Below are 96,046 nucleotides of genomic sequence, written 5' to 3'. Positions count from 1 at the left end.
CCGTCGGTGGCCTGGAGGCTGAAGCTCAGCCCCTGGGCCTGACGATGGTCCAGGCCGGCCGCCGCCACAAACACCCAGGTGCCGTCGCCCTTGACCGTCAGGGTGCCCTTGCCGGTGTCGATCGCCTCGTCCAGGTCATACGCCTGGCCGTCGAACAGCACCTGCGTGCTGGCACCATCGGCCCCGGCCACCAGGCTCCAGTTTCCTTCGATGGTGGCGCCCTCCACTATGGAATCAGGGCCATCCACCATGACTACAGGGCCATCATCAAGCACAAAGATATCCAGACTGGCACTGGCAATGTCACCGTCGTCGTCGGTAACCCTAATCTGGAAGAGATCCTTCAATATATCTTGATCGAATACTCCTCCCTCAGTGGGGTGTTCTTGCGGGCCACTAAGGGTATAGCTCCATGTAAAGTCAGGATTGATCAGCAAGTTTCCGTAAAGGCCGTCCACCAGGCCGCCATTGGTGACATTGATCCAGTCACCATCCTTGTCTTGCACCAATACTTCCAGAGCGGTCAAAGCATCGGAGCCGGTGTTGACCACTATGCTGCCCTGGGCGACGTTCTGGCCATTTCCAGCCTGGCTGCCACCTTCAAGGGAAGATTCGGTGACCCAGGAAAAAGCGCCTTCCACCCCGGGCAACTGCGGATTTTGCTCCGGGTCCACAGGCGGAAGGGGAATAATGTCTATGGTAGGAATGGCGTTGGGAGCGGGTTCCAGAAGGGGGATCAGTTCTTCCGGCTCTTCGGCCACGGCGAGGGGCGCAAAGGCAGTATCAAAACCGGCTTGCGGCTGGGTAAAACCGCCGATCCTACTGACCACGATAAAACCGCCGTTGCCGCTGCCTTCACCGGTAGCGGCCGCTGCCGCGTCGGCACCGGCGGCAGGACCGGCCGCCGCGGCCTCGAACAAGGTGGTCGGATCGATACCGGCCAGAATGGCGGCCTGCAATTCGCTCACATCACCAGCCGGAACCGCCTGCCCTTCCGCCGCCAGGGCGTCTGCTTGCGCTTCGTCGAGAGCGGCCCCCTCGCTTTCCAGGTATTGCAGCGTGGTATTGTCGTCGACCAGAAAAACAGTGCCGGCAGGGTAAATTTTGCCGATTTCAAGCGGCTCCACGGTACCGTCCTGCAATACGGCGAAGGCCGCACCCTGAATCTCGGAGACTTTGACAGCGGTTGTGAGAGTAATGGTTTCCATGATGACCTGCCTCTGGGGAGTTTGCTTAAAGTCTAGGAGAGCGGGTCACGCGGGTCTTATACAAAAAATCGGCGATTGGACAAGCTCCAATCGCCGTAATGTCCCAAAAAATCGAAGGATGGACTCAGAGCGCCTCCACCGGACTGATAAAGCCCTGATAGGCGTCTATATGCAGCCGGGAAAGGCGTTCCAGCTGTTCCGGGCTCTCCACCCGGGTGGCGATGGTCACGGCGCCGATATTGTGCGCCGCCCGGCAGACGGCGGCCAGGAAGGCATCATCGTAGTCGTCGGCCATGACCTGGCTGGTATAGGCATGGTCGATTTTGACATAGTGGGGGCGCAGCGCGGACAGCTTGCCCAGCATGTCGAAATGGCGCCCGAAATGGTCAATGCCCCAATCCAGCTTGAGTGCCGCCAGCCGCTGCCCCAGGTGTTCGGATGCCTGCACGAAGACGATTTCGGGAATGTCCAGCGCCAGCCTCGGCTTGAGCCCTTCCCGGGAGGCCAGCAGGGTCGCCAGCTTGTCGAAAAAGGATTCGCTGGCACAACTCTGGCGGGTCAGGTTCACCGCCAGCGTCAGTTCGGGATCCGCCGCCAGTCGGGCCAGGGCGAGTTCGATCACCAGCAAATCCAGCCGCTCGCCCAGCCGGAACTGCTCAACGGCAGGCATAAACTGCCCGGCGCCATACCTGTGCGAGCCTTCCGCCAGTCCGATGTACAGCTCCCGGTGATAACGACGACCGTCGAAATGCAGTACCGCCTGGGCCGACAGTACGAAGGCATGTTCGGTCAGGGCCCGCTCCAGCATCCCCTTCCAGACCTGGCGTCCTATCTGCCCGTGTCCGTCCTGACCCACCGACAAGGCCACTCGCTCCGGCGCGATGCGGGCCCGGTTCAGGCTGTTGTCCGCCGCCGTCAGCAGGCTGGCGATATCGTCGCCGCGACTGATGAGCGCCATACCCACGGCAGACACTTCCAGCCCCTCCACCGGATCGACCACCAGATCCGAAACCGACTGATTGATTTCGCTGCCCAGCGCCCTCAGCCTGTCCGGCTCGGTCTCGGGCAGCAAGAGGGCGTATTCGGTCGCGGAAATGCGGGCCAGGGCGAATTCGTCATACCGCCGGCAGATATGCTGCAGATTGTCGGCCACTGCCCGAACCATCTGATCCCGGGCCGCATAGCCTTCTTCCTGGTGAATCTTATCCAGGATGTCCACCGCCACCAGGGCAACGCAACCCGGCATCTCCTCGCTCCGCCAGGAGGCGGCCTGGGAAACGAAATAGGCCCGGTTGCCCAGCCCAGAGGTTTCATCGAGAAACGCCCGTTGCCGCAGCCGCTCCGCTTCCTGGGCCTGTTCCCTGAACTGTTCCTCCAGCAGGCCGGCCATGTGATTGATGGCCACCACCACATCTCGCAGCTCCCGGGTGGCAGGCAGGGGGATGGTTTTACCAAAATGATGCAGTTCGATCTCCAGCGCCTGCTCCTGGATTTGATGCAATGGCTTGAGCAGGTAGCGCAGGGCCAGCACCAACAGCAGCCAGGTCACCAGAAAACACCCCACAAACCAGCTGGCCAGGCGGCTCATGCCCTGCCACAGCTTGTAGTAAGCCGGCCCCGGATGGCCCTCGACGTAGAGCTTGCCCAGTTGCAGCCAGCCCGAGGTGAGCACGGCCTCGTGGCTCACCTCGTCGAACAGCTCCAGCTCCATAAACCAGGCCGGTACCTGGCGGGGAATGGCGGTATTCTCGCGCACAATGCGGGTGTCCGCCGCCAGCAGGTCAAGCCGGATCTCGCGGTAGAAGCCGCCATCGAAAATGGCGTTGATCACCGACTCGGCGCCGACCCTGTCGCTGGTTTCCAGATAGGGGGTCAGAGCCAGGCCGAGGGAGGTGACGGTATTGACCACGTTGGTATATTGCTGTTCGGCCAGGTACTGACGGGTGGCGCTGAACTGTACCGAATAGGCGGCGACGAACAACACCGCGAACAGCAGCAGTATGGTTATCAGTATCTGTTTGTATAGGGTCATATTAGCGGTCCAGATCCATGTTCGGCCTGTTCAGGCGGTTGACACCGAAACGGCTGCGCAAGTCATTCCATAGTGAAAGCCGGGAGGCCTGTCCGGCCAGTTCCCCCCGCCCCCTTTCCTTCATCAGCCACAGATGCTGACCGTTGAAACTGTACACGGGTTGCAGATCGGTGCGCTGGGTGGCCGGCCGTATGGTTCCCTCCAGGTTGTCGAGGATCAGCGGCACCGAGGCAGGGGTGGGATAGAATGCCACTACCATGTGAAACTGATCGAGCTCCAGCGCCTTGACGTAAACCAGGCGCAGCTTTTCGTCATCAATGCCCAGTTCGAGCAGGGAAAAATATTTGGCGATACTGAAATCCTCGCAGTCCCCGCCCCCGGCGCCGAGCATTTCCAGTGGCGTGGCCCAGTAGTCTTCCTTGCCCCACAGGCGGATATCGTCGATAAAGCGCAGCCGGTTGAAGAAAATATTGACCCGGCTCAACGCTTCCCGTTCGCTCCAGCCACTGCCCTGCCCCTGGCGTACCAATTGCCGCCACTCCCTTGTTCTCTGCTCGGCGCGGGCACCGTAAAAACCGCCGACGGCGGAGACCATGTCGTTATCCTGGGGATCCAGGGAACGAGCCGGCCAGCCCCACGACAGGGCCAGCACCCACCCGAGCAGACACCAAACAAGGCGCGCGCCGCCGGCCGGCTTCCTCAAGGTAGGATCAGCGCTCCATGCTGAAGACATTCCAGCGCATCCGCACGCCCTCGCGGGAACTGGTCAAGGCCCCCACTACCCGGCGGTTGGCCGCCGCCGACTGCTCGTCCTCGCCCATCAACAACGGCTGGCTTTCTCCGTAACCGATGATGTCGAGGCGGGAGCCGTCCACGCCGGCACCGATCATCGCCGCCCGCACCGCTTCAGCCCGCCGCTTGGACAGGGCGATATTGTACTCGGCAGATCCTACCTGGCTGGCGTGCCCTTCCAGCAGCAGGCGTTGTTCGGGGGCTTCTTGCATAAAGGCCGCCATCCGGCCGATGATCTCCTGATATTCAGGGCTGATCACCGCGCTGTCGTGGGCGAACAGCACCATCAGATCCTGCTTGAGTTCCCGGGAGGTGTCGCCGTGGCAACCGACGTTGTCCACCTCGGCGCCCAGTGGCGTATCGTTACAGGCCTCGCGGGCATTGATCACGCCATCCCAGTCGGGATCCGACAGATCGTGGGCCGGCAGGGTTTCCAGCTCAGGTTCCGCCGTCAGGCTGCAACCGCTCAGCGCCAGCAGCAGGGCACATATCATCCATGGTTTCATGATGGCATCCCTCATTGTTGATGGCCCGACCACTGGGCGGGTTGGGTGAATCGCAGCGCTTCGAGCAACTGGCCGGTCGCGTTCATGATACGGTATTCGGCCAGCAGGTGATCGTGCTCCGCTTCAATGTAGGAGCGACGGGCTTCAAACAGTTCGTTTTCGGTGTTCAACACGTCCAGCAAGGTCCGGTCTCCCAGGGTGAACTGTTTCTTGTAGGCTTCCACCGTCTGGTAGCTGGACTCCACGTGCTGGCGCAGAAATTCCTTCTGCCGGCCCAGGGTCTCGTAGGCGGACCAGGCCAGGCGGGTTCCCTCGCTGACCTGGCGATGGGCATTCATCTTGATGTCCTTGGCCTGCATCTCCAGGGCCGAAGCAGATTTGCTGGCAGCCACGTCGGCACCGCCGTTGAACAGGTTGTAGCGCATGCGCAACATGGCGGTCAGGTCCTCGTTGCGACCTTCCACCCCGTCGATATTGTCGTTCCAGTTCTGGTCGACCTCGATGGCCAGCGTCGGATAAAAGCCGGACTGGGCTCCTTCGTACTGGTAGCGGGCCGCTTCCACGTCATGGGCGGCCATCAGCAGGGTGGGATGGCCCTCCCCGGCCTTGACCAGGGCATCGTCCAGGGTGGCAGGCATGTAGTTGGCATCGGGCCTGGGCTGGCGCAGCTCCTCGGGCTCCCGGTTGACCAGCGATATAAAGCGGCTCTGGGCATCGCGCAGGTTGTTTTCCGCCGACGTCATATTGGCGTAGGCCCGCGCCACCCGTCCCTGGATCTGGGTATAGTCGGCGCTGGAGCCCAGCCCGGAATCGGTGCGTTTCTGGATATCGGATCGGATCTGCTCATGGGTTTCCAGGTTGAGCCGGGACAACTCGACCACTTCCGAATAACGCAGCAGGTTGAGGTAGGCCTCGGCCACGCTGAGGGCCACGTTTTCGGCGGTGGCCAGCAGGCTGTAGCGCTGGGCATCCGCCTCGGCGCCGGTCCGGCCCACGTTGCTCGAGGTCTTGAACCCGTCAAACAGCATCTGGCGCAGGGACAGCCCCAGTTCGCGCCGGGTCAGGCTGTCATCGGCGGCGGGGTTGCTGCGGGTACCCGGGCTGTCGGTATCTTCGTAGCCGATGCCGGCGCTGGCATCCAGCCGCGGCAGATAGCCCGCGAAGGCCGCGTCCTGATCATACTGCCGGGACTGATAGAGGTGAAAGGCTTCCTTCACCCGGGGATGCGTCATCAGTGCCTCGGTTACCGCTTCTTCCAGTGTCTGGGCCTGCGCCGGCAGCCACAAGGCAGACAGCACCGCAATGGCCAGGGTCGAGTGTTTCATAGTGATTCCCTTCCTTTTTATCTCTCAGCGCTCTCGTAAAGCGCTTTGTTTGGCTCTCAAAATCGGTTTCAACATGTAATCCAGTACGCTTTTCTTGCCGGTCACTATGTCGACTCCCGCCTGCATGCCGGGGATAATGGGCATGGGTGCCGCCTCACTCCCCAAAAAGCTGTCGTAGGTCCGGACCGTGGCCAGGTAAAAGGTGTTGCCCTCTTCATCCTGGATGGAGTCGGCACTGATCTTTTCCACCTCTCCTTTGAGTCCGCCGTAGATAGTGAAATCATAGGCGGTAAACTTGACCATCGCCTCCAGCCCGGGACGCAAAAACCCTATGTCTTTTGGGGACACCCTGGCTTCCACCAGCAGGGTGTCTTCCAGCGGCACAATCTCGACCAGGTTCATGCCCGGCTGGATGACGCCACCCACAGTGTTGATCCTGAGCGTCTTGACCGTGCCCTTGAGCGGCGCCGTGACCAGGGTCCGTTCCACCCTGTCCTGCAGGCCGACCTCGCCCTCCTGCAGTAAAGCCTGGCGGCTGCGCCGCTCGCTCAGCTCTTTCTGGGATTCGGATCTGAAGGTCAGCGCCACTTCCTTGCGCTTGAAGATGGTTTCCCTGAGCGAGGCATCCAGCTTGGGCAGGGCCAGCCGGGTCGACTCCAGCTCGCCCTGCATGCGGTTGAGTTCCCGCTCCAGGCGCAGTATTTCCACCTGGGGCACGATTCCTTCCCGCGCCAGGGGGCGACTGATGTCTACTTCCCGCGCGGCCAGGGACACTCCCCGCTGCAGGGTGCGGACACGGGAGTGGGTCTCGATGATCTCCTGCTCGCGCTGCTCTATCTGCTGGCCGAGGATGGACAACTGGTTGCCGATATAGCCCATCCGCTCGCTGTATACCGCCTGCTGGATGTCCGCCTGGCCGGGATACTTATCGTTAAAGCTGTCGCTGAACAGCAGCGGCTCTATCCTCAGCTGCACCTGCTCCCGCCAGGCCAGGGCCGGATCCTCGCTGATCACCACGCCGGCCACTTCAGCCCTCAGGCGGATAATGTCCCCCTGCAGGGCGGCGATCTCCTGCTCGCGCTCGCGCAGATCGGAGCGAAACCGGGTGTCGTCAATCAACAGCAGCGGCTGATCCTTTTCCACCTGCTGGCCTTCGCGGACATACAGCTCGCGAACTATGCCGCCTTCAAGGTTGGACACCACCTGCAACTGCTGGGACGGGATCACCCGGCCCTGGCCCGAGGTCACTTCATCCAGTTGGGCATAATGGGCCCAAACCAGGGCCACCACCACGAACAGCAGCATGCACCACAGCAGCAACCGGGCCCGGGAGGGGGTGTTGAGCATCACCGCCGCCGCGGTGTCGTTGCTGAATTCGAGCAACTCGGGGGGCAGGCGCGATCTAGCCATTGGCCACCTCCTGCGCCCTGACCTTGCCGGCGCTCAGCTGTTGCAGCACCTGCTGCTTGGGGCCATCCGCCACCACCACACCCTGTTCCAGCACTATGATGCGGTCGACAATCTCCAGCATCGAGGTCCTGTGGGTAATGAGCAGCAGGGTGGATTTGCGATCGAGCTTGCCAAGTTGCTGGCGGATATAGGATTCGGAGCGGTTGTCCATATTGGAGGTGGGTTCGTCGAGGATCAGCATCGGCGGCTCGTTGAGCAGGGCGCGGGCAATGGCGATGGCCTGGCGCTGGCCGCCCGAGAGTTGCCGCCCGCCTTCGCCAACCTGACGATCCAGCCCCTGGGGATCCCGGTTGGTGAACAGGGTAACGCCGGCGCGCTGGGCGGCGCGCAGCACCCGGCTCTCGTCCGCCAGGGGGTTGGCGATCACGATATTGTCGCGAATGGAGCCGAAAAACAGGGTGACATCCTGGGGGACGCAGCCGATATGGCGGCGCAATACCGCCGGCTGCAACTGGCCGATGTCGATGCCGTCGATGCGGATAGCGCCCTCTGTGGCCTGGTACAGCCCCACCAGCAGGCGCTCCAGGGTAGTCTTGCCCGAGCCGATACGGCCGATAATGGCCACCCGCTCGCCGGCACGAATGCTGAGGGACACCCGGTTCAGCACATTGTGCTCCATGCCCGGGTAACGAAAGGACACCCGGTCCAGCTCGATATCGCCCCGAAACACCGGATGATGCACATAGCGACGCTCGCTTTCCTGCTCGTCCGGCGCCGCCATGATCTGCTCCAGCACCGACATCGCCGACCTGGCCTGGTTATAACGGGTCGACAGCACCGACAGCTGCACCATGGGGGCGATGGCCCGTCCGCTGAGCATAACGGCGGCAATCAGCCCGCCCATGGTCAGTTGGCCGTCCGCAATCAGGTAAACGCCGTAGATGATCAGCGTCACCGTCACCAGTTGCTGGCTGATGTGCGCCAGCGTCGAGACCGAATTGGTCAGCTTGCGCGTGGTGATGCCCCAGCTGGCCATGTGGCTGACCGCCTGCTCCCAGCGGTGCTGGAAAGTCCCCTGGGCACCAAACAGCTTGATGGTTTCAAGCCCGGCAATACCCTCGACCAGGTTGGCGTTTTTCTGGGACGCCAGCCGCGAGCCCTCTTCTATGCTGCGCCGCAGCGGTCCCTGCACCAGCAGGCTGTACAGGGCCAGTACCGCCACCGCCACGATCGGCACCCCAACCATGGGGCCGGCAAAAATCCAGATCACCAGCAGGAACACCAGGGTAAAGGGAATGTCGACCAGCGCCGACACCGTGGCCGAGGTCAGAAAGTCGCGGATCGACTCGAATTCCTGCAGGTGCCGGGCAAAGGCGCCGGTGGAAGGCGGTCTGGCCTCCATACGCATGCCCATCACCTTGGAAAAAATCCGTGCCGACAGCAGTACGTCCGACTTTTTACCTGCAATATCAATGAAATAACCACGCAGCATGCGCATCAGAAAATCAAACAGGAAGACAATGCCGGCCCCTATTGCCAGCACCCAGAGCGAATCGAAGGCCAGGTTGGGCACTATCTTGTCGTATACGTTCATGGTGAACAGGGGAGTCACCACGGCAAACAGGTTGATCAGCAGGGAGGCGACCAGCACATCCCGGTAAATGCTGGCGGACTGGCGCAGGGTCCCCCAGAACCAATGCCCCTCCGTGGTCTCCAGGGTACGCGGAGCACGCTCATCGTAGCGAAAACGGGGTTTGACCAGGAACAGATTGCCGCTGTAGAGCGGCTCGAGCCGGTCAAGATCGAGCCAGTGCTCACCATCGCCGGTGGCAGCCAGAATGACCCGGGCACGCCCCTGCTCCCGCTGCAGCTCGAGCAACACGCAGGCATTGCCTTCCTCCAGCAACAGGATACAGGGCAGCAGCAGCTCCGACAGCTCGCCAAGCTCCTGGGCCTGGAAGCGCACCGCCAGTCCCGCCCGTTCGGCCGCCCGCTCCAGCAATACAGGGGTCAGCTTGCCATCGGCCAGGGGCAGGCCGCTGATCAGCGCCTCGCCCTGATAGGGGTGTCCGTGGTATTTGGTCAGGAATACCAGGCTTTCCAGCAAAGGGTCCTGACCTACGGCGTGAATATCATGCATCCCAATCCATACCCCTTGCCCGATGTTAGCTGTAAGTCTAGTCGCACAATGCCGGCCGCTGGGCCCGGAGCGGACGTTATCGGCCAAACGACGCAAGAGCCTGGCGCTACGCCAAGAGTAGAAGCTTCATCCAATTGAGTCTTTTATAAAATTTAGACAAGAGCCACTATGGGCGACGGGCATTCGTTCTACTTTTTAGAACGGATCCAGAGGATAAGGGACTGGCAAAAAAATACCGGCCGAGGCCGGTATTGTCATCCATCAAAACAGACTTACAGCACGCCGATGGCATTCAGCTCTTTGAACGCCTGCTCCAGGCGGGCGATCATGCTGACCTGGCCTTCGCGCAGCCAGACCCGCGGATCGTAGTACTTCTTGTTGGGCTTGTCGTCGCCGTCGGGGTTGCCGATCTGGCCCTGCAGGTACGCTTCTTTCGCCTTGTAGTAGTTCATCACGCCGGCCCAGGTGGCCCACTGGGTGTCGGTGTCGATGTTCATCTTGACCACACCGTAGCCGATGGACTCCTTGATTTCCTCGGCGGAAGAACCGGATCCGCCGTGGAACACGAAGTTCAGGGACTTGGCCGGCAGACCGAACTTCTCGGACACATACTTCTGGGAGTTGTCGAGGATCTTCGGCGTCAGCTTGACGTTGCCCGGCTTGTACACGCCATGCACGTTGCCGAAGGAGGCGGCGATGGTGAACTTGTCGCTGATGGCGCTCAGCTTCTCGTAGGCATAGGCCACGTCTTCCGGCTGGGTGTAGAGCATGGAGCTGTCCATGCCGGTGTTGTCCACGCCGTCTTCCTCGCCGCCGGTGCAGCCCAGCTCGATCTCCAGGGTCATGCCGATCTTGCTCATGCGCGCCAGGTACTGGGCGCAGATCTCGATGTTCTCTTCCAGGCTCTCCTCGGACAGATCGATCATGTGGGAACTGAACAGCGGCTTGCCGGTTTCGGCAAAGTGCTTCTCACCGGCGTCGAGCAGGCCGTCGATCCAGGGCAGCAGCTTCTTGGCGGCATGGTCGGTGTGCAGGATCACCGGCACCCCGTAGGCTTCGGCCACGGCGTGCACATGCCTGGCACCGGAGATGGCGCCGATGATGGCGGCCTGGTGGCCTTCCAGCTTCAGGCCCTTGCCCGCGAAAAAGGCGGCACCGCCGTTGGAGAACTGTACCACCACCGGGGCTTTCGCCTTGGCGGCCGCTTCCAGTACGGCGTTGATGGAGTCGGTACCCACCACGTTGACCGCCGGCAGGGCGAACGCGTTGGCCTTGGCGATGGCGAAGATCTTCTGCATGTCGTCGCCGCTGACCACACCCGGTTTTACTACGTCAAAAATTTTCTGGGACATTCTCTTGCTCCTGTTGAGGCTCTTGTCGGCCGGCATGACCCGGCCGCTTTAAATGGATAAGGTTAACTCAGCCCTTGGCTCTCTGCTCGAGCATGGCCACCGCCGGCAGGGTCTTGCCTTCCACGAACTCGAGGAAGGCGCCGCCGCCGGTGGAGATGTAGGAGATCTGATCCTTGATGCCGAACAGATCGATGGCCGCCAGGGTGTCGCCGCCGCCGGCGATGGAGAAGGCGTCGCTCTCGGCGATGGCCCGGGCCACGATCTCGGTGCCGCGACGGAAGTTCTCAAACTCGAACACCCCCACCGGGCCGTTCCAGATGATGGTCTTGGCATTTTTCAGGATGTCGGCCAGGCGCTGGGCGGACTCGTCACCCAGATCCAGGATCTCCTCGTTGTCGGTCACTTGCGAGACCAGCTTGACGGTGGCCGGGGCGGTTTCGGAGAACTCGGGCGCGGTGCGCACGTCGGTGGCCAGCGGGATGTCGCAGCTTTCCATCAGGCGCTTGGCTTCGGGGATCAGATCCGGCTCGTACAGGGACTTGCCCACGTTGTGCCCGGCGGCGGCCACGAAGGTGTTGGAGATGCCGCCGCCCACCACCAGCTGGTCGGCGATCTTGGACAGGGACTCGAGCACGGTCAGCTTGGTGGAGACCTTGGAGCCGCCCACCACCGCCACCATGGGCCGGGCCGGGTTGTCCAGGGCCTTGCCCAGGGCCTCCAGCTCGGCGGACAGCAGCGGGCCGGCACAGGCCACGGGGGCGAATTTGGCCACGCCGTGGGTGGAGGCCTGGGCCCGGTGGGCGGTGCCGAAGGCATCCATCACGAAGACGTCGCACAGGGCGGCGTACTGCTTGGACAGGGTCTCGTCGTCTTTCTTCTCGCCCTTGTTGAAGCGCACGTTCTCCAGCACCACCAGCTCACCGGCGGCCACCTCCACCCCGTTCAGGTAGTCCTTGGCCAGGCGCACGGGCGCGCTCAGCTTGGCGGCCAGGTAGTCGACCACCGGCTGCAGGGAGAACTCGTCGGCATACTCGCCCTCGGTGGGACGGCCCAGGTGGGAGGTGACCATCACCTTGGCGCCCTGGGCCAATGCCGCTTCGATGGTGGGCAGGGAGGCCAGGATGCGGGCGTCGGAGGTGACCTTGCCATCCTTTACCGGTACGTTCAGATCGGCGCGGATCAGCACCCGTTTGCCGGACAGGTCGAGCTCATTCATTTTTATGACAGACATAGAACGTCCTCTTTAAGGTACTAGTGTTTTTTGAAAGCGGTCTCGGCGGTCGCCAGCCAGGCCAGGCTGGTGTCGAGCATGCGGTTGGCAAAGCCCCATTCATTATCGCACCACATCAGCATCTTGATCAGATTGGCGTCGCTCACCCGGGTCTGGGTACCGTCGATGATGGAGGAATGGGGATCATGATTGAAATCGACCGACACCAGCGGCGCCTCGGTATAGCCGAGGATGCCCCGCAGCGGGCCTTCGGCGGCCTCGCGCAGCACCCGGTTGACGGCCTCGACGGTGGCCTTGTTCTCGACGATGACGCTGAGATCCATGGCGGTGACGTTGATGGTCGGCACCCGTACGGAAATGGCCTCAAATTTGCCGGCGAAATGGGGCAAGATGCGCTCTACCCCCTTGGCCAGTTTGGTGTCGACCGGGATGATGGACTGACTGGCAGCCCGGGTCCGGCGCAGATCCGAATGATAGGCATCGATCACCTGTTGGTCATTCATGGCTGAGTGAATGGTAGTAATATTACCACATTTTATATTAAAAACTTTGTGCAATGTCTCAATTACGGGCACCACACAGTTGGTGGTACAGGAGGCGTTGGAGACGATGGTTTCGGCACCGGTCAATTGTTGGTGGTTTACACCATAAACGATGGTGGCATCCACATCATTGTCGGCCGGGTGGGAAAACAACACTTTTTTCGCCCCCGCCGCCAGGTGCCGGCCAGCATCTGCCCGGCTCGACAGGACGCCGGTGCAGTCGAGCACCAGATCCACCCCCAGATCGCGCCAGGGCAGCCTGGCCGGATCCGGCTCGTGGAACAGGGCGATGGGGTCATCCTCTATCTCGAAGGCCCCCGGCAGCAGGGTCACCTCGTGCCGGAAGCGGCCGTGGCTGGAATCATAGCGGGTCAGGTGGGCCATGGCCTCGGGTTCGGCCAGTTCGTTGATGGCCACTATCTTCATATGGCGGTGCAGGTCACGTTCGTAGAAAGCCCGTAAAACACTGCGCCCAATACGGCCGTAGCCGTTGATGGCTAGTCGAATCATTACACTTTTTCCAGCTGGGCTTGATGGCGGCGCCGGCGCCCCGGCGCCGGCTTCTAATTCAGGCCCCAAGTCTAACGGGGATTGCCGGCAAGGGGAATGGCCGCCACCGCCCTGCTAACACCGCAGAAAGTCGCCGATGGCCGCCACCAGGGCATCGGCCGAGGCTCTGTCCACGTCCTTGTGGGTAACCAGCCGCAGCGGACGGCCGGGATTGACCCTGATGCCCCTGGCCAGCAGGAAATCGGCAAAGGCCGTACTGTCGCAGCCTTCGAAACGGACAAACAGCATGTTAGTCTGCACCAGCTCCGGACGAACCTCGACCGCCGTCTGTCCGGCCAGCCGCTCGGCCAGGTAACGGGCCAGTTGGTGATCTTCCGCCAGCCGCGCCACCTGTTCGGTCAGTGCCAACCGCCCCGCCACCGCCAGTATACCGGCCTGGCGCATGCCACCCCCCAGCACCTTGCGCCAGCGCCGGGCCTTGCCAATCAGCTCCCGCCGCCCCAGCAGCAGCGAGCCCACGGGCGCACACAGCCCCTTGGACAAACAGATGGTCATGGAATCGAAGTGACGGGCAATGGCGGTGATGTCCACCTCCTGAGCCACGGCGGCGTGGTAGACCCGGGCTCCGTCCAGGTGCAGGCGCAACCCGTGCCGGTCCACAAACGCCCGGGCCGCGGCCAGGTAGTCGAGGGGCAACACCTTGCCGTTGATGGTGTTTTCCAGGCTGAGCAGCCGGGTCCGGGCAAAATGGCTGTCGTCGGGTTTGATGGCTGCGGCCAGGCGCTCCAGACAAAGGCTGCCGTCGGGTTCGTTGTCGATGGGCTGGGGCTGGATGGAGCCGAGCACGGCGGCCCCGCCTCCTTCGTATTTATAGTTGTGGGCCTGCTGGCCGCACAGGTATTCATCGCCGCGCTCGCAGTGAGCCATCAGCGCCAGCAGGTTGGCCTGGGTGCCGGAGCTGGTGAACAGCGCCGCCTCAAAGCCATGGCGTTCTGCCGCCCAGGCTTCCAGCTCATTGACGGTGGGGTCGTCGCCGTACACGTCGTCGCCCACCGGCGCCGAGGCCATGGCCCGACGCATGGCGGGGGTGGGATGGGTCACGGTATCGGAGCGAAAATCAATCATGGCTTGCCTCATCATGGTGGGGATGAGGCAAGCTTAACGCCGGCCGGCGTGGAAAAACAGTGGTTCAGGCCGCCATGGCCTCAACCGGGAACGGCTCCGCCGGTGTCTCCTGCCGCTGCTGTTCCCGCTGCAGCCAGAGCAGCAACTCCAGGGGATAGCAATCGTCGCAAAAGGGAGTCGATGATCCCGTATCGGTATCGCGCATCAGTTCGCCAAACAGCATCAGCCTGTCCTCCTCGGTCAAGACTTCCTCAGCCTAGCCCCTACCGATGACAATCCGGTGACAGCTCAGCGAACCACCACCATGGGATCTTCCTGGGCCGGGCCCGGTGCCGGCTCGGGCTCCGGCAGTTCCAGATCCAGCTGGCTGGCCTGGGCCTGGGCGATTTCCTCCTCTTCCAGATCGGGAAACACCTCTTCCATCGGCACGTCCACGAACTCCTCGTTACGCGGGTCGAGTTCGGTAATGACACCGGCCGTTTCCACCGGGGTGGCAATATACACCGACTGCTCTTCCACCGGTACCGAGCGGGTACGCCACTGCCACTGCCAGGCATAGCCGGCCAGCATCAGCGCCACGCCGCCGCAGCCGTAATACAGCCCCTGGGGCCCCAGCCAGGTCATCATGCTGGAGCTGAACAGCGGGCCGAGGGAACTGCCGAGGCCATAGCTCAGCAGCAGGGTGGTACTGGCCGCGACGATGTGCCTGGCTTCCATGCGGTCGTTGGTAATGGCCACCGCCACCGGATAGATGGAGGCCACCATGCCCATGTAGAGGGCGGAAAAACCGATCAGCAACCACAGGTGGTAATGGCCGGCGTAGATCACTCCCAGGGCACTGAGCACAATGATGGCGTTGATCCAGACCATGATTTTGCTGCGATCCAGCCGGTCGCACAGCCGCCCCAGGGGCCAGGCGAACAGAATAAAGGTGAAGATGGATACCGCCATGAAATAGGACAGCTGGTTGACCGGCAGCCCGACCTGGATGGCATATACCGGCGCCATGGAATAAAAACTGCTGATCAGCACGCCGCTGCACAGGGCCGCCAGCAGGCCGACCGGAGCATCGCGAATGATGGCCTTGACGCTCAATCGCTCGTTGTGCTCTATGGTGGGCGCGTCCATCCGGGTCAGCGACAGGGGCACCAGGGCGGCGGTCAGTACGATGGCGCCCAGGGTAAAGGGCACGAAAGCGGCGGGATCGGTAAAGCCTATCAGCAACTGGCCGGCGGTGGCCGCCAGGTAGGCGCAAATCTGGTAGGCGAAAAACAGGGTCGCCCTGTTGTCGTTGGTGGCCACGGCGCTGAACCAGCTCTCGATCACCACGAAGCTGCCCGCCACGGCGATGCCGCTGAGCGCACGCAGCAAGGCCCAGACAAGGATGCTGTCGGTCAGCGGGAAAATCAGGGTCGAGCTGGCCAGAAAGGCGCTGAACACGGCAAAGGCACGGATGTGCCCCACCCTTTTGATCACCCTGGGGCCGTAGAGGGAGCCGAGCACGAACCCCACCGAGTAACAGACCATGATGCTGCCGATCAGGGTGGGCTCTATACCCTTGAGGCCCAGGTTGACCCCGAGCAGGGTCATCACGAAGGTGTTGCCCCCCATCAGCAGGAACACGCTGAAAATGAGAGAGGACAGGGAAATGACCAGGCGTCTTATCATGGGGTGGATCCGGTTGCTTTTACTGAACGGTCGGTGATTGCCTCTACAGGACGGGCGAGCGGGATTCTAGCAGCATAAGTTGCATTTTTCGCCATTCAGCCCGTCACGGCGGCAAAAAAATCCATCCGGCACAACGGCGGATAAAAAAATCCCCGGACAAGCCGGGGATGGTTGTTTACCGGGACTTAACTCATCCCTGGGCCTTCAGCTTGCGCCGGTAGGCGTGCAGCAGCGGCTCGGTGTAGCCGCTGGGCTGAGTGCAGCCTTCAAACACCAGGGCGCAGGCGGCCTGGAAGGCGATGCCGTCAAAGCCCGGCGCCATGTTGCGGTACAGGGGATCGCCGGCATTCTGCTGGTCGACGATGGCCGCCATGCGCTGCATGGTTGCCATCACCTGCTCCTTGCTGCAGATACCGTGGCGCAGCCAGTTGGCGATGTGCTGGGCGGAAATGCGCAGGGTGGCGCGGTCTTCCATCAGGCCCACGTCGTTGATGTCGGGTACCTTGGAACAACCCACACCCTGGTCTATCCAGCGCACCACGTAGCCGAGGATGCCCTGGGCATTGTTGTCCAGCTCCTGCTGAATGTCCTCGGCGCTCAGGCTGGCGGTATCGGTCAGCAGCGGTATGGTCAGCAGGTCGTCCAGGCTGGCCGGGATGCGTCCCTTCAGCTCGTCCTGACGCGACTTCACGTTCACCTGGTGGTAGTGGGTGGCGTGCAGGGTGGCGGCGGTAGGCGACGGCACCCAGGCGGTGTTGGCGCCGGCCAGGGGATGGCCTATCTTCTGCTCCAGCATGTCGGCCATATTGTCGGGGATGGCCCACATGCCCTTGCCGATCTGGGCATGGCCCTGCAGGCCGGCGGCCAGGCCGACGTCCACGTTGTTGTTCTCGTAGGCCTGGATCCAGGCCTGCTGCTTCATAGCCCCCTTGCGCACCACGGGGCCGGCTTCCATGCTGGTGTGGATTTCATCGCCGGTGCGATCGAGGAAACCGGTGTTGATGAACACCACCCGCTCCCGGGCCTCGTGGATACAGGCCTTGAGGTTGGCGCTGGTACGGCGCTCCTCGTCCATGATGCCCACTTTCAGGGTATTCTTGGCCAGGCCCAGCACCGCTTCGATGCGGCCGAACAGCTCGCAGGCGAAGGCCACTTCTTCGGGGCCGTGCATCTTGGGCTTGACGATATAGACACTGCCGGTACGGGAGTTTCTGAACTGGCCGTTGCCCTTGAGATCGTGAATCGAAATAAGGCTGGTCACCAGGCCGTCGATGATGCCTTCGGGCACCTCGTTGCCGTCCTTGTCGAGCACGGCGTCGTTGGTCATCAGATGACCCACGTTGCGCACGAACAGCAGGCTGCGGCCGTGAAGGCTGAACGGCCGGCCCTGGGGATCCTGGTATTGACGGTCCGGATTGAGCCGGCGGGTAATCACCTGGTCGCCCTTTTTCACTTCTTCGGTCAGGGTGCCTTTCATCAGGCCCAGCCAGTTGCGGTAAACGCCGACCTTGTCTTCGGCGTCCACGGCGGCGACCGAGTCTTCGCAGTCCATGATGGTGGACAGGGCGGCTTCAACCAGCAGATCCTTGATGCCGGCCCTGTCGTCCTTGCCGACCATATGGTTGCGGTCGAACTGCAGCTCGATGTGCAGGCCATTGTTGCAAAGCAGCACGGCAGTGGGCTGGGCCGGATCGCCGTTGTAACCGGCGAACTTGCCGGCCTCGGCCAGGGTAGTGCTGCCACCGCTTGCCAGGCTTATCCGCAACTCGCCGTCGACCACCTGGTAGCCGGTGGCGTCGGCGTGGCTGCCGGCGGCCAGGGGGGCGGCCTGATCCAGCAGTTGTCGGCCCCAGGCCACTACCTTGGCGGCCCGGCGCGGGTTGAATGACTTGCCCTTTTCGGCGCCGTCGGTTTCGGGGATGGCGTCGCTGCCGTAGAGGGCGTCGTACAGGCTGCCCCAGCGGGCGTTGGCAGCATTCAGGGCATAACGGGCATTGTTGACCGGCACCACCAGTTGGGGACCGGCCAGGGTGGCCAGTTCGGCGTCCACGTTGGCGGTGGTGATGGTAAAGTCGTCAACAACCGGCAGCAGATAACCGATATCCACTAAAAACTGCTTGTAGGCGGCGGCGTCGAAAGGCTGACCGTTGTGAGTCCGGTGCCAATCGTCGATACGGGCCTGCAGTTGCTCCCGCTTGTCCAGCAGGGCGCGGTTTTTGGGGGCCAGGTCGTTGACGATCTGCTCCATGCCGGCCCAGAAGGCGGCAGGCTCTACGCCGGTGCCGGGGATGATTTCATTTACTACCAGATCATGAAGAACGGTAGCGACTTGTAAAGTGCCGAGGTGAATACGTTCCGTCATAGTTGCTTCTTCTAGTTGTCTGTTATGTGTAGACCGATTGTTGACCCTAACTGCTTGGGTGCCCCAGTTTACCCCGTGAAGTGACAAAGTGGCAAAGCACAAATGCAATATTTGGTCACAGGATCTTTACAAATTGTGCATAAAGACCCCATCATTTTGTCATAAAGATTGTCGAGCACACTTTTTGACCACACCGGAATGCCTGTTTTTACGCCATTTTGCCCTATACCACAAGCCTGCTCTCGGCGCTCCCCATACAAAGAAGCCCGCACTGGGCGGGCTTCGGTTGGCGGCGTGGCGCTTACTTCATGGTCGGCATGGAGAACTCGGCGCCCTGCTGAGGCTTGGACGGCCAGCGGCTGGTCACCGTCTTCATCCGGGTGTAGAAACGCACCCCGTCCGGGCCGTGCACATTGAGCGGGCCGAAGATGGAACGCTTCCAGCCGCCGAAGGAGTGGAACGCCATCGGCACCGGGATCGGCACGTTGACGCCCACCATGCCCGCCAGCACGTCCTGGCTGAACTGGCGGCCGGCGTGGCCGTCCCGGGTGAAGATGGCGGTGCCGTTGCCGTATTCGTGGCTGTTCACCAGTTCCAGGGCCGAGGCGTAATCGGGTACCCGCACCACCGCCAGCACCGGGCCGAAGATTTCCTCTTTGTAGATGGTCATCTCCGGGGTCACCCGATCGAACAAGGTGCCGCCGACGAAATAGCCTGCTTCATGGCCCGCCACTCTGAGGCCGCGGCCATCCACCACCAGCTCGGCGCCTTCGGCTTCGCCCTGGTCGATATACCCCACCACCTTGTCGCGATGCACCGCCGACACCAGCGGGCCCATGTCGTTTTCCTGGCCCTCGACCACGCCGGGACCGACGCGCAGGGCTTCCACCTGGGGCTTGAGTTTGGCGATCAGGCGATCGGCCACCTCGTCGCCCACCGCCACCGCCACGGAAATCGCCATACAGCGCTCGCCGGCGGCGCCGAAGGCCGCGCCCATCAGGGCGTTGGCGGCCAGGTCCAGATCGGCGTCGGGCATGATCACCGCGTGGTTCTTGGCACCGCCCAAGGCCTGGCAACGCTTGCCGTGGCTGCTGGCGGTGCTGTAGATGTATTCGGCGATGGGGGTGGAGCCGACGAAGCTCACCGCCTGGATGCGGTGGTCGGTCAGCAGCACGTCCACCGCTTCCTTGTCGCCGTGCACCACGTTGAACACACCGTCGGGCAGGCCCGCTTGCTTCAGCAACTGGGCCAGACGCACGCTGGTGGAAGGATCCTTCTCGGAGGGCTTCATCACGAAGGTGTTGCCGCAGGCGATGGACACCGGGAACATCCACATGGGCACCATGGCCGGGAAGTTGAACGGGGAGATACCGGCACAGACCCCGAGCGGCTGCATCAGCGAGTGGCTGTCGACCCCGGTGCCCACGTTGAGGGAGTGCTCGCCCTTGAGCAGGTGGGGAATGCCGCAGGCGAATTCCACCACTTCCAGGCCGCGGGTCAGCTCGCCCACGGCGTCGGAATAGACCTTGCCGTGCTCGTTGGAGATGAGGCGTGCCAGCTCGTCCATGTTCTCCTCAAGCAGAGCCTTGAATTTAAACAGGATGCGGGCGCGGCGCAGCGGGCTGGTACCGGCCCAGCGCGGGAAGGCCTTCTGGGCGGCGGCAATGGCGCCGCGCACCTCGTCCGCCGAGCTCAGCACCACCTCGCGGCTCTGCTCGCCGGTGGCCGGGTTGTAAACGGGCGCGGTACGGCCGCTGTGGCTTTCGGTGATCTCACCGCCGATAAAGTTCAGTACTTGTTCCATGCTAGGTTTCTCCGTTACAGCAGGCCGGCGTTACGGGCGAACGCGTGCAGATTGTTATAGCCCAGGGTGGCGTAGGTCAGGGGATGGGCGACGGACGGATCCTGTTCGGCCTCCACCACCAGCCAACCCTGGTAGTCATTGTCTTTCAGTACCTTAAACACCGCCGGATAGTCGACGCAGCCGTCACCGGGCACGGTGAAGGCGCCGTCCAGCACGGCGTTGAGGAAGCTGGCGTTGCGGTTGCGCGCTTCCTTCAGGATGTTGGCGCGGATGTCCTTGCAGTGCACATGATTGATGCGTCTGGCCCAGCGTTTGGCCACCGCCACCGGGGAGCCGCCGGCGTAGGTCATGTGGCCGGTATCGAGCAGCAGCCCCACTTCGGGGCCGGTGTGCTGCATCAGGGCATCCACCTCGGCTTCGGTTTCAATCACGGTGCCCATATGGTGGTGGTAGGCCAGCTGTACGCCCTGTGACAGGGTGTAACGGGCGAACTCGGTCAGTTTGGCGCCGTACTCTTCCCAACGCTCGGCGGGGAAGTGCGGACGCTCGCTCACCGGCTTGCTCTGGTCACCGTGGATGCAGCCGGTGACTTCGCAGAACACCATCACCTTGCAGCCCATGGCCTTGAGCAACTGGAGGTGCTCCTGCACCGCCTCGATTTCGTCTGCCACCGAGCGCTGCAGCAGGTAGCCGGAATACCAGCCGGAGACCAGCTCCAGCTCGTGGCGCTGCAGTATGGGCTTGAGCAGCTCGGGATCCCGGGGGAATTTGTGGCCCAGCTCGAAGCCGGCGAAACCGGCCTGCCTGCCTTCGGTCAGGCAGGTGGCGAGCGGGGTGTCGCCGCCCAGGCTCGGCAGATCGTCGTTGGTCCAGGTCAGGGGGTTGATGCCCAGTTTTACGCTCATGGTGTTCTCCAAAACTCGGTTCTCCCTGAAGCCAGATGTTTGACTGCTCCAGGTAACGGATAAAACTTGTGCCCCAGTGCCGGTCGGCCAAAGGGCCGACTCCGCCGACACGCTTCGGGACGTGACACTCGCTGTTTCAGCCTGCTGCGAACATTCACTGGATGTTCGGTCAGGCTGAAACTGCTCGTCACGGCGAGACAGGCTCGCCCCCTGTACGCTCGCACATGCCATCCCTGGCATGTGACGGTCGGCGGAGCCGCTCCCTTTGTCCTCCCCCAGGCAACGTCGTTGCCTGTCGGGTGCCGTCGTTTACAAATTCTGCTGCTGGCGGGCCTTGTAGGCCTCGTAGCGGGCGCGGGCTTCCTGCACCTGGCTGCGGGGCGACACTTCCGGCACCGCCACGTCCCACCAGGAGCCGCCCTCTTCGGTCACCACCAGGGCGTCGGTGTCCAGGGTCACCACATAGGTGATGTCCGAGGCCTTGGCCCGCGCCAGCGCCGCTTCCAGCTCCTTGATGTTGCCCACCTTCTCGCCTTTCGCACCCAGGGCGATGGCGTGGGCGGCAAAGTCGGTCTTGGGCGCGCCGCCGGCCACCGTGAGGCAGTCGTCCAGCATGTTGTTGAAGCCGGGGCCGCCGCAGAACTGCTGCAGCCGGTGGATGCAGCCGTAGCCGCGGTTGTCGAGCACCACCACTATCATCTTCCGGCCCAGCATCACCGAGGTGGCGATCTCCGAGTTCAGCATCAGGTAGGAGCCGTCCCCCACCATCACGAACACCTCGGACTCGGGTTTGGCCATCTTGACCCCCAGGCCGCCGGCGATTTCGTAGCCCATGCAGGAGTAGCCGTACTCCATGTGGTAGCCCTTGTGGTAACGGGTGCGCCACAGTTTCTGCAACTCGCCGGGCAGGCCGCCGGCGGCACAGACCACGATGTCCTGCTCCCCGGCGGCGCGGTTGACCGCCCCCACCACTTCCGCGTCGGTGGGAAGTTCGGTGCCGCGATCCGTGGTGGCCACGTCCTGGGCGTGCAGCCAGTGGGCGCGCAGCTCGGCGGCTTTTTCCACCCAGCGGCCCTCGGGCTGCCAGCCCTCGAGCCCGGCGACAAGCTTGGGCAGGGTCAGTTTGGCATCGCCCACCAGGGGCTGCGCCTTGTGCTTGTAGGCATCGAAGGAGCCGACGTTGATGGATATGATACGCGCATCCGGGTGATACATGGCGCGCGAGCCGGTGGCGAAGTCGCCGAGCCGGGTACCCACCGCCAGGATCAGGTCGCAGTCGGCGGCCAGGGCATTGGTCGAGGCCGCGCCGGTGACGCCGATGGAGCCCATGTTCTGGGCGTGATCCCAGGGCAGCGCGCCCTTGCCGGCCTGGGTCTCGCCCACCGGCAGATGGTATTTGCTCACCAGTTGCTCCAGCTCCTGGAGCGCGCCCGCGTAGTGCACCCCGCCCCCGGCGATCACCAGCGGCTTTTTGGCGGCCTTGATGAGTTCGAGCGCCTCGGCCAGCTCCACTTCGTCCGGGGCCTGGCGGCGCAGCCGGTGCACCTTCTCCTCGAACAGGTGCGCCGGGTAGTCGTAGGCCATGGTCTGCACGTCCTGGGGCAGCGCCAGGGTCACCGGGCCGCACTCCACCGGATCGGTCAGCACCCGCATCGCCTGGGGCAGCGAGGTCAGCAGTTGCTCGGGGCGGGTGATACGGTCGAAGAAGCGGCTCACCGGCTTGAAGCAGTCGTTGGAGGTGATGGTGTGATCGCTGAACACCTCCACCTGCTGCAGCACCGGATCCGGCTGGCGGGTGGCGAAGGTGTCACCCGGCAGGAACAGCACCGGCAAGCGGTTGACGTGAGCCACGGCGGCGGCGGTCACCATGTTGGTGGAGCCCGGGCCGGCGGAGGCGGTACAGGCCATCATGCGCCGGCGGTTGTGGGTCTTGGCGAAGGCGATGGCGGCGTGGGCCATGCCCTGCTCGTTGTGGGCCCGGTAGGTGGGCAACACGTCGCGCGCCTGGTACAACGCCTCGCCCACCCCGGCCACGTTGCCATGACCGAAGATGGCGAAGACCCCCTCGAACAGGGGAAGGATTTCCCCGTCGAGCTCCACTTTCTGGGCCGTCATAAACTTCACCAGGGCCTGGGCCATGGTCAGACGAAGGGTGTGGGACATCTTCATTCTCCTTGATGACGCTGACGCCAGAGGGCGATCAGATGATGGTAATTGCGTTTGATGGCTTCAATCAGACCCTGGTCGTCGAGCCGGCCGGCCAGCCAGTCGCGGCTGGGGGCGCCGAAGATGGTGCGGCCGATGGCAAAACCCTTGACCAGCGCCTTGCCGGCGGCGGCGTTGAAGCCGGCCTGCAGCTCGGCCTGGGGCGCATCCAGGCCCAGGATCACCACCCCATGGCAGTGCGGGTCGCGCTCGGTGACCACGGCGGTGACCTCGTCCCAGCCGGTGCTGGACAGCGGCGGCAGCTTCCACCAGTCGGGCTTGACGCCGAGGTTGTAGAAGCGCTTGATGGCACGCACGTAGAGCTCGTCGGTCTTGGGCATGTCCGCCGGCAGTATCACTTCCAGCAGCAGCTCGTGGCCGCTCTTGCAGCAGGCCTGGTACACCTCGGTGATCAGCCGCTCCTGCTCCAGGCGCAGCTCCACCTGATCTTCCGGATGGTAGAACACCAGGCACTTGACGATGTGCTCCAGCGGCCAGTCGATCAGCTGGCTGCCGATGTTGCCGTGCTCCAGGCGCAGCGGGCGCGAGCTCGGCAGCTCCAGGGGCCGGCCTATCCACCAGCCCTGGCCGGTGATCTCGTTGAGCACCGGCTGGCCGAAGGTGGTGTCCGCCAGTATGCCGGCACGGCCCTTGAGCCCGGCCTCTTCCGCCACCTGGCGGCCGGCCTTCAAGATCAGTTTTTTCAGCCGGGGGATCTCGCCGATATCCGCCCCCGCCTCGATGGCCATGTCCACGAACTGGCGACGGTGATCGAAGGCCAGGATGCACAGATCGTCCCACTCCCGATCCCGGGTGGTCACCCGGTGCAGGTGGTTGAGGCGCGCATCCAGATCCGGGCGCGGCACCGACTCGGCGCGGGACAGGTAGTCGTCCAGCTCTTCCTTGCTCGGCATGGCCGGGGCGCAACCGTGGCGGGACACCACCAGGGCACCGCAGGCGTTGGCGTAACGGCAGGCCTGCTCCCAGCCCTCGCCGTTGAGGTAGCCGCGCAGCAGGCCGGACATAAAGGCATCACCGGCGCCCAGCACGTTGAGCACTTCCACCTTGACCCCGTACACGGTCAGCCCTTCGTCCAGGGTGGCGGGAATGGCGCCCTCGAACACCGAGCAGCCGAGCGGGCCGCGCTTGCACACCAGGGCGGCGCCGCTCACCTCGCGCACCGCCCGCAGGGCGGCGACGGTGTCGGTGCTGCCGCCGGCGATATGGAATTCTTCCTCGGTGCCGACGATGACGTCGAACAAACCCAGCATCTGCTGCAGCTGTTCGGTGACGGCGGCGGACGGGATAAAGCGGGTCTCGCCGTCACCGCGGCTGGTCAGGCCCCAGAGCACCGGGCGGTAGTCGATGTCCAGCGCGGTTTTCACCCCGTGCCGGCGGGCGATCTCCAGCGCCTTGACCACGGCGGCGCGGGTGTCCGGATGCGACAGGTGGGTACCGGTGATGGCCAGGCACCTGGCCGAGGCGATGAACTCCTCGTCGATGTCTTGTGCCCGGATACCCATGTCGGCGCAGTTTTCCCGGAAGAAGATCAGCGGAAAGGTATCCTCGTCCTTGATGCCGAGCACCACCAGGCCGGTGAGCCGGTCCTTGTCGGTCTTGAGGTGGCTCACATCCACCCCCAGCCGGTCCAGCTCCTCGCGCAGGAAACGGCCCATGTGGTCGTCGCCCACCCGGGACAGCATGGCGGATTTCAGGCCCTGGCGGGCGGTGCCATAGGCCACGTTACCGCTGGAGCCCCCCAGGTATTTGGCGAAGCTGCCCATGTCTTCCAGGCGGGCGCCGATCTGCTGGCCGTACAGGTCGACGGCCACCCGCCCCAGGCAAATCACATCCAGGTGCTTTCGTGCTGACATTCTTAATCTCCTCCGGGACGGATCCCTCTTGGTCCTTTTTACTGAATTTCTTCCACATGGATCCACTGGCGGCGTTCGGCCGACAGGGCGATGGCGTCGAGTACCCGGGAGACCCTCCAGCCTTCCTCGAAATCGGGCCACAGGGGGCTGCCGGCGGCGATGCCGTCCACCAAATCGCGAATTTCCACGGTTTTCTGATCGTTAAAGCCGAAGCCATGGCCGGCGCTGATGCAGAAGGCCGCATAGTCCGGATGCTCCGGGCCCACCAGCAGGGTCTTGAAGCCCTGGCGGCCCTGGTCGTCGTCGTGCCGGTAGAGCTTGAGCTCGGCCATCCGTTCCTGGGTATAGCTGATGCAGCCCTTGGTGCCGGTGATCACGTAGCCGAGGCCCATCTTGCGGCCGCAGGCGATGCGCGAGGTCTCGATCTGGCCCATGACGCCGGATTCGAAGCGCAGCAGGGCGTGGGCCTGATCTTCGTTTTCCACCGGCAGCAGCCGGGACGGCTCGCGCGGGTCCGGGCGCTCGCCGATGATGGTCTGCATGTCGCCGCTCACGCTGGCTATCCGGGACCCCACCAGGTAGTGGGCCATGTTGATGATATGGGCGCCGAGATCCCCCAGGGCCCCCAGGCCGGCGCTGTCCTTGCGGCAGTGCCAGTCCAGCGGGGTAGCCGGGTTGGCCATGTAATCCTCATTATGGGTGCCGTAGAAGTGCACCACCTCGCCGATCTCCCCCCGCGCTATGATCTGGCGCGCCAGTTGGGTGGCGGGGTTTTTCATGTAGTTGAAGCCCACCAGGGTCTTGACCCCGGCCCGGCGGGCCGCGTCCACCATTTCGGCGGCGTCGCGGGTGGACAGCGCCAGCGGCTTTTCGGAATAGACGTGCTTGCCGTGGGCGATGGCGGCCAGGGCCATTTCCTTGTGCAGGAAGTTGGGGGCGCAGATGTCGACCACGTCGATGGCCGGGTCGGCCACCAGCTCGCGCCAGTCGCCGGTGGAACGGTTGAAGCCCAGGCTATCGGCCTGGCGGGCCGCCAGCTCAGGGGTCACCTCGGCCAGCATCTCCCGCACCAGTTGCCCCTTGAGCGGGAACACCACCGGAGCTTGGGCGTAGGCGATGGCGTGGCAGCGCCCGATATAACCGGTCCCGATCAGTCCCACACGTACTTGCTGCATCTTTAACACCTCGATTTCTGGCGCCAGGCTGGCTGTCATATTTCATTTGCTTATTTATACGAAACAATCATTTCACTATCAACCCATTGTGAAATATTTGTATGTAAATGTGATGCGACACGCACTTCTTAGCGCCTGTTGATGATCTGCAGTACTCGGCCAAAGCGCGCAGCTCCGCCGACACGCCGTGGGAGGAGTGCCCTTTGGCCGACAGACGACACCTCGTCATAGGCCATCGAAGCCTCCAATCCCGGGGGGGAAGGGGTCGCCTAAGTTTCAAACGGCGTGGTGCTCTGGCCCATCGCGCAGTTTAAACGTTGAGCAGCATGATGGTTCTTGGGGCGCGGGTGACCAGCCCGAGGATTCCCGCTGCGCGGGAAAGCAGGCGGGCCGCCTGCGCTCCACCAGCCAGGGGCCAATCTGCAAACATCGTTTTCCTACCGGCGAGAGTGACCGGAGGTGCGAAGGCATCGAAGGCTATCGAAAATCTTTTGCCCACTGAATCGATTAACCCAAGATGGAATATTTATTTCGGTGCGATATTTCATTTACACTGGAACACCAGCGCCGGCAACGGGCCGGATCACCCCAATAACAATACAGAGAGCCGCCATGCCAGCCCCCAGCACCTATTCCGAATTACAGGATCAGATCCGCAGCCGTTACGGCGAGCTCAGCAAGCGGCTGCAGCAGGTTGCCGCCTATGTGCTCGACAACACCAACAGCGTCGCCTTCGACACCGTGGCCATCATCGCCGAGCGGGCCGACGTGCCGCCTTCCACCCTGATCCGCTTCGCCAACGCCTTTGGCTACAGCGGCTTCAACGACATGAAGCAGGTGTTCCGCCGCCACCTGGTGGAGGAAACCGCCAACTACACCGACCGGGCACGGCTGTTCCGGGAGCTGGAAGACCAGGCCGCCCCCGAGCGGCCCGAGGAAATCCTCAACGAGTTCGCCCGGGCCAACGCCCAGGCCCTGCAGCAGCTGGCGGCCCAGACCTCGGCGGAGGATCTGAACCGCGCGGTGCAGGCCCTGGCCGAGGCGGAGAACATCTACGTCATCGGTCTGCGCCGCTCCTTCAGCGTGGCCACCTACCTCACCTATGCCCTGCGCCACCTCAACCGCCGCGCCTTCCTGATCGACGGCCTGGGCGGCATGTTCAGGGAGCAGCTGGAGCTGATCGGCCCCAGGGACGTGGTGGTGGCCATCAGCTTTTCGCCCTACGCCCAGGAAACCCTGGTGCTGACCGAAACCGCCGCCGGCGTGGGCGCCAGGCAGATCGCCATCACCGACAGCCAGGTCAGCCCGCTGGCCTCCTTCAGCGACATCTGCTTTGTGGTCAAGGAAGCCCAGGTGGACGCCTTCCGCTCCCAGTCCGCCAGCCTGTGCCTGGTGCAGAGCCTGGCGGTGTCCCTCGCCTTCCACGACGACGGAGAGAAAAACGATAAAAAAAAACGCGCTAACGCGCGTTTCTGAATGACAAGGGCCGCATGAGCGGCCCTGTGGCGGTGATTAGTCCAGCATGCTGTGAATGTCCTCGTCACTGGTATGGCGCACGTCCTTGCCCTTGACGAAGTAGATGATGTATTCGCAGATATGCTGCACCCTGTCCCCCACCCGCTCCAGGGAGCGGGCGCACCACAAGACGTTGAGCACATGGGGAATGGAGCGGGGATCCTCCATCATAAAGGTCATCAGCTCGCGGATAATGGACTCGTATTCCCGGTCCACCTTGTCGTCTTCCTTGTGCACCTCGATGGCCGCTTCCACGTCCATGCGGGCGAAGGCGTCCAGCGCCTCGTGCAGCATCTTGACGGTGCGCCGGCCCATGTTCTCCATCGACACCAGGGGCGGCTGTTTCTTGTTGGCGTTGTCCAGCAGCATTATGCCGATGCGCTTGCCCACGTCGCCGATGCGCTCCAGGTCGGTGATGGTCTTGATGATGGCCAGCACCAGGCGCAGGTCGGACGCCGCCGGCTGGCGCTTGGCGATAATGCGGGTGCATTCCTCGTCAATCTGCACTTCCAGGGCATTGACCTTGTGGTCGTTGGCCACGATCTGGCGGGCCAGATCCATATCCTGTTCATGAATGGCGGTAATGGCGTCGGTCAGTTGCTGCTCCACCAGGCCGCCCATCACCAGCACCTGGTTGAGCACCCCTTCCAGTTCGGCGTTGAACTGGCCGGAAATGTGTTTTTTCAGATTATGCTTGTCCATCCTTTCTGTGCTCCTTAACCGTAGCGCCCGGTAATGTAGTCTTCGGTCTTTTTCTTGCTGGGCGTGGTGAACAGGGTATTGGTATCGGTGTATTCGATCAATTCGCCCATATACATGAAGGCGGTGTGATCGGACACCCGCGCCGCCTGCTGCATGTTGTGGGTCACGATCACCACGGTGTACTGGGTCTTGAGGGTGTTGATCAGCTCTTCGATCACCAGGGTGGAAATGGGGTCCAGGGCCGAGGTCGGCTCATCGAGCAGCAACACTTCCGGCTCGATGGCGATGGCCCGGGCGATCACCAGCCGCTGCTGCTGGCCGCCGGACAGGCCGAAGGCGTTGTCGTGCAGCCGGTCCTTGACCTCATCCCACAGGGCGGCGCCGCGCAGGGAGCGCTCCACCGCCTCGTCCAGCCGGCGACGGTCGTTGATGCCCTGCAGGCGCAGGCCATAGACCACGTTTTCATAGATGGACTTGGGGAAGGGGTTGGGCCGCTGGAACACCATGCCCACCCGGCGGCGCAGGGCGGCCACATCCACCCCCTTGCCGTAGATGTTCTGGTTATGGAGCAGGATTTCCCCCTCGATACGGCAGCTGTCCACCAGATCGTTCATCCGGTTGATGCAGCGCAGCAGGGTGGACTTGCCGCAACCGGACGGGCCGATAAAAGCGGTGACCTGGCCCCGGGCGATCTTCATGTCGACGTTGAACAACGCCTGCTTGTCGCCGTAAAACAGGTTCAGATCGCGGATCTCGAGGGCGGTCTGCTCCTCGGTCAGGCGGCTCACATCCAGGGTGGCGTCCTGGTTCATGGTCGGTGCTACGTTAATCATCTCGTTACCTCAAAACAGTTGGCCGGCCCGATCAATGGTCGAGCGAGCGGAATTTTTCACGCAGGTGGTTGCGGATGCCGATGGCGGTCAGGTTGAGCCCCACTATCACCGTGACCAGCAGGAAGGAAGTCGCGTATACCAGGGGCCGCGCCGCCTCCACATTCGGGCTCTGGAAGCCCACATCATATATGTGGAAGCCCAGGTGCATGAACTTGCGTTCCACGTGCAGGTAGGGGAAGTTGCCGTCCACCGGCAGGTTGGGCGCCAGTTTCACCACCCCGACCAGCATCAGCGGCGCCACTTCGCCGGCGGCGCGGGCAATGGCCAGGATAAGACCGGTCATGATCGCCGGGCTGGCCATGGGGATGATGATGCGCCACAGGGTCTCCGCTTTGGTGGCGCCGAGCGCCAGCGAACCCTGGCGCACCGCGCTGGGAATACGCGACAGGCCTTCCTCGGTGGAGACGATCACCACCGGCAGGGTCAGTATCGCCAGGGTCAGCGCCGACCACAGCACCCCGGGCGAGCCGAAGGTGGGCGTGGGCAGGGCTTCCGGATAGAACAACCGGTCGAGGGAGCCGCCCAGCATGTACACGAAAAAGCCCAGGCCGAACACACCGTAGACGATGGACGGCACCCCCGCCAGGTTGATCACCGCAATGCGGATGATTTTGGTCAGGCTGTTCTTGCCCGCGTACTCATGCAGGTAGATGGCGGCCACCACCCCCAGGGGGGTGACGATGATGGCCATCAGGATCACCATGAAGACGGTGCCGAAAATGGCCGGGAAGACACCGCCCTCGGTGTTGGCCTCCCGCGGCTCGCCGGTGATGAACTTGCCCATCTGCTTGAACCAGTGGCCGACCTTGGCCGCCAGGCCCATGTCGTTGGGCCAGGCCACGTCGAGGATTTCGCCAAGCGACAGGGTCACTTCCTGGCCGCGCATGTCGCGGATCACCACGCTGTCGCGGCGGGCCTGATCCCGCAATTCGAACAACTCTTTTTCCAGCACCAGGTAATCGGCTCGCAGTTGCTGCTCTCTGGCCTGGATATCGGCCAGGGCGGCGGCGGTCAGCTCGCCGTCCATGTCCAGCCGGCGCTGTTTGAGACGCAGCTTCTCCAGTTCGAAGTTGATGCTGCCAATGGCGCCGCGCTGCAGACTCTTCATCTGGTCGTTGAGTTCGAGCACCCGCTCGATACGGCTTTGCAGTTGCTCGCGCACCTCGCCGCCCTGGGCCCGGTCGCCTTCCAGCACCCGTTCCACATAACCGTAGAAATTGCCGTGGTTGGACCGTTCAATCACCGCCAGGTCCGCCGGTATGTCCCGGGACAGGATGTCGGTTTCCAGCAGCCAGCGGAAATCGAGCGGCACGAATTCCCGGTTGCCGGTTTTCACCAGGTAGCGGGTCAGGGTGTCCTCGGTCACGCCTTCCAGGGTCAGCCCGGCGCCGCGCAGCTGGGCCACGGGCACCTCCTCCCGGTCGTGGATTTCGCCGATGACGGTATAGCGCTCGCCCTCGGCCGAGGTCAGCTGCCATTCATAGATGGTGTGCGGCCAGAAGTAGGTGAGGCCGCGCCAGCCGATCAACAGCAGCAGGCCGAGTACCGCCACCAGGCTGAGGCTGACCGCCCCGCCGGTCATCCAGATCCAGGGCGCCCCTGATTTGAACCATTTACTCATGAGTCGTCTCGCCCCTTACATTGAGCTGTATTTGTCACGCAGCCGCTGGCGAACGAATTCCGCGACCGTGTTGAACAGGAAGGTGAATACAAAGAGCACGAAGGCCGCCAGGAACAGCACCCGGTAGTGGGAGCTGTTCACTTCCGCTTCCGGCATTTCCACCGCGATGTTGGCGGCCAGGGTACGCATGCCGTTGAAGATGCTGAAATCCATCACCGGGGTGTTGCCGGTGGCCATCAGTACTATCATGGTCTCGCCCACGGCGCGGCCCAGGCCCATCATCACCGCCGAGAAAATGCCGGGGCTGGCGGTCAGCATCACCACCCGGGTCAGGGTCTGCCAGGGCGTGGCGCCCAGGGCCAGGGAACCGTTGGTCAGGTGCTTGGGCACCGAGAACACGGCGTCCTCGGCGATGGAGAAGATGGTGGGAACCACCGCAAAGCCCATGGCAATGCCCACCACCAGGGAGTTGCGCTGGTCGAAACCAATGCCGAGTTCGTTGGTAAGGAAGCTCCTGGCGTTGCCGCCGAAGAACATGTTTTCCACCGCCGGGCTGAAGGCAAACGAGGCCCAGCCCACCAGCACCACCACCGGCAGCAGCAGCACGCTTTGCCAGCCTTCCGGCACTGTGTTCTTGATGGCCTTCGGCAGATGATGCCAGGCAAAGGCGGTCAGCAGCACCGACAGGGGCAGCAGCACCAGCAGGATAACGATGCCCGGCAGGTGGGTTTCAATCAGCGGCGCCAGCCAGAGCCCGGCCAAAAAGCCGAGGATAACGGTGGGCAGCGCCTCCATGATCTCCACGGTCGGCTTGACCACCTTGCGCAGTCCCGGCGACATGAAATAGGCGGTATAGACGGCACCCGCAATGGCGATGGGCACCGCGAACAGCAGGGCGTAGAAGGCCGCCTTGAGGGTACCGAAGGAGATGGGCACCAGGCTCAGCTTGGCCTCGAAATCGCTGCTGCCGGAGGTGGACTGCCACACGTACTGAGGCTCGGGATAGCCTTCGTACCAGACCTTGGTCCACATTGCCTTCCAGGTCACTTCCGGGTGTTCGTTTTCCACATGGAAGGTCGACAGGCGATCGCCCTCGGCGATCAGCAACAGGTTATTGCGCGGCGACATGGCCAGGGCGGACACCGCCTCACCGGCCAGTTGCTCGGAGAACAGCCGGGAGCCGCCGGTGGTGTGGAAGATATCCAGGCTGCCGTTGGCGGACACGGTCACGAAGCCCTTGCGGTTGATTTCGTTGGCGATGCGGGTCACCTGGCCCTGGGCGCGGAATTCGCGGATGAAGGTAAATTCGCGCTTGCCATCCCTGGCCACTTCGAACCACTGGGACACCACGCCGTTGTCGTTGCCCACCAGCAGCGAGTTGCCGCCGGCCAGCAGGCTCATGGTGCTGATGTCGGCGCCCTGGGCGTTCATCGGGATCACCGAACGCAACCGGACCTTGTCGATGTTGCGTACGTCATACACCGATACCTCGTTGCCGCTGCGCACGAACATAAAGCGCAGGTTGGGCGTCAGCAACACCTGGTCGACTCTGGCCGGCAGGCTGGGAATGGCCACCTGGGTGGGGACCAGCTCCAGCTCGCCGGTCAGGAAGTTTTCCTTGCCGGCAAAGCGGGTCAGCACCGCCTCGCCGTCGTCGGTCACCGCCGCCGCCAGCACATCCTCGCTGCCCGCAGCAAAGCTCAGGTAACGCAGGGCACGGCCCTCGCCGTCCACCTGCAGGGGCGTGCGCCCGAACGGATAAATCACCTCCGGGGTGATGGTTCTGATGTTGTCCGGATAGCTGACATTGAACTTGGGTGCCAGCACCTGGATGCTGCCGTCCTCGAAACCGTAGGCCACCATGGCCCGGGTGTCGCTGGCCGCCGCCGCCGTCACACGGCCTTCCACCGCCACCGACTGCAGCCGTTCACCCTGGCGGGGAAGGGAATAAAAATGGATATCGCCCTGCTCGCTGAAGTGGTAGACCAGCTCATTCTGCTCTTCCACGCCCAGCAACAGCTGGCCGCCGTCGCCGGCCAGGCTGATCTGCTGGCCCGGCTCGACGCGGGCGCCGTCGAAGATGGGTTTCACCACATATAACAGGTAAAAGAAGATCAGCAGCAAAGCCACCAGCACTATGATACCGCCGGTGGTCACGCCTATCTGGGCGAGCCGGTCTTTCAGCCAGCGGCTGCGGCTGCCCGACAGCGCTATGGTTTGGGTTTCGGTCGACATCAGTCACCTCGGTCGATGGTCAGTTGCCCGCATTATATGGCGAAGAAATGACAGTTTTGTTACACCCCGCTGTCACACTAAGAGCTCTGTAAAAACGCCCGGAAAGGTGTATCTTGAACAGGAGACAGCCCGACACTTCAAGGAGAGAACCCATGAAAACACTGGTCGCCACCCTTATCGGCCCCGACAAAACCGGCCTGGTCAAACAACTGGCCACCCTGATCCGCCAGCATCACGGCAGTTGGCAGGGCAGCGCCATGAGCGAACTGGCGGGTCATTTCGCCGGTATCGTCGAAATCCGCGTGCCCGAGGAGCACAGCGAGGCCCTGAGCCAGGCCCTGCGCAAGCTGCCCGACTTCCAGGTGCAACTGGTCGAGGGCAACAGCCCCGCCCCCCAGGGCCAGCACCTGACCCTGACCGTCACCGCCAACGATCGCCTCGGCATCGTCGACGAGGTCACCGAGGTGCTCAACGGCCTCAATATCAGCGTCAAGACCCTGAAAACCGACAGCCACCCGGCCCCGATTACCGGCATCATGCTGTTCGAGGCCACCAGCACCCTGACCCTGCCCCACGGCCAGACCCTGGCCGACCTGCAGACCCGTCTCGAAGCCCTGAGCGACGACCTGGTGGTGGATATAGAGCCGACCTGAGCCGTCACAAAAACGTCATAAAACTCTGTCATAAAAGTGGCCTAAAACTGACATATCCCGGTTGACAGGAATAATAATGAGCACGGACAAGTGGTACCTGGAAAAAGAACTGAGCTGGCTGTCATTTAATGAAAGGGTGTTGCAGGAGGCGATGGACAAGAGCGTCCCCCTGGTGGAACGGGTGCGCTTTCTCGGCATCTTTTCCAACAACCAGGACGAGTTCTTCAAGGTCCGGGTCTCCGACGTCAAGCGCCAGGTGATGATAGACGCGGATCAGGGCAAGACCAACGGTGCCGCCTCCCTGCTCAGAAACATCCAGCAAAAGGTGATAGGCCTGGCCAACACCTTCGACGAAGCCTACAAGGACTTGATCGTTACCCTGGCCCGGCAGAACATCTTCCTGCTCAACGAATCCCAGCTCAGCCCCGAGCAGGAAAGCTGGATTAAGCGCTATTTCGAAAACGAGGTCAGGGCCTACCTCTCCCCCATTATCCTGCGCGCCGAAATCGACCCGGTGCGCTTTCTCAAGGACGAATACACCTACCTGTGCGTGGGCATGATACGGGACGAAGAGCGCCACTACGCCCTGGTGGAAATCCCCACCGACGTGCTGCCCCGTTTCGTGGTGCTGCCGCCGGGCAAGAGCCGGCGCAAGAAAAGCCTCATCATCATGGACAACGTGATCCGGCTGTGCCTGAACGAACTGTTCGCCGGCTTCTTCGAGTACGAGGACATCCACGCCTATTCCTTCAAGATGACCCGGGATGCGGAATACGACCTGTCCGACCAGCTCGACCAGAGCCTGCTCGAAAAAATGAGCGACGGCCTCAAGCAGCGGCTTACCGCCCTGCCGGTGCGCTTTGTGCACGATCGGGAAATGCCGCCGGAAATGGTGCAGACCCTGGTGCGCAAGCTCAAAATCCAGGGCCACGACGCCGTCATGTCCGGCGGGCGCTACCACAACTTCAAGGATTTCATCGGTTTTCCCAACGTCGGGCGCAAGCATCTGGTGAACAGGCCGCTGCCGCCGCTCAAGTGCCGGGAATTCCAGGACAGCCCCTCTTCCTTCGACGCCATCCGCCGGCGCGACATCCTACTGTATTTTCCCTACCACAGCTTCAGCCACGTCACCGAATTCGTGCGCCAGGCCTCCTTCGACCCGGCGGTACTCAGCATCAAGATGAACGTCTACCGGGTAGCCTCATTGTCGCGCATCATGTATTCGCTGATGGACGCGGCCAACAACGGCAAGAAGGTCACCGTGGTAATCGAGCTGCGCGCCCGTTTCGACGAGGCGGCCAACATCGAATGGGCCAAGCTGCTCACCGAGGCCGGCATCATGGTGGAGTTTGGGGTGCCCAGCCTCAAGGTGCATTCCAAGCTGTGCCTGGTCACCCGCCGGGAGGGCGATCAACTGGTGCAGTATGCTCATGTGGGCACCGGCAACTTCAACGAAAAAACCGCCAACATCTACACCGATTTTTCGCTGCTCACCGCCAACCCCGACATCACCAATGAAGTGGCGGCGGTATTCGACTTTATCCGCCAGCCCTACCGCAGGGTCAAGTTCAACCACCTGCTGGTGTCGCCGCTCAATTCCCGGCGCGGCCTCTACAGCATGATCGACGCCGAAATCGCCAATGCCCGCCAGGGGCTGCCGGCGGGACTGACCCTCAAACTCAACAACCTGGTGGACAAGGGGCTGATCAACCGGCTTTACGGCGCCAGCCAGGCGGGGGTGAAAATCGACCTGATCGTGCGCGGCATGTGTTCCCTGGTGCCCGGGGTGCCCGAGGTAAGCGACAATATCCGCGCCATCAGCATAGTGGATCGCTTCCTCGAGCACCCCAGGGTGATGGTATTCCACAACAACGGCCAGCCCAGGGTGTACATTTCCTCCGCCGACTGGATGACCCGTAACCTCGATTTTCGGGTGGAAGTGGCCATCCCCATCCTGGATCCGGTACTGCGCCAGCGCATCATCGATATCCTCGAGATCCAGCTCAACGACACTACCAAGGCCCGCATCATCGACGCCGAGCAAAGCAATCGCTATGTCGACCGGGGCAACCGGCGTAAAATCCGCTCCCAGACCGCCACTTACGATTATCTGAAAGCCCTGGAGGGATAAGCCCGCATGACCGATCAGTACGTTGCCACCATCGACCTTGGCTCCAACAGTTTCCATATGGTGATCGCCCGCTACCATGGCGACAGCCTGCGCATCGTCGACCGCCTCAAGCAGCGGGTGCGCCTGGCCGACGGCCTGGACGACGAACAGCGCCTGAGCAGGGAAGCCATGGAGCGCGGGCTCGATTGCCTGCGCCTGTTCGGGGAGCGGCTGCGCGGCTTTCATGCCACCCAGGTGCGGGTGGCGGGAACCTACACCCTGCGCGAGGCGGTTAATGCCCAGGACTTCGTGCGCCAGGCCCAGCAGGTGCTAGGATTTCCCATCGATATCATCAGCGGCAACGAAGAAGCGCGCCTGATCTACCAGGGCGTGGCCCATACCCAGCACACCCAGGGCCAGGTACTGGTGATCGACATCGGCGGCGGCAGCACGGAACTGATCATCGGCGAGGACTTCGACTGCCGGCAGGTATCCAGCCGCAGCATGGGCTGCGTCAGCTTTACCCGCAAATACTTCGCCGACGGAGAGCTGAGCGAAACACGCTTCGAACAGGCGATCGAGGCCGCCGAATACCAGCTGGTGCCGGTGCTGGGCCGCTATCTGGGGCTGGGCTGGGGTCAGGTGCTGGGCAGTTCCGGCACCATCAAGACCCTGCTGGAAATGTGCAGCGCCGCCACTCATGAACCGGTGATCGACCTGCCCGGACTGCTTCATATCAAGAGCCAGCTGATCAAGGCCGGCCATATCGACAAGGCGGACATCGCCGGCCTGAGCGAGGAACGCAAACCCTTGATCGCCGCCGGCCTGTCGATCCTGCTCGGCATTTTCCGCAGCTTCAACCTGGATAAAATGGGCTTTTCCGACGGTGCCCTGCGTGAAGGCCTGCTGCACGCCTTTTTCGGCCGGGTCAAGCACCACGACATCCAGCTCAACACCCTGCAGGCCCTGAGCCGGGAATACGGGATAGATCAGCGCCAGGCCAGCCGGGTAAGGGACACCGCCCAGCAGCTGTTTGCCCAGGTAGCCGACGCCTGGGGGCTGGATCAGGGCTTTGGCGACCTGCTGGGCGATGCCGCCCGGCTGCACGAAATCGGCCTGCACATCAATTTTACCGGCGTGCACCGCCATTCCGCCTATATCCTCGGCAACACCGACCTGCCGGGCTTTACCCAGGAAGAGCAAAAGGCCCTGGCGGCCATGGTGCGCTTTCATCGCAAGGCGCTCAAGCTCAGCGAACTGGAGCCACTCAACTACCTGCCGGAGCAGCAGCTGTGGCGCCTGGTACGGCTGCTGCGGCTGGCGGTGGCGTTGAACCGCCGCCGCCAGGACGGGGTGCTGCCGTCCCTCGAACTCGGCCTTGGGCCCGACGACGAACTACGCCTGAGCTTGCCAGCCGGCTGGTGCGACCGCAACCACCTGCTGCTCACCACCCTGGAGCGGGAGCAGGCCTATCAGGCCAAGGTGGGCTGGAAGCTGACGCTGATAGCTGATAGCTGATAGCTGATAGCCTGACTCTTAGTCACAAGTCCGACTGTCTGATTCAGCGCAGAGAAGAGGCAGCAGGGCTACCTCCGCCGACACGCCGCAAGTACATCCATGTAGGCTCGCACATGCCATCCCTGGCATGTGACGGTCGGCGGAGGCCATCCCTGTTGCCTCTTTCAAGCCCCGACGCCGTTTGAAGATGGTGCCAGCAGGCGGCATCGGGGCGACAGAGAGGACAAAGGGCGCGGCTCCGCCGGCCCTCCGCGCCAGGGAGGGCGCGGCGGAGCCCCCAGGGAGGGGTTTACGGCGTGCCGGAGGAGCTGTGCGCTTTGGCCGATGTTTTGCTGATCTAAAGTCAATAAAAACTTGTGACTAAAAGCCAGGCTGATAGCTGATAAGAGGCTGACGGTTATTGCCCGGCCGCCTGCTTCCTGGCGGCCTTTTTCTCCGCCCGGCGACGCTGGAAAAAACGGCTGAGCTGGCTTGAACAGGCCTCGGCCAGCACCCCGGGAAGCCAGACCACCTGATGGTTGAGGCCTGGGGTAGCCAGCAGCTTCAGCACCGAGTCCACGGCGCCGGTCTTGGCGTCAAAGGCGCCGTACACCAGCCGCCGGATACGGCTGTGCACCATGGCCCCGGCGCACATCATGCACGGCTCCAGGGTCACATAAAGGGTACAATCGAGCAGCCGGTAGTTGCCGAGGGTCAGGCCGGCCTCCCGCAGTGCCATGATCTCCGCATGGGCGGTAGCATCGTGGCTGCCGATGGAACGGTTCCAGCCCTCGCCGATACAACGTCCCTGGTGCACCACCAGGGCACCGACCGGTACCTCGCCTTCCCGCTCGGCCTGCTCCGCCAGGGCCATAGCCCGGCGCATCCAGTATTCGTCTTGTTCGTTCATTACCGCCTCCGTTGGCGGCGTATTATGGCAAAAGCCACCCCGGCTGCAAGCCGGGACGGCTCCGGCGGATAGCGCCGGCGGGAAAATGCCGAAAAAAACGCAACAATGCCGAAGAAAGCGCCAAACGCGCCTAAATCTGCAAAAAGAGGCTTGCAGCAAACCGGCCGCCTCTATATAGTTGGCCCCACTTCGGCGTGTAGCGCAGCCTGGTAGCGCACTGTCATGGGGTGTCAGGGGTCGGAGGTTCAAATCCTCTCACGCCGACCAAAATACCCTAAAAAAGCCCACCTCATGGTGGGCTTTTTGCTGTGTGTCATTCCCATGCCGGACGGCACGCTCAGGGCTGGTATTCCATCAGGATCACCGGCACCGGCTGGCCGCGTCGTTCGAGCTGGCGCGGCGCCAGGGCGACAAACCCCATGGCCTCGAAAAAGGGCCGGGCGGTAATGCTGGCCTCGCAATAGAGCCGGGACAGGCCGCGGGAGGCGGCCTCGGCCTTGAGCCGTTGCATCAGCGCCCGGCCAATGCCTTCCCCCTGATGGGCATGGTGCACATAGAACAGATCAATGCGCCCGTCCTCGCTCAGCTCGGCAAACCCCAGCAGCCGCTTACCCTCCATCGCCACCAGCGGCCGGGTGCGGATGAAACGGCTGACCCAGCGCGGCTCGTCGTATTCATCAGGAGCCCATACCGCCAGCTCGCTTTCGCTGTAATCGGCCTGGTTGATAAGATGCACGGTTTCGTGAAACAGCCGCCAGATGCTGCCTGTTTCACCACTGCGGATCTTCCTGATTTCCATAATGACTCCCGACCTCGACGTTGGCCTATTCTAGCCATAGTTCCGGCCAATAAAAAAGCGGCTTGATCGCCGCCTTGTCATATTTCTCGTCTTCATCCGGCCGGGGATCACTCCGTTGCGTGGCGCGGCAACCGGGTCGACATCAACGCTGCCAGCAGAATAAAGCCGCCCGATACCCAAAGACAGGCCTCCAGGCCGTATTGCTGATACACCCAGCCCGACAGCACTGTGCCCAGCAGCCGGCCCATGGCGTTGGCCATGTAGTAGAAGCCCACGTCGAGGGATACCCCGTCCGCGCCCGCATAGCTGACGATAAGATAGCTGTGCAGGGAGGAGTTGATCGCAAACAGAACGCCGAACACCAGCAACCCGGCCACCAGGCTGGCCGCCGGATAAAGACCGGCCTGCAGCGCCAGGGCAATGGCCCAGGGCACCAGCGCCAGGGGCAGCGCCCAGCCCAGGGCATGGCGGCCGTCCGGCACCTGTCCCCGTTGCCGGCCGGTCAGCCGTGGCGCCAGGCCCTGCACCAGGCCGTAGCCGATCACCCACAGCGCCAGAAAACTGCCCACCCAGCCGTGATCCCAGCCCAGGCGGGACGCCAGATACACCGGCAGGGCCACCACAAACCAGACATCACGGGCCCCGAACAGGAACATTCTCGCCGCCGACAGGGCATTGATGGCCGGGCTTTTGGAAAAGATCTCCCGGAACTTGGGTTTGTGCTTGGCCCGTCCCAGATCCCGCTTCAGGCTGAGCACGCTGAACAGCCAGACCAGGGCCAGGCCCAGGGCCATCAGCAACACGGCGGCGCGAAAGCCCGCCAGGCTCAGCAAGGCACCGCCCAGGAAGAAACCACAGCCCTTGAGCGCATTCTTGGAGCCGGTGAGCAGGGCCACCCACTGGTACAGTTGACCCTGGGCGTCGGCCGGCACCAACAGCTTAATCGAGCTCTTGGCGCTCATTTTGTTGAGATCCTTGGCCACCCCCGACAGGGCCTGGGCCGCCATCACCCAGAGCACGGTCAGCCATGCCGCCGGCACCAACAACATGGCCAGGGCCAGCACCTGCAACGCCAGGCCGATGTTCATGGTCTTGTTAAGGCCCAGATGGGCGCCGAGCCAACCGCCTACCAGGTTGGTGATGACCCCGAACACCTCATAGAACAAAAACAGCAGGGCAATCTCCAACGGGCTGTAGCCCAGCCCGTGGAAATGGAGCACCACCAGCATGCGCAGGGCGCCGTCGGTGAGGGTAAAAGCCCAGTAGTTGCCGGTGACGATCAGGTACTGCCTGATCTCGGGCGGGAGGGCGGCCAGCCGGTGCATCCACATCGTCCGCGCCTCAGGCCTGGTCAATCCGGCCCACCTTGCGCATCAGCTCGGCGGTGCGGTTGGCGTAACCCCATTCGTTGTCGTACCAGGCATACAGCTTCACCTGGGTGCCGTTGACCACCATGGTGGACAGGGCGTCAATGATGCTGGAGCGCGGATCCGTCTTGTAGTCCACCGACACCAGGGGCCGCTCCTCGTAACCGAGGATGCCGGCCAGCTCACCTTCCGCCGCCGCCTTGAGCAGGGCGTTCACCTCCGCTTCCGTGGTGGCCCGTTCCACCTCGAACACGCAGTCGGTGAGCGAGGCGTTGGCCAGGGGCACCCGCACCGCGTGGCCGTTAAGCTTGCCCTTCAGTTCCGGGAAGATATGGGTGATGGCGGTAGCCGAGCCGGTGGTGGTGGGGATCAGGCTCTGGCCGCAGGCCCGGGCCCGGCGCAGATCCTGGTGGGGCGCGTCCAGTATGGTCTGGGTGTTGGTGATGTCGTGGATGGTGGTCATGGAGCCGTGTTTGATGCCCAGTTGCTCGTGAACAACCTTGACCACGGGCGCCAGGCAGTTGGTGGTGCAGGAGGCGGCGGTGACGATGGGGTGCAGCGCCGGGTCATAGAGGTGATCGTTCACCCCCATCACCACGTTGAGCACGCCCTCCTCCTTCACCGGCGCAGTCACCACCACCCGCTTCACCCCCTGATCCAGGTAGGCCTGCAGCTGGGCCTTGCTCTTCATCTTGCCGGAGGCTTCGATCACCACGTCGCAGCCGGACCAGTCGGTGTCGGCGATGGCCTTGTTGCGGGTGCAGGCGATACGCCGGTTGCCGACGATCATCAGGTCCCCTTCGGCCCGGGCCTCCCGGGTCCAGCGGCCGTGCACCGAGTCGAAGGTAATAAGGTGCGCCAGGGTGGCGGCGTCGCCGGCCGGATCGTTGATCTGCACGAACTCCACGTCGTCCCATGCCCAGGCCGCGCGCAGCGCCAGCCGTCCCATGCGGCCGAAGCCGTTAATTCCTACCTTGATGGTCATTGGGTCTGTCTCCCTCTTTCAATATATTTTGTACCAGCCCGGGCCTTATCCGGCCTGGCCTTCCAGCGCTTCGACATAGCTACGGTGGGCCGGCAGGCACAGCGCCCTGGGCCGCAGCGCCTGCACCCGTTGCACCGCCTCATCCGGCGGCACCTCCAGGGCCTGCAAAATAATGGCGGCCATCAGACCGGTGCGGCCCGAGCCCCCCTTGCAGTGAATGGCCACATCCCGGCCTTGGGCCAGCAGCGCCAGCACCTGGTCACGTGCCTCAAGCCAGGCCTGCTCGAAGGCGGCTTCGGGGCCGGCGTCGTCTTCCACCGGCAGGTGGAACCAAGAAAGCTCCAGCGCCTCGCACAGGGCCGGCATGGCGGTAACCCGGTTATTTTCCATTTCCTCCCCGGGCATCAGGGTCAGCACGGCGGCGGCACCGGCGTCACGTAATTGCGTCAGCGAGGCATCCAGGGATGCTTCCTTGGTGCCCGGACAGGGGGTGAGGATCAGCCGGCCCCGGCCTTCGCCAAGAACAAGGTAATCAAAAGGGTGTTGCGACATCGTCTTTCCTTGGTTGGGTTGCAGTTCAGTCAAACCAGTGCCGGGTACGGTTGGCGATGGCCACCAGCGACAGCATCACCGGCACTTCCACCAGCACCCCCACCACGGTGGCGAGGGCCGCCCCCGAGTGCAGCCCGAACAGGGAAATGGCCACCGCCACCGCCAGTTCGAAAAAATTGGAGGTACCAATCATGCAGGCCGGGGCGGCGATATTGTGAGGCAGCCTCATCACCTTGGCGGCACCGTAGGCGATGGCGAAGATGCCGTAGGTCTGGATCAGCAGCGGTATGGCGATCAACACTATGGTCTGGGGCTGGGACAGTATGGTGGGCGCCTGGAAGCCGAACAGCAGCACCACTGTGGCCAGCAGGCCCGCCACCGACAGCGGCTTGATGCGCTGAATAAACTGTTGCAGTTGCTGGCCATCGCCACGGGCCTCCAGCCGCCGGCGGGTATAGACGCCACCCAGCAGTGGCAGCACCACATACAGCAGCACCGACCACAGCAGGGTATCCCAGGGCACGACGATATCGCTTACCCCCAGCAGGAAGGCGGCGATGGGGGCGAAGGCGAACACCATAATGAGATCGTTCACCGACACCTGCACCAGGGTGTAATTGGGATCGCCCTTGGTCAGTTGACTCCACACGAATACCATGGCGGTACAGGGTGCCACTCCCAGCAGAATCATGCCGGCGATGTATTCCCCGGCACTTTGCGGATCGACCCAGTCGGCGAACAGTACCCGGAAAAACAGCCAGCCCAGGGCCGCCATGGTGAAGGGCTTGATCAGCCAGTTGATCACCAGGGTCAGCAGCAGGCCTTTGGGCTTCTTGCCCACGTCCTTGATGGCGGAAAAGTCGATCTGCACCATCATGGGATAGATCATCACCCAGATGCACAGGGCCACCACCAGGTTGACGTGGGCGAATTCCAGACCCGCCACCAGGGCAAAGCCGTCCGGCAGCAGACTCCCCAGGGTGACGCCGGCAAGGATGCACAGGCCGACCCACAGCGACAGGTAACGCTCGAATAGTCCCATCTCTTAACGACCTTATGGTTGGTTTATATGGATTGTTGATTAACCCGGGCGGACAGCTGCTCGGCGCTTTCCACCCGCTCCGAATAACGATCCACCAGGTAGTCCGCCCGGCCGCGGGTGAGCAGGGTGAACTTCATCAGCTCTTCCATTACATCCACCACCCGCCGGTAATAGGCAGAGGGCTTCATTCGCCCGGCCTCATCGAATTCCAGAAAGGCTTTGGGTACCGACGACTGGTTGGGGATGGTGATCATCCGCATCCAGCGGCCCAGCACCCGCAACTGGTTGACGGTATTGAAGGATTGGGAGCCGCCGCACACCTGCATCAGTGCCAGGGTCTTGCCCTGGGTTGGCCGGAGGGCGCCGCTGGACAGGGGCAGCCAGTCAACCTGGGCCTTCATCACCGCTGTCATGGCGCCGTGGCGTTCGGGAGAACACCACACCTGGCCTTCGGACCAGTCCGCCAGTTCGCGCAGCTCCCGCACCTTGGGATGGTCGTCGTCGCAATCATCGGGCAGGGGCAGGCCGGCGGGATTGAAAATGCGGGTCTCAGCGCCCATCAGCCGCAGCAGCCGGGCCGCCTCCTCCACCAGCAGCCGGCTGTAGGAGCGGTCACGCAGCGAGCCATAGAGCAGCAGGATACGGGGCGGCGGAGCCCCCTCCTCTGCGCCCAGTTCGGCGAGGACGGGCAGCCGGAAGGCATCGAGGTCGAGGTTGGGCAAATCCTGGCTCATGGTATTTTTCCGTTGTAACGGTCGAAGTTAGGAGGCTACATATATGAACATCATAATATATGAAAAAACAGATAACATAAAAATAAAAAAAGCCCCGAGTTGTGCCGGGGCCAAATTCAATGACGGAAGCTGCCGGGATTACTTCAGGCCCAGCTTGGCCAGGTCGGCTTCGACCACGGCGGCAGGTACCGGCACATAGCCGTCCTTGTCCACGATTTCCTGGCCCTGCTTGGACAGCATCAGCTTGATGAACTCGGCTTCCATCGGCCCCAGGGGCTCGTTGGGGTGCTTGTTCACATAAACGTACAGGAAGCGGGACAGCGGGTAATCGCCGCTGATGGCGTTCTCGGCATTGGCTTCCACGAAGTCGGTGGAGCCGGCTTCGGCCAGGGGCACGGCGCGCACACTGGAGGTGCTGTAGCCCAGTCCGGAATAACCGATGGCGTTCAGGGAAGAGGACACGGACTGCACCACGGAGGCGGAGCCGGGCTGCTCGTTCACATTGTTCTTGAAGTCACCCTTGCACAGGGCTTCGTCTTTAAAGTAGCCGTAGGTGCCGGATACGGAGTTGCGGCCGTACAGCTGGATATCGCGGTTGCTCCAGTCGCCGGACAGGCCGGTCTGGCCCCACTTGGTGATCTGCTCGGCCATGCCGCAGGCCAGGGTGCTGGAGAAGATGGCGTCAACCTGGTCGATGCTCAGGCCCTCGATGGGGTTGTCCTTGTGTACGAACACCGCCAGGGCATCGATGGCAACCCGGATCGGGGTCGGTTTGTAGCCGTAGCGCTTTTCAAAGGCTTCGATTTCGTTGCTCTTCATGGCGCGGCTCATGGGGCCGAACTGGGAAGTGCCTTCGGTCAGGGCGGGCGGAGCGGTGGAAGAACCGGCGGCCTGGATCTGCACGTTGACGTTGGGATACTGACGCTTAAACTCCTCGGCCCACAGGGTCATCATGTTGGCCAGGGTGTCGGAACCAACGGAGGAAACATTACCGGATACACCGCTGACTTTCTCGTAATCGGGCAGCGCGCTGTCGACGGCGGCCAGCGCAGAGGTGGAAGCCAGGGCGGCGGTCAGTCCAAGTGCACTTACCAGTTTGTTCAATTTCATCCTTAATCTCCAATCTGAGTTCGGTCTTTCAAGACGCGGCCAGTATTGCCGCCGGCAATGACAACTATATGAATGAATGATGACGATTTGATGACAGAATAACCGCCCGCCGGGCGCCGCAGGAACGCGGGCCGGCGGCGCCGGTCAGGCAATTTCCCGGTTGGGAGCTTCCCTCACCAGCAGGCGTTCGGGCAGGGTGAAGCTGAAGCAGCTCCCCTCCCCGGGCCGGCTGGCAATGTCCAGGTGGCTGTCGTGATGGCTGAGGGCATGCTTGACGATGGCCAGGCCCAGGCCGGAGCCGCCGGTCTGGCGGCTGCGGGCCTTGTCGACCCGGTAAAAACGCTCGGTCAGGCGGGCAATGTGCTCGGGCGCTATGCCGTCCCCGTCGTCGGTTACCGCAAAGCGGCCAGATGGGCCGCTCAGTCCCCATTCCACCCGAATATGAGTGCCCGCCGGGGTGTGGCGGATGGCGTTATAGACCAGATTGGACAAAGCGCTGCGCAACTGCTCCTGATCGCCCCTCACCTTGAGCTGACTATCGATGCTGAAGCTGAAACGGTGCCCCCGCTCACCGCTCAGCGCCAGCGCTTCCTGTTCCAGCATCAGCAGCATGGCGGGCACGTCGACCACCTTGCTGAAATCCACCTCCGGCGACGCCTCGTAGCGGGTCAGGGTCATCAGTTGGTTGACCAGGGCATCCATCCGCAGGGTCTGCTCCAGCAGTACCTTCTGGGTTTTGCGCCAGCGGGCTTCGGACGGCGGCTCCTCCAGCATTTCCAGGTAGCCCTTGAGCACCGTCAGCGGGGTACGCAATTCATGGGAGACGTTGGCCACAAAGGACTTGCGCACTTGCTCCAGGCTTTTCAGCCGGGTCACATCGCGCACCACCAGCATGGCCTGGTCTTCCGCATAGGGCATGATCCGGCATTCCAGCAGGCGATCCTCATTGCCCGGTGCCGGCAGTTCGAGGGGCTCGTGGAAATCCCCCCTCTTCATATAGCCGATAAACACGGGGGCGCGGATCAGGTTGCCGATGTGCTGGCCGGCGTCGTCGGGCCAGCGAAAGCCCAACAGTTGCTGGGCCAGCTTGTTGCACCAGATGATGCTGCCGTCGCGGCGGATCACCACGGCGGCGTCGGGCAGGGCCTCGGCCCCTTCCCGAAAACGGCGGACAAGGTTGGCCAGCTCGCGCCGGCGTGCGCGTTGGCGCTGCTGCAACCGGTAGATGCCGTTAAAGATGACTTCCCAGCTGCCGCTGCCTTCGGGCGGGGTCAGGCTGCGATCCCGCCACAACCAGACCGACAGCTTGTGCTGGAAGCGATAATGCCAGGCCAGGTGCAATACCGTGGCCACCAGCCATGCCAGGGCGATATCGTCGATCAGCAGGCCCAGCAGAAAGAAGGCCAGGTAGTAAAGCCCCAGTCGCCACCATAGGCCATGGCCGGATTCATGTAGCTGCATGCAAGCCTCATAGGCGTGTGGAAAAACGGTAGCCGGCACCACGGACAGTCTGGATCAGGCGATCATGACCCGATTCACAAATCGCCTTGCGCAGGCGGCGGATATGCACGTCCACGGTGCGATCCTCCACGAACACATTGGTGCCCCACACATTATTCAGCAACTGCTCGCGGCTGTATACCCGCTCCGGATGGGTCATGAAAAAGTGCAACAACTTGAACTCTGTGGGCCCCATGTCCAGTTGCAGGCTGTTGGCGCTGACCCTGTGGCTGACCGGATCCAGCTTGAGCCCCTGCACCTCTATCACATCCTCCACCGAGGTGGGTGCCACCCGGCGCAGCACCGCCTTGAGCCGGGAGGTCAGCTCCTTGGGCGAAAACGGCTTGGTGATGTAGTCGTCGGCGCCCACGTCCAGGCCCTTGATCTTGTCTTCTTCCTCGGCCCGGGCGGTAAGCATGATCACCGGGATCTGGCGGGTCAGTTCGTCCTGCTTGAGGTGCTTGATAAGCTGGATACCGCTGCCGCCGGGCAGCATCCAGTCGAGCAGGATAAGCTCGGGGTAGGGCTCCTTGATCATGGCCAGCGCCTGGTCGTAGTCTTCCGCCTCCTGGGTGGCGAATCCCTTTTGCTCTAGTACGAAACACAACATTTCGCGGATCGGCGCCTCGTCCTCTACCACCAGTATTTTCCGTGTCATTCTTCAACTGCCTCTTGTGCGGGTCTTGTCGGTGTAACACCCATTATTGGAAGCTAGTATGACAGTTTTATGAAATTGTGACGCCCCGGGGAAAGGCGGATGACAGCCAGATGTCAGTGGCCCTGATAGCCCATGCACAGCTCCGGCTGGCCGGTGCAGGGATCGACGCTTTCGTCGGTTACTGCAAAGCCGTGCTGGCGATAAAAGTGTACCGCCACGTCATTTTCGCTGAATACCCTGAGCGACAGCCGCCGCCGCAGCCGTTTGGCGGTTGTCATCAGGGCCTTGCCGATGCCGTTCTGCTGGCAATCGGGGCGCACGAACAGGGCCGCCAGGTAGTCGCCCACCAGGGCGATAAACCCCTGGATTTCCCCTTCCCGCTCGCACACCCAGACCTCGGCCGAGGGCAGGTAGCGGGCCCGCATCTGCTCCTGCTGCCGCCACCAGTAGGCTGCGGGCACAAAGTCGTGGGCCTGCAAAGAAGCCAGCAGCCAGACATCCAGAATGGCGTCGGTATCCTCGGGCCGGGCCTGTCGTATCATGCTGCTCTCTCCCTGGTGGTATCTGTTCTTATTGTATGGGGAGGCGGGCCGGACGGCGGCGGATTTGTCCGCCTCTGTGACCCGGATCCGCCTTTGTCGGCCGGGAATGACAGACTGATCACAAAGCCGCTTTGCAGTACAATGCCCCTTTTCCGGCTCGTCACCGAGGACGCCATGTGGTTTAAGAATCTGCAAATCTACCGTTTTACCCGCCCGTTCGAACTCAGCCTCGAAGAGCTGGAGAAACAACTCGAAACCATGATCTTCAGCCCCTGCGGCAGCCAGGAGCAGGTCAAATTCGGCTGGGTCTCTCCCCTTGGCCGTCAGGGCCAGGCCCTGACCCACAGCGCCGATCACCAAATCCTGCTGTGCGCCAAAAAAGAAGAAAAAATGCTGCCCGGCTCCGTGGTCAATGAAGCGGTGGCGGAAAAGGTCGAGGCCCTGGAGGCCGAACAGGGCCGGGCACTGAAGAAAAAAGAAAAGGAAGCGATCAAGGAGGAAGTGATCGTCAGCCTGCTGCCCCGGGCCTTCAGTCGCCACCAGCAAACCTGGGCCTGGATCAATCCCCGGGACGGCTTTATTGCCGTGGACGCCAGCTCCGCCAAACGCGCCGAGGATCTGCTGGCGCTGCTGCGCAAGTGCATCGGCTCGCTGCCGGTAGTGCCGCTGGCCATGACCACCCCGCCCGAGCTGACCCTGACCGACTGGCTGAAGGAAGGCGCCGCCCCCGCCGGATTTGCCCTGGAAGACGAGGCCGAGCTGAGATCCGCCCTGGAGCACGGCGGTATTATCCGCGCCAAGCAGCAGGACTTGCTCAGCGACGAGATGAAGGCCCATCTCGACGCCGACAAGCTGGTGACCAAGCTGGCGCTGAACTGGAGCGACAGCCTGAGTTTTATTCTGGTCGACGACATGAGCATCAAGCGGCTCAAATTCTCGGAAGAGCTGCGCGAGCAGAACGACGACGTCAGCGGCGAGGACGCCGCCGCCCGTTTTGACGCCGACTTCGCCCTGGTGACCGGCGAGCTGTCCCGCTTCATTCCCGAGCTGATCGACGCCATGGGCGGCGAAGAAAGCCGCTGACCCCGGCTCGAATTTCTCGACCGGCGGGAGTAGAATGCCCGCCCCGGCCGCCATCAGGTGGCGGCCTCTGACCTGACATCAGACGAGACTCCCATGTTTGTACCCGAATTGCTCTCCCCCGCCGGTTCCCTCAAGAACATGCGTTACGCCTTTGCCTATGGCGCCGACGCCGTCTATGCCGGCCAGCCCCGCTACTCCCTGCGGGTGCGCAACAACGAATTCAACCACGAGAACCTGCAAATCGGCATTAACGAAGCCCATGCCCTGGGCAAGAAATTCTACGTGGTGGTCAACATTCAGCCCCACAACGCCAAGCTGAAAACCTTTCTGCGGGACATGAAGCCGGTGGTGGACATGCAGCCCGACGCGCTGATCATGTCCGATCCCGGCCTCATCATGCTGGTACGCCAGCACTTCCCGCACATGCCCATTCACCTGTCGGTGCAGGCCAACGCGGTCAACTGGGCCTCGGTGAAGTTCTGGCAGGACTACGGCATCGAGCGGGTGATTTTGTCCCGGGAGCTGTCGCTGGAAGAGATTGAAGAAATTCGTCAACACTGCCCCACCATAGAGCTGGAAGTGTTCGTGCACGGCGCCCTGTGCATGGCCTACTCCGGGCGCTGTCTGCTGTCGGGCTACATCAACAAGCGCGACCCCAACCAGGGCACCTGTACCAACGCCTGCCGCTGGGAATACAAGGTGCACGAGGCCAAGGAAGACGACGCCGGCCAGATAGTGCACAAGCAGGAGCCCATTCTGGTGCAGCCGATTGAGCCTGCGGTGGAGCCCACCCTGGGCGCCGGCGCGCCGCACGATCAGCCGGTACTGCTGGAAGAAAGCAACCGCCCCGGTGAGTACATGGCCGCCTATGAAGACGAGCACGGCACCTACATCATGAACTCCAAGGATCTGCGCGCGGTGCAGTACGTGGAGCGCCTGACCCAAATGGGCGTTCACTCCCTCAAGATTGAAGGCCGTACCAAATCCTTCTATTACGTGGCCCGCACCGCCCAGGTGTACCGCAAGGCCATTGACGATGCCGTGGCCGGCAAGCCCTTCGACACCACCCTGATGAGCACCCTGGAAAACCTGGCGCACCGGGGCTACACCGAGGGCTTTTTGAAGCGCCATGCTCACAGCGACTACCAGAACTACGACTACGGCTATTCCGTGTCCACCAGCCAGCAGTTTGTGGGGGAAATCACCGGCCGCGACGGCGACTGGGTGGAAGTGGCCGTCAAAAACAAGTTCCTGGTGGGCAACAGCCTGGAGCTGATGACGCCCAAGGGCAACCTGACCTTCACCCTGGAGCAAATGAAAAACCGCAAGGGCGAAGCGGTGGACGTGGCACCGGGCAACGGCCACGTGATGTACATTCCCCTCGACGCCGGCATCGATGTTTCCTTCGGTATTCTGATGCGCAACCTGAACGGGCAGCAGGACACCCGCAACCCCCACGCGGAGCAGGCTCATGGCGCTGTTAATCAAGGATAACTGTATCAACTGCGACATGTGCGAGCCGGAATGCCCGAATGGCGCCATTTATTACGGGCCGGAAATCTACGAGATAGATCCGAGCCTGTGCACCGAGTGCGTAGGGCATTACGACAAGCCGACCTGCATCAGCGTCTGCCCCATCGACTGCATTATCGATCACCCCGAACACCGGGAAAGCGAAGAACAGTTATGGGACAAGTTCGTGCTGCTGCACCACCAGCCCTGACAACAGGCCCCGCCAAAGGCGGGGCCTGTTGTCCTCACCCCATCAGATGCCGGGCTCGGGCACGGCCTCGCTTCCCGGCAGCAAAAACCACACCACCAGGCCGGCACAGGCCAGCAGCAGGCCACCCAATACCAGCTGATTCATCTGGGGCAAGCCGCCCTGTACCAGCAGGAACAGGCCGCCCCCCAGGTTGGAACTCCCGCCCAGCAGGGCACCGGCAGTGCCGCTGTGCTGGGGAAACGGCGCCACCGCCCTGGAAGTCGCCACCGGGAACAACAGGCCGGCACCGGCAAAATACAGGCTGCCGCCCAGCACCAGTCCGGCCACCGCCAGCCGGGGATCGAAAGCGGTCCCCAGCACGATAACAGCACCGGCCAACAGACCGGCGCCGGCCAGCCACTGCAGGCGCCGTACCGACCAGGAGCCTGCCTTCCAGGATGCCATCATGGCGCCCGCAAAATACAGCGGCAACGGCAGGATAAAGAGCACACTGATCTCGGCACTGCTTAATCCGCTTTGGGCCGCCACCAACACGCTGAACACGGCTTCGTAGAGAATGACACCGGCGAAAGTGGCAATCAGCATGCCGAGCTGGCGGCGAAAACCGGCATCGTGCAGCACATAGCGGTAGGCAGGCAGCATGGGCTGGGCGTGACGACGGGCGGCGGGCAGGGTTTCCCGGAAAAAGAACACCATCACCAGGGTAATCGCCAGTCCCATGGCAAACAGGAACAGATACATGGACTGCCAGCCAAAGCGCAGGTTGAGCCAGCCTCCGATCAACGGTGCCAGCAAGGGCGCCAACATAATGCCCATGGAAACATAACCGTTGTAGCGCACCAGATCCGTACCCTCGAACTTGTCCCGCATCAGGCTGCGGCACAGGCTGCCCGCCGCCGCCGTGCCGGCGCCCTGAATAAAGCTGCCCAGCAGCAGCACGATATAGCTGGGCCAGGCCAGGATCAGGGCCGAACCCAGCACATAGACCGACAACCCCGCCAACAGCACCGGCCGGCGGCCGAAACGGTCCGACAGCGGTCCGTAAACAAACTGGAACAGGCCATAGGGAATCAGGTAAAACGCCATCACCAGCGGCAGGGCCTGGCTGGTCACGCCCAACGCCGCCGCCATGTCGCCCATGGCAGGCACATAAAGGGTCTGGGTCATCTGGCCGGACGCCACCATCAACACCGTAAGTAATACCAGGGAAAGGCCCGACATGGCCGCGATCTCCAAAAAACGCCCGGACGGGCAGACTGTGATTTGGATCGCATCATAATGTATAGACAAATACACTGACAACGGGCGCCTGAGCGACCTTTTATAATGTCTCGCCCTAGATTTCCTAATCAGAAATCATAACGGTAGCTGACCCCCCAGGCGCTCAGTCCGTCGTTGGGCTGTTTGATGCCACCATTGGACAAATGCCATCCCTCTATCGCCAGGCGGTGCTGATCCAGGGCCAGGCCGATGCCTGCCCGGCTGGAGAACTGGAAACGGGTGGAAAAGCGGCGCTGCTCCAGGTGGGCCTGACTGCTCCAGGCAGGCCCCACCCCGGCGAATACAAAAGGCTGCCAGCCCTCTCCTCCGGCCCGATAGGCGATGCCCGGGACCAGGCTCAGCTGGACCAGTTGATCGTCCGCCAGCTGCCAGTAGCTGCTGTCAAACCAAAGCCTGGGAGCCGCCCCCCCGCCCAAGGCCGCTCCCTGCCACTCGGCGCCGAGCAAATAATGTTTGGCTCCGTCACCGCCGCCGATCACCAGGCTCCAGTCGGCCCAGGCCGGCAGTGCCAGCAGCAAAACCAGCATCCATTCCCTCCCTTTCATGGCCGCCTCCTTGTGTCCTGTGCCACTGGATAAAATATAGCCATAACACGGGAGCCGGACGGACCGGTCACGTTTTATTTTGCCCGCCCCATCGCCACGGCGGGTGCAGGGGCGGGATTTAATCCTTGCCTGGGTCGGACGCACTGGTATAATTCGCCGCTCAAATTTCGTTCTTTAACATCAAGTGGGTCTTCTCATATGCATCCGATGCTGAATATTGCGGTGCGCGCTGCGCGCAACGCCGGTCAGGTTATCGTCAAGGGTTTCGCCAACCCGGACAACGTGGAAACACGCCAAAAAGGCCAGAGCGATTTTGTCACCAATGTGGATCTCGACGCGGAAAACGCCGTGGTCAACACCATCCGCAAGTCCTATCCCGAACACAGCATCATCGGTGAGGAATGTGGCGAACTGGCCGGCAGCAACCCGGACTACCAGTGGATTATCGACCCGCTTGATGGCACCACCAACTTCATGAAAGGCATCCCCCACTTCGCCGTATCCATCGCCCTGCGGGTGAAAGGCCGGACCGAGCAGGCGGTGGTGTACGACCCCATCCGCGACGAACTGTTCACCGCCAGCCGCGGCGCCGGCGCCCAGCTCAACGGCTACCGTATCCGTACCGGCAAGGCCAAGGATCTGTCGAACACCGTGCTGGCCACCGGTTTTCCGTTCAAGCAAAAGCACCAGGCCGACGCCTACCTGGCCATGTTCAAGGATATGTTTATCCAGTGTGCCGATGTGCGCCGTGCCGGTGCTGCCAGCCTGGATCTGGCCTATGTCGCCGCCGGCCGGGTAGACGGTTACTGGGAGCTGGGCCTCAAGCCCTGGGACTTCGCCGCCGGCAGCCTGATCGCCCGGGAAGCCGGCGCCATTGTCACCGACTTCATCGGTGGCCACAACTATGAGCACAGCGGCAATGTGGTGTGCGCCAACCCCAAGGTACTCAAGGCGATGCTGTCCAGCATCCGCGAGCATCTGCCCGAGTCGCTGGCCAAATAAGCGCCTGCCGCCCATATCGAGCCCCGCCCAATGCGGGGCTTTTTTGTACCCGTCGATCACACTTCCTGTTTCATACCCTGCGCAACACATAACAAAAAGCCCGCCGGGGTGACCGGCGGGCTTGCTTCATTCAGCATTCAGCGCGAAACGGGGTTCAGCCGTTCAGGCGCTTGTCGTTGCGACGGGGACGGAACTTGCCGCCACGGTCGTCGTTGTTGGCGCGGAAGCTGCGGCGGGGCAGCGGACCGCCCTCGTACTTGGCCAGGTTCAGCGGACGCTGGCAAACTCGGACTTTCTGCAGCACCTGCTGGATCTCGGCCGGGATGCCCTCGGGCAGGTCAACGGTGGAGAAGTCGTCGTGGATCTGGATCTGGCCGATATAACGGGATTCCAGATCCGCCTCGTTGGCGATGGCACCGACCAGGTGGCCCGGCTTGACGCCGTGTACCCGGCCCACATCGACACGGAAGGTTTCCATCACCACGCCGGACACCTCGTCCTTGCCACCGCGGGGAGTACGGGGGCGCTCGGCACGCTCGAAGCGCTCGCGGCCACCGTCACGGCTTTCACGCACCTCGGGACGGCGCGCGGCCATCGGCTTGTCTTCCACAAACAGCGGGCGATCACCTTGCAGCAGACGGGCCAGGCCGGCCGCCAGCTGGGCGGTATCCATGCCGTCTTGCTGCAGCGCCGCCACCATTTCCACAAAGGGAGCCAGGGCCTGCTCGTCGGCTTCCACACTGGCGCGGATCCGGGCCTTGAAGCGCTCGGCGCGGATCTTGTTGATGTCGTCGGCAGACGGCATCGTCATTTCTTCGATGGGCTGGCGGGTATGGCGCTCCAGGTTGTACAGGCCGCGCTTTTCCCGGCCGGTCACAAACAGGATGGCGTCGCCCTCGCGGCCGGCACGACCGGTACGGCCGATGCGGTGCACATAGGACTCGTTGTCGTGGGGCATGTCGAAGTTGACCACGTGACTGATACGCTCCACGTCCAGGCCACGGGCGACCACATCGGTGGCCACCAGTACGTTCAGGCGGCCGTTCTTCAGGCGATCCACCACTTTTTCCCGCAGCTTCTGGGGAATATCGCCGTGCAGGGCTTCACAGGCATGGCCTTCACGCACCATCATCTCGGCCAGGTCTTCGGCGTCCTTACGGGTTCGCACGAACACCAGCATGGCATCCATCTCCTCGGTTTCCACCAGGCGACACAGGGCTTCGTGCTTGGACATGCCGCGCACGAACCAGTAACGCTGACGTATGCTGGCATTGGTGCGGGTCTTGTTGGCGATGCGCACTTCCTGGGGATCTTTCAGGTATTTCTGGGCCACGCGCTGGATGGCCGGCGGCATGGTGGCAGAGAACAGGGCGATCTGACGGCTCTCGGGGGTATGCTCCAGGATCCACTCGACGTCGTCGATAAAGCCCATGCGCAGCATTTCGTCGGCTTCGTCCAGCACCAGGGCCTGCAGGCTGTCCAGCTTGAGGGTGCCGCGGCGCATATGGTCCATCACCCGGCCAGGGGTGCCCACAACGATGTCCACGCCACGCTTCAGTGCACGGATCTGGCTGTCGTAAGCCTGGCCACCATAGATGGACAGTATGCGGATATCTTTCTGGTATTTGGCATAGTTTTCAAAGGACTCGGCCACCTGAATGGCGAGTTCCCGGGTCGGCGCCAGCACCAGCACCTGGGGGTGAGCGTTGCCGCCGCTGATACGGCTCAGCATCGGCAGGGCGAAGGCGGCGGTTTTGCCGGTACCGGTTTGTGCCAGACCCAGCACGTCCCGCCCGGTCAGCAGGGTGGGGATGGCGGCGGCCTGGATGGCAGAAGGCTGCTCGTAACCGGCGTCGGTCAGAGCTTGAAGAACGGCAGGCGCCAGGCCGAGGTCAGCAAAAGCAGGTACAGCAACAGAAGTATTTGTCATTTAACAGTTCCGAAATAAATAAAATGTCGGCGGACTGATACAGTAAAAGGCCAGGGACAACCCATTCTCACCGGGGGTGAGGGCTTCCCTTCACACAGTGTGTGTCACACATAGATTCACAAGGCTAATCTGGCCGTTTTTGTCTCAACACCGCCATGGTCAACCGGCTGGTACACACCAGTCGATTTTTCTCATCATGGATGTCGATCTGCCAGACTTGTGTCGTCGCGCCCAAATGGAGGGGACGTGCGGTACCTGTAACAAGGCCGCTTCGCTTGGCGCGGACGTGATTTGCGTTAACCTCCAGACCAACGCAATAATAACCCGCTTCAACGCACATATTGGCAGCTACTGAACCCAGGGTCTCGGCCAGCGCTACGGAAGCGCCGCCATGTAACATGCCAAGAGGCTGGTGGGTACGATGGTCAACCGGCATGGTGCCGCGCAGAAAATCGTGACCCACTTCACAAAAGGTCATGCCCAACTGGGCTGCGAGCGTATTCTCTGACAGTTGGTTCAAACTGTCCAGCGTAAATTCACGTTTCCACATATTTAACTTCAGGGACTGGGGACTGGGGACTGGGGACTGGGGACTGGGGACTGGGGACTGGGGACTGGGGACTGGCAAGATTTTCTTTCCGTCAGCAGTTTCTAGTAAGCTCCCTAATCCCTAATCCCTAATCCCTAATCCCTAATCCCTAATCCCTCATCTTTTTTTGATTTTTCCCACAATAAAAATCAGCAGCAGGGCACCAACTACCGACATCACCAAGGATCCGATAATGCCGGTGGCGGCCAGCCCCAGCAGGCGGAACAGCAGGCCGCCGAGAAAGCCGCCCACCAGGCCGACGACAATATTGCCAAGCAGGCCAAAGCCCTGCCCCTTCATCAGGTTGCCCGCTATCCAGCCGGCCAGGGCGCCGATGATTAATCCCCATAACAGACCCATATGCTTCTCCTCGTTGCGTTACGCCAACAAGCTTAGCAGAGCCTGCACCGGATGTCGGATGCCCTCGCCCTCGATGCGCTTGACCTGACTGCGGCAGGAAAAGCCGGTGGCCAGGCAGCGTTGCCGGGGCAGCTTGCTCATGGGCTCGGCCCAGCTCATGGCAAACAGGGTACGGGAGCCCTCGGCGTGCTCCCGCTCGTGACCATAGGTGCCGGCCATGCCGCAGCAGCCCACGGGCACGGCGTTAAGCGTTGCTCCCAGGTGACTGAAAATGCGGCTCCAGTCCTGGTGGGTGGTGGGTTTGGCGGTTTTTTCGGTGCAGTGGGCAAACAGGTGCCAGGGCTCACCCGTCACTTCCCGGGCCGGTATTTGCTCCAGCACGGTCAGCAGCCACTCCTGGGGCAGCAGCACCTCAAAATCGCCCCGGGACGGGCCCAGCACCTTGGCATATTCATCCCGGTAACAGAGCACCAAAGACGGATCCACGCCCACCATGGGAATATTGAGCCGGGCCAGCCGGTTGAGGAACTGGGCACTGTCGGCGGCCATGCCGGCAAAGCGGCGCAAAAAGCCCTTCACGTGAGCCGGCTTGCCATTGGGCTTGAACGGCAGCACCACCGGATTAAAGCCCAGCGCCGTGGCCAGCCGCACCAGATCGTGCACCACGCCGGCGTCGTAGAAGGAGGTAAAGGGATCCTGCACCACCAGCAGGGTATTGGCCCGTTCTTCGTCGCCCAGCGCTTGCAACTGCTCCAGGTCGAATTGCGCCGCCGGGCCCTTGCCCAGGCGTTTTTTCAGGCTGGGCTGGCTAAGGGCCGGCATGTCCACCATGCCCAGCAGTGAGGAGGTACCGCCCTGCAGCCACTTGTGGTTCATGATGGGGTTGAACAGGCCCGGGGCTTTTGCCATCCAAGGAGTATAGGTTTCCACCCAGGACACCAGATAATCCCTTGGCGGACGCTGGTAGCGCTGGTAGTAGAGCTGCAGAAAACGGGCCCGGAAGGTGGGCACGTCCACCTTGATCGGGCACTGGCTGGAGCAGGCCTTGCACGCCAGACAGCCGTCCATCGCCTCTTTCACTTCATGGGAGAAGTCGTATTCGCCCCGGCGCTTGTCGAGGGTGTGCTTGATACGCAGCACCATGTTCTTGACACTGGTGCCCCGGCTCATGGCGGCCGCCTCGCCGGCCATGGGATCAAAGCCCTGGGCCGAGAGCTGACGCAGCCACTCCCGCACCAGGCCGGCCCGGCCCTTGGGGGAGTGACGGCGGTCGGCGGAGAGCTTCATGGACGGACACATGGGTGAGCGCACATCGAAGTCAAAGCACAGGCCGTTGCCGTTGCAGTCCATGGCCTGGGTAAAGCCGTCGCGCACATGCACCGGAATTTGCCGGTCGAAATAGCCGCGCTTGGTGGCGTCCACCGACACCAGCTGCTCCAGGCTGTCCAGCGGGGTGCAGATCTTGCCCGGGTTCAGCCGGTTAAAGGGGTCAAAGGCCGACTTGATGCGGCGCAGCTCGGTAAACAGCACCTCGCCAAAGAAGGTGGGGCTGTATTCGGAACGAAAGCCCTTGCCGTGCTCGCCCCACATCAGGCCGCCGTATTTGGCGGTGAGCGCATTGACCTGGTCGGAAATACGCCGCAGCATGACTTCCTGCTCGGGATCGACCATGTCCAGGGCCGGCCGCACATGCAGCACGCCGGCATCCACGTGGCCGAACATGCCGTATTGCAGGCCGTGATCGTCCAGCAGCTGGCGGAATTCCATGATGTAATCGGCCAGGTGCTCCGGGGGCACGGCGGTGTCTTCCACAAAGGCCACCGGCTTTTTGCGACCCTGGGTATTACCCAACAGGCCCACCGCCTTTTTGCGCATGCCGTAGATGCGGTTAATGGACGAAAGATCGTCGCACACCTGATAGCCGATCACCCCGGCCTCGCCTCGTTCAATCAGGCCGTCGAGCCGCCGGCACAGCGCCTCGACTTTTTCCCGCTGGGCGGTCTCGTCCTGGTCGGCGTATTCCACCATGTTGAGGCCGTCCATCACTTTGCCGGGCACGTCCTGAATAAGATCGCTCACCGAGTGCCAAACGATGTCTTGCCGGGCCAGGTTGAGCACCCTGGAGTCCACGGTTTCCACCGACAGCGCCTTGGCTTCCACCATCAGCGGCGCGTTGCGCAGGGCCGATTCAAAGCTGTCGTACTTGACGTTGACCAGGGTGCGGTACTTGGGAATGGGAGTGAGATCCAGCCAGGCTTCGGTAATGAAGGCAAGCGACCCTTCCGAGCCGCACAGAATGCGGGTCAGATCCAGGGTATGGGTAGGCTTGTCGTAAACGTGTTTCAGATCGTAGCCGGTGAGAAAGCGGTTCAGTTTGGGAAAGCGTCGCTCAATTTCCCCGGCGTTGCCGGTGACGCTGTGATACACACAGCGATACAGCTCTCCTTCCCGGCTGTCTTCCTCCAGCTTCTGGTTCAGCGCCTCGCCGGAGACCGGGCCGGTTTCAATCAGGGTGCCGTCCACCAGCACGGCGGTCACGCCGAGCACGTGATCCGAGGTTTTGCCGTAAACCAGCGAGCCCTGGCCGGAGGCATCGGTATTGATCATGCCGCCCACTGTGGCCCGGTTGCTGGTAGACAAGTCCGGCGAGAAGAACAGATCGTGGGGCGCCACCAGCTGGTTGAGCCGGTCCTTGACCATGCCGGTCTGAATGCGCACCCGGCGGCCGTCGGCGTCCAGGGTCAGCAGCTGAGTCATGTGCCGGGACAGGTCCACCACTATGTTGTCGTTGAGAGACTGACCATTGGTGCCGGTGCCGCCGCCCCGGGGCGAAAAGCGAATGTCCTTGTAGGCGTCTTTCGCGGCCAGGCCCAGCATCACCACCAGATCCTGGGATGAACGGGGAAATACCACCGCCTGAGGCAGGCACTGATACACGCTGTTGTCGGTGGCCACCGCCAGCCGGCTGGCATAGCTGCGCTCGATGTCGCCGCGAAAACCGCTGTCGGCCAGCGCCTCAAGAAATGAATAATAGGTGGGGGTTGTCTGCTGTTGCAGCGCTAACCTTGGGATCATGACCTGCGTCCCCTTTGTCCTTGTCGATATCGCCCGAAGTGGCGGCCAGTATACACCCGGCGGGGGGCCTTGAGCGAGTGGACAGGGCGTTAGCCTGGCCGTCCCCGGCAGGACCAGGTGCAACCTGTGGGCAGGCCCGGTTCAGGGGATCCCTGCCGCGGTGATCAGATGGCTGAGAAAACGCGCGAACAGGGCGGAACGGGAGTCGACGCCAAGCTTGGCATAGAGATGCTTGCGATGATTTTTGACCGTGCCCTCACCTATGCCCAGGCTGGCGGCAATGGCCTCGTTGTCCATGCCCTGCACCAGCAGGGCGGCTACCTGAGCTTCGCGCCGGGTCAGCCGGCCTCGTCCAAAGCTGGCCAGCGCCGCCTGCACCCGCTGCTCCATGTCGAGGCCACCGGGCGGCGCCAGCGCCAGCGGAGCCGTACCGGCAGGCCAGTGCCGCCGGCACAGGGCCTCCAGCAACGGCAGGCGGCGGCGCAGGCCCGCCTGCTCCACCAGACCGAAGGGCCGGGGTTGCAGCCGGCCCATAAACATCATCAGCCATTGGCCATGGCTGAGCCGGATCACCAGCCCCAGCTCCTCCCGCCAGCCGGTATCCCGGTAAAAATCCGCCAGATAACGGGGGCTCATGCCCTGCTCAGCCGCCAGGCCGCGCAGGGAATAGACTCCCGGCTCCAGACCGGCGCTCAGCGCCCGGCAGAAGGGATCCTCGGTGTAAAGGCCATTGAGGTAACGCTGAAACAGCAGCTCCCGTCGCCGACTCAGGTTGTCATAGAGGTAAACGGCGGGTCCGCCCTGGCGATAGCCCACCATCAGCAGGCAGTCGCAGTCGATCAGGGATTGCAGCAATCCCGCCAGGGCTCGGGGAAAAGTGGCGCTGCCCAGGGCCTCGATCGCCCGGGTCAGCAGGGTTTCATCCAGGGGGTTCATGGCGTGGGTGTCAAGGAAGTGGAAGCCGCCATTATCGCAAACCGTCCCGAAAAGGACATACCGACACCGCCCCGTACCGGCCAGCATAGGGCTTTTGCCAACGGAGCCAAGCATGACATCTTCCCTGCTCGATCAACTGCACCGGCGCGGCCTTGTCGCCCAACAGTCCGACGCCGCCCTGGGAGCCCATCTCGACGCCGGACCCCGTACCCTGTACTGCGGTTTCGATCCCACCGCCGGCAGCCTGCATATCGGCCACCTGGTGCCCCTGCTGATGTTGCGCCGTTTCCGCCAGGCCGGTCACCGGGTGGTGGCCCTGATCGGCGGCGCCACCGGCATGATAGGCGATCCCAGCTTCAAGGCCACGGAGCGCAGCCTGAACGATGCCCAAACGGTGCAGGGCTGGGTAAACGGGCTGGGCGGACAAATCGTCCGGCTGCTGGACGCGGACGGCGATGACGGGGTCCGGTTGGTCAACAACCGCGACTGGGTGGCCGGCATGGACGTGCTCGGCTTTCTGCGGGATATCGGCAAGCATTTTTCGGTCAATGCCATGATGGCCCGGGAGTCGGTCCGCCAGCGGCTGGCCCGGCCCGAGCAGGGGCTGTCGTTCACCGAGTTTTCCTACTCCCTGCTGCAGGCCTACGATTTCGCCGTGCTCAACCGGGAGCAGGGCTGTACCCTGCAGCTCGGCGGCAACGATCAGTGGGGCAACATCACCGGCGGCATCGATCTGGTACGCCGGCTCAACCGGCAACGGGTGTTCGGCCTGACCCTGCCGCTCATCACCAAGGCAGACGGCACCAAGTTCGGCAAGACCGAAAGCGGCACCGTCTGGCTGGATCCGGCCAGGACCTCGCCCTACGCCTTCTACCAGTTCTGGCTCAACACCGCCGACGCGGATATCCACCGCCTGCTGCGTTACTACAGCTTTCTCCCGCTGGCGGAAATCACCGCCCTGGAAGCGGAGGACCGGCAAGGTGGCAAGCCCAGGGCCCAGGGTGTGCTGGCCCGGGAGCTGACCCGGCTGGTGCACGGCGAGGCAGCGCTGCGCGGCGTGGAACGGATAAGCTCGGCACTGTTCTCGGGACAGCTTGGCCGGCTGGGCCCGGCCGAGTTCTCCCAACTGGAGCTGGACGGTATCCCCATGACGCAGGTGGACTCGGCGGACTCGCTGGTGGCGCTGTTGGTCGCCGCCGGGCTGGCCGGCTCCAGGCGCCAGGCCAGGGAGCTGATCGTCCAGGGGGCGATCAGCCTAAATGGTCGGCGCGCCGAAGGCGACAGCCTGGCCGGCGTTGCACCCCTGCACCAGCGCTACCTGGTATTGTGCCGGGGCAAAAAGCATTTCCACCTGGTCACCACAGCTCCTGCGGGCACACCACAGCCCGGCTAGCGGCCACGCCGGCCGGCGTTCCCCGCCCTGCCGCCCTTGCCGGCGGCGGGGCGCTCCCGGCCCAAGCTGGCCGGACGCCGCCCCGGAGCCGCCTTGCCCGGCCCCGTTTTCGGCCCCCGGCGGGCCGCTTTGGGAGTATCCAGGCGGGAGGCTTCCTCGGTTTTGCTCGAGCCCTGCAGCAGGCGGTTGATCTCGCCCAGCTCCCGGGGAGTGACTTCCCGCCACTGGCCGTTTCCGAGCCCGTCCAGGGAAATGTTCATGATCCTTACCCGCTTCAGGCTGGTCACTTCAAATCCCAGGTAGTGGGCCATGCGCCGGATCTGTCGGTTCAGCCCCTGGGTAAGAATGATGTTGAAGCTGCGCGGACCGATTTTCCTGACCTTGCAGGGCTTGGTCACGGTGTCGAGAATGGGCACCCCAGCGGCCATTTTGGCCACGAAATCATCGGTCACGGGCTTGTCCACCGAAACGATGTATTCCTTTTCGTGAGCGTTGCCGGCACGCAATATCTTGTTGACGATATCGCCGTCATTGGTCAGCAGGATCAGGCCGCAGGAAGGCTTGTCGAGCCGGCCAATGGGAAAGATGCGGGCAGGATAGCTGACCGCATCGACAATATTGCCGGGAATGGCCTGGTCAGTGGTGCAGGTAATGCCGACGGGCTTGTTGTACACCAGATAGACCGGCCTGGGCCTGGCGCGCAGGGGCTTGCCGTTGATGGTGACCCTGTCGTTTGCCGTTACCTTGACGCCCATGCCCGCCGCCTGGCCGTTCACCGCCACGGCGCCCTGCTCGATCAGCCGATCGGCCTCCCGGCGTGAGCAAATGCCGGTTTCACTGATGAATTTGTTCAGGCGAGTGCCGCCGTGATCTGCTGTCATGGGCCTGTTTTCCTCCCGCGGGCGGGCTCGCCGCTAAAAAACGGCCAGTGTAAGGATCCAAGCGCGCGCCCGCAAGCACCTCTTGGCGGACTAGAGCCAGCGCCGGACCCGTGCCCGGTAGGCCTGATAGGCCGCCCCGAAACGCCCGGCCAGCGCCGCTTCCTCCGCCGCTATCTGCACCCGGTTCATATACACGACAAAACCGGCCAGCCAGGCGAACGCCGGCCAGTACCCCAGCCAGGCCCCCCACGCCAGCAGCAACAGCAGATCGCCGAGGTAAATGGGATTGCGTGAACAGCCGAACACGCCCTCGGTCACCAGCCGGCTGGCCTGTTGCGGATCAAACGGCAGCACAGTGGTGCCGGCCCGCCGCAGCGCGTGCACCGCCAGGCCCATCAACAGCAGGCCTGCCGCCAGCGGCGGCAGCGCCAGCCAGGGCGTCCAGGGCGAGGAGGACGGCTCCGCCAGCCACCGGGTCAGCCACATCAGGCCGCCCGTCAGCGCCATGACGGCGGGAGGCGGCAACCACAGCAGGCGCAACCCGGGCAGCATCAGGATTCCACCCACTGCGGCGCCGGTGCCAGCCGTTCCCGGTCCGGCTCCGCCGTGCCGGTATCCTCCCCGGAGGCCTGGGGCACGGCCGGATCGGGCCTGTCCTGGTAGCACCGGGTCATGCGCAGGGCCTGGTACAAATCCGGATACACCAGTATGCCCTCCTCGCCAACCCGGATCCCCGCCTGCTGCAGCCAGTGGCTGACCTGGCCACGCCGCCCGGCCATCACCATGTGGATACCGCGCCGCCTCAGCTCCTTGTGCAGTTCGCCCACCATGCTCATCACGCTGATATCCTGGTGGGTAAAGCAGGAAACAGCGTCGATAATCAGGCAGTTGGGCTGGGCCTGTTCGCCGTTGATCAGCATCAGCACCCGCCGCTTGAAATAGGAGGCGTTGAAATAGGTCAGCGGCGAGTTGAAGCGGTAAATCAGCACGCCGGTCACCGCCTTGACTTCCTCGTTGTGGCCCAGGGTATGCACCACGCCTTCTTCGTTCATGCCCATCAACTGGTCTGTGGGGCGCATGACATTGCGCAAAAACTGGAACAGGCCGAGCAGCACCGCCAGGGTGATGCCGGGAATGACCCCCATAAACAGCACACTGACAAAGGTGATCCAGGCCAGCCAGAAGGCGGCGCTGTCCGACTGGCGCAGCGCCCACTGGCCACGCAGGTCGATCAGCGACCATGACGCCATCACCAGCACAATGCCGAGCGCCGCCGTGGGGATGTATTGCAGCGGCGACGTCAGCAAGAAGGTGACCAGGGCAATCACGGTGGCCGCCACTATGGACACCAGCTGGCTTTTTCCGCCGTTGGCATCGTTGACCGCAGTGCGCGAGTCGGCGCCGCTGATGGCAAATCCCTGGGAAAAAGCCGAGGCCAGATTGGCCATGCCGAGGGCACGAAACTCCTTGTCGGCATCGATATCATAGCCATTCTTGGCGGCAAAGCTGCGGGCGGTGAGCATCATGGACACAAAGCTCACCATGGCCAGGTTTAGGGCCGGCAGCACCAGCTCGCGCATCAACCCGGGGGGAAACTCCGGCAACTGGAACTCGGGGATGCCGCCGCTGATGGCGCCTACCACGGCGATACCGCTGCGCTCGGGTCCCACCCCCCACAACAGGGCGGCCGCCAGCGCCAACGCCAGCAGGCTGCTCGGCCACTGGGGACGCAGCCGCCGGCAGGCCAGCATCAGTGCCAGGGTCAGCAGGCTGACGCCCAGGGTCGGCCAGTGCAGCAACGACAGGTAGTTGGGGGTGGCGGCAATGCGCTCGATAAGTTCGGACTCGTCAAAAGTAAAGCCGAAAATGCTCGACAGCTGGCCAACCATGATGGTGATGGCCACGCCGTTCAACAGCCCGAGCAAGATGGGCCGGGACAAAAAGTCGGCCAGCACCCCCAGCTTGAAGCGGCTGGCGACCAGGCACCAGATGCCGGTCATGGCGGTCATGGTCATCACCAGTTGCCAGTGGCGGGTGGCGTCGCCCGCCGCCAGCGGCGTGACCACGGCGGCGATCACCGCGCAGGTGGCGGCGTCCGGTCCCACAATCAGCTGGCGGGAGGTACCGAACAGGGCATAGATCAGCATGGGCAGGATACAGGAATACAGGCCGACCACGGCGCCCACGCCGGCCAGCTCCGCATAGGCGATGGCCACCGGCAGGGCCACTGCCGCCACCGACAACCCCGCCCTCAGGTCCGCCAGCAACCAGGCTCGCTGGTAACCGAGCAGGGCCACCAGACCCGGCATCCAGCGGGCCATGGAAAAGAAATCGCGCATCTTGGGTCCTATATCCTCTGCAAGGCCCTGTCCCGCGCCTGCGGCCAGCCTGGCCAAGGGTGCGGAGGGACAAATTAAAAAGCAAGTAGTATCAAAAGGTTAATGGTTAATCAAAATTGAATAATGGTATCGACCGGAGTATGGTCTTACTCTGTGCCCCATGGCAAAGCCCGCTTATCCGAGGTCTGCTTGAATCCAAAACCAGCCCCGCCTTCCCTGCTGACGCAGCTGCGCCAGGCCACCCGTGATGGCCACCGCCAGCTGGAGCGTCATCCCTGGCTCGCCGCCCTGCTGGAGCGGGACCTGAGCCGGGAGCACTATGGCCGGCTGGTGGCCGCCTTCGCCGGCTTTTACCAGCCGCTGGAGCAGGCCCTGGCGCCCGCCCTCGCTCTGCTGCCCGCCGGCGGCTATGCTTTTATGCCGCGCACGCCCCTGCTGCTGCAGGATCTGCAGGACCTGGGCGCCGGTGAGCCCCTGCCCTGCCGCCAGCTGCCCCCCCAGCCGACCGGCTGGGAGGCGCTGCTGGGCACCCTCTATGTGCTGGAAGGGGCCAGCCAGGGTGGCCGGGTCATCGCCCCCCGCCTGGCCAGGCTCGGGCTGGACGGCGATCACGGCGGCCGTTTTTTTCACCTGTGCCGACGCCGGCCCCGGGACTGGCCGGCCTTTTGCGAGCTGCTGCAACACCAGGAGCTCGGGGCCAGGCCAGGTCCGGTGCTGTCCCAGGCCTGTGAGGTGTTCGACGGACTGTACCGGCATCTGCTCGATCTTGCCCCCCTTTCCCACCACCAGGAGCCGCGATGAGCCAGGCCCCAGAACCGACACCGCTGGAAGCGGCGCTCGCCCACTGCGAAAGCGAGCCCATCCATATTCCCGGCAGTATACAGCCGTTCGGCATCATGCTGGTACTGAACGCCGAACTGACCCGGGTGGAGCAGCTCAGCGCCAATGCCCCCGCTCATTTCGGCCTGAGCCCGGAGCAGTGCCTGCGGGCCAGCCCCGGCCAGCTGTTGCCCGAGGCCCTGTACGAACTGGCCCGGGCGCTGCTTGAACAGGACTCGGCCCAGTATCAGTCGGCCCGGCATCATATCCTGGCCTACCGCAGCGATCCCTTCGTGGTGCTCGAAATCGAGCCCAGGGACGATGTCCGGCGCCCCGATGGCGCCACCGGCCTGGAGCTGGCCTTCGGCCGCCTGCTGCAGCAGCACGACAGTACAGCCGTCACCCGGGTGTTGGCACAGGAAGTCCGCCGGCTGACCGGTTTCGACCGGGTCATGGTCTATCGCTTCGATCCCGACTGGCACGGCCAGGTCGTGGCCGAGGCCAGAATGGACGAACTGCCGCCCCTGCTGGGACATCATTTCCCCGCCAGCGACTTGCCCGCCCAGGTCAGGGCCATGTACCTGAAAAATCCCCTGCGCCTGATCCACGATATTCGCCAGCAACCGGTCGCCCTGCTGGGCGCCAGGCCGGGGCTGCCGGCGGTCGACATGAGCCGGGGCATACTGAGGGCGGTATCCCCCCTCCATGTGCAATACCTGCAAAACATGGGGGTGGCCGGCTCCTGCTCCGTCGCCCTGGTACACCAGGGCAGCCTCTGGGGCCTGGTGGCCTGCCACCACGGCAGCGCCCTGACCCTGGCTCCGGCCAGGCGCGAGGCGCTGCTGCAACTGGTGCAGTTCGCCGGCCAGCGATTGTTCCTGGTCAATGCCCAGCAACAACTGGCCTACCAGCAGCGCCTGTACCAGCTGCGCGAACAGCTGGCGCACCATGTACAGCGGCAGCACAGCCGGCCCGGCGAGGTGTTCCGCCACTGTGCCGACGACTGGCTGGCGCTGCTGCAAAGCGCCGGCTGCGCCTACCTGAGCGGGGAGCGGCGGCTGTGCGCAGGTACAGTGCCCGGGGAGGCGTCCCTGCGCCGCCTTGCCGGCTGGCTGGAACAACAGTTCACCCCAGCCCTGCCCGGACGCAGCAGCTGGTTTTCGGATCAGCTCGAACGCGATCTGCCCTTTTCGCTCGACAGCCGGCACGCCTTCGCCGGCCTGCTGGCCCTGCCGCTGACGGTGGACCAGGGCCAGTCAACGGACTGGCTGTTGTTTTTCCGCCTCGAACAGGAAGAAATCATCAACTGGGCCGGCGCCCCCGAAAAGGATCTGACCCGCACCGAACAGGGGTATCGCCTGAACCCGCGCGCGTCCTTCGCACGCTGGCAGCAGCAGGTCAGGGGCCACAGTCCGGTGTGGCAGGCGCAGCAGTTGCACGCGGCCCGGGATCTGGCCCAGGACCTGGCCATACTGGCAGGTTCGGCGCGCATGGCCAGGCTCAACCGCCAACTGACCGAGGCCAACCAGCATCTCCGGCACATGGCCCAGTACGATGCCCTGACCGGCATCTGGAACCGCTACCGGCTGGAGCAAAGCCTGACCCAGGAGCAATTCAACGCCGAACGCTACCGGCGGGCCTTCAGCGTGATGCTGCTGGACGTGGATCATTTCAAACAGCTCAATGACAACCACGGCCACAACGCCGGCGATCATGCCCTGCGCCTGCTCAGCCAGACCATACGCCGGCACCTGCGTCGGGGCGATCAGTTCGGCCGCTGGGGCGGCGAGGAGTTTTTGCTGATCACCCCGGAAACTCCCGCCGAGCAGGCGCTGGTGCTGGCCGAACGGCTGCGCCAGGTGATTGCCGAACTCAGGGATCCCGAGCTGCCGCCCTTTACCGTCAGCATCGGCGTGGCCCAGTTCCAGCCCGGCCAGGACAGCACCCAACTGATCGATGCCGCCGACCGGGCCCTGTACCGGGCCAAGGAACTGGGCCGCAACCGCTGCGAACTCGCCCCCTGACCCTTGCAGCACGAGAGCCGGATGTGGCATTTTGCCAGCCGGCTCCCTTGCCGGTGCTTTCATCCCTGCCCGCCCTGTGGTTAAATCGTCCGCTGATGACACGGCCCCGGACAGGGCCTTTCCAACCAAGGACGAACCCGCAACGGCATGAGCACCCGTATCCTGATTTGCGACGATTCGGCACTGGCACGCAAGCAAATGGCCCGGGCCCTGCCCGGGGACTGGCCGGTGGATCTGCGTTTTGCCGAGCACGGCCAGGACGCCCTCGAGCAGCTACGACAGGCGCCGGCCGACCTGCTGTTGCTCGATCTCAACATGCCGGTGCTGGATGGTTTTGCGGTACTGGAAGCCATCCGCCGCCAGGATCTGCCGGTGCTGACCCTGGTGGTGTCGGGCGATATCCAGCCCGAAGCCCGCCGGCGGGTCAAGGCGCTGGGAGCCATGGACTTTATGGCCAAGCCCGTCGATCGGGATGCCCTGGCCCGGCTGTTGCAGCTCTACGGCCTCTACCAGCCCGGCGCCGCCCCCCTGCCCGTCCCCGCCCCGATTGCCGCCGGCGGCCCGCTGCCGCTGCACGACTTCCTGCAGGAAATCGCCAACGTGGCCATGGGCAGGGCCTCGGATCTGCTGGCCCGCCTGCTCGATACCTTTGTGCATCAGCCCATCCCCCGGGTGGCACGCATTGCCCGCTCCGAGCTCAGCATGGCGATCAGTGCCGCCGACGGCGACTGTTTCTCCGCCGTCTGCCAGGGCTTTGTGGGCGCCGGTTTGTCCGGCGAGGCACTGCTGCTGTTTTCCGACTCGGGGATGGAGGAAATGGCCCGTCTGCTGCACTACGAGGACACCCCCTCGGCCCCGGAGGTGGAAGTGCTGATGGACATGTCGAGCATACTGTTCGGCGCCTTCCTCAAGGGCTTGGGCGATCAGCTCGATCTGCAACTGGGTCTGGGCCACCCCGGCGTGCTCGGCCGGCACAGGCCCATCGCCACCCTGCTGGAGCACCACAGCCGGCAGAGCGAACAGCTCCTGTGCATCGAGATCCCCTATGTACTGGAGCACCACCAGATCCACTGCAACCTGCTGGTGCTGCTCACCGAGGCCTCGGTCCACCGGCTGGAGCAGCGCCTGGCCTACCTGACGGAGTAAGCCATGACCCTGAGCACCAAGGATGCCCACAGTTTTCACTGGCTGATCGACATGCTGGAGTCGGTCGACATCGGCCTGGTGGTGCTGGACCTGGATTTTCAGGTCGAGCTGTGGAACGGCTTTATGGAAAACCACAGTGGCCTCACCGCGACCGCCGTGCGCGGAAAGAACCTGTTCAACCTCTTTCCAACACTGCCCCGGGCCTGGCTGAAACGCAAGGTCGATACCGTGGTCACCCTCAACACCCGGGCCTTTACCAGCTGGGAGCAACGCCCCTGGCTGTTTCCCTTTCGCAACAGCCGCCCGGTGACCGGCACCCACGACCACATGTTCCAGAACCTGACCCTGAGTCCGCTGGCGGATCCCGACGGCGCCATCCGCCGGGTCTGCCTTATGGTCTACGACGTGACCGATATTGCCACCAGCAAGCTGGCGCTGGAGCAGGCCAACGAACAGCTGGCCCGACTCAGCGTGACCGACCGGCTCACCGGCCTGTTCAATCGCGGCGCCTGGGAAAACCTGCTGCATGCCGAGTTCGCCCGTTACCGCCGCTACGGCCAGCCCTGCTGCCTGGTGTTGTTCGACATCGATCATTTCAAGCGCATCAACGACGCCCACGGCCATCCGGCGGGCGACGAGGTGATCCGCCATGTGGCCGCCACCACCCGTGCCGGCCTGCGTGATACGGATCTGGCCGGACGCTACGGCGGTGAGGAATTCGGCCTGATCCTGCCCGAGACCGATGCGGACGGCGCCCTGGCCATCTGCGAGCGCCTGCGCCGGACCATGGCCGAGGCCGAAGTGCTCACCCAGGGGCTGGTGCTGCGCTATACCGTCAGCCTGGGCCTGGCGCCCTTGGACGAACAGCCCAAAGATCACCAGGAATGGCTGGCGCTGGCCGACAAGGCGCTATACCAGGCCAAGCACCAGGGACGCAATCGGGTATGCCGCTGGCCCTGACGGGGCCGGGCCGACGAGTTGCCGGCGGTACGGACCGCCGGCAGTGGTCTCAGTTGAGGATATCTTCGAGGATGTAACGCACGTTCTGGGTGGCCAGTTCCACCAGCACCGCCTTGTTGTCGACCCGCCGCCACTCGTAGCCTTCGTAGTAGGGCAGCCGATCACGCAGGCGCGGATCAAAGTTTTTGGCAATGCCCGGCGGCAGCGGCTTACCCCGGCGCAGGTTTTTGGCAATACCCGGCGGCAGACCGGCGCGATCTACCCCAATCCACTCCCTGTGCTCGCGGAACAGGCTGCGCAGCAGCCGTTCGTCGATGTCCGGCTCGCGCCGGTAGCTACGGTCGTTATCGTGCCGGCGCTCCCTGTCCCAGTCCCGATCCCGGTGCTCATCCTGACGCCATTGTGCGTCCTTTTGCTGGCCGGGCGCCTGCCCCGGGCCCCGGCCTTCGGGAGGCTGGGCCAGTGCCGGCGCCGTGCCGAGCAGGCCGCCGAGCATGAGGGCGGCCAATGTGATTCGAGTTTTCATGGAACCTCCTGCGGGTGGACTTCCCTTTCACTCTACTCCCTGTGGCCGGGACCCGCCACGCCGCCAAGGCGGCCCTGGGACCCCTTTTGTCGGATTCAGTCCAGGCGCTTGGCGTAGCACTCCCGTTCCATGTCGACCACGTCCACGGTAAGGGAGATATCCTTGAGGCCGAGCCCGGCCAGGGCGTCCAGCACCCGGGCCGACAACGCCCGTTTCTGCTCCGGCGTGCGCCCCGACAGTATCTTCAGGGTGGCGTGCACAAAATCCCGGCTGGGGCCGCCGCTGTGGTGGTAGTCGTAGCCGATGGCCCGGCTCTTGATATCCGCCTCGCCGAACAGGCCGCTGTCGCGGGCACCTTCGTGGACGGCCATCACCAGGGCCGAGGGGCTGAGCTGGCGGCCCAGGGTGGTGGAGTATTCGATGACGCAGTGGGGCATAAGCTTGCTCCTTTAAACAAGAAAGCCCCGTCGCCGGGGCTTTTGCGGGGAAAAACCGGTTTACACCAGTTCGATCACGTCGAAATTCACTTCCGGGTTGACGTCGGCGTCGTAGTCGACACCGGCCAGGCCGAAGCCGAACAGGCGCAGGAACTCGTCCTTGTAGCCCCGGTAATCGGTCAGTTCATAGATGGTGTCGTCGGTGATCTGCTGCCAGATTTCGCGGCAGGCGTTCTGCACCTCGTCGCGCAGCTCCCAGTCGTCCAGACGCAGGCGGTTCTGCTCGTCCACCGGGGCGGGCTGGCCGCTGTAGAGACGATCATGGAACAGCCGCTGGATCTGCTCGATGCAGCCCTCGTGGATGCCCTGCTCCTTCATCACCTTGAACGCCATGGAGATGTACAGCGGCATCACCGGGATGGCGGCGGAGGCCTGGGTCACCACCGACTTGAGCACCGCCACATGGGCGTTGCCGCCACGGGCCTTCAGTTTGGCGTCGATGGCATGGGCGGCGCGGTCCAGGTCTTCCTTGGCCTTGCCCAGGGTGCCGTGCCAGTAGATGGGCCAGGTCAGATCGGTGCCGATGTAGGAATAGGCCACCGACTTGGCGCCCTCGGCCAGCACGCCGGCGGCGTCCAGGGCATTCATCCACAGTTCCCAGTCCTGGCCGCCCATCACCTGGATGGTATCGGCAATTTCCTGCTCGTTGGCCGGCTCGACCACGGCTTCCACCAGCACGTCCTTGTTGGTGTCGAGGGCCACCGACTGGTAGGGCTCGCCGATGGGCTTGAGCGCGGAGCGCACCACTTCGCCGCTGTCGGGCAGCTTGCGCACCGGCGAGGCCAGGGAGTAGACCACCAGATCGATCTGGCCCAGGTCCTGTTTGATCAGCTCAATCACTTTGTCGCGGCATTCGTTGGAGAAGGCATCGCCGTTGATGCTCTTGGCGTACAGGCCCTCTTCCTTGGCGGCCTTGTCGAAGGCGGCGGCGTTGTACCAGCCGGCGGTGCCGGTCTTCTTCTCGGTGCCCGGCTTTTCGAAGAAAACGCCGATGGTGGCGGCGCCGCTGCCGAAGGCGGCGTTGATGCGGGAAGCCAGGCCGTAACCGGTGGACGCGCCGATCACCAGCACCTTCTTCGGCCCCTGCTCCAGTTTGCCCTTGCCTTTGACGTAGGCGATCTGCTCACGTACATTCGCCTCACAGCCGACCGGGTGGGTGGTGGTGCAGATAAAGCCACGGACCTTGGGTTTGATGATCATAGAAATGGTTGCCTCGGTTATTACAAACGATAGGGGCTAAAGATACCCTATTCCGGGACAAATGTGAGGCCCGAATTATCGGCCTGCTACTTGTCTCACGATGCATCTGCTGACAGACAGGCCGTGCCAAGCGTCGGTCAAAGCGCAACTGCTTCTCCGGCACGCCGTAAACCCCTCCCTGGGGGCTCCGTCGCGCCATCCTTGGCGCGAAGGGCGCGGCGAAGCAGACACCCTTTGCCCTCCTTATGGAGCTCTCGGCCGCCTGTTGGTATTCAACAGGCAACGCCGCTGCTTGACGAAGCAACAGCAGGGATTGCCGTAGCCGACCGTCACATGCCATGGATGGCATGTGCCGAGCGCTACATGGATGTACTCGCAGCGTGTCGGCGCAGGCAACCCTGCTGGTGCTTCGCATTGCGGAGGTAACAGTCGACGTGTGGATTTCGGGCTTCGAGCTTTGGTGAGAACAATGTTTACATTACGTCCCTATCAGCAGGAGGCGGTGGATCGCACTCTTGATTATTTCCGCCGCCACAGCGAGCCGGGACTTTTGGTGTTGCCCACCGGCGCCGGCAAGAGCCTGGTGATCGCCGAGCTGGCCCGCCTGGCCCGGGGCCGGGTGCTGGTGCTGGCCCATGTCAAGGAGCTGGTGGAGCAGAACCACGCCAAGTACAGCGCCTACGGCCGGGAGGCGGCCATCTTCTCCGCCGGCCTGGGCCAAAAGCAGGCCCATACCCAGGTGGTGTTCGGCTCGGTGCAGTCGGTGGCGCGCAACCTGGACGCCTTTTCCGGCTTCAGCCTGGTGGTGATCGACGAGTGCCACCGGGTGTCGGACAACGATGACAGCCAGTACCTGCAGGTGGTCAACCACCTGCGTCGGGACAATCCCAGGCTCAAGGTGCTGGGGCTCACCGCCACTCCCTACCGTCTGGGGCTGGGCTGGATCTACCAGAGCCACCACCACGGCATGGTGCGCAGCCGTGCGCCGCGCTTTTTCAAACACTGCCTGTTCGAGCTGCCGCTGCGGCTGATGATCAAGCAAGGCTACCTGTGCCCGCCGCAACTGGTGGACGCCCCCGTAGTGCACTACGACTTTTCCCGGCTGTATGAACAGGGGCTGTTCAGCGAGCAGGCGCTGGATCGGGAACTGGCCCGCCAGCCCCGGGTCACCCCCCACATAGTGGCGCAAATCCAGGACTACGCCGAGTCCCGGCAAGGGGTGATGATCTTCGCCGCCACCGTGCGCCACGCCGCCGAGGTGGCCGGCCTGTTGCCGCCCGGGCAGACCGCGCTGATCACCGGCGAGACCCCCGGCCCGGAGCGGGACGCCATCATCCGTCGCTTCAAGGCCCGGGAGCTGAAGTTCCTGGTCAATGTGGCGGTGCTCACCACCGGCTTCGACGCCCCCCATGTGGATCTGATCGCCATGCTGCGCCCCACCCAGTCGGTGGCCCTGTACCAGCAGATAGTGGGCCGGGGCCTGCGCCTCAGCCCCGGTAAAACCGACTGCCTGGTGCTGGATTACGCGGGCAACAACATGGACCTCTTCGCCCCCGAAGTGGGCGAGCCCAGGCCCCATCCGGACAGCACCCAGGTGCAGGTGCCCTGCCCCGCCTGCGGTTTCGCCAATATCTTCTGGGGCAAGACCGACGCCGAGGGCCGGGTACTGGAGCACTTCGGCCGCCGCTGCCAGGGCCTGTTCGAAGACGACGAGGGCCAGCGGGAGGAATGCGGCTACCGTTTTCGCTTCAAGTCCTGCCCCCAGTGCCTGGCGGAAAACGACATCGCCGCCCGCCAGTGCCACGACTGCGGCCAGTTGCTGGTGGATCCGGACAAGCAGCTGAAGGAAGCCCTGGCGCTGAAGGACGCCCTGGTGCTGCGCTGCGCCGGCATGACGCTGGCGGCGGAGCAGGGCAAGTTCGGCCCGGCGCTCAAGGTGACCTATCACGACGAGGACGGCACCGAGCTGGTGCAATGGTATGGCTTCGACGCCAAGGGGCCCAAGGGCCGCTTTTTCCGGGACTTCGTGGCTCCCCACTGGCCCGCCCCGGGCCTGGAGCCGGATTTCGCCGGCCTGGCCGAGGTGGAAGCCGCCGCCGAGCGCTTTCGCCACCCGGACTTCGTCATCGCCCGCAAGCACAAACGGGGCTGGCAGGTGAAGGAGAAGATCTTCGACTACCAGGGCCGCTACCGGCGCGCCCACGAATTGGGGTAAGGATTGGGGATTGGGGATTGGGGATTGGGGATTGGCCCATTATCCTGATCGAACTCAGAACAAACACATCCGACAGACAAGAAGAGCGCGCTGATGACAAGAAAAGCATTCACCGGTCTGACCATGCTACTGGTCCTGGCCTTCGGCAGCCGGGCGGCCACGCCGCCGGAGCATGGCCAAGCCGCCTGGCTGCTGGCCGACCTCGGCAGCGGCCGTATCGAGCAGAGCCACAACCCCGAGCTGCTGCTCAAGCCCGCCTCCACCCAGAAGCTGCTCACCAGCCTGGCGGGCGCCCTGGCCCTGGGGCCCGACTGGCGCTATGAAACCCGGCTGCGCTACCGGGGCCAGCTCGAAAACGGCCTGCTGGTAGGGGATCTGCTGATCGACTTTGTCGGCGATCCCAGCCTTACCCGGGAGCAGCTGCGGGATCTGCTGGCCGGCAGCGGCATCCGCCGCATCAGCGGCAACCTGCTGCTCAACCAGTCCCGTTTCGGCGGCTACGACAGGGGCAACGGCTGGTCCTGGAACGACCTCGGGGTCTGCTACACGGCACCGCCGGCGGCGCTGATCCTGGACAGGAACTGCGTGCAGGGCGCCCTCTACGCCCGCCTCGGCCAGCCGGCCCGCGCTACGGTGCCGGCGCACCAGCCGGTGTCGGTCAGCGCCGAGGTGGAGGTGCTGGGTGAGGCCGAGCGCCGGGCCCGCTTCTGCGAGCTGGAGGTGGAGATGAGCCCGCCCAACCGTTATCACCTCAGCGGTTGCACGGGGCCACGCCAGGAGCCCTGGCCGCTGCGCTTCGCCATCCAGGATCTGGACGCCTGGGGCCAGGCCCTCAGCCGCTGGGCCCTGGGCCAGGCCGGCATCGCGCTTTCCGGCGAGATCCACGCCAGCCGCCAGCAAGCCGCCGACTGGCCGGTGCTCGCCAGCCACGCCTCGCCGCCCCTGCGGGAACTGGTGCAGCGCATCCTGATCCACTCCGACAACCTCCATGCCGACAGCCTGCTGCGCACCCTGGGCGCCGAGCGCTTCGGCCAGCCCGGCAGCTTTCGCAACGGCAGCCAGGCGGTGCGCGACATCCTGCTCGAGCAGGCCGGTATCGATTTGGGTCCTGCCTGGCTGGCGGACGGCTCCGGCCTGTCGGCCCACAACCTGCTGCGCGCCGCGGATCTGCTGGCGGTGCTGCAGACCATGGCCGCCCGGCCCGAGCTCGGCTGGCTGGTGGACGCCCTGCCGGTGAGCGGCGAAAGCGGCACCCTCCAGTACCGTAACAGCGTACTCCAGCCGCCGCTCAAGGGACGGGTGCGGGCCAAGACCGGCACCATAGCCCATGTGCAGAACCTGGCCGGCTTTATCGACACCGACGGCGGCCGCAAGGCCTTTGTGCTGCTGCAAAACGGCCTGTCCATCAGTCCCGAACAGCAGCAGCAACTGGCCCGGGGCGAGGGGGAATGGCCGGCCCGGGCCTTCGAGCGGCAGTGGCTGGAGGATGCCCTGAACCAGGACCTCATAGGCCGTACCAATCAATCAACAATGGATTAACGATTTATTCCCGGGCCTGTCCGCCTTTATACTGGTCCCATTCAGCGCCGGAGCCGGTTTTCGCTCCGGCCCTGGTCCCTTCACTGCACTACCTTTCGGCGGCCTCCGGGCCGCCTTTTTATTGCGCCGCCCTCAACAACATCGCCAAATCCCCATTTCCCGGATTTTTTTCGTCAAAAGCCCTCTTTTACCCCTTTTCATCCGGGTGCCAAAGCTCCATCATGGGCGCCATCACTTGTTTGTACTGCCCATCCCGGACACGCCTTTACCGAAGCCCGCGCCTCATGCCGGCCTCTCCTGTCCGTGGTTTTCCTGGCAGTTGCATAATCCGAGGCCCTTGATACCCATGTATTCCGTAGAGAAATCCCACAAGCTGGACAACGTCTGTTACGACATCCGCGGTCCCGTCCACAAGGAGGCCCGCCGCCTGGAAGACGAGGGCCACCGTATCCTCAAGCTCAATATCGGCAATCCGGCGCCCTTCGGCTTCGAGGCCCCGGAGGAGCTGCTCAAGGACGCCATCCTCAACCTGCCCACCAGCCAGGGCTACTGCGACTCCAAGGGACTGTTCTCGGCGCGCAAGGCGGTGATGCAGTACTACCAGCAAAAGGGGCTGCGCACCACCGACCTCGACGATATCTACATCGGCAACGGCGTTTCCGAGCTGATTGTGATGGCGATGCAAGCCCTGCTCAACAACGGCGACGAAATCCTGGTGCCCGCTCCCGACTATCCCCTGTGGACCGCCGCCGTTACCCTGTCCGGCGGTAAGGCGGTGCACTATATGTGCGACGAGGGCGCTGACTGGTATCCAGATCTGGACGACATCAGGGCCAAGATCAGCCCCCGTACCAAGGGCATAGTGCTGATCAACCCCAACAACCCCACCGGCGCCGTCTACGGCAGCGAATTTTTGCTGGAGGTGGTGGAAATTGCCCGCCAGAACAAGCTGATTATTTTCGCCGACGAAATCTACGACAAAATTCTTTACGACGACGTGGCCCACCACTCGGTGTGCACCCTGTGTGACGACGTGCTGGTGGCCACCTTCAACGGCCTGTCCAAGAGCTATCGCGCCGCCGGTTTCCGCCAGGGCTGGATGATGCTGAGCGGCCCCAAACACCAGGCCCGGGATTATATCGAGGGGCTGGAAATGCTCTCTTCCATGCGGCTGTGCGCCAACGTGCCCATGCAGCACTGCATTCAGGCGGCGCTGGGCGGCTACCAGAGCATCAACGAGCTGGTGCTACCCGGCGGCCGGCTGCGCCAGCAGCGGGACAAGGCCTGGGAGCTGCTCAACCAGATCCCCGGGGTGTCCTGCGTCAAGCCCAAGGGCGCCATCTACCTGTTTCCCAGGCTGGATCCCAAGGTGTACGACATCAGGGACGATCAGAAGATGGTGTACGACCTGCTGCTGCAGGAAAAACTGCTGATCGTGCAGGGCACCGGCTTCAACTGGCCCAAGCCCGACCACTTCCGCCTGGTCACCCTGCCGCGGGTGGACGATATCGAGGACGCCGTCAGCCGTATTGCCCGCTTCCTCAAGCATTACCAGCAGTAAAGCGGTGACTCGGGATCAGGGACTAGGGATCCCCAGTCCCCAGTATTTATAGCAGCGGGCTCATCAGGTAGAAGAGGTTCTCCGCCACCCGCTTGCGCAGGGGGCGCTGGCGCCATTCCAGCCAGGACAGGGGCTTGGCATCGCTCAGGTACTCGTCCGCCAGTTGCAGCAACTCGCCCATGGCCTGGCCATCGTCCACCAGCAGCGTCATCTCGAAGTTCAGCCACAGGCTGCGCTTGTCCAGGTTGACCGTGCCCACCAGGGCGAACTGGTGATCCACCAGCACGCACTTGGTATGCAGCAGGCCGGCGGCGTACAGATGGATCTCCACCCCGGCGTGCAGCAGCTCGTCGAAAAAGGCGTTGCAGGCGTGGTTGACCATGCGCGAGTCGTTTTTGGCCGGCAGCACCAGTTGCACCTCCACGCCCCGGTCGGCGGCGGAACACAGGGCCGCCACCAGGGGATCGTCCGGCACAAAGTAGGGCGTGATCAGCACCAGCCGGCGCCGGGCCTGGTAGACGGCGGTGAGCAGGCTCTGGGCAATGGCGTCTCCGCCCATAAAGGGGCCCGAAGGCAGCAGTTGCAGCTTGAGCTGATTGTCCAGGCAACTGATGGGATGGTATTCCAGTTGCTCCAGCAACCGTTCGCCGGTTTCCATTTCCCAGTCCCACACGAACAGGGACCAGATAATGGGCACTATGGGGCCGCGGATGCGCAGCATGATGTCCACCCACTGGCCCACACCGGCATCCTGCTTGAAGCAGGCAGGGTCCACCAGGTTCATGGAGCCGGTGTAGGCGACGTCGTCGTCGATCACCACCAGCTTGCGGTGCATGCGCAGATCCTGACGCTCAAACAACACCCGCAGGGCGCCCACCGGCAGCACCTCGACCACCTTGACCCCCGCCTCCCGCATCCGCTTGGGCCAGCGGCTGCGAAAGAAATCGGCGCTGCCGACCGAATCCAGCAGCAGCCGGCAGTCCACTCCGCGCCGGGCGGCATCCATCAGGGCGTAGGCCACCTCGTCGGCCTGCCCGCCCGGATGCCAGATGTAGAACTCCAGGTAGCAGGAACTGCGCGCCGCGGCAATATCCCGGCGCAGGGCCTGCAGTATCTCGTCCGGACGCTGCAGCAGGGTCATGCCGTTGCCGCTCAGCATGGGCATGTTGAGCCGGGCCTTGACCAGCTCGTAAATGGGCCGAGCCGGATCGCTCACCTCGAACTGCTGTCCCGGGAAGCGGGATACCAGCACATTGATCCAGTCGGCATGGGGCCGGTACATGGACTTGGCGCGCTCTGCCCGCTTGCGGCCCAGGCGAACCTCGCCAAACAGTATATAGGCCGCCACCCCGAGGATGGGGATGGCATAGATGAGGGCCAGCCAGGCCAGGGAGACCCCCACCGCCCGGCGCTTCATGATCACCCTGAAGGTCACCCCCAGCACCAGGCTGGTGTGGGCGACAAACAGCAGCCATCCTATTACCGTATAGATATAATCGCTCAAAAACGCCTAGCTCCTCTCAAACAGGACAGGCAATCCCAGGACATGGACACAGGCCTATGATTATTATACTTTTTTTATTTCTCATTGGGATAAGCAATCTGGCAGGAGCGCAAACCCTGACGATCACCGAGCAACAGCTCAACAGCGAGCTCGAACGCCAGCTCGGGCGGGAGTTTCCGCTGACCCTGGGCGACTGGCTGGCGGCGGGAATACGACTTGAGGATCTCCGGGTGGAACTCGGCCGCCAGGAGGCCGACAAGGCCAGAGTCACCGGCCGGGGCATTATTTCCGTCAGCCAGGGAGAGCGGCGCTTTACCTGGGATCTGAACGGCGATTTTAGCGCCCGCCCCCGCTACGACAGCGAGCAGGGCGCCCTTTACCTGGACGAGTTCGAGCTGCTCAGCTACCGACTCAACGACGACGGCGGCCTGCCCCAGGCGGGCTTTATGCTGCCCATGCTGCTGCAGGGCGTGGCCGGCTATCTGTCTCAGTATCCGGTATATGTGCTCGATGCCCGGGATCCCCTGCAACAACAGTTGCGGGGGCAGATCCTGGGGCTGGAAATCGACCCGGGCCGGCTCAGGCTGCACGGTCTGGACTAGCGCCGCTCAAGCCAGGGCGGCCGGCTCCTGCCAAAAGCGCTCCAGCTGCGCCGGGCTCATCGGCGAGGCCAGCAGTTGGCCCTGTACCGAGCCGCAACCATGGCGGCGCAAAAACTCCATCTGCTCGGCGGTTTCCACCCCGCAGGCCACCACTTCCAGCCCCAGGCTCTGGGCCAGCAGCAGCAGTGCCCGGATCACCGACTGGTCGACAGGGTCGAAATGGCTCGACAGCAGGCTGCGATCCAGCTTGATGCCGTCGATGGGCAGTTGGCGCAGCTTGCTGAAACTGAGCCGGCCGTCGCCCACGTTGTCCAGGTAGATGGCCATGCCGGCGCGACGAAAGGCGGCCAGCACCCCCAGCAACGACTCGCTGCGCCGCATGATGAAGTCGCTGCGCAGCTCGACCATGATGCTGTCGGGGCTGACGCCCTCTCCGCCCAGCAGCTCCAGCAGCCGCTCCGCCTTGTGCTGCTCCAGCTCCAGCCCGCTCAGGTTGACGCTGACCGGCCCGCGCCAGCCGCCCCCCTCTCGCCAGCACCGTTGCTGGCCGGCCACCCGGGTAAACACCCACTCCGCCAGCCGGCACAGCAGGCCGGCATCCTTGGCGGCCGGCAGAAACTGCTCGGGATAGAGGGTGCCAAGCTCGGGGTGGCGCCAGCGCAACAGGGCCTCCAGGCTCAGCAGACGCTGGGAATGAAGCGCCGTCCTCGGCTGGTACTCGAGAAACAGCTGATCCTCCTCCAGCGCCCGCCGAAATTCCCCCGCCAGCCGGTGTTGCCGCTCCAGCCGGGCGAACTGGGCACTGTCGAACAGGCACACCTTGGCGCTGCTGAAGGTCTTGGCCTCGTACATGGCGCTGTCGGCATAGCGCAGCAGGGTTTCTATCTCAACCCCGTGCTCGGGATAGAGGCTGACGCCGATGCTGGCGCCAACGCAGAGTTCGTACTCGCCCACCAGCACCGGGGCCTCCAACTGGTCGAGCAACTGCTCGGCCTTGGCCAGCAGTTCCTGCTCCTTCAGCGGGCCGCGCCAGATCATCACGAATTCGTCGCCGCCGATGCGGGCCACCAGCTCGTTGGCATCCACCAGCGCCAGCAGCCGGCCGGCCAGGGCCTTGAGCACCTGGTCGCCGACCCCGTGGCCGAAGCTGTCGTTGATCGGCTTGAAGCGGTCGAGATCGATAAACAGCAACGCCAGTTGCTCCCCGTCTTCCAGCGCCAGGCGCACCTTGGCAAACCAGCTCAGCAGAAAGCCCCGGTTGGCGGTGCCGGTGAGGGCATCGTGGTGGGCCAGATAGCTGAGCCTTTCTTCCGATTGCTTGAGCCGGCTGATGTCGTCGAGGATGCCGATGATATGGGTGACCCGGCCGCGGTCGTCGCGGATCAGGTGCAGCATCAGCCAATGGGTGGCCAGCCGGCCTTGACGGGTATGGTGCTGCACTTCTCCCTGCCAGTAGCCCGCCTGCTGCAGCCGGTGCCAGATCTGGCGGTAGTAGCGACGCTCGTGCAGATCTTCATTGATATTGGTGATATGGCAGCCGTGAATGGCATCCGCATCCAGTTCGCTGAGCCGGCAAAAGGCCGGGTTGACGCCCACGACCCGGCCTCGGGCATCCATCACCACTATGCCTTCCCGGGTATGTTGCATGATCTGCCGGGCCAGGGCGATGGAGCTGCTGGCCAGCTCGCGCAGGCCAGCCTCGCTGGCCAGGTGCAGATCGGCCGAGCTCGCCCATAACAAATCGCTTTCGTCCATGTCCGTGCTCTATGGTTGAGTTGAGGAGGAAGCTGTTTCCGTTACCCGCTTGTTGGAAGTCCGGCGTCGTCAGGCCTGGTTATTTTTCGGGCAGCTCCATCATATAGACTCAAACGAAAAATAAAAAGCCCGCATTGCTGCGGGCTTGAAACAGAGGTTCCGGACTGGGATCTAGCCCAGATTTTTCCGCGCGTTGCGGAAGATGCGCATCCAGCCGCCGTCCTCGCCCCAGGTGTCCGGGTGCCAGGAGTTGGCCACGGTGCGGAACACCCGCTCCGGGTGCGGCATCATGATGGTGACCCGGCCGTCTTCGCTGGACAGGCCGGTGATGCCGTTGGCGGAGCCGTTGGGGTTGAACGGATAGCGCTCGGTCGCCTGGCCATGGTGGTCCACATAGCGCAGCGCCACGGTACCGCTTGCCTCTATAGCCGCAATATCGGCACGCAGCGGCTGGACCCGGCCCTCGCCGTGGGATACGGCGATGGGCAGGCGCGAGCCGGCCATGCCGGACAGGAACAGGCTGGGCGACTCCTGTACTTCCACCAGGCTGAAGCGGGCTTCGAAGCGCTCGGAGGTATTGCGCACAAAGTCCGGCCAGTGGGCCGCACCGGGGATCAGATCCCGCAGCTGGGACAGCATCTGGCAGCCGTTGCACACGCCGAGGGCGAAGCTGTCGTCGCGCTGAAAGAAGGCCTCGAACTGGGCGCGCAGCGCCTCGTTGAACAGAATGCTCTTGGCCCAGCCGCCGCCGGCGCCGAGCACGTCACCGTAGGAGAAGCCGCCACAGGCCACCAGGCCGGCGAACTCGTCCAGCCGGTGGCGGCCGCTCTGCAGATCGCTCATGTGCACATCGATGGCGCTGAAGCCGGCCCGATCGAAGGCGGCCGCCATTTCCAGATGGGAGTTGACCCCCTGCTCGCGCAGTATGGCCATCTTGGGATGCACACCCTTGGCGATAAAGGGCGCGGCGATGTCTTCCTTGGGATCGAAACTGAGCGACACCGACAAACCGGGGTTGTCGGCCTCCAGCTTGGCGTCGAACTCGGAGCGGGCACAGTCGGGGTTGTCGCGCAGGGCCTGCATGCGGTAGCTGGTCTCGGACCAGAGCCGGCGCAGCGCAGTGCGTGACTCGGCGTAAATTTCTTCGCCGTTTGCCAGCAGCCGCAGGGTGTCGTCCTGGTTGGGCGCGCCAATGACATGGGTGCAGGCGGCCAGGCCGTGGCCGGCCAGGCAGGTGAGCACCGCTTCCTTGTCGTCGCGACGCACCTGCAGCACGGCGCCCAGCTCTTCGTTGAACAGGGCGGCCAGGTGATCGGCGCCGAGCAGATCCAGCTCGACATCGAGGCCAGTATTGCCGGCAAAGGCCATTTCCGCCAGGGTCACCAACAGGCCGCCGTCGCCCTTGTCATGGTAGGCCAGCAGTTTCTGCTCGGCCAGCAGCGCCTGGATGGCGTAGAAAAAGCCCTTGAGCTGCTCGGGGTTGTCCAGGTCGGCGGGCTTGTCGCCCAGCTGGCGGTAAACCTGGGCCAGGGCGGAGGCGCCCAGGCGGTTCTTGCCGTTGCCCAGATCCACATAAACGAGATCGGTCTCGCCCTGCTCGGTACGCAGCCAGGGGGTGACGGTGGCCCGCACGTCGTTGACCCGGGCAAAGGCGGAAATCACCAGCGACATCGGTGCGGTGACCGCCTTGTCCTCGCCGTCCTGCTGCCAGCGGGTTTTCATGGACATGGAGTCCTTGCCCACCGGTATGGTCAGGCCCAGCACCGGGCACAGTTCCTCGCCCACCGCCTTGACGGCCTCATACAGGCCGGCGTCCTCGCCCGGGTGACCGGCGGCGGACATCCAGTTGGCGGACAGCTTGATGCGCTTGAGATCGCCGATATCGGTGGCGGCAATGTTGGTGATGGCTTCGGCCACCGCCAGCCGCGCGGAGGCGGCGAAGTCGAGCAGCGCCACCGGGGCGCGCTCGCCCATGGACATGGCCTCGCCGGCATAGGTGTCGTAGGCAGCGGCGGTGACGGCGCAGTCGGCCACCGGCACCTGCCAGGGGCCCACCATCTGATCCCGGGCCACCAGGCCGGTGACGGTGCGGTCACCGATGGTGATCAGGAAGCCCTTGTCGGCCACGGTGGGCAGGGTCAGCACCCGTTCCACGGCGTCCTTGAGGTTGATGCCGTGCACATCCAGCGCCGGGCTCTGGTGGGTACGGCTTGCCACGTCCCGCTGCATCTTGGGTGGTTTGCCCAGCAGCACTTCCAGCGGCATGTCGATGGGCTGGTTGTCGAAGTGGCTGTCGTGCAGGCCGAGGTGCGGCTCGGCGGTGGCCTCGCCGATCACCGCGAAGGGCGCGCGCTCCCGGCGGCAGATGGCCTCGAACTCGGCCAGGCGGTCGGCGGCCACCGACAGCACATAACGCTCCTGGGATTCGTTGCACCAGATCTGCAGCGGGCTCATGCCCGGCTCGTCGTTGGGAATATCACGCAGGTTGAAACGGCCGCCGCGGCCGCCGTCGTTGACCAGCTCCGGCATGGCGTTGGACAGGCCGCCCGCGCCCACGTCGTGGATAAACTGGATGGGGTTGGCGTCACCCAGGGCCCAGCAACGGTCGATCACTTCCTGACAGCGGCGCTCCATCTCGGGGTTGTCCCGCTGCACCGAGGCAAAATCCAGATCCTCGCTGGACTGGCCAGAAGCCATGCTGGAAGCGGCACCGCCGCCCAGGCCGATGTTCATGGCCGGGCCACCCAGCACCACCAGCCTGGCGCCGACGGTGATCTCACCCTTCTGCACGTGCTCGGCGCGGATATTGCCGAGGCCGCCGGCGATCATGATCGGCTTGTGGTAGCCGCGCACTTCCTCGCCATTGAAGCTGGAGACCTGCTCCTCGTAGGTACGGAAGTAGCCGAGCAGGGCCGGACGGCCGAATTCGTTGTTGAAGGCCGCACCGCCCAGGGGGCCGTCGATCATGATGTCGAGGGCGCTGACGATGCGCTCGGGCTTGCCGAAGTCCTGCTCCCAGGGCCGCGGGTAGCCGGGAATCTTCAGGTTGGATACGCTAAAGCCCACCAGGCCCGCCTTGGGCTTGGAACCCCGGCCGGTGGCGCCCTCGTCGCGGATTTCGCCGCCGGAGCCGGTGGCGGCGCCCGGATAGGGAGAGATGGCGGTGGGGTGGTTGTGGGTTTCCACCTTCATCAGGATATGGATGTCTTCCTGGTGATAGCGGTACTCGCCCGACTCGGGGCTGGGGAAAAAGCGGCCCGCCGGCGAACCGGCCATGACGGCGGCGTTGTCCTTGTAGGCGGACAGCACATGGTCGGGCACCTGCTCGAAGGTGTTCTTGATCATCTTGAACAGGGACTTGGGCTGCTCGACGCCGTCTATGGTCCAGTCGGCGTTGAAAATCTTGTGCCGGCAGTGCTCGGAGTTGGCCTGGGCGAACATGTAGAGTTCGATGTCGTTGGGATTACGCCCCAGCTTGCTGAAACCCTCGTACAGGTAGTCGATTTCGTCTTCCGCCAGGGCCAGGCCCATGCGCAGGTTGGCCTCGGCCAGGGCTTCGCGGCCGCCGGTGAGGATATCGACCGAGGTCAGCGGCGCCGGCTCGGCCTGGGCAAACAGGCAGTCGGCGGCGTCCAGGCTGTCGAGGGTCACCTCGGTCATGCGGTCGTGCAACAGGCTCTTGATGGCCTTTAACTCAACGGCGGTAGGTTCACGCTCGAAACTAAGGTAATAGGCGATACCGCGCTCGATGCGCCTGACCTGGGCCAGGCCGCAGTTGCGGGCGATGTCGGTGGCCTTACTGGACCAGGGGGAAAGGGTACCGGGCCTGGGAGTGACCAGCACCAGCAGGCTGCCGGCGGCCGGGGTAATGCCCTGGGCGGGGCTGTCGAGCAAGCGGCTCAGGGTTTGTCGGGTGTCGGCCTCGAGGTTGGCGTTCAACGCGACAAAGTGCACATACTCGGTGTCCAGTCCCGCCAGCGGCAGTTCCTGCTCCTGGGCGCGGCGGATGATCGCCTGGGTTCTGAAACCGGATAAGGCCGGCGAGCCTCTCAGTATTTCCATAGTGGCTGATTCTCAAAGCGTGAGTGAATGGGGGGTTGAGAAATTGGCGGTATTATAGGTTTACACCCCTGCCCTGTCGACGCCGATTTCCGGCGCGAGCTACTGGTCTGTCCGGCGCGAATAGGCGCAATTACCTGACGAATGAGTCGACTTCTGCTATAAAATGCCGGTCGTACAACCAGAGGAACCGACCCTTGCGCCGTATTCTTTTGCTCTCCCGAACCACCCTGCTGCTGGGCCTGATGACCCTGGCCGGCTGCGATGCCAAGCCCCAGGCCAGGAGCCAGCAGGCCCAGATCCAAGCCAGGGGCGAGCTCAGGGTCGGAACCCTCTATCATCCGCTCTACTATTTCCTGCGCGACGACCAACAGGAAGGACTGGATTACGAGCTGGCGTTGTCTTTTGCCGATGACCTCGGCGTCGCGCTGCGCATGGTACCCGCCTACAGCCTGGACGATCTCTTCGCCCTGCTCGACGCGGGCAAGGTCGACATGCTGGCCGCCGGCCTCACCAGTACCCCCCTGCGTCGCCAGCAATATCGCTTCGGGCCCAGTCTGTACGAAGTGGCCCAGACCCTGGTCTACCGCAAGGGCGAGCCCCGCCCCCAGGGACCGGAGCAGATAGCGGGCGACATCCGGGTGCTGGCCGGCTCCAGCCAGGCCGAATGGCTGCATGCCCTGCAGCAGGAACTGCCCGAGCTGCGCTGGGAAACCCGCCGCGACGCCGACGCGGAGGACCTGTTGCGCCAGGTCGCCGAGGGCCGCGCCGACCATACCTTGGTGGAGGACACCCTTCTGGCCCGCACCCAGCGTTATTACCCCAACGTGGAGGCCGCGTTCAGCCTGAGCGATCCCCAGCCGGTGGCCTGGGTTATTGACCGGCGCGACGACGACAGCCTGCTGGCCCGGATGCTGACCTTCTTCGGCGAACAGCAAAAACTCGGCACCCTGGCTCGGCTCAACGAAAAATACTTCGGCCATATCCAGGACTTCGATTATGTGGACACCCGCACCTTCCTGCGCCGGGCGGAAGACCTGCTGCCCCGCTACCAGCCCCTGTTCGAACGTTATGCCGGCGAGCTGGACTGGCGCCTGCTGGCGGCGGTGAGTTACCAGGAATCCCACTGGGATCCCCAGGCCCGCTCCTACACCGGCGTCAGGGGCATGATGATGCTGACCGAGGACACCGCCAGGCAGGTGGGGGTGGAAGATCGTCTGGATCCGGAACAGAGCATCCGCGGCGGCGCCCATTACCTGGCCTCGCTCATCGAGCGTCTGCCCGACAGCATTCCCGAGGATGAACGGGTCTGGTTCGCCCTGGCGGCCTACAACCTGGGCCTGGGCCACCTGCTGGACGTGCGCCGGCTGACCCGGCTGCGGGATCAGGATCCGGATTCCTGGGCGGCGGTGAAGGAAAACCTGCCCCTGCTGCACCAGCCCCAGTGGCACAGCCAGACCCGCTATGGCTATGCCCGCGGCCGGGAAGCCCAGAAGTTTGTCAATAATGTGCGCCAGTACTACCAGAGCCTGCTGTGGCTGAACAATCCGACCACGGATCCGGGGCTGGCCACCGCCCAGCGTGAGAGCCCGCCGACAGTTCCGCCACTTTAACCGCAATGTCACTTTACTCGCGCAGGGCAAACTGTTATTACCTGAAGCAATGCAACATCGTGTTGCCGAACGAGTTTTGTGAAGGGGAATCCACCATGTTGAAACGCAGACGCGCCTTGCTGCGACAGCGCAAGCCGGCCGGCTGGTCGCCGCGCCGCAAAATCATGATGCAGGATCTGCGGCGCAAGATTTTGCGCCGCAACAGCGCCTATTTTCTGACCCAGCCCACCACCGAATAACCGCCGGGGACCCTGGCGGCTTCCATGCTCAGTCCTTGCCATCAAAGAAAACGCCGGCACTGCCGGCGTTTGGGTATCATTTTTTCTTGATGAACTTCATCAATCGCTTGCGCTTGCGCAACTGGGTTGCCGTCAGCTTGTTCTTGAGGCCGGCGTAGGGGTTGTCCCCTTCCTGGAACTCCACCCGGATGGGCGTGCCCATGATCTGCAGGGAGCGGCGGAAGTAGTTGATAAGATAGCGTTTGTAGGAGTCCGGCAGATCCTTGACCTGGTTGCCGTGCACTATGATGCGCGGCGGGTTGTAGCCACCGGCGTGGGCGTACTTGAGCTTGACCCGGCGGCCGCGCACCAGGGGCGGCTGATGGTCGTCCTGGGCCATCTGCATGATGCGTGTCAGCATGGAGGTGTTCACCCGGCGGGTGGCGGACTCGTAGGCCTCGACCACAGAGCCGAACAGGTTGCCCACGCCGCTGCCGTGCAGGGCCGAAATAAAATGCAGGCGGGCGAAGTCGATAAACCCTAAGCGCCGGTCCAGCTCGCGCTTGATGTCGTCCTTCACATCCTGGCTGAGGCCGTCCCACTTGTTGACCGCCAGCACTATGCTGCGCCCGGCGTTGAGCACGAAGCCGAGCAGGCTGAGATCCTGATCGGAAATGCCTTCCCGGGCATCCAGTACCAGCAGTACCACATTGGCGTCCTCGATGGCCTGCAGGGTCTTGATCACCGAAAATTTTTCTACCGTCTCATGGACCTTGCCGCGCCGGCGCACCCCGGCGGTATCGATCAGGATAAAGTCCCGCTCGTCCCGCTGCATGGGGATATAGACCGAGTCCCGGGTGGTGCCGGGCATGTCGTATACCACCACCCGCTCCTCGCCGAGGATGCGGTTGGTAAGGGTGGACTTGCCCACATTGGGGCGGCCGACAATGGCCAGCTTGATCGGCAAATCCTCGAAGGGGGTGGCTTCTTCCTCCTCCAGCTCGTCAAGGGCTTCCATCGCCTCGGCCAGATCCTGCTCGTCGAACTCCAGCTCCTCGCCGTCATCCTCCTCGGCCTCCACCGCTTCCCGTTCCGCCGCCAGGGCTTCCAGCTGGGGCGCCAGGGCGGTTTCCAGCAGGCTCAGCACGCCGCGGCCGTGGGCGGCGGCGATCTGGTAAATGTCCCCCAGGCCCAGCAGGTAGAACTCGCTTACCGCCGAGTCGGCGTCGATGCCGTCGGTCTTGTTGGCCACCAGCAGGGTCTTCTTCTGACAGCGGCGCAGGTGGTTGGCGATGGCTTCGTCCGCCACGGTCAGGCCGGCCCGGGCATCCACCATAAACAGCACCACGTCCGCCTCGTCGATGGCGGCCAGGGACTGTTCGGCCATCTTAAGCTCAATACCTTCCTCGGTCCCGTCGATACCACCGGTGTCGACCACGATAAATTCCAGCTCGCCCACCTTGGCCTGGCCGTATTTGCGGTCCCGGGTCAGGCCGGGAAAGTCCGCCACCAGGGCATCCCGGGTCCGGGTCAGTCGGTTGAAAAGGGTGGATTTGCCCACGTTGGGGCGGCCTACCAGGGCCACTACTGGCATCATACTTCGCTTCTCCAGAAAACAATAACGGCCCCTGACGCGGGATCAGGAGCCGGTGGTGCCGTTATCCACGCCGGGATCAAGGCTGGCCGATGGCCACCAGATCGCCGCTGCGGCTTTGCACGTATAGGGTGTCGCCGGCCGCCAGGGGCGCGGCATACAGGCCGGCGCTGTCGATGCGCTGCAATGAGCGTATCTCGCCACTCTGGCGATCGAGCCAGTAGAGGTAGCCTTCGCCATCGCCCACCACCAGGTAGTCGCCGAACACGGCGGGTGCGGTCAACCGGCGGTTTTCCAGCTCGGTGTTGGACCACACTTCGCTGCCGCTGCGGGCCTCCACCGCGAACAAATGGCCGCGGCTGTCGCTGATATAAAGCAGCCGACCGTCGGTGCTCAGATCACGCGAACCCTGGTACTGGCGCTTCCACAGTTCCTGGCCGGAAATCAGCTGATGCGCGGTCAGCTGGCCATTATAGGCGATAGCAAACAGGATATCGCCCAGAATCACCGGCCGGGCCGCCACGTCCACCATCCGCTCCAGCTCGGTGGCGCCGCGGGGACTGGCGATACGGGTATCGCGCACCGGCTGGCCGTTGGCCAGCAGGGCTATCCCCAAACGACCGTCCGCCCGGCCATAGAGCACGGCGCCGCCGGCGGTAACCGGAGTGGACATGCTACGCAGGGTCAGGCTGGGCTGCTCGTTGCGCAGCAGCCACTGCTGTTCGCCACTGGTGGAGTCGAGCGCCACCAGGTTGCCGGCGCTGGTGTGCACCACCACCTTGCCTTCGTCCACCGCCGGCGCGGCCAACACCTCGCCGGGTACGTCCCGGGTCCACAACAGTTCGCCGTCGGCCTGGGACACGGCGTAGACGATGCCGTTCTCGGAGCCGAAATAGAGATTGCCGTAAGCGGCGGTCAGGCCGCCGGAAATGCGGGGGCTGCGCTGGTTTTCGTTGATCTCGAGCTTGTCCAGCCGGGTCCGCCACAGGCGCTCGCCGCTTGCCCGGTCATAGGCCGCCAGCACCCCGTCGCGGGAAGCGGCGAACAGACGGGCGCCATCGACTGCGGGGCGCAGCTGGGAGTAGTAGCTGCCGACGCCGTCGCCAACCGAGGCAGACCAGAGCACCCGGGTCTCAAAGGCATTGTCTATCTCGGGCAGGGGGTTGGCGGGAGCCACCGGCTCCTGGCTCGAGCAGGCGGCCAGGCCAAGCCCCAGCAGCAGGGGCAGAATGCGGGTTAATGGGGTCATTATGCCTCCTCGTCCACGAGTTCGGCGGAAACCGCCAGGTGATCGAGCTTGAGCTGCAGCCCGGGATTACCGTTCAGGCCGCCGGCATCGCGCGCCGCCCCATAGGCTTCACGGGCGGCGTCGAGCTGGCCGCGGGCCAGGTAGAGGTCTCCCTGAACTTCACTGCGCAGGGCGGCGAAGGCTTCGCCTTCCACCTGATTGAGCCGCTCCTGGGCGGCATCGAATTGCTCCTGTGCCAGCAGTACCCGGGCCAGGCGCAGACGGACGGTATTGGCCAGGGCTGCATCCTCAGTGCCGGCCAGGGCCAGCTCCAGCTGCTCGCGGGCCAGTGCCAGGTTGCCGGCTTCCACCGCCTGGGCCGCCAGCAACAGGGCTGCCAGCCCGCCGTAGCTGTTGCCCTGGTTGTCGCGCACAAAGGTGGCGGTGGCCTCGAATGCCGCGCTGCCCTCGCTGGCCAGCCGCTGGCTGACCTGCTCGAAGGCCTCGGCGCCGGCGGCGCGGGTTTCCAACTGATGGCTCTGGTAATAACGCCAGCCGAACAGACCGCCCAGACCGATGACCGAGCCCAGGATGATGGCCTTGCCGTATTCTTTCCACCACCGTTTCAGGGCATCCAGTTGCTGTTCTTCAGTGCTGTAAATGTCCACTCAGATCCCCTCTTGCTTGAGCTGTTCGATCAGTTCGTCCTGAGCCAGGGTCCGCTGTTCCCCCTGGCCGCGCAAATACTTCACCGTTACCTCACCACGGGCAATTTCCTCTTCCCCCAGAATGAGGGCGATGGCCGCCCCGCTCTTGTCGGCGCGCTTGAGTTGCTTTTTGAAATTGCCGCCGCCGCAGTGGCTCATCACCCGCAGGGCCGGCAACTGATCGCGCAGCCGTTCGGCCAGGGCAAAACCCGCCACCGTCGCACCCTCGCCCATCGCCGCTACATAAACCTCGGCCAGGGCCGGTTGCGGCTCCACCAGGCCCAGGGTATCCAGCAGCAATACCAGGCGCTCCATGCCCATGGCAAAACCCACCGCCGGGGTGGCCTGGCCACCCAGCTGCTCGACCAGGCCATCGTAGCGGCCGCCGCCGCAGACGGTGCCCTGCGCCCCCAGGCTGTCGGTGATCCACTCGAATACCGTGAGGTTGTAGTAATCCAGGCCGCGCACCAGACGCGGATTGAGTTCGAAGCGGATGCCGGCGGCAGTCAGCAGGGACTTGAGCCGCTCAAAGTGGGCCTGGGTGTCTGCGCCGAAGTAATCGGACAACACCGGCGCATCCGCCAGCAGGGCCTGTACCCCCGCATCCTTGCTGTCGAGCACCCGCAGCGGGTTGCTGTGCATGCGCCGGCGGCTGTCATCGTCGAGACGGTCTTCATGCTGCTGCAGAAAAGCGACCAGCGCCTGGCGGTATTGCGCCCGCTCTTCCGGCTGCCCCAGGCTGTTGAGCTGCAGGGTAAGGTGCTCGGCCACGCCCAGCACCTTCCACAGGCGGGCGGTGAGCATGATGAGCTCGGCGTCGATATCCGGGCCATTGAGGCCAAACACCTCGACCCCGAACTGGTGAAACTGGCGGTAACGGCCCTTTTGCGGCCGCTCGTAGCGGAACATGGGACCCAGGTACCACATGCGCCTTTCCTGGTTGTACAGCAGGCCGTGCTCAATGCCGGCACGCACGCAGCCGGCGGTGCCTTCCGGCCTCAGGGTCAGGCTGTCGCCGTTGCGATCGTCGAAGGTGTACATTTCCTTCTCGACCACATCGGTCACCTCGCCGATGGCGCGCTTGAACAGGCCGGTCACTTCCATCACCGGCATGCGGATTTCACTGTATCCGTAGCTGCTCATTAACTGGCGAAGCACCGCCTCTGCCTGTTGCCAGGCCGGGGTTTGTTCCGGCAGGCAGTCGTTCATGCCACGAATTGCTTGAATTGGTTTGGCCACGAAAAAGTCTCTGTGTTTGGGCAATGGGAAAATCGGACTCAGTCCCGGTCCTGTACCGGGATGCGGGCGGCGGGATCCAGCCGGGCCACCTTGGCGCGAATGCGCGCTTCCAGGGCATCCACCAGGGCGGTGTTGTCGAGCCGGTCGACCCGCTCGCCATTCTCGTAGAAGGCGCTCTTGCGCTGGGCACCGGCCAGCCCCAGGTCGGAGATCAGGGCCTCGCCGGGCCCATTGACCACGCAGCCGATAATGGAGACGTCCATCGGGGTGACGATGTCTTCCAGCCGGCTTTCCAGGGCATTGACGGTGCCGATGACATCGAACTCCTGACGGGAGCAGGACGGGCAGGCGATAAAATTGATGCCCCGGGCACGAATGCGCAGGGACTTGAGAATGTCGAAACCGACCTTGACCTCTTCCACCGGATCGGCGGCCAGGGAAATGCGCAGGGTGTCGCCGATGCCCTCGGCCAGCAGCATGCCCAGACCGATGGCGGACTTTACCGCGCCGCTGCGAAAGCCGCCGGCCTCGGTAATGCCCAGGTGCAGGGGCTGCTCAATCTGGCGGGCCAGCTCCCGGTAGGCGCCCACCGCCAGGAAGACGTCGGACGCCTTCACGCTCACCTTGAACTGATCGAAATTGAGCTTGTCGAGAATATCCACGTGGCGCAGGGCCGATTCCACCAGCGCCGCCGGCGTGGGCTCACCGTATTTTTCCTGCAGCTCACGCTCCAATGAGCCGCCGTTGACCCCGATACGGATGGGAATGCCCTTGTCCCGGGCGCAGTCTACTACCGCCCGCACACGGTCTTCCCGGCCGATGTTACCCGGGTTGATGCGCAGGCAATCGGCGCCGTATTCGGCCACCTGCAGGGCAATGCGGTAATCGAAATGGATGTCCGCCACCAGCGGCATGGTGGTGCCGGCACGAATGGCCCTGAAGGCTTCCGCCGCTTCCATGGTGGGCACCGAGATCCGCACTATGTCGGCACCGGCCTTCTCCACCGCCCGGATCTGGGCCAGGGTGGCTGCCACGTCCGTGGTCAGGGTGTTGGTCATGGTCTGCACGCTGATGGGGGCATCCCCCCCCACCAGCACGGAGCCGACACGAATTTGCTTGGACTTGCGGCGAATAATGGGAGATTCGTGTTGGGACATGGTTTGCTCTTGATTCATTGCGTCAGGATTGCGGAACGGTCAGGCGGGCCACCCGGCCGGCGCTGAAGGATGACAGGTCCACCGGCTGGCCGAGGTATTCCACGCTGGCCGCCCGGGGTGCGCCCAGTACCAGCCGGAATGGCGGTTCACCTTCGAGCACCAGGTTGTCTCGGGAGGTTTTGACCCCTTCCGACAGCACCCGGCCTTCGGCATCGGTGATTTGGATCCAGCAGTCGGCGCTGAAGCTCAGCACCAGGCGACGGGGATCGGCCGCCGGCACCGGGCTGGCGGCGGCACTGTCGGCGTCGACTACCGCCTGCGCCGGCTCGGCGGCGACCTCGGAAACCGGCTCGGCGGCGGAGACGGCCTCCGGCTGCTCATCCGCGACCGGCGTAGCGGTGACGCCAGGCTCGGCGGACGCCTGGGAGAGGGGTTCGGCCGGCATCTCGACCGGCTCGGACGGCACCATCAGCGGCGCAGGTGCCGTCTCTGCCTGTACCTCGGCCGGCGGCGTGGGAACCGCGTCCTGCTGCGAGATCACCGGTTCCAGGGTCCGCTCTACGTAGCTGGCACCGCTGTCCTGCCACCACCAGAACACCAGGGAGCCGACCAGCCCCAGCAGCACCAGCCAGCTGATGCGCTTGAGCCATTTGTCGTTGGCCTGCTGGCGAGTCTTGCGGGAAAAGCTCTGCATGGAGGTGGCGGCAGCGCTACGCACCTGTTCGATGCCGCTCATGCCGTCGAAGGCGGCCAGGGCCTGTTGCTCGTTCACACCCACGACCTTGGCGTAGGCCTTGACATAGCCCCGCAGGAAAGTGAGCGCCACCCCCGCCTTGTAATGATCGTCGTCGATGGACTCGATGACCGCCAGTCGCAGGTTGAGCCGGCGGGCCACTTCCGCCTGGCTCCACCCCCTGGCCTCCCGCGCCTGGCGCAACATGGCGCCGGGTCCTGCCGTAACGGGCACCGTGGTGTCAGCCTGGGGCTGCTGTTGCTGTTCGTTAGTAGTCATTTGTCAGGAATCGCCTGGCCTGTTCTGAATCCGGAAATAAACGCACCAGCTCGGCACCGGCCTGCTGGGCTTTCGCCACTTGTCCCTGTGCCTGTGCAGTGCGCACTGTCAGCCATAAACTCTGGGGGCTGGGTAAATGTTCTTGCCGGTAACGGTCAAGGAAAACGAGAGCGGCGGCGTTATCCCCCTGCTCCGCCAGCAGCTCGGCGCTGCCAAGCAGGGCGCGCGGTTTGGCCGGGCTGTATTCCAGTGCCCGGCGGAAATAATCGAGGGCTGCACCGGGCTGCCCGTTACCGATGGCGCAGAGGGCGGCATTTTCATAGGTGTCGGCCACCTGGACATAGCCAGGCACCGCCACCGCCTTCCTAAACATGACATCGGCTTCATCGAAACGTTCCCTGCCACAGAGAAAAGCCCCGTAATTGTTGAGTCCGTCCCCGTGTCGGGGAGCCAACTTCAATACCTGGCGGTAGCTCTGTTCGGCCTTGTCAAACTCGGAGACCGACTGGTAGAAATAAGCCTGCGCCAGGTGCACGTCCGGATTGCGCGGATCCTGGGACAGGGCACGGTCCAGGTTGAACTTGGCCTGCTCGGCGTCTCCCCGGCGCAGGTATTCCAGCCCCAGGTTCATCCGGGTCATGGCTGCCTGGGAGGGAGAGAACACCACGTCACGCGACTGGCGCCCTTCTGTCAGGTGAACGGTTTCACTGACGCATCCCCCCAGCAATCCCAGCAGCAGGGCCGCCGGCAACAATACGCGCTTTTGCATTCCTTTCACGCCAATGGGTTGATCCTTAAACCATTGTGACGGATATACTTTGCTCCTGCATCCGTTTTTTCAGGGTGCGCTTGGTCCGGTCGATGACATCGCCCACCAATTGACCACAGGCGGCGTCGATGTCGTCGCCCCGGGTCTTGCGGATGGTCACGGTATTGCCGTACTGCATCAGTACCTTGTTGAAACGGTCGATGCGGCTGTTGCTCGGCTTGCCGTAAGGGTTGCCCGGGAAGGGGTTGAAGGGGATCAGGTTGATCTTGCAGGGCAGGTCCTTCAACAGCTGGGCCAGTTCGTGGGCGTGCTGCATGTCGTCGTTGACGTGATCGAGCAGCACGTACTCTATGGTCACCTTGCCCTGGTTGGCATTGGACTTGGCGATATAGCGCCGGATGCTGTCCAGCAGGGTGGCGATGTCGTACTTGTCGTTGATCGGCATGATCTCGGAGCGCAGCTGGTCGTTGGGTGCGTGCAGGGAGACCGCCAGGGCCACGTCTATCATGTCGCCGAGTTTGTCCAGCGCCGGTACCACGCCGGAAGTGGACAGGGTCACCCGCCGCTTGGACAGGCCGAAACCGTAATCCTCCAGCATCAGCCGCATGGCCGGCACCACATTGCTGAGATTGAGCAGGGGCTCGCCCATGCCCATCATCACCACGTTGGTGATGGGACGGCGCCCGGTGTCCTTGCTGAATCCCACCCGGCTGGCAGCCCGCCATACCTGGCCGATGATTTCGGACACCTTGAGGTTGCGGTTGAAGCCCTGCTGGGCGGTAGAGCAGAACTTGCAGTCGAGGGCACAGCCCACCTGGGAAGAAACACACAGGGTGGCCCTGTCACCATCGGGGATATAGACGGTTTCGACTTCCTGATCGCCCACCGTCATGGCCCACTTGATGGTGCCGTCGCTGGACTTTTGCTCCACGCTGATCTCGGGCGCGCGGATTTCGGCGCGCTCCTGCAGTTTGCCGCGCAGTACCTTGTTGATATTGGTCATCTGCTCGAAGTCGTCGCAACCGAAGTGATAGATCCATTTCATCACCTGATCGGCACGAAACGGTTTTTCGCCCAGTTCATTGAAGAACTCGCGCATGCCGTCACGATCCAGATCCAGCAGGTTTATTTTTGTCTCACTCATCGGTTGCCTCTCGCGTTTTGACCAGAGCCCACAGGGCGCGAAATTGTACAGAGTTTAGCATCCGGTTGCCAGCGCTACCGCCCCGGCGGCCGGACCGGCCGGCCATATCGAGTAGGGTGAGGCGTTACCGCCTCATCCCTCTCACAGAACCGTACATACGGGCCACGTATACGGCTCATGCCATTAACTTACCCCGAACTCGGGGACAGTGATGCCGGTTTTGACCTTCG

77 protein-coding genes and 1 tRNA gene are annotated in these 96,046 nt (G+C 63.5%); 20 read left to right on the top strand and 58 right to left on the bottom strand.

The window, feature by feature from the left end; all coding sequences use genetic code 11:
• The 19 genes from C7I36_RS11715 to C7I36_RS11625 form a co-directional block, all read right to left on the bottom strand.
• On the bottom strand, positions 1-1,208 hold a 1,208-nt coding region (locus tag C7I36_RS11715), incomplete at its 3' end, for a retention module-containing protein (protein ID WP_146137330.1).
• A gap of 124 nt (positions 1,209-1,332) precedes the next feature.
• The gene (locus tag C7I36_RS11710) at positions 1,333-3,240 is read right to left on the bottom strand and encodes a bifunctional diguanylate cyclase/phosphodiesterase (RefSeq protein WP_106453887.1); all 1,908 of its coding nucleotides are present in this window, start codon (positions 3,238-3,240) and stop codon (positions 1,333-1,335) included.
• Position 3,241: 1 nt separating this feature from the next.
• Positions 3,242-3,973, bottom strand: a complete 732-nt coding sequence (locus C7I36_RS11705; RefSeq protein ID WP_106453886.1) for a transglutaminase-like cysteine peptidase — start codon at positions 3,971-3,973, stop codon at positions 3,242-3,244.
• Positions 3,951-4,538: an OmpA family protein gene (locus tag C7I36_RS11700; protein ID WP_106453885.1), complete on the bottom strand. Its 588-nt coding sequence runs from the start codon at positions 4,536-4,538 to the stop codon at positions 3,951-3,953. Before C7I36_RS11700 ends, C7I36_RS11705 begins: the two co-directional genes overlap by 23 nt.
• An 11-nt stretch (positions 4,539-4,549) precedes the next feature.
• The gene (locus C7I36_RS11695) at positions 4,550-5,863 is read right to left on the bottom strand and encodes a TolC family outer membrane protein (RefSeq protein WP_106453884.1); all 1,314 of its coding nucleotides are present in this window, start codon (positions 5,861-5,863) and stop codon (positions 4,550-4,552) included.
• 24 nt (positions 5,864-5,887) lie between these two features.
• On the bottom strand, positions 5,888-7,273 hold the full coding sequence (locus C7I36_RS11690) for an HlyD family type I secretion periplasmic adaptor subunit (protein WP_106453883.1): 1,386 nt from the start codon (positions 7,271-7,273) through the stop codon (positions 5,888-5,890).
• Positions 7,266-9,413 carry a type I secretion system permease/ATPase gene (locus tag C7I36_RS11685; RefSeq protein ID WP_106453882.1) on the bottom strand — a complete coding sequence of 716 codons (2,148 nt, stop codon included), beginning with the start codon at positions 9,411-9,413 and terminating at the stop codon, positions 7,266-7,268. Before C7I36_RS11685 ends, C7I36_RS11690 begins: the two co-directional genes overlap by 8 nt.
• A gap of 272 nt (positions 9,414-9,685) precedes the next feature.
• A complete protein-coding gene (gene fbaA / locus C7I36_RS11680) occupies positions 9,686-10,765 on the bottom strand; it encodes a class II fructose-bisphosphate aldolase (RefSeq protein ID WP_106453881.1) in 1,080 nt (359 codons plus the stop codon).
• 67 nt (positions 10,766-10,832) lie between these two features.
• Positions 10,833-11,996 carry a phosphoglycerate kinase gene (gene pgk, locus C7I36_RS11675; protein WP_094037923.1) on the bottom strand — a complete coding sequence of 388 codons (1,164 nt, stop codon included), beginning with the start codon at positions 11,994-11,996 and terminating at the stop codon, positions 10,833-10,835.
• A gap of 20 nt (positions 11,997-12,016) precedes the next feature.
• Complete coding sequence (gene epd / locus C7I36_RS11670) at positions 12,017-13,048, bottom strand: erythrose-4-phosphate dehydrogenase (RefSeq protein WP_106453880.1); 1,032 nt, start codon at positions 13,046-13,048, stop codon at positions 12,017-12,019.
• Between the two features lie 114 nt (positions 13,049-13,162).
• Positions 13,163-14,173, bottom strand: a complete 1,011-nt coding sequence (gene ltaE / locus C7I36_RS11665; protein ID WP_219899650.1) for a low-specificity L-threonine aldolase — start codon at positions 14,171-14,173, stop codon at positions 13,163-13,165.
• Positions 14,174-14,237: 64 nt separating this feature from the next.
• Complete coding sequence (locus tag C7I36_RS17445) at positions 14,238-14,396, bottom strand: hypothetical protein (RefSeq protein ID WP_219899649.1); 159 nt, start codon at positions 14,394-14,396, stop codon at positions 14,238-14,240.
• Positions 14,397-14,461: 65 nt separating this feature from the next.
• Positions 14,462-15,841 carry an MFS transporter gene (locus tag C7I36_RS11655; RefSeq protein WP_106453878.1) on the bottom strand — a complete coding sequence of 460 codons (1,380 nt, stop codon included), beginning with the start codon at positions 15,839-15,841 and terminating at the stop codon, positions 14,462-14,464.
• Positions 15,842-16,031: 190 nt separating this feature from the next.
• Entirely contained in the window at positions 16,032-18,203 is a 2,172-nt protein-coding gene (locus tag C7I36_RS11650) for a malate synthase G (RefSeq protein WP_106453877.1), read from the bottom strand.
• 301 nt (positions 18,204-18,504) lie between these two features.
• Positions 18,505-20,007 carry a CoA-acylating methylmalonate-semialdehyde dehydrogenase gene (locus tag C7I36_RS11645; protein WP_106453876.1) on the bottom strand — a complete coding sequence of 501 codons (1,503 nt, stop codon included), beginning with the start codon at positions 20,005-20,007 and terminating at the stop codon, positions 18,505-18,507.
• A 14-nt stretch (positions 20,008-20,021) separates the two neighbouring features.
• Entirely contained in the window at positions 20,022-20,912 is an 891-nt protein-coding gene (iolE, locus tag C7I36_RS11640; protein WP_106453894.1) for a myo-inosose-2 dehydratase, read from the bottom strand.
• A 309-nt stretch (positions 20,913-21,221) separates the two neighbouring features.
• Positions 21,222-23,075: a 3D-(3,5/4)-trihydroxycyclohexane-1,2-dione acylhydrolase (decyclizing) gene (gene iolD / locus C7I36_RS11635; RefSeq protein ID WP_219899648.1), complete on the bottom strand. Its 1,854-nt coding sequence runs from the start codon at positions 23,073-23,075 to the stop codon at positions 21,222-21,224.
• Between the two features lie 2 nt (positions 23,076-23,077).
• Positions 23,078-24,991 carry a bifunctional 5-dehydro-2-deoxygluconokinase/5-dehydro-2-deoxyphosphogluconate aldolase gene (locus C7I36_RS11630; RefSeq protein WP_106453874.1) on the bottom strand — a complete coding sequence of 638 codons (1,914 nt, stop codon included), beginning with the start codon at positions 24,989-24,991 and terminating at the stop codon, positions 23,078-23,080.
• A gap of 38 nt (positions 24,992-25,029) precedes the next feature.
• The gene (locus C7I36_RS11625) at positions 25,030-26,166 is read right to left on the bottom strand and encodes a Gfo/Idh/MocA family protein (protein WP_106453893.1); all 1,137 of its coding nucleotides are present in this window, start codon (positions 26,164-26,166) and stop codon (positions 25,030-25,032) included.
• A gap of 612 nt (positions 26,167-26,778) precedes the next feature.
• Here C7I36_RS11625 and C7I36_RS11620 point away from each other — a divergent pair.
• The gene (locus tag C7I36_RS11620) at positions 26,779-27,642 is read left to right on the top strand and encodes a MurR/RpiR family transcriptional regulator (protein WP_106453873.1); all 864 of its coding nucleotides are present in this window, start codon (positions 26,779-26,781) and stop codon (positions 27,640-27,642) included.
• A 36-nt stretch (positions 27,643-27,678) separates the two neighbouring features.
• Here the strand turns inward: C7I36_RS11620 and phoU are convergent, their stop codons facing one another.
• Genes phoU through C7I36_RS11600 form a run of 4 tightly spaced genes read right to left on the bottom strand, consistent with a single transcriptional unit; the run spans position 27,679 to position 33,132 of the window.
• Entirely contained in the window at positions 27,679-28,383 is a 705-nt protein-coding gene (gene phoU / locus C7I36_RS11615) for a phosphate signaling complex protein PhoU (RefSeq protein ID WP_106453872.1), read from the bottom strand.
• Between the two features lie 14 nt (positions 28,384-28,397).
• Positions 28,398-29,216: a phosphate ABC transporter ATP-binding protein PstB gene (gene pstB, locus C7I36_RS11610; RefSeq protein ID WP_106453871.1), complete on the bottom strand. Its 819-nt coding sequence runs from the start codon at positions 29,214-29,216 to the stop codon at positions 28,398-28,400.
• Between the two features lie 31 nt (positions 29,217-29,247).
• Positions 29,248-30,897 carry a phosphate ABC transporter permease PstA gene (gene pstA / locus C7I36_RS11605; RefSeq protein WP_106453870.1) on the bottom strand — a complete coding sequence of 550 codons (1,650 nt, stop codon included), beginning with the start codon at positions 30,895-30,897 and terminating at the stop codon, positions 29,248-29,250.
• A 15-nt stretch (positions 30,898-30,912) separates the two neighbouring features.
• A complete protein-coding gene (locus tag C7I36_RS11600) occupies positions 30,913-33,132 on the bottom strand; it encodes an ABC transporter permease subunit (protein ID WP_106453869.1) in 2,220 nt (739 codons plus the stop codon).
• 152 nt (positions 33,133-33,284) lie between these two features.
• Here C7I36_RS11600 and C7I36_RS11595 point away from each other — a divergent pair, with 152 nt between their 5' ends.
• The 3 genes from C7I36_RS11595 to ppx all read left to right on the top strand — a co-directional run bounded on the left by C7I36_RS11595 (position 33,285) and on the right by ppx (position 37,413).
• On the top strand, positions 33,285-33,785 hold the full coding sequence (locus C7I36_RS11595) for a glycine cleavage system transcriptional repressor (RefSeq protein ID WP_106453868.1): 501 nt from the start codon (positions 33,285-33,287) through the stop codon (positions 33,783-33,785).
• A 76-nt stretch (positions 33,786-33,861) separates the two neighbouring features.
• Entirely contained in the window at positions 33,862-35,916 is a 2,055-nt protein-coding gene (ppk1, locus tag C7I36_RS11590; RefSeq protein WP_106453867.1) for a polyphosphate kinase 1, read from the top strand.
• 6 nt (positions 35,917-35,922) lie between these two features.
• Entirely contained in the window at positions 35,923-37,413 is a 1,491-nt protein-coding gene (ppx, locus tag C7I36_RS11585; RefSeq protein ID WP_106453866.1) for an exopolyphosphatase, read from the top strand.
• Positions 37,414-37,810: 397 nt separating this feature from the next.
• On the opposite strand, the gene tadA is transcribed toward ppx, so the two are convergent.
• Positions 37,811-38,302 carry a tRNA adenosine(34) deaminase TadA gene (tadA, locus tag C7I36_RS11580; RefSeq protein ID WP_106453865.1) on the bottom strand — a complete coding sequence of 164 codons (492 nt, stop codon included), beginning with the start codon at positions 38,300-38,302 and terminating at the stop codon, positions 37,811-37,813.
• 190 nt (positions 38,303-38,492) lie between these two features.
• Here tadA and C7I36_RS11575 point away from each other — a divergent pair.
• Positions 38,493-38,569 (top strand) — tRNA-Pro (locus C7I36_RS11575).
• Positions 38,570-38,639: 70 nt separating this feature from the next.
• Here the strand turns inward: C7I36_RS11575 and C7I36_RS11570 are convergent.
• The 10 genes from C7I36_RS11570 to C7I36_RS11525 form a co-directional block, all read right to left on the bottom strand.
• On the bottom strand, positions 38,640-39,101 hold the full coding sequence (locus C7I36_RS11570; RefSeq protein WP_106453864.1) for a GNAT family N-acetyltransferase: 462 nt from the start codon (positions 39,099-39,101) through the stop codon (positions 38,640-38,642).
• 107 nt (positions 39,102-39,208) lie between these two features.
• Positions 39,209-40,432 (bottom strand): organoarsenical effux MFS transporter ArsJ, encoded by a 1,224-nt coding sequence (arsJ, locus tag C7I36_RS11565; RefSeq protein ID WP_245880101.1) that lies wholly within the window; start codon positions 40,430-40,432, stop codon positions 39,209-39,211.
• A 10-nt stretch (positions 40,433-40,442) separates the two neighbouring features.
• The gene (locus C7I36_RS11560) at positions 40,443-41,453 is read right to left on the bottom strand and encodes an ArsJ-associated glyceraldehyde-3-phosphate dehydrogenase (protein WP_106453863.1); all 1,011 of its coding nucleotides are present in this window, start codon (positions 41,451-41,453) and stop codon (positions 40,443-40,445) included.
• 45 nt (positions 41,454-41,498) lie between these two features.
• On the bottom strand, positions 41,499-42,005 hold the full coding sequence (locus tag C7I36_RS11555) for a phosphatase domain-containing putative toxin (protein WP_106453862.1): 507 nt from the start codon (positions 42,003-42,005) through the stop codon (positions 41,499-41,501).
• 25 nt (positions 42,006-42,030) lie between these two features.
• Positions 42,031-43,047: an ACR3 family arsenite efflux transporter gene (arsB, locus tag C7I36_RS11550; protein WP_106453861.1), complete on the bottom strand. Its 1,017-nt coding sequence runs from the start codon at positions 43,045-43,047 to the stop codon at positions 42,031-42,033.
• A 23-nt stretch (positions 43,048-43,070) separates the two neighbouring features.
• Positions 43,071-43,781: an arsenical resistance protein ArsH gene (arsH, locus tag C7I36_RS11545; protein ID WP_106453860.1), complete on the bottom strand. Its 711-nt coding sequence runs from the start codon at positions 43,779-43,781 to the stop codon at positions 43,071-43,073.
• Positions 43,782-43,919: 138 nt separating this feature from the next.
• Positions 43,920-44,891, bottom strand: a complete 972-nt coding sequence (locus C7I36_RS11540) for a PstS family phosphate ABC transporter substrate-binding protein (RefSeq protein WP_106453859.1) — start codon at positions 44,889-44,891, stop codon at positions 43,920-43,922.
• Positions 44,892-45,035: 144 nt separating this feature from the next.
• Positions 45,036-46,352, bottom strand: coding sequence for a phosphate regulon sensor histidine kinase PhoR (gene phoR, locus C7I36_RS11535; RefSeq protein ID WP_106453858.1), 1,317 nt, complete (start codon positions 46,350-46,352; stop codon positions 45,036-45,038).
• Positions 46,353-46,359: 7 nt separating this feature from the next.
• Positions 46,360-47,049 carry a phosphate regulon transcriptional regulator PhoB gene (gene phoB, locus C7I36_RS11530; RefSeq protein ID WP_106453857.1) on the bottom strand — a complete coding sequence of 230 codons (690 nt, stop codon included), beginning with the start codon at positions 47,047-47,049 and terminating at the stop codon, positions 46,360-46,362.
• A 113-nt stretch (positions 47,050-47,162) separates the two neighbouring features.
• Entirely contained in the window at positions 47,163-47,591 is a 429-nt protein-coding gene (locus C7I36_RS11525; RefSeq protein ID WP_106453856.1) for an N-acetyltransferase, read from the bottom strand.
• A 174-nt stretch (positions 47,592-47,765) separates the two neighbouring features.
• Between C7I36_RS11525 and rdgC the strand changes: the two genes are divergently transcribed.
• From rdgC to C7I36_RS11510, 3 genes are all read left to right on the top strand, one after another.
• Positions 47,766-48,674, top strand: a complete 909-nt coding sequence (gene rdgC, locus C7I36_RS11520) for a recombination-associated protein RdgC (RefSeq protein ID WP_106453891.1) — start codon at positions 47,766-47,768, stop codon at positions 48,672-48,674.
• Positions 48,675-48,767: 93 nt separating this feature from the next.
• Entirely contained in the window at positions 48,768-50,168 is a 1,401-nt protein-coding gene (trhP, locus tag C7I36_RS11515) for a prephenate-dependent tRNA uridine(34) hydroxylase TrhP (protein ID WP_106453855.1), read from the top strand.
• Positions 50,146-50,397: a YfhL family 4Fe-4S dicluster ferredoxin gene (locus tag C7I36_RS11510; protein WP_106453854.1), complete on the top strand. Its 252-nt coding sequence runs from the start codon at positions 50,146-50,148 to the stop codon at positions 50,395-50,397. The genes trhP and C7I36_RS11510 overlap by 23 nt, the downstream gene beginning before the upstream one ends.
• Positions 50,398-50,439: 42 nt before the next feature.
• Here the strand turns inward: C7I36_RS11510 and C7I36_RS11505 are convergent, their stop codons facing one another.
• Positions 50,440-51,618 (bottom strand): MFS transporter, encoded by a 1,179-nt coding sequence (locus C7I36_RS11505; protein WP_106453853.1) that lies wholly within the window; start codon positions 51,616-51,618, stop codon positions 50,440-50,442.
• Between the two features lie 128 nt (positions 51,619-51,746).
• The gene (locus tag C7I36_RS11500; protein ID WP_106453852.1) at positions 51,747-52,223 is read right to left on the bottom strand and encodes an acyloxyacyl hydrolase; all 477 of its coding nucleotides are present in this window, start codon (positions 52,221-52,223) and stop codon (positions 51,747-51,749) included.
• 198 nt (positions 52,224-52,421) lie between these two features.
• Here C7I36_RS11500 and suhB point away from each other — a divergent pair, with 198 nt between their 5' ends.
• The gene (suhB, locus tag C7I36_RS11495) at positions 52,422-53,225 is read left to right on the top strand and encodes an inositol-1-monophosphatase (protein ID WP_106453851.1); all 804 of its coding nucleotides are present in this window, start codon (positions 52,422-52,424) and stop codon (positions 53,223-53,225) included.
• 154 nt (positions 53,226-53,379) lie between these two features.
• On the opposite strand, the gene C7I36_RS11490 is transcribed toward suhB, so the two are convergent.
• The 5 genes from C7I36_RS11490 to C7I36_RS11470 form a co-directional block, all read right to left on the bottom strand.
• The gene (locus C7I36_RS11490) at positions 53,380-55,155 is read right to left on the bottom strand and encodes a DEAD/DEAH box helicase (RefSeq protein WP_106453850.1); all 1,776 of its coding nucleotides are present in this window, start codon (positions 55,153-55,155) and stop codon (positions 53,380-53,382) included.
• A 124-nt stretch (positions 55,156-55,279) separates the two neighbouring features.
• Positions 55,280-55,705 (bottom strand): hotdog fold thioesterase, encoded by a 426-nt coding sequence (locus tag C7I36_RS11485; protein WP_106453890.1) that lies wholly within the window; start codon positions 55,703-55,705, stop codon positions 55,280-55,282.
• 156 nt (positions 55,706-55,861) lie between these two features.
• Positions 55,862-56,104, bottom strand: coding sequence for a GlsB/YeaQ/YmgE family stress response membrane protein (locus C7I36_RS11480; protein ID WP_106453849.1), 243 nt, complete (start codon positions 56,102-56,104; stop codon positions 55,862-55,864).
• A gap of 18 nt (positions 56,105-56,122) precedes the next feature.
• Entirely contained in the window at positions 56,123-59,179 is a 3,057-nt protein-coding gene (gene ydiJ / locus C7I36_RS11475; protein WP_106453848.1) for a D-2-hydroxyglutarate dehydrogenase YdiJ, read from the bottom strand.
• 141 nt (positions 59,180-59,320) lie between these two features.
• Complete coding sequence (locus C7I36_RS11470; protein ID WP_106453847.1) at positions 59,321-60,115, bottom strand: helix-turn-helix transcriptional regulator; 795 nt, start codon at positions 60,113-60,115, stop codon at positions 59,321-59,323.
• 112 nt (positions 60,116-60,227) lie between these two features.
• Between C7I36_RS11470 and tyrS the strand changes: the two genes are divergently transcribed.
• Positions 60,228-61,508, top strand: a complete 1,281-nt coding sequence (gene tyrS, locus C7I36_RS11465; protein ID WP_106453846.1) for a tyrosine--tRNA ligase — start codon at positions 60,228-60,230, stop codon at positions 61,506-61,508.
• On the opposite strand, the gene rluF is transcribed toward tyrS, so the two are convergent.
• From rluF to C7I36_RS11450, 3 genes are all read right to left on the bottom strand, one after another.
• A complete protein-coding gene (rluF, locus tag C7I36_RS11460; protein ID WP_106453845.1) occupies positions 61,505-62,389 on the bottom strand; it encodes a 23S rRNA pseudouridine(2604) synthase RluF in 885 nt (294 codons plus the stop codon). The two genes, tyrS and rluF, sit on opposite strands and share 4 nt — an antisense overlap.
• A 90-nt stretch (positions 62,390-62,479) precedes the next feature.
• A complete protein-coding gene (locus tag C7I36_RS11455) occupies positions 62,480-62,941 on the bottom strand; it encodes a methyltransferase family protein (RefSeq protein ID WP_106453844.1) in 462 nt (153 codons plus the stop codon).
• The gene (locus C7I36_RS11450) at positions 62,941-64,728 is read right to left on the bottom strand and encodes a SulP family inorganic anion transporter (protein WP_106453843.1); all 1,788 of its coding nucleotides are present in this window, start codon (positions 64,726-64,728) and stop codon (positions 62,941-62,943) included. The genes C7I36_RS11455 and C7I36_RS11450 overlap by 1 nt, the downstream gene beginning before the upstream one ends.
• A gap of 189 nt (positions 64,729-64,917) precedes the next feature.
• On the opposite strand from C7I36_RS11450, the gene C7I36_RS11445 reads away from it, so the two are divergent.
• The 4 genes from C7I36_RS11445 to C7I36_RS11430 all read left to right on the top strand — a co-directional run bounded on the left by C7I36_RS11445 (position 64,918) and on the right by C7I36_RS11430 (position 69,677).
• Complete coding sequence (locus C7I36_RS11445) at positions 64,918-65,529, top strand: biliverdin-producing heme oxygenase (protein ID WP_181256357.1); 612 nt, start codon at positions 64,918-64,920, stop codon at positions 65,527-65,529.
• Positions 65,526-67,571, top strand: coding sequence for a sensor domain-containing diguanylate cyclase (locus C7I36_RS11440; RefSeq protein WP_106453841.1), 2,046 nt, complete (start codon positions 65,526-65,528; stop codon positions 67,569-67,571). The genes C7I36_RS11445 and C7I36_RS11440 overlap by 4 nt, the downstream gene beginning before the upstream one ends.
• A gap of 147 nt (positions 67,572-67,718) precedes the next feature.
• Positions 67,719-68,717, top strand: a complete 999-nt coding sequence (locus tag C7I36_RS11435; RefSeq protein WP_106453840.1) for a response regulator — start codon at positions 67,719-67,721, stop codon at positions 68,715-68,717.
• Positions 68,718-68,720: 3 nt separating this feature from the next.
• Positions 68,721-69,677 carry a sensor domain-containing diguanylate cyclase gene (locus C7I36_RS11430; RefSeq protein WP_106453839.1) on the top strand — a complete coding sequence of 319 codons (957 nt, stop codon included), beginning with the start codon at positions 68,721-68,723 and terminating at the stop codon, positions 69,675-69,677.
• 49 nt (positions 69,678-69,726) lie between these two features.
• Here C7I36_RS11430 and C7I36_RS11425 read toward each other — a convergent pair whose 3' ends face one another.
• The 3 genes from C7I36_RS11425 to fabV all read right to left on the bottom strand — a co-directional run bounded on the left by C7I36_RS11425 (position 69,727) and on the right by fabV (position 71,900).
• On the bottom strand, positions 69,727-70,203 hold the full coding sequence (locus tag C7I36_RS11425) for an anti-virulence regulator CigR family protein (protein WP_106453838.1): 477 nt from the start codon (positions 70,201-70,203) through the stop codon (positions 69,727-69,729).
• A 95-nt stretch (positions 70,204-70,298) separates the two neighbouring features.
• Positions 70,299-70,640, bottom strand: a complete 342-nt coding sequence (locus tag C7I36_RS11420) for a 5-carboxymethyl-2-hydroxymuconate Delta-isomerase (protein ID WP_106453837.1) — start codon at positions 70,638-70,640, stop codon at positions 70,299-70,301.
• A gap of 60 nt (positions 70,641-70,700) precedes the next feature.
• A complete protein-coding gene (gene fabV, locus C7I36_RS11415; RefSeq protein ID WP_106453836.1) occupies positions 70,701-71,900 on the bottom strand; it encodes an enoyl-ACP reductase FabV in 1,200 nt (399 codons plus the stop codon).
• Positions 71,901-72,369: 469 nt separating this feature from the next.
• Between fabV and radD the strand changes: the two genes are divergently transcribed.
• The 3 genes from radD (at position 72,370) to C7I36_RS11400 (ending at position 77,215) form a co-directional block, all read left to right on the top strand.
• Entirely contained in the window at positions 72,370-74,115 is a 1,746-nt protein-coding gene (radD, locus tag C7I36_RS11410; protein WP_106453835.1) for a DNA repair helicase RadD, read from the top strand.
• A 93-nt stretch (positions 74,116-74,208) separates the two neighbouring features.
• Positions 74,209-75,654 (top strand): D-alanyl-D-alanine carboxypeptidase/D-alanyl-D-alanine endopeptidase, encoded by a 1,446-nt coding sequence (gene dacB, locus C7I36_RS11405; RefSeq protein WP_106453834.1) that lies wholly within the window; start codon positions 74,209-74,211, stop codon positions 75,652-75,654.
• A gap of 346 nt (positions 75,655-76,000) precedes the next feature.
• Positions 76,001-77,215 (top strand): pyridoxal phosphate-dependent aminotransferase, encoded by a 1,215-nt coding sequence (locus C7I36_RS11400; RefSeq protein ID WP_106453833.1) that lies wholly within the window; start codon positions 76,001-76,003, stop codon positions 77,213-77,215.
• 46 nt (positions 77,216-77,261) lie between these two features.
• On the opposite strand, the gene cls is transcribed toward C7I36_RS11400, so the two are convergent.
• Positions 77,262-78,719, bottom strand: coding sequence for a cardiolipin synthase (gene cls, locus C7I36_RS11395; RefSeq protein ID WP_106453832.1), 1,458 nt, complete (start codon positions 78,717-78,719; stop codon positions 77,262-77,264).
• Between the two features lie 56 nt (positions 78,720-78,775).
• Between cls and C7I36_RS11390 the strand changes: the two genes are divergently transcribed.
• Positions 78,776-79,321, top strand: a complete 546-nt coding sequence (locus tag C7I36_RS11390; protein ID WP_106453831.1) for a YceB family lipoprotein — start codon at positions 78,776-78,778, stop codon at positions 79,319-79,321.
• Positions 79,322-79,327: 6 nt separating this feature from the next.
• Here the strand turns inward: C7I36_RS11390 and C7I36_RS11385 are convergent, their stop codons facing one another.
• The gene (locus C7I36_RS11385) at positions 79,328-81,076 is read right to left on the bottom strand and encodes a putative bifunctional diguanylate cyclase/phosphodiesterase (protein ID WP_106453830.1); all 1,749 of its coding nucleotides are present in this window, start codon (positions 81,074-81,076) and stop codon (positions 79,328-79,330) included.
• Positions 81,077-81,247: 171 nt separating this feature from the next.
• The gene (gene purL, locus C7I36_RS11380; RefSeq protein ID WP_106453829.1) at positions 81,248-85,138 is read right to left on the bottom strand and encodes a phosphoribosylformylglycinamidine synthase; all 3,891 of its coding nucleotides are present in this window, start codon (positions 85,136-85,138) and stop codon (positions 81,248-81,250) included.
• 194 nt (positions 85,139-85,332) lie between these two features.
• Here purL and mltF point away from each other — a divergent pair, with 194 nt between their 5' ends.
• Positions 85,333-86,748 carry a membrane-bound lytic murein transglycosylase MltF gene (mltF, locus tag C7I36_RS11375; RefSeq protein ID WP_245880100.1) on the top strand — a complete coding sequence of 472 codons (1,416 nt, stop codon included), beginning with the start codon at positions 85,333-85,335 and terminating at the stop codon, positions 86,746-86,748.
• A 95-nt stretch (positions 86,749-86,843) separates the two neighbouring features.
• On the top strand, positions 86,844-86,987 hold the full coding sequence (locus C7I36_RS17440; protein WP_181256355.1) for a hypothetical protein: 144 nt from the start codon (positions 86,844-86,846) through the stop codon (positions 86,985-86,987).
• A gap of 76 nt (positions 86,988-87,063) precedes the next feature.
• Here C7I36_RS17440 and der read toward each other — a convergent pair whose 3' ends face one another.
• From der to rlmN, 8 genes are all read right to left on the bottom strand, one after another.
• A complete protein-coding gene (gene der, locus C7I36_RS11370) occupies positions 87,064-88,563 on the bottom strand; it encodes a ribosome biogenesis GTPase Der (protein WP_106453828.1) in 1,500 nt (499 codons plus the stop codon).
• A 76-nt stretch (positions 88,564-88,639) separates the two neighbouring features.
• Positions 88,640-89,809 carry an outer membrane protein assembly factor BamB gene (gene bamB / locus C7I36_RS11365; RefSeq protein ID WP_106453827.1) on the bottom strand — a complete coding sequence of 390 codons (1,170 nt, stop codon included), beginning with the start codon at positions 89,807-89,809 and terminating at the stop codon, positions 88,640-88,642.
• Positions 89,809-90,456 (bottom strand): YfgM family protein, encoded by a 648-nt coding sequence (locus tag C7I36_RS11360; RefSeq protein WP_106453826.1) that lies wholly within the window; start codon positions 90,454-90,456, stop codon positions 89,809-89,811. Before C7I36_RS11360 ends, bamB begins: the two co-directional genes overlap by 1 nt.
• Positions 90,457-91,734, bottom strand: a complete 1,278-nt coding sequence (hisS, locus tag C7I36_RS11355; RefSeq protein WP_106453888.1) for a histidine--tRNA ligase — start codon at positions 91,732-91,734, stop codon at positions 90,457-90,459.
• A 38-nt stretch (positions 91,735-91,772) separates the two neighbouring features.
• Positions 91,773-92,891: a flavodoxin-dependent (E)-4-hydroxy-3-methylbut-2-enyl-diphosphate synthase gene (ispG, locus tag C7I36_RS11350; RefSeq protein ID WP_106453825.1), complete on the bottom strand. Its 1,119-nt coding sequence runs from the start codon at positions 92,889-92,891 to the stop codon at positions 91,773-91,775.
• A 22-nt stretch (positions 92,892-92,913) separates the two neighbouring features.
• Positions 92,914-93,903, bottom strand: coding sequence for a cytoskeleton protein RodZ (gene rodZ, locus C7I36_RS11345; RefSeq protein ID WP_106453824.1), 990 nt, complete (start codon positions 93,901-93,903; stop codon positions 92,914-92,916).
• On the bottom strand, positions 93,893-94,672 hold the full coding sequence (gene pilW / locus C7I36_RS11340; RefSeq protein WP_106453823.1) for a type IV pilus biogenesis/stability protein PilW: 780 nt from the start codon (positions 94,670-94,672) through the stop codon (positions 93,893-93,895). Before pilW ends, rodZ begins: the two co-directional genes overlap by 11 nt.
• 25 nt (positions 94,673-94,697) lie before the next feature.
• The gene (gene rlmN / locus C7I36_RS11335) at positions 94,698-95,816 is read right to left on the bottom strand and encodes a dual-specificity RNA methyltransferase RlmN (RefSeq protein WP_106453822.1); all 1,119 of its coding nucleotides are present in this window, start codon (positions 95,814-95,816) and stop codon (positions 94,698-94,700) included.
• Positions 95,817-96,046 lie beyond the last annotated feature (230 nt).

Origin of the sequence: Zobellella taiwanensis (assembly GCF_003012795.1) — a bacterium.
In the GTDB taxonomy this organism is placed as follows: Bacteria; Pseudomonadota; Gammaproteobacteria; order Enterobacterales; family Aeromonadaceae; genus Oceanimonas; species Oceanimonas taiwanensis.
This window is presented reverse-complemented; position numbering and strand designations above follow the sequence as displayed.

Excerpts from the sequence above, each read along its gene's own strand:
- C7I36_RS11710 (WP_106453887.1), bottom strand. The coding sequence starts at position 3,240 with ATGACCCTATACAAACAGATACTGATAACCATACTGCTGCTGTTCGCG.
- C7I36_RS11705 (WP_106453886.1), bottom strand. The coding sequence starts at position 3,973 with ATGTCTTCAGCATGGAGCGCTGATCCTACCTTGAGGAAGCCGGCCGGC.
- C7I36_RS11700 (WP_106453885.1), bottom strand. The coding sequence starts at position 4,538 with ATGAAACCATGGATGATATGTGCCCTGCTGCTGGCGCTGAGCGGTTGC.
- C7I36_RS11695 (WP_106453884.1), bottom strand. The coding sequence starts at position 5,863 with ATGAAACACTCGACCCTGGCCATTGCGGTGCTGTCTGCCTTGTGGCTG.
- C7I36_RS11690 (WP_106453883.1), bottom strand. The coding sequence starts at position 7,273 with ATGGCTAGATCGCGCCTGCCCCCCGAGTTGCTCGAATTCAGCAACGAC.
- C7I36_RS11685 (WP_106453882.1), bottom strand. The coding sequence starts at position 9,413 with ATGCATGATATTCACGCCGTAGGTCAGGACCCTTTGCTGGAAAGCCTG.
- fbaA (WP_106453881.1), bottom strand. The coding sequence starts at position 10,765 with ATGTCCCAGAAAATTTTTGACGTAGTAAAACCGGGTGTGGTCAGCGGC.
- pgk (WP_094037923.1), bottom strand. The coding sequence starts at position 11,996 with ATGTCTGTCATAAAAATGAATGAGCTCGACCTGTCCGGCAAACGGGTG.
- epd (WP_106453880.1), bottom strand. The coding sequence starts at position 13,048 with ATGATTCGACTAGCCATCAACGGCTACGGCCGTATTGGGCGCAGTGTT.
- ltaE (WP_219899650.1), bottom strand. The coding sequence starts at position 14,173 with ATGATTGATTTTCGCTCCGATACCGTGACCCATCCCACCCCCGCCATG.
- C7I36_RS17445 (WP_219899649.1), bottom strand. The coding sequence starts at position 14,396 with ATGCTGTTTGGCGAACTGATGCGCGATACCGATACGGGATCATCGACT.
- C7I36_RS11655 (WP_106453878.1), bottom strand. The coding sequence starts at position 15,841 with ATGATAAGACGCCTGGTCATTTCCCTGTCCTCTCTCATTTTCAGCGTG.
- C7I36_RS11650 (WP_106453877.1), bottom strand. The coding sequence starts at position 18,203 with ATGACGGAACGTATTCACCTCGGCACTTTACAAGTCGCTACCGTTCTT.
- C7I36_RS11645 (WP_106453876.1), bottom strand. The coding sequence starts at position 20,007 with ATGGAACAAGTACTGAACTTTATCGGCGGTGAGATCACCGAAAGCCAC.
- iolE (WP_106453894.1), bottom strand. The coding sequence starts at position 20,912 with ATGAGCGTAAAACTGGGCATCAACCCCCTGACCTGGACCAACGACGAT.
- iolD (WP_219899648.1), bottom strand. The coding sequence starts at position 23,075 with ATGTCCCACACCCTTCGTCTGACCATGGCCCAGGCCCTGGTGAAGTTT.
- C7I36_RS11630 (WP_106453874.1), bottom strand. The coding sequence starts at position 24,991 with ATGTCAGCACGAAAGCACCTGGATGTGATTTGCCTGGGGCGGGTGGCC.
- C7I36_RS11625 (WP_106453893.1), bottom strand. The coding sequence starts at position 26,166 with ATGCAGCAAGTACGTGTGGGACTGATCGGGACCGGTTATATCGGGCGC.
- C7I36_RS11620 (WP_106453873.1), top strand. The coding sequence starts at position 26,779 with ATGCCAGCCCCCAGCACCTATTCCGAATTACAGGATCAGATCCGCAGC.
- phoU (WP_106453872.1), bottom strand. The coding sequence starts at position 28,383 with ATGGACAAGCATAATCTGAAAAAACACATTTCCGGCCAGTTCAACGCC.
- pstB (WP_106453871.1), bottom strand. The coding sequence starts at position 29,216 with ATGATTAACGTAGCACCGACCATGAACCAGGACGCCACCCTGGATGTG.
- pstA (WP_106453870.1), bottom strand. The coding sequence starts at position 30,897 with ATGAGTAAATGGTTCAAATCAGGGGCGCCCTGGATCTGGATGACCGGC.
- C7I36_RS11600 (WP_106453869.1), bottom strand. The coding sequence starts at position 33,132 with ATGTCGACCGAAACCCAAACCATAGCGCTGTCGGGCAGCCGCAGCCGC.
- C7I36_RS11595 (WP_106453868.1), top strand. The coding sequence starts at position 33,285 with ATGAAAACACTGGTCGCCACCCTTATCGGCCCCGACAAAACCGGCCTG.
- ppk1 (WP_106453867.1), top strand. The coding sequence starts at position 33,862 with ATGAGCACGGACAAGTGGTACCTGGAAAAAGAACTGAGCTGGCTGTCA.
- ppx (WP_106453866.1), top strand. The coding sequence starts at position 35,923 with ATGACCGATCAGTACGTTGCCACCATCGACCTTGGCTCCAACAGTTTC.
- tadA (WP_106453865.1), bottom strand. The coding sequence starts at position 38,302 with ATGAACGAACAAGACGAATACTGGATGCGCCGGGCTATGGCCCTGGCG.
- C7I36_RS11570 (WP_106453864.1), bottom strand. The coding sequence starts at position 39,101 with ATGGAAATCAGGAAGATCCGCAGTGGTGAAACAGGCAGCATCTGGCGG.
- arsJ (WP_245880101.1), bottom strand. The coding sequence starts at position 40,432 with ATGTGGATGCACCGGCTGGCCGCCCTCCCGCCCGAGATCAGGCAGTAC.
- C7I36_RS11560 (WP_106453863.1), bottom strand. The coding sequence starts at position 41,453 with ATGACCATCAAGGTAGGAATTAACGGCTTCGGCCGCATGGGACGGCTG.
- C7I36_RS11555 (WP_106453862.1), bottom strand. The coding sequence starts at position 42,005 with ATGTCGCAACACCCTTTTGATTACCTTGTTCTTGGCGAAGGCCGGGGC.
- arsB (WP_106453861.1), bottom strand. The coding sequence starts at position 43,047 with ATGGGACTATTCGAGCGTTACCTGTCGCTGTGGGTCGGCCTGTGCATC.
- arsH (WP_106453860.1), bottom strand. The coding sequence starts at position 43,781 with ATGAGCCAGGATTTGCCCAACCTCGACCTCGATGCCTTCCGGCTGCCC.
- C7I36_RS11540 (WP_106453859.1), bottom strand. The coding sequence starts at position 44,891 with ATGAAATTGAACAAACTGGTAAGTGCACTTGGACTGACCGCCGCCCTG.
- phoR (WP_106453858.1), bottom strand. The coding sequence starts at position 46,352 with ATGCAGCTACATGAATCCGGCCATGGCCTATGGTGGCGACTGGGGCTT.
- phoB (WP_106453857.1), bottom strand. The coding sequence starts at position 47,049 with ATGACACGGAAAATACTGGTGGTAGAGGACGAGGCGCCGATCCGCGAA.
- C7I36_RS11525 (WP_106453856.1), bottom strand. The coding sequence starts at position 47,591 with ATGATACGACAGGCCCGGCCCGAGGATACCGACGCCATTCTGGATGTC.
- rdgC (WP_106453891.1), top strand. The coding sequence starts at position 47,766 with ATGTGGTTTAAGAATCTGCAAATCTACCGTTTTACCCGCCCGTTCGAA.
- trhP (WP_106453855.1), top strand. The coding sequence starts at position 48,768 with ATGTTTGTACCCGAATTGCTCTCCCCCGCCGGTTCCCTCAAGAACATG.
- C7I36_RS11510 (WP_106453854.1), top strand. The coding sequence starts at position 50,146 with ATGGCGCTGTTAATCAAGGATAACTGTATCAACTGCGACATGTGCGAG.
- C7I36_RS11505 (WP_106453853.1), bottom strand. The coding sequence starts at position 51,618 with ATGTCGGGCCTTTCCCTGGTATTACTTACGGTGTTGATGGTGGCGTCC.
- C7I36_RS11500 (WP_106453852.1), bottom strand. The coding sequence starts at position 52,223 with ATGAAAGGGAGGGAATGGATGCTGGTTTTGCTGCTGGCACTGCCGGCC.
- suhB (WP_106453851.1), top strand. The coding sequence starts at position 52,422 with ATGCATCCGATGCTGAATATTGCGGTGCGCGCTGCGCGCAACGCCGGT.
- C7I36_RS11490 (WP_106453850.1), bottom strand. The coding sequence starts at position 55,155 with ATGACAAATACTTCTGTTGCTGTACCTGCTTTTGCTGACCTCGGCCTG.
- C7I36_RS11485 (WP_106453890.1), bottom strand. The coding sequence starts at position 55,705 with ATGTGGAAACGTGAATTTACGCTGGACAGTTTGAACCAACTGTCAGAG.
- C7I36_RS11480 (WP_106453849.1), bottom strand. The coding sequence starts at position 56,104 with ATGGGTCTGTTATGGGGATTAATCATCGGCGCCCTGGCCGGCTGGATA.
- ydiJ (WP_106453848.1), bottom strand. The coding sequence starts at position 59,179 with ATGATCCCAAGGTTAGCGCTGCAACAGCAGACAACCCCCACCTATTAT.
- C7I36_RS11470 (WP_106453847.1), bottom strand. The coding sequence starts at position 60,115 with ATGAACCCCCTGGATGAAACCCTGCTGACCCGGGCGATCGAGGCCCTG.
- tyrS (WP_106453846.1), top strand. The coding sequence starts at position 60,228 with ATGACATCTTCCCTGCTCGATCAACTGCACCGGCGCGGCCTTGTCGCC.
- rluF (WP_106453845.1), bottom strand. The coding sequence starts at position 62,389 with ATGACAGCAGATCACGGCGGCACTCGCCTGAACAAATTCATCAGTGAA.
- C7I36_RS11455 (WP_106453844.1), bottom strand. The coding sequence starts at position 62,941 with ATGCTGCCCGGGTTGCGCCTGCTGTGGTTGCCGCCTCCCGCCGTCATG.
- C7I36_RS11450 (WP_106453843.1), bottom strand. The coding sequence starts at position 64,728 with ATGCGCGATTTCTTTTCCATGGCCCGCTGGATGCCGGGTCTGGTGGCC.
- C7I36_RS11440 (WP_106453841.1), top strand. The coding sequence starts at position 65,526 with ATGAGCCAGGCCCCAGAACCGACACCGCTGGAAGCGGCGCTCGCCCAC.
- C7I36_RS11435 (WP_106453840.1), top strand. The coding sequence starts at position 67,719 with ATGAGCACCCGTATCCTGATTTGCGACGATTCGGCACTGGCACGCAAG.
- C7I36_RS11430 (WP_106453839.1), top strand. The coding sequence starts at position 68,721 with ATGACCCTGAGCACCAAGGATGCCCACAGTTTTCACTGGCTGATCGAC.
- C7I36_RS11425 (WP_106453838.1), bottom strand. The coding sequence starts at position 70,203 with ATGAAAACTCGAATCACATTGGCCGCCCTCATGCTCGGCGGCCTGCTC.
- C7I36_RS11420 (WP_106453837.1), bottom strand. The coding sequence starts at position 70,640 with ATGCCCCACTGCGTCATCGAATACTCCACCACCCTGGGCCGCCAGCTC.
- fabV (WP_106453836.1), bottom strand. The coding sequence starts at position 71,900 with ATGATCATCAAACCCAAGGTCCGTGGCTTTATCTGCACCACCACCCAC.
- radD (WP_106453835.1), top strand. The coding sequence starts at position 72,370 with ATGTTTACATTACGTCCCTATCAGCAGGAGGCGGTGGATCGCACTCTT.
- dacB (WP_106453834.1), top strand. The coding sequence starts at position 74,209 with ATGACAAGAAAAGCATTCACCGGTCTGACCATGCTACTGGTCCTGGCC.
- C7I36_RS11400 (WP_106453833.1), top strand. The coding sequence starts at position 76,001 with ATGTATTCCGTAGAGAAATCCCACAAGCTGGACAACGTCTGTTACGAC.
- C7I36_RS11390 (WP_106453831.1), top strand. The coding sequence starts at position 78,776 with ATGATTATTATACTTTTTTTATTTCTCATTGGGATAAGCAATCTGGCA.
- C7I36_RS11385 (WP_106453830.1), bottom strand. The coding sequence starts at position 81,076 with ATGGACGAAAGCGATTTGTTATGGGCGAGCTCGGCCGATCTGCACCTG.
- purL (WP_106453829.1), bottom strand. The coding sequence starts at position 85,138 with ATGGAAATACTGAGAGGCTCGCCGGCCTTATCCGGTTTCAGAACCCAG.
- C7I36_RS17440 (WP_181256355.1), top strand. The coding sequence starts at position 86,844 with ATGTTGAAACGCAGACGCGCCTTGCTGCGACAGCGCAAGCCGGCCGGC.
- der (WP_106453828.1), bottom strand. The coding sequence starts at position 88,563 with ATGATGCCAGTAGTGGCCCTGGTAGGCCGCCCCAACGTGGGCAAATCC.
- bamB (WP_106453827.1), bottom strand. The coding sequence starts at position 89,809 with ATGACCCCATTAACCCGCATTCTGCCCCTGCTGCTGGGGCTTGGCCTG.
- ispG (WP_106453825.1), bottom strand. The coding sequence starts at position 92,891 with ATGTCCCAACACGAATCTCCCATTATTCGCCGCAAGTCCAAGCAAATT.
- rodZ (WP_106453824.1), bottom strand. The coding sequence starts at position 93,903 with ATGACTACTAACGAACAGCAACAGCAGCCCCAGGCTGACACCACGGTG.
- pilW (WP_106453823.1), bottom strand. The coding sequence starts at position 94,672 with ATGCAAAAGCGCGTATTGTTGCCGGCGGCCCTGCTGCTGGGATTGCTG.
- rlmN (WP_106453822.1), bottom strand. The coding sequence starts at position 95,816 with ATGAGTGAGACAAAAATAAACCTGCTGGATCTGGATCGTGACGGCATG.